Genomic DNA, 111,125 nt, shown 5'->3' with positions numbered 1-111,125 from the left:
AACCGCCGGCTGCGGGCCCAGGCGATCACGCCGGAAGGGCTGATCGGCCGCTCGATGGCCGCCCAGCAGTTGCGCCAGACGATCGCCAAGCTCGCCCCGGCGAACAGCCGGGTGCTGATCTCCGGCCCGCCTGGCGCCGGCAAGGAGACGGTGGCGCGGTTGATCCATACCGGCTCGCCCCGCGCTCGCGGCGAGTTCGTCGCCATCGGCGCCGCCGGCATGACGCCGGAGCGCATGGATGTCGAACTGTTCGGCGAGGAGGGCGCCGGCGGCCGTACGGCGAAGATCGGCGTCTTCGAGCGGGCCCACGCCGGCACCCTCTACCTCGACGAAGTCGTGGACATGCCGCGCGAGACCCAGAGCCGCATCCTGCGGGTCCTGGTCGAGCAGCGCTTCCGCCGGGTCGGCGGCGACTCCGACGTGCAGGTGGATGTCCGCGTCGTCTCCTCGACCTCGCGCGACCTGCGCGAGGAGATCGCCGCGGGTCGCTTCCGCGAGGACCTGTTCCATCGGCTGAACGTGGTGCCAGTGAACGTCCCGGGCCTCTCCGAGCGGCGCGAGGACATCCCCGAACTGGTTGACTACTTCATCAACCGGATCTGCGAGGCGACCGGCATGCCGCGGCGCCTGCTGGCCGACGACGCGCTGGCGGCCCTGCAGGTGCGCGCCTGGCCGGGCAACCTGCGCCAGCTGCGCAACAACATCGAACGGATGCTGATCCTGGCCTCCGGCGCGCCATCCGAGCCGATCACCGCCGAGATGCTGCCGGCCGAGGCGGCAGTGAACCAGCACTCGACCTCGCTGGGGGCCGAGCGGATCATCGCCCTGCCGCTGCGCGAGGCTCGCGAGGTGTTCGAGCGCGAGTATCTCAACGCCCAGATGCTGCGCTTCTCGGGCAACATCTCGCGCACCGCGGCCTTCATCGGCATGGAGCGCTCGGCGCTGCACCGCAAACTGAAGTCACTCGGCCTGACCAGCGGACGGACGCTGGAAGAAGAGGTCGGTTGATGGGGCGTATCGCCTATGTGAACGGCCGCTTCGTCCCGCACGGCCAGGCCGTGGTGCACATCGAAGACCGCGGCTATCAGCTGGCGGACGCGGTCTACGAGGTCTGGTCGCTGTTCGACGGCAAGCTGGCCGACGCCGAGGGCCACTTCGCCCGGCTGGAGCGCAGCCTCGAAGAGCTGCGCATCGCCATGCCGATGAGCCGGCGGGCGCTGACCCTGGTGCTGCGCGAGGCCGTGCGGCGCAACCGGGTGCGGGACGGGCTGCTCTATCTGCAGGTCAGCCGCGGGGTCGCCCCGCGCGACCACGCCTTCCCCGGCGACGAGGTCCGCCCCGCGGTCGTCATCACCGTGAAAGCGATCGACCGCGCCGCCGCCGAGGCCAAGGCCGCCAAGGGCGTCGGAGTGGTGACCACGCCGGAGAACCGCTGGGGCCGCTGCGACATCAAGACGGTAGGGCTGCTGCCCAATGCGCTCGCCAAGCAGAAGGCGAAGGAGGCCGGCGCCGCCGAGGCCTGGTTCGTCGACGAACTGGGCTTCGTCACCGAAGGCGCCTCGTCCAACGCCTGGATCGTCGACACCGACGGCCGGCTGCGAACCCGCGACACCAACGCCAACATCCTGCGCGGCATCACCCGGCACACCCTGCTGGAGGTGATCGCCGGCGAGGGGCTCGCCGTCGACGAACGGCCGTTCACCCCGGCCGAGGCGAGCGCGGCGAAAGAGGTCTTCATCACCGGGGCCGGGGCGCTGGTGCTGCCGGTCGTGGCGGTCGACGGCCGCCGCGTCGGCGACGGAACGCCAGGACCGCTGGCGACGAAGCTGCGACGCCTCTATATCGAGCGCGTGCGGGCCGGGGCCGTCTAATCAACGCGCGCGATTGCGCGCGCGACCAAACCTTGCTTAGCGTGACTGTGCGTGTGTGGGCGGCGTGTGGCCGCCCGGCTATCAATAAGAGGCGGAAAGCCAATGAGCGAGAAGAAGCAGAACCTTCAGGACACCTTCCTGAACAGCGTGCGCAAATCCAAGACGCCGCTGACCATCTTCCTCGTCAACGGGGTCAAGTTGCAGGGCGTCGTGAGCTGGTTCGACAACTTCTGCGTTCTGCTCCGCAGGGACGGGCAATCGCAGCTCGTCTACAAGCACGCCATCTCCACCATCATGCCGGCGCAGCCTGTGCAGCTGTATGAGCCGGCCGAAGACGACAACGATTGAGTCCAACCAAATTCGTTGACCGCGGGGCGCCGGTCCAAGGCGCCCTCGTCATCCATCCCGATCGCGAAGGCCGCGGCACGTCACGCGGGCCGGACGCGCGCCTGGAGGAAGCCTGCGGCCTGGCCGTAGCGCTCGACCTCGAGGTGCGCGAGGCCCTCGTCGCGACGTTGCGCAAGCTCACGCCTGCCACCCTGTTCGGCAAAGGCAAGGTCGAGGAGATCGGCCACCTGGTCGAGGCGCGCGAGGCCGACGTCGTCGTCGTCGACGATGCGCTGACGCCGGTGCAGCAGCGCAACCTCGAGAAGGCCTGGAAGGCCAAGGTGGTCGACCGCACGGGGATGATCCTGGAGATCTTCGCCCGTCGCGCCCGTACGCGCGAAGGTCGGCTGCAGGTCGAGCTCGCCCGGCTGACCTACGAGCGCTCGCGCCTGGTGCGCACCTGGACCCACCTGGAACGCCAGCGCGGCGGCTTCGGCGTGATGGGCGGTCCCGGCGAAACCCAGATCGAGACCGACCGCCGGTTGCTGGCGGAGAAGATCGGCAAGCTGAAGCGCGAGCTGACCGAGGTGCGCCGCACCCGCACCCTGCAGCGCTCGGCCCGCAAGCGGGTGCCGTACCCGGTGGTGGCGCTGGTCGGCTACACCAACGCCGGCAAGTCGACGCTGTTCAACCGGCTGACCCAGTCGGATGTGCAGGCCGAGGACCTGCTGTTCGCGACCCTCGATCCGACCCTGCGTGCGCTGAAGCTGCCGGACGGCCGGCCGGCGATCATGTCCGACACCGTGGGCTTCATCTCCGACCTGCCGCACGAACTGGTCGAGGCGTTCCGCGCCACCCTGGAGGAGGTGCGCGAGGCCGACGTCGTCCTGCACGTACGCGACATCGCCTCGGAAGAGAGCGACGCCCAGGCCGAGGACGTCCGCAGCGTGCTCAAGCGGCTCGAGGTCGACATGGAGGAGCGCCGCATCCTCGAGGTCTGGAACAAGGCCGACCTGCTGCCGGAAGACCAGCGCGAGGCGCTGCTCGGCGACGCCCGCCGGGCGCACCCGCCAGCGATCCTGGTCTCGGCGGCGACCGGCGAGGGCTGCCCCGAACTGCTGCAGGCGGTCGCCGGCTTGGTCGACGAGGCCCCGCCGGTCGAGGTGCGGGTCAGCGCCGCCGACGGCGCGGCCGTCGCCTGGCTCTACCGCAACGGCCGGGTGCTGGAGCGGGAGACCTTCGAGGACGGCGGCGTGCGCCTGGCCGTCAGCCTCTCGGCCCAGGCGATGGGCCAGTTCGAGCAGCTGTTCCCGAACGCGCAGGTGAAGGCGCAGTGACTCCTACCTCCCCCGCGACAGCGGGGGAGGGGAACCAGTCGCCGAAGGCGACTGGTGGAGGGGGCAAGCGGCGCGCAGAGCCGAACCGTATCGAAAGCGGAAATTCAACTTGGAGCGGACGCGCCGCGCCGGCGGCTCGCCCCCTCCACCCCGCGCTCTTCGCTTCGCTCGGCGCGCGGTCCCCCTCCCGCCGCTTCGCGGGGAGGTGCAGGCTAGGCCTGCTTCTCCGCCGCCTTCGCCTCGTCCCAGAGCGCATCCATCTCGGCGAGGTTGGAATCGTCCGGGGTCTTGCCGCGCTCGGCGAGCTGGGCCTCGATGTAGCGGAAACGCCGGGCGAACTTGGCGTTGGCGAAGCGCAGCGAGTCCTCCGGATCGACGTCCAGGGTGCGGGCGAGGTTGGCGACCACGAACAGCACGTCGCCCATCTCCTGGCGGGCCTTCTCGACATCGCCGGCGGCGAGCTCTTCCTCCAGTTCGGCGACCTCCTCGTGCAGCTTCTCCATGACCTCCTTCACCGAGGGCCAGACGAAGCCGACGCGGGCCGCCCGCTTGGACAGTTTCACCGCCCGGGTCAGCGCCGGCAGGCCGACCGGCACGTCGTCCAGCAGGCTGGCCGCGCGGCCCTTGGCCCCGCGTTCCTCGGCCTTCAGCGTCTCCCAGCCCGCCTTCTGCTCGGCCAGCGAGCCGTAGGATTCGGTGCTGAAGACGTGCGGATGGCGGCGGATCATCTTGGCGTTCACGGCCTGCGCCACATCCTCGAAGGCGAAGGCGCCTTGCTCCTCGGCCATCCGGGAATGGAACACCACCTGCAGCAACAGGTCGCCGAGTTCGTCCTTCAGGTCGGCGAGGTCGCCGCGCTCGATCGCGTCGGCCACCTCGTAGGCCTCCTCGACCGTGTAGGGGGCGATGGTGGCGAAGGTCTGCTCCTGGTCCCAGGGGCAGCCGGTCTCGGGATCGCGCAGCCGGGCCATGATGGCCAGCAGCCGGTCCATGGGCGAAAGCGTCTCGGGCGGGGGAGGGACGGTCATCGCCCCATCATAGGCGCCCGCGTGCGACAGGCGAGTAGCGCGCGCCGACGTTTTCGGCTGATAGTGCGCCGCGACTCGAATGGGAGGATCTGATGGACCTGACGAACGCCTCGGTTCTGGTGACCGGCGGCGCCGGCGGCTTCGGCGGCGCGACCGCGCGCCGGCTGGCTGAGAAAGGCGCCCGCGTCGTCATCGCTGACGTCGCTGACGAACGCGGCGAGGCGCTGGCCAAGGAGCTCGGCAACGGCTCGGTCTACGTCCGCACCGACATCATGGACGAAGCCTCGATCGCCAAGGCCGTCGAGACCGCCGCCAACATCGGCCCGCTGCGCGCGGCGGTGATTGTGCATGGCGGCCCGCCGCCGCCCGACGCCGGCGGCCGGACGATCAACCGCGAAGGCAAGCGCCTGTCGATGGCGCACTTCACCCAGCAGGTGCACGTCTTCCTGAGCAGCGCCTTCTGCGCCTCCAGCTACGCCGCGGAAGTCATGGCCACCAACGAGCCGCTGGCCTCGGGCCAGCGCGGGGTGATCATCAACACCGCCTCGATCGCCGGCTTCGAAGGCCAGCCCGGCCAGGTGCCGTACTCGGCGGCCAAGGGCGGGATCATCGGCATGACCCTGACCATGGCCCGCGACCTGGCGCCGCTCGGCATCCGCTCGATGGCGATCGCGCCCGGCACCTTCTACACCTTCGCCTACGGCAAGATGAGCCAGGAGGAGGCGCAGGAGCGCTGGGGCAAGCTGGTCCCCAATCCCAAGCGGATGGGCGATCCCGACGAGTACGGCATCCTCGCCGCGCACATCGTCGACAACGACTTCCTGAACGGCACCACCATCCGCCTGGACGGCGCGCAGCGGTTCTAGCCCGACGCGCCCATCGGCGTTCGGATCAGCCCCTGCCGAAAGGCGGGGGCTTTTTCGTGCGACCTGCTCGGCACTAACACTTGACCTGCCGGATGCAAGATTCCGCGGAAGCCGTGAACGACAACCCCGCCCAGCCGTTAGCTTCACCGCATGAGACGCGCACTTGCATGGACCGCCTACGTCGCGCTTGGCCCGATCTCCGGGCCGCTGGCGGCGGGCGCCGTGCGCAATTGGCGTAAAGGTGCGCGGGTGCTCGCCGGCCTCTACGTGGTCGCCCTGCTCGAAGCCATCGTGCTGACGCCGCTGGCGCTGGCGTATCTGCTGACCCTAGCCCACCCGGGCTGAACGACAGCGCCAAGCCTGCCCGTTCTCGCGGGACATGGCGGGCGGGGGATTCGAACGAACTTGGCGGGCGGGGTGGGATTCGAACCCACGGTGGGCTCACACCCACGGCGGTTTTCAAGACCGCTGCCTTAAACCACTCGGCCACCCGCCCGCATGCGCGGCGCGCCCAGCGCCTATAGCAAGCGTCGGCGGCGCGCTCCACTGCAACGTCTGGTTAACCTTGAAGCAAGCCGCGCGCCCTAGGCTCGGCCGGAGATATCCGGTCAACGGGCGAGGGGCTTTCCATGCAACACGCACGATGCGCGCGGCGCATGGCTCTGATCGCGGTCGCCGCCGGCTCGCTGGCGGCCTGCGCGACCGTCGACAGGACCCCGCCGGCGAAGCCCTCGGCCAGCGGCTACAAGGTCGGCAAGCCTTATCAGGTCGGCGGCGTCTGGTACGTGCCGCGCGAGCAGCCGGACTATGACAAGGTCGGCATGGCCTCCTGGTACGGCGACGCCTTCCACCTGAAGTCGACCGCCAACGGCGAGATCTTCGACATGAACGCGCTGACCGCGGCGCACACCACCTTGCCGCTGCCGTCGATCGTCGAGGTCACCAACCTGGCCAACGGCCGCAAGCTGCGGGTGCGGGTCAACGACCGCGGGCCGTTCGTCGACAACCGCATCATCGACCTGTCGCGGGAGTCCGCCCGTCAGCTCGGGCTGGAGCGCCAGGGCGTGGCCCGGGTCCGCGTGCGCTATGTCGGCCCGGCGCCGCTGCTCGGCCGCGACGCCGGGGTGCGGGTGGCGCGGGCCAGGCCGGCGGCCCCGCAACCGGTGCAGACCGCGCGCGCGGCGCCCGCCGCGCCGGGCGCCGGCGCCGACCTACCCGGATCGGCGCTATGAGGAGCAGGCGGCCTTCACCGGCGCGCCGGCCCCGCCCGCGACTCCGCGCCGCCTGCAGATTCTGCCGGCGATGCCGGCCGCACCGAGCGCCGCCGGCCCCTCGTACCGGATCCAGGCCGGCGCCTTCAGTGAGGAAGGCCGCGCCCGCCGCGCCGCCGCCCGCCTGGCCAGCATGGGCGAGGCCGTGGTCGAGCCGGTCGAGCGCGACGGCGTCACCCTCTATCGGGTCGTGCTGGCCGGGCCGCAGGACGAGCTGCAGGCCCACAACCTGCGCCAGCGGGTGGCCGACGCCGGCTTCGGCGAGGCCCGGGTGACCGGGCCGTACTGACCCAGATCCTCCCAAATCACCAAATTTCCGTCATCCCGGCCGGAGCGTAGCGCAGAGCCGGAACCCAGGGGCGGTGCGCAATCCCCCTGGGTCCCGGATCGGCCTTCCAGGCCGTCCGGGATGACGGGGAGGAGTCGGGCGTTCCGGCGCTGGACTTCTGAAACGAACCGGCCATGTTGCGCCTGTGACGCGCGGGCGGTTCATCACCTTGGAAGGCGGCGAGGGCGCCGGCAAGTCGACCCAGCTGAAGCGGCTGGCCGAGCGGCTGCGCGGCCTTGGCCTGGAGGTCGTCGCCACCCGCGAGCCCGGCGGCTCGCCCGGCGCCGAGGCGATCCGCGAGCTGGTGCTGAACGGCGCCGCCGACCGCTGGAGCCCGGTCACCGAGACGCTGCTGATGTACGCCGCCCGCCGCGACCATATCGAGCGGGTGATCGCCCCGGCGCTGGCTCGCGGCGCCTGGGTGGTCTGCGACCGCTTCGCCGACTCCACCCGCGCCTACCAGGGCGCCGGCGGCGGGACCGATCCGGCGCTGATCGCCGCGCTGGAGGCCCAGGTGCTCGGCGAGGCGCGGCCGGACCTGACGCTGATCTTCGACATCCCGCCCGAGACCGGGCTGGAGCGGGCCCAGGTGCGCGGCGGCGAGATGCGCTTCGAATCCAAGGGGCTGACCTTCCACCAGCGGCTGCGCGACGGCTTCCTGGCGATCGCCCGCGCCGAGCCCCAACGCTGCATCCTGATCGACGCCACCGGATCGATGGACGCGGTCGAGGCCGCCGTCTGGACGGCCGTCGAAACCCGGCTCGCCGTCCATGGCTGAGCTGGAAGTCCCGCACCCGCGCGAAGTCTTCGAGCTGCAGGGCCAGGAGGCGGCTGAAGCCGCGTTCGAGGATACTCGCGGCCGCGGCCGGCTGCACCACGCCTGGCTGCTGACTGGCCCGGAAGGTGTCGGCAAGGCGACCTTCGCCTATCGCGCGGCGCGCCGGCTGCTCGGCGCGCCGGCCGATCGCGAGTTCGGCCTGCTCGGCGTCGATCCCGAGCATCCAGTCAGCCGCCAAGTGATGGGCCGGGCCCATCCCGACCTGCTGGTGCTCGAGCGGATTGGCGACGACGGCAAGCCGCGCAAGGTCATCCCGGTGGACGACGCGCGTAAGCTCTCGGAGTTCTTCTCCAAGTCGCCGGCTTCGGCCCCGCACCGGGTGGCGATTATCGATGCGGCCGACGACCTCAACGTCAACGCCGCCAATGCGCTCTTGAAGACGCTGGAGGAACCGCCGCCGAAGGGCGTGCTGTTCATGGTCTCGCATTCGCCGGGGCGGCTGCTCTCCACCATCCGCTCGCGCTGCCGCAGGCTGGCGTTCGCGCCGCTCGGCCTGGAGACCGCCGCAGCCTTCGTCCAGAGCCGCACCGACGTCAGCGACGAGGCCGCCCTGCGGCTGGCGCGGATGTCCGGCGGCGCGCCGGGCAAGGCGCTGCAGCTGGCCGCCGCCGACGCCATCGCGTTCGACGACGCCGCCCGCGAACTGCTGGCCGACCTGCCGCGGGTCGACGAGGCCTTCGCGCTCTCGCTGGCCGACCGCTTCAAGGGCGCCGAGGGCCAGGCCAAGTTCAACCTGCTGTTCGACCGCCTCGCCGAGCGAGTGCACGGCATGGTCGCCGATCGCGCGGCGCAGGGGATGGGCGCGCTTGATCGCTGGGCCCAGGCGTGGGAGACGCTGCAACGCCTGCCGCGGGAGGTCGAGGGCCTCAACCTGGACCGAACCGACGCGCTGTTCGCCGCGCTTATCGAGTTGCGCCAGGCCGCCCGGGCCTGACCGCAGCGCCATTCGGACCCCCATGCTGATCGACAGCCACGTCAACCTGCACGCGCCGCAATTCGACGAGGACCGCGAAGCGGTGATCGCCCGCAGCCTGGCCGCCGGCGTGCGGCTGATGCTCAACATCTCCGACAAGGTGTCGAACTTTCCGGCCGTGCGGCTGGTCGCCCAGCACCCGGACATCTGGTGCACCGTCGGCACCCATCCACACTATTCCCAGGAACATCCGGAGCTCTCGGCCCAGACGCTGATCGACCTGGCGGCCGACCCGCGGGTGGTGGGCATCGGCGAGTGCGGCCTCGATTTCCACTACGACCTCAGCCCGCGCGATATCCAGGCGACGGTGTTCCGCGCTCACGTCGCGGCGGCGCGCGAGACCGGCCTGCCGCTGGTGGTGCACACCCGCGAGGCCGACGCGGTGATGGCCGAGATCCTGGAGACGGAATACGCCAAAGGGCCGTTCCGCATCCTGATGCACTGCTACACCTCCGGCGCGGAGCTGGCGCGGCGCGCGGCGGCGCTCGGTGCCTGGTTCTCGGTCTCCGGCATCGCCACCTTCAAGGCCGCCGAGGACGTCCGGGCGCTGATCCGCGACATGCCGGCGGAGCGCATCATGGTCGAGACCGACTGCCCCTATCTGGCGCCGGTACCGTTCCGCGGCCGCCGCTGCGAGCCGGCCATGCTGCCCCAGGTGCTGGAGAAGCTCGCCGAGATCCGCGGCTGGAGCCTCCAGGAAGCCGAAGCCCGCACCGAGGACGCCTTCTTCGCCGTCTTCGACCGGATCCCGCGCCCATGACCGGGGCGCTGGAGATCACCATCCTCGGCTGCGGCTCGTCCGGCGGCGTGCCGCGGGCGGACGGCGAATGGGGCGCGTGCGATCCGGCCGACCTGAAGAACCATCGCTCGCGCTGCTCGATGCTGGTGCGGCGTAAGGGGGAGGGGCCCGAGCGCGAGACCACGGTGATCGTCGACACCTCGCCCGACTTCCGGCTGCAAAGCGCGCACGCCGGCGTCAAGCGGCTGGACGCGGTGCTGCTGACCCACGATCACGCCGACCAGGTGCACGGCCTCGACGATGTGCGCGCCTTCTTCCTGCGCCAGCGCGGGCAGCGCATCCACACCCATATGGATGCGGCGACCCACGCCACCATGATGCAGCGCTTCGGCTACATCTTCGAAGGCGAAGCCGGCTATCCGGCGATCTGCGAGGCCAAGCCGCTGCCGGCGCACGGCGCGCCGTTCCAGATCGACGGACCGTCCGGGCCGATCCCGGTGGTCACCTTCGACCAGGACCACGGCGCCGTGCGCTCGGTCGGCTACCGGTTCGGCGGCGTGGCCTATTCCAGCGACCTGGTCGACCTCGACGATGCGGCGTTCGCTGCGCTCCAGGACCTCGACGTCTGGATCGTCGACGCGCTGCGCTACCGGCCGCACCCGACGCACGCGCATCTGGAGCGGACATTGGGCTGGATCGAGCGGGCCAAGCCCCGCCGGGCGATCCTCACCAACATGCACATCGACATGGATTATGCGAAGCTCGCCGCCGAGCTTCCTCCGGGCGTCGAGCCGGCCTACGACGGCTTGCGCCTGGAACATCAGCTCGGAGCGGAGTTCCCTTGAGTTCCCAATCCCTCAAGATCGGCTTCCTGGCGTCCGGATCGGGCTCCAGCGCCCGCGCCATCACCGCCGCCCTGGCGGCGGGCGACCTGCCAGGCGAAGTGCGGCTGCTGATCTCCAACAACAAGAGCGCCGCGGCGCTGGAGTTCGCCCGGGAGCAGTCGATCCCGACGCTCTGTATCCCGACCCAGGCCGATCCGGCCGCCGCCGACGCGAAGATCGCCACGGCCATGGCCGAGCACGGCGTCGAGTTGATCGTCATGTCCGGCTATCTGCGCCGACTGGGGCCGGCGACCCTGGCGCGCTACGCCGGCCGGATCCTCAACATCCACCCCGGCCCGCTGCCGGAGTTCGGCGGGGAGGGGATGTACGGCCGGCGCGTCCACGAGGCGGTTCTGGCCGCCGGCGTGCCGGCGAGCGGCATCGTCATCCACCTGGTCGACGAGGACTACGACCACGGCGCGCCGGTCGCGCGAAAGGCCGTGCCGGTCGAGCCGGGCGACACGCCGGAGGACCTGGAGGCGCGGGTCCGCGCCGCCGAGCCGGGCTTTTTCGTCGAGACCCTGCAGCGCATCGCCCGCGGCGAAATTGCGCTGCCGCCGACCGCGACCGCCTAGGCCGAGGCCTCGGACTCTTCCGGCTCGGCCTTGGCGTGCTGGGCCGTCTCCAGCTTGCGCAGCATGTTGAGCACCCGCCGCAGGCTCTTGGCGGTCATCGCCAGCTTGCGCAGATTGTTATGCGAAATTCGCGCCAGCGCGTCTTCGCCACGCGGCTCGAGGGCGAGCAGAACGCGCCGACGATCGGCCGCCGAGCTGTGGCGGCTGACCAGGCCGCGCTCCACCAGCCGGGCGACCAGCCCGACGGCGCTGTGGTTCTTGATCAGCAGGCTGTCGGCCAGTTCGCCGATGCTCATCGGCTCGGGACCGACGTGCGCCTTGATCGCCAGCAGCGCCTGATGCTGCTGCGACGTCACGCTCTGCTCGCGGGCGCTTTCCTCGCTGAACGCCAGGAAGTCGCGGATCGCACGCCGAAATTCGCCCAACGATTGGTAGTCGGCCGGGTCGAGCGCCGTCGGCGCGGAATCGGAGAGACTGAGGTTGGCCGGCACGCGCTGTCCTGTCGTATTGCAGCTGAGAAATTAGACCGCTGCGACGTCGAGTTGAAGCCTATCCGCCCGACGATCCGCGCACATGATCATCTCATATCGGCCGATGCTGAGAAGTCGTGGTCACTGCGTTCCAATCGGTCAGAATCGCCGTTAAAGCCCAACCAGATTGAGCTCACGCCGCCGCCACAGCCCGATCCAATATTTCCGATAATCTTCCTTAGGCGAAGAACGCCTGTAGCCGGGTGGATTCCATTTCCAAGTGCGACCTGCCAAGCTTTTCAGCGGGTTGTCTCGGGGACGGATCCGGCTGTGGGCGAACGCTACGACCACCTCACCTTGGATGAGCGCAAGCTGATTTTCCAGCTGCGCGAAGCGAAGATGTCCGTGCCGCGGATCGCCGAGCGGCTCGGCCGACACCGCTCGACCATCCACCGGGAAATCCGGCGCAATTGGCATGACGACGGGCCGTGGCTGCGCGGCTACTTTCCTCAAGCTGCCCAGTCGCGCACGGATCGGCGCCGCATCCGCCGGCGCAAGCTGCATCAGGACCCAGACCTGGCGCGGTACGTCATCGCCCGTCTGCAGCAAGCCTGGTCGCCGGAACAAATCGCCGGCCGCCTTCGACGCGAGGCTGACGGCGCCCGCCGGATCAGCCACGAGACCATCTATCAGTTCGTCTACAGCGAGCTCGGGCATGCGCAGAATCTCTGTCAGTTGCTGCCGAGCCGCCGTCGACGTCGCCGGCGGCGCTACGCGCGGAAGCCCCGCGGCATGCAGATCCCGCTCGAGAACACCTTCGCCGAGCGTCCGGCCGAGATCGCCGCGCGGAGCTCGTTCGGTCACTGGGAGGGCGATCTGGTGATGTTCCGCAAGGCGCACGGGCAGCGGAATGTGCTCTCGATCGTCGAGCGCCAGACGCGGTTCACTGTCCTGAGAGTCCAGCCGAGCCGGCACTCCAAGCCCATCATGAACGGCCTGGCCGAGGAACTCGGCGGCCTCCCTGCTGGCGCGCGGCGAACCGTCACCTTCGACCGCGGCACCGAGTTCGCCGCTTACCCCGCCCTGAAAACGTCGCTCGGAATGGACGCCTACTTCTGTGCGCCCCAAGCGCCCTGGCAGAAGGGTTCTGTCGAGAACACCAACGGCCGCCTCAGGCGCTTCCTGCCGCTGGATGCAGACATTTCGGCCCGCAGCACCGCCGATCTGCGCGCATTAGCAGCGCGGATGAACGCAACGCCTCGCAAGTGCCTCGGCTACAGAACTCCTGCGGAGGCATTCTCCTCGATGCTCGATTGTAAGGCGCCACCATCTAGCCCTGAGCAGTGACGGTCTGGCAGTCTTCGGTCGGCGATCTGCGGCCTTCAGAGGCAATTGTCTGCCCCGTAGCTTACGGTTAGCTCCTTCAACTTGCCTGTGGGGGTTACGCGCCAAGTTATCAAGGCTTGCCTATTGCAGATCCCGATGCCGTGCTCCGTCCGAGCCATGCCAAAAACGGGGTTCTCGGCACCTGGGACGATGTGACGATCTACGTCCATCCCCTGTGCTTTTAGGTAAGCGGGCAGGTCGCCCTCAGGACCGCCTACGCGATAACGGGAATACACTCTTTTCCGAAGCAGTTCGGCGCGTGCAACGTCGCTCTCCTGTTTCCCGAAATCTGCGAACAGCTTTGTGTCGGGAAGTCTTAGGGCAGAGACAGTAACCAACGTGGCGGCTATCGCTGCCACAACGACCATCCAACCAATGACAACTCGCGCGCGCATGTTGGATTCAACATGGCGGAGCTGTCAGCCCAGTCAACATCCGCCACCCCGAGCGACACCTGGGCGAGCCACCTTCGGTGTCGCTTCTACGTGCTCGCGCGCCTACCGGCGCGCTCGAAGCGAAGATCGAAGCTGATCCATCTGTGCGGCGGACGGCGGTCGGGCTCTGCGCGGCGTGGGGCTCCGCGCCCGCCCGCCGTCCGGTCCCCTGCCCCCGTTGCACTTCGCCTGGAACCCACACCGCAAAGTGCAAATGTCAGTGCCGTGCAAATTAGAGACGTCAGCCTCCCTCCAAGCTTGGCTGGGAGACGGCGTCGATGGCGGTGCGGATCATGAGCGATGCGGAGCTGTCGAAGTTCGAGGTGCTGCGCGACGTAGACGCCGAGCGATTGCCGGTGCGCGCCGCGGCCGGCGTGCTGGGCCTCAGCGAGCGCCAGGTCTGGCGGCTGCTGAAGGCCTACCGGCTGCGCGGCGCTGACGGGATCGTCTCGAAGAAGCGCGGCCGGCCGAGCAACCGCAAGACGCCGGCGGACGTGCGGCAAGCGGCGATCGACATCATCAAGGCGCGCTACCCGGATTTCGGCCCGACGCTGGCGGCGGAGAAGCTGTTGGAGCTGCACGACATCACCGTCTCACGCGAGACGCTGCGCGCCTGGATGATCGCCGAAGGCCTGTGGGACGCGCGCGCCAAGCGGCGGCGCAAGATCTACCAGCCGCGCTACCGGCGCGACTGCGTCGGCGAGCTGGTGCAGATCGACGGCTCCGAGCACCGCTGGTTCGAGGCCCGCGGGCCGAAGTGCACGCTGCTGGTGTTCATCGACGACGCCACCAGCCGGCTGATGCACCTGCAGTTCGTCGAGTCGGAGTCGACCTTCGCCTACTTCGCCGCGACCCGGACCTACCTCGAGGCGCACGGCAAGCCGGTGGCGTTCTACAGCGACCGGCATTCGGTGTTCCGCGTCAGCAAGCCCGGCGTCAGCGGCGACGCGATGACCCAGTTCGGCCGGGCGCTGAGCAAGATGAACATCGAGATCATCTGCGCCAACTCCAGTCAGGCGAAGGGCCGCGTCGAGCGGGCCAACAAGACGCTGCAGGACCGGCTGGTGAAGGAGCTGCGGCTGGCCGCCATCAGCACGATCGCCGAGGGCAACGCGTTCCTCCCGGGCTTCGTCGCCGACTACAACACCCGCTTCGGCAAGGTCCCGGCCAATCCGAAGGATCTGCACCGGCCGATGTCGCCGCGCGACCAATTGGACGACGAGTTCACCTGGCAGGTCGAACGCACCCTCTCCCAGTCGCTGACCCTGCAGTACGACAAGGTGCTGTTCATCGTGGAGCCATCGGAGACCGCGCAATCGGCGATCGGCAAGCGGGTGACCGTCGTCGACTATCCCGACGGCCGGATCGCCATCCGCTACCAGGGCGAGGAGCTCGCCTACCGCACCTTCGACAAGATCCGGAAGGTCAACCAGGCCGCCGTCGTCGAGAACAAGCGGCTGGGCTCGCTGCTGGAGATGATCAAGGCCTATCAGGACACCCAGCCGCCGCCGGCGCGCAGCTGCAAGGCGCCGAAGCGCCGCGACCAGACTGGGCACATGTTCGGCGTCGAGTGAACGCTCGCAACGTTGCACAGCTTAAGGTCGCGCCTTACGACTCTCGAAATGCCTGAGCATGATGCCAACTCCGACGGCCAATCGATCGCGCGCTTTTCCAGACCGAAAGCCAGACGAGCTATTTTGCTTCTCTCTGCTTGGGCAGTTGTTGGAGCTGCCGCGACGGTCGCCTTGGCCTGGCAGATCGCTCACCCCGACGAGTACGTAAGGTCAGTCATTCTGCGATACGAGATGAACGTCTTCGTGTGCGCAGCAGTAACCGCTTGGGTGATGTACAAGATCGCCCCCTATGCTCGCGCGTATCGGCGCTCGCGGTCAGATAGCGCAGCGCTCCTCATCCGAGGTGGGATCTTGATCTCGCGGCAATGGCGACCATTCGAGATCGCGCTGCGAGAGATCTCGACCGTCACTTCTCGACCGCGCGACCGGTTAACTGGGCGACCTGAGCAGCTGAAAATCACGACGGCTGATGGAAGCGCCCGCCTAATCCAATGTGATCTACTGGATCGCACCTCGGAGGAGATCGCCAGGTCTGTCGTCGAGGCTCAACAGACCTCCGCCTGACAGGTCCGGCTACGTGCCTCGCGCGCCTGCCGGCGCGCTTCGGAAAACCCGCCGTCATGATCTCCGGTGCGCCGGCCGGGCGGTCGGCCGCTGCGCGGGTTGTGGGCTGCGCGCCCGCCCGTCGGCCGACACCAGACGCCCCTGCCCTGACATTTCTAATCGGCGCAAACCGCGACATCTCTAACCGGCGTAGACAACGCCTGTAGCCGGGTGGATTCCATTTCCAAGTGCGACCTGCCAAGCTTTTCAGCGGGTTGTCTCGGGGACGGATCCGGCTGTGGGCGAACGCTACGACCACCTCACCTTGGATGAGCGCAAGCTGATTTTCCAGCTGCGCGAAGCGAAGATGTCCGTGCCGCGGATCGCCGAGCGGCTCGGCCGACACCGCTCGACCATCCACCGGGAAATCCGGCGCAATTGGCATGACGACGGGCCGTGGCTGCGCGGCTACTTTCCTCAAGCTGCCCAGTCGCGCACGGATCGGCGCCGCATCCGCCGGCGCAAGCTGCATCAGGACCCAGACCTGGCGCGGTACGTCATCGCCCGTCTGCAGCAAGCCTGGTCGCCGGAACAAATCGCCGGCCGCCTTCGACGCGAGGCTGACGGCGCCCGCCGGATCAGCCACGAGACCATCTATCAGTTCGTCTACAGCGAGCTCGGGCATGCGCAGAATCTCTGTCAGTTGCTGCCGAGCCGCCGTCGACGTCGCCGGCGGCGCTACGCGCGGAAGCCCCGCGGCATGCAGATCCCGCTCGAGAACACCTTCGCCGAGCGTCCGGCCGAGATCGCCGCGCGGAGCTCGTTCGGTCACTGGGAGGGCGATCTGGTGATGTTCCGCAAGGCGCACGGGCAGCGGAATGTGCTCTCGATCGTCGAGCGCCAGACGCGGTTCACTGTCCTGAGAGTCCAGCCGAGCCGGCACTCCAAGCCCATCATGAACGGCCTGGCCGAGGAACTCGGCGGCCTCCCTGCTGGCGCGCGGCGAACCGTCACCTTCGACCGCGGCACCGAGTTCGCCGCTTACCCCGCCCTGAAAACGTCGCTCGGAATGGACGCCTACTTCTGTGCGCCCCAAGCGCCCTGGCAGAAGGGTTCTGTCGAGAACACCAACGGCCGCCTCAGGCGCTTCCTGCCGCTGGATGCAGACATTTCGGCCCGCAGCACCGCCGATCTGCGCGCATTAGCAGCGCGGATGAACGCAACGCCTCGCAAGTGCCTCGGCTACAGAACTCCTGCGGAGGCATTCTCCTCGATGCTCGATTGTAAGGCGCCACCATCTAGCCCTGAGCAGTGACGGTCTGGCAGTCTTCGGTCGGCGATCTGCGGCCTTCAGAGGCAATTGTCTGCCCCGTAGCTTACGGTTAGCTCCTTCAACTTGCCTGTGGGGGTTACGCGCCAAGTTATCAAGGCTTGCCTATTGCAGATCCCGATGCCGTGCTCCGTCCGAGCCATGCCAAAAACGGGGTTCTCGGCACCTGGGACGATGTGACGATCTACGTCCATCCCCTGTGCTTTTAGGTAAGCGGGCAGGTCGCCCTCAGGACCGCCTACGCGATAACGGGAATACACTCTTTTCCGAAGCAGTTCGGCGCGTGCAACGTCGCTCTCCTGTTTCCCGAAATCTGCGAACAGCTTTGTGTCGGGAAGTCTTAGGGCAGAGACAGTAACCAACGTGGCGGCTATCGCTGCCACAACGACCATCCAACCAATGACAACTCGCGCGCGCATGTTGGATTCAACATGGCGGAGCTGTCAGCCCAGTCAACATCCGCCACCCCGAGCGACACCTGGGCGAGCCACCTTCGGTGTCGCTTCTACGTGCTCGCGCGCCTACCGGCGCGCTCGAAGCGAAGATCGAAGCTGATCCATCTGTGCGGCGGACGGCGGTCGGGCTCTGCGCGGCGTGGGGCTCCGCGCCCGCCCGCCGTCCGGTCCCCTGCCCCCGTTGCACTTCGCCTGGAACCCACACCGCAAAGTGCAAATGTCAGTGCCGTGCAAATTAGAGACGTCAGCCTCCCTCCAAGCTTGGCTGGGAGACGGCGTCGATGGCGGTGCGGATCATGAGCGATGCGGAGCTGTCGAAGTTCGAGGTGCTGCGCGACGTAGACGCCGAGCGATTGCCGGTGCGCGCCGCGGCCGGCGTGCTGGGCCTCAGCGAGCGCCAGGTCTGGCGGCTGCTGAAGGCCTACCGGCTGCGCGGCGCTGACGGGATCGTCTCGAAGAAGCGCGGCCGGCCGAGCAACCGCAAGACGCCGGCGGACGTGCGGCAAGCGGCGATCGACATCATCAAGGCGCGCTACCCGGATTTCGGCCCGACGCTGGCGGCGGAGAAGCTGTTGGAGCTGCACGACATCACCGTCTCACGCGAGACGCTGCGCGCCTGGATGATCGCCGAAGGCCTGTGGGACGCGCGCGCCAAGCGGCGGCGCAAGATCTACCAGCCGCGCTACCGGCGCGACTGCGTCGGCGAGCTGGTGCAGATCGACGGCTCCGAGCACCGCTGGTTCGAGGCCCGCGGGCCGAAGTGCACGCTGCTGGTGTTCATCGACGACGCCACCAGCCGGCTGATGCACCTGCAGTTCGTCGAGTCGGAGTCGACCTTCGCCTACTTCGCCGCGACCCGGACCTACCTCGAGGCGCACGGCAAGCCGGTGGCGTTCTACAGCGACCGGCATTCGGTGTTCCGCGTCAGCAAGCCCGGCGTCAGCGGCGACGCGATGACCCAGTTCGGCCGGGCGCTGAGCAAGATGAACATCGAGATCATCTGCGCCAACTCCAGTCAGGCGAAGGGCCGCGTCGAGCGGGCCAACAAGACGCTGCAGGACCGGCTGGTGAAGGAGCTGCGGCTGGCCGCCATCAGCACGATCGCCGAGGGCAACGCGTTCCTCCCGGGCTTCGTCGCCGACTACAACACCCGCTTCGGCAAGGTCCCGGCCAATCCGAAGGATCTGCACCGGCCGATGTCGCCGCGCGACCAATTGGACGACGAGTTCACCTGGCAGGTCGAACGCACCCTCTCCCAGTCGCTGACCCTGCAGTACGACAAGGTGCTGTTCATCGTGGAGCCATCGGAGACCGCGCAATCGGCGATCGGCAAGCGGGTGACCGTCGTCGACTATCCCGACGGCCGGATCGCCATCCGCTACCAGGGCGAGGAGCTCGCCTACCGCACCTTCGACAAGATCCGGAAGGTCAACCAGGCCGCCGTCGTCGAGAACAAGCGGCTGGGCTCGCTGCTGGAGATGATCAAGGCCTATCAGGACACCCAGCCGCCGCCGGCGCGCAGCTGCAAGGCGCCGAAGCGCCGCGACCAGACTGGGCACATGTTCGGCGTCGAGTGAACGCTCGCAACGTTGCACAGCTTAAGGTCGCGCCTTACGACTCTCGAAATGCCTGAGCATGATGCCAACTCCGACGGCCAATCGATCGCGCGCTTTTCCAGACCGAAAGCCAGACGAGCTATTTTGCTTCTCTCTGCTTGGGCAGTTGTTGGAGCTGCCGCGACGGTCGCCTTGGCCTGGCAGATCGCTCACCCCGACGAGTACGTAAGGTCAGTCATTCTGCGATACGAGATGAACGTCTTCGTGTGCGCAGCAGTAACCGCTTGGGTGATGTACAAGATCGCCCCCTATGCTCGCGCGTATCGGCGCTCGCGGTCAGATAGCGCAGCGCTCCTCATCCGAGGTGGGATCTTGATCTCGCGGCAATGGCGACCATTCGAGATCGCGCTGCGAGAGATCTCGACCGTCACTTCTCGACCGCGCGACCGGTTAACTGGGCGACCTGAGCAGCTGAAAATCACGACGGCTGATGGAAGCGCCCGCCTAATCCAATGTGATCTACTGGATCGCACCTCGGAGGAGATCGCCAGGTCTGTCGTCGAGGCTCAACAGACCTCCGCCTGACAGGTCCGGCTACGTGCCTCGCGCGCCTGCCGGCGCGCTTCGGAAAACCCGCCGTCATGATCTCCGGTGCGCCGGCCGGGCGGTCGGCCGCTGCGCGGGTTGTGGGCTGCGCGCCCGCCCGTCGGCCGACACCAGACGCCCCTGCCCTGACATTTCTAATCGGCGCAAACCGCGACATCTCTAACCGGCGTAGACAACGCCCAATGGCGGCCCCGCCGCTTCAATCCTGAGGATCGGTCTCGCCGACATCCACCGCCCGCTGGATCGACTCGACGATCCATTGCACCGGCGGAAACTCCAGGTCGGCCTGCAATTCCGGACCGAACAGGCGGTCGAGCAGCGACAAGGTCACGCCCAGCAGGTTGATGTAGACGGCGCGCTCGGCCGCCAGCGCGCCGCCAAGCCAGCGTTCCGTCGGCTTCATGCCGTGTTCACGGAACACCGCCATCGCCACCCGGCGGGCTTCCTCGTCCTCGATGGACAGCATGACCATGGCTGGGAAGACGACCTTGGTCTCCTTGTTCAGGACGACTTCCGCCAGGCGCATGCCAAACCCAGCCTTGTCTGACGCGTCGATATTCGAATGCGCCAGCGCCGCGATGAGCGCCGCCTCGAACAGTTTCAGCTTGCTGTCGAAATGCTTGATGACAAGGCCGGCGGCGACCTCGGCGTGGTCCGCGATCTCCTTGATGCTCGCCTGGGAATAGCCCTTCTGGGTGAACAGGATCTGCGCCGCCGCAATGATGCGGGCCCGCTTCTCGGCGATGTTGCGCGTCCTGCGCTTCGGCGCGTCGGTCATCCCCCTCGCCTAGCATCACCCGTTGACAGGGCGGAACACTAGATTAGTGAATGACCATTCAATAGCGTGGGCTGCAGCCGCCGCGAGCGTGCTCATCGAGGAGAGCTGCCATGGTAGACGTGACCGATCGGGATGCGGGCGTGACGCCCCACTCCACGGCGCGCGGCTGCCCGGTGGCGCACGGCGCGGACGAGCGAAAGACCGCGGCCCTGGCGCGCCAGATGGTCAAGCCGAGCTACCCCCACGCCAAGGTCGTCACCGACCACGTGTTCGCGCGCGAAATCCTGCGCAACAAGACGATGTTTCAGGCCGGCGCGGGCGCCGAGCACATGGATATGTCGAACCCAGACCAGGTTTCGTTCTTCTTCCTCGACGGCGAGATCCACAAGAAGAAGCGCATTCAGGTCTCGCTTTACTTCCAGTCGGAGGCGATCGAGCAGCGCTATCACCCCGTCATGGAGCGGGTCATGGATCGGCTGATCGCCGACCTGCAGCGCGGCGGACGCAAGCCGCTCGACATGATGAGCTTCCAGATGGCGGTCGAAGTCGCCGCGGAAGTGGTCGGCCTGACCGAGACCAACCCCGATGAGATGGCGCAGCGCATCCGGCTGCAATTCATCGCCATGAGCAACCGCCCGCGCGGCGCCCTTCAAGCCCGCTGGGCGAAGGCTATGCAGACCTATCGCGTGCTCAAATTCTTCAACAAGGACGTCAAGCCAGCGATCCGGGCGCGCAAGGCGCAGCCGCGCGAGGACGTGATCTCCAAGCTGGTCCAGGAGGGCTACACCGACCAGGCCATCCTGATCGAGTGCATGACCTACGCAACCGCCGGCATGCTGACCACGCGCGAGTTCATCGTCGCCGCCGCCTGGTATCTGTTCGAACGGCCGGAGGTCTGCGCGCGCTTCCTCGACGGCGACGAGACCGAACAGCTGGGCATCCTCTACGAGGTCCTGCGGCTGGAGCCGGTGGCGGGCATGCTCCATCGCCGCGCGACCGCCGACTGGACCGGCCCGAACGGCGAACAGGTCAAGACGGGCGAAATCTACGCGATCGACATCCGCGGCGTGAACACCGACGAGGCCGTCGTCGGCGCCTGTCCCTTCGCGTTCGACGACAGCCGCGCCAAGCGGATGAAGAAGCCGCCGGCTTGGCTGAGCTTCGCCGAAGGCGCGCACCGTTGCCCCGGCAGCCAGGTCGCCCTCCAGGAAACCCGCTATTTCCTCGACCGGCTATTCCGCGTTCCCGGCCTTCGCCTGGCCACGCCGCCGACGATCGGTTGGTTCGAGGCGGTCAAGGGCTATGAACTGCATGGTGCGCAAGTCACCTGCGACCCCGTCTGAGGCGGCGGACTTTTCAGGCGGCGTGTGCGCCCCCGAAATCGGCGCGCAGCGGTTTGAACCCGGCGCGCACCTCTTCGGAAAACAGCTTCGGCTGTTCCCAGGCTGCGAAATGCCCGCCCTTCGGCAACCGGTTGTAGTGGATGAGCTTGGGATAGGCCCGCTGCGCCCAGTCCCGCGACACCGTGTAGATCTCGTCGGGGAAGACGCTCACGGCGGCCGGGACGGTGACGTTCTTCGGAGCGACGAAGCCCAGCTTGTTCTCCCAGTACAGACGCGCCGCGGAGAGCGCCGTGTTCGTCAGCCAGTAGAGAGTGATGTTGTCGAGGATGTCATCGCGGGTCAGCCCCTCCGACACGCCGTCGAACACACGGGCGATGAGCTGGTAGCTGCGGATGTCATGGTCGGCGATCCAGGCCGCCAGCCCGACCGGTGAATCGGCGATCCCGTAGAGCGTCTGCGGCCGATTCCCCATCTCCTGGGCGTAGGCCAGACCATGCTGGTAGAAATCGGTGAGGTGATCGTATCCGACCTTTTCCTCGGCTGAGAGGTCAGACGGCGGCGGCGCCCCGACAAAAGCCGCCTTGTCGATCTCGGGCGGGACGGCGCCGGCCATGTTGGTATGGATGGCGAGCAGTTCCGGGGGCGCCTGGACGCCCATCACATCGACGATGAGCGCGCCCCAATCACCGCCCTGTGCGACATAGCGCTCATAGCCGAGACGCTTCATCAGCAGGTTCCACGCCCGCCCGATCCGCTGCGTATCCCAGCCCGTCGTCGTCGGCTTTCCGGAGAATCCGTAGCCCGGCATCGACGGGATCACGACGTGGAAAGCGTCCGCTTCATTGCCGCCGTGCGCGGTCGGATTGGTCAGCGGCTCGATGATCTTGAGCTGCTCGATGATCGAGCCTGGCCACCCGTGGGTGACGATGACCGGCAAGGCGTTCTCATGCTTCGACCGGACGTGGATGAAATGGATGTCCAGTCCGTCGATCTGGGTGATGAACTGCGGATAGGCATTGAGCCGCGCCTCGCAGCGGCGCCAGTCGTACTGCGTCGCCCAATAGTCGGCGAGCTTGCGCATCGTCGCGAGTTGCACGCCTTGCGACGTGTCGGCGACCGTCTCCCGGTCCGGCCATCGGGTCGCGCTGATGCGCTGGCGCAGTTCGACAAGCTCCGCCTCCGGCACGTTCACCTGAAACGGGCGAATGGCGGCCGCATCACCGGCCGACGGGCGTGCAATATCAGCCATGGACCTGGACCTTCTGCAGGTTTCGGAAATAACCATCGATAGCGGGCGCACATTTTCGGCCGACACCGAAAGATCAGCAGAGATCTGCTTGCGCAGTTGCTCCGGTGACTGGATATCTATTGATTTAATGAGATTGAAAGCAGCGAAAACGCCTCCCCACGCGCCTCCGCAGCGCGCAAGTACTCTCTCCATCCTCAGGCGTCAGAGTGCACAGGCGTCCGGGCGATGACCAGTCACACCTTTGCACATTTTCGTGCGGGAACTTCGACGTGCAGGCGGCGCCCTTCCCGCTCCGCCCATAGGCGGAGGGGGGCCGGTTTACTTGATGAACTTCATCTCGCGGGCGAGCACTTCGCCGCGATTGGTCCGCAGCGAGTCGCGGGACGCAAAGGCCTGGTTGCTCTTCACGACGCTGCCGAAGACCGTCGACATCGTCGCCTCGCTCTCGGCCAGCGGCCGGTCGAAGGCGGCCATGTTCGGATACTCGATCATCAGCAGCACGTCGGGCTCGTTGTCCCGCGGCGAGGCGACGGCCAGCACCTTGTAGTCGAGGATGCGTCCGGCCTGCTTGTCGGCCTCGTTCAGCTGCCGCCACTTGCTGCCCAGGTAGGCCATGTAGTCGTCGAACATCCCGGGCTTGGTTTCGACATAGCTGATCACCCAGACCGGCCCGTTGTCGTAGACCCGATCGGCGGTCTGGGCGTTCGCCAGGCCGGAGCTCAGGGTCAGCAGGGCCGCAGCCAGCACGGCGCCGCGCATCAGGGTCTTCATGGCAGTCCCATTCGCTTCCTGGCTGGACCGGCGGCTCCCGATGAGGCCGTTTCACAGCCAAGTTTTATAGAACCGCGTTCTTTCGAACTCTGACCAGCAATCGGGGCGTGTGTCGCCCTACCCGCCCCCGCGCCCCCTCGCCTAGCGGTCGTGCGCCAGGATGTTCGCCGCGGTGGTGATCAGCCCTCCGTTCGCCGCCAGGGTGACGCCGGTCAGCCAGCGGGCTTCGTCGGACGCCAGGAAGGCGACGATGTCGGCGATGTCTTCGGGCTCGCCGATGCGCTTCAGCGCCGCCCATTTGGGGATCTTCTCCGGCCAGGTGTGGCCTTCGATCATCTCGGTGCGGGTGGTGCCGGGCGCCACCGTGTTGAGCGTGATGCCGCGTTCGCCCAACTCCTGCGCGACCGAGCGGACGAAGGCCTCGGCGCCCGCCTTGGCGGCGGCATAGATGGTCGCGCCATAGGCCGGATGCGTCGCGGAGCCGGAGGAGATCAGCACCACCCGCCCGTGCGGGCTCTGGGTCAGCCGGGCGAACTCGATGGTCGACAGGATCACCGCGCGCAGGTTCAGCGCCAGGATCCGGTCGATCGCCGCAACGCTCTTATCGACCGCCAGTCCCGGTTCGCCGCCGCCGGCGTTGCACACCAGGATGTCGAGCGCGCCGTGGACGGCGAACGCGTCGCGCACCACCCGCGCCGCGGTCTCGCCGTCGGTCAGGTCGCCGAGCACGACGTCGGCCACGCCGCCCTGGTCGCGGATCTGCCTGGCGACCGCCTGCGCCCGCGCCGGATCGCCGCGCGCATGCAGCACCAGCCTGGCGCCGTCGGCGGCCAGTTTCAGGGCGATCGCCGCGCCGATGCCGCGCGATGATCCGGTGACGAACGCCACCCTGCCGGCAAGCCGCATGCTGTCTCCCCTCGATCAATCGCCGGGAATGTTGATGGCGCGGCGGACCTCTGGACAAGCGCAGATGCCGCCGGCGCTTGTCCATTCCGCGCAGAACGAGGGCTCAGGCCCGCGGGGCCAGGGTGTTCTTGAAGATCTTCCCACCCTTCATGATCAGGCCGAGGCTCTTCTCCGGGGTCTCCAGGATGGCGATGTTGGTCAGCGGATCGCCGTCGACCACCAGCAGGTCAGCGTGCGCCCCGTCCTCGATGACGCCGAGCTTGCCCGGATAGGGATTGCGCGGTCCCGACATCGCCAGCAGTTCGGCGTTGGTCGCCGTCGCCATCGTCAGGATCTCGGCGTTGGAATACCACCTCGTCAGGTGGGTCAGCATGATGTTCTGGCGCGCGGCCATGACCGGGGAGAACAGCATGTCCGATCCCCAGGCGACCTTCACCCGGTGCTTGATCGCCAGCCGGTAGGCGTTGTCGGTGCCGGCGATGACCTGCTCGAGGGCCACGCGGCTCGGCCCGGTCAGCGGCAACGAGTCCGCATCGGAGAGGAACGGCTGGGTGCTCAGCCACACCCCCTTGTCCGCCATCATCCGCGCCATCGCGTCGTCCATCAGGTGGGCGTGCTCAATGCACTGCGCGCCGGCCGTGAGCGCTCGCTGGATGGTCTCCGGCGCGTAGGCGTGGACGGTCACGTAGGTGTTCCAGTCAGCGGCCGTCGCGATGCCGACGCGCAGCTCGTCGACGCTGAAGGTCGACATGTCCAGCGGACTGCGCGGGGACGACACGCCGCCGCCGCCGACCAGCTTGATCTGCGAGGCGCCCTGCAGCAGCATCTCGCGCACCCGCAGCCGCAGCTCTTCCGGACTGTCGGCCAGGAAGTTGCCGCCGATCCGCTCGGTGGGGCCGGCCAACCCCGCCTGACGCGGCACCTCGTCCAGCGGCCGCAGGTCGCCGTGACCGCCGCTGGTGGTGATCATGCCGCCGGACGGATAGATCCGCGGGCCCACGACCAGGCCCTGGTCCACCGCCTGCTTGAAGGCGAACACCGGTCCGCCGAGATCGCGCACCGTCGTGAAGCCGCGCATTAACGTGCGCTCGGCTTCGGCGGCCGCGGCCAGATGAATGAAGCCGACGTCGCCGCCCATAAGCTGCTGCATCGACAGGCCGGCGAACAGCGTGTGCCAGTGCGCGTCGATCAGGCCGGGCATCAGCACCCGCCCGCCGCAGTCGATCACCTCGGCGCCGTCCGGGGCGCCGGTCGCGCCGCCGGCGAGCCCGCTGATCCGGCCGCCGACCACCCGTAGCCGCTGGTTCTGGCGCAGCTGGGCGTTCCTGCCGTCGAACAGCCGGAAATTGGTGAGCACGATTGGCCGCGCCGGGGCGGCGGACTGTGCTTGGGCGACGCCGGAAATGCCCAGAGCGGCGAGCGACGCCGCCGCGCCGGCGACCAAGCCCCGCCGCGACAGGTCCGCGCCGATCCGCCGAGAGAGGTTCTGGATCCCAGGTTGATGGCACAGGCAGCCGACCTGCGGCTGGTCGTCGGTCGTGCAGGAGAACATCGCCGGTTCCCTTCCCGCCCACGGTTCGGCGGCGCCCGCGTGACAAGAAAGGCTCCGCTCCATCGGTGCGACGGTCCGCGCGATGGTTCACCTATGACAGACCTTCGCCAGCCGAGCGGCCATTCGGGTTTTCACCCCCCAGCCGGTCGGAAAACCCCTCATTTGCGAGCGAGGCCGTTCCCCGGACCGTTTGGCCAGACACACTACGCAACACAGCTGATACGCCGCGGCAAAGCGGCCTTGCGACCACCTCTTTCCCAGCCGGGTGCAAGGGCGGAGGCGGATTTTGCGAATTTGGCCGAAGAGCCTGGTCGGGCGCTCGATGGTCGTGGTGGCCGCCATCCTGGGCCTGCAGCTGGCCGCCAGCATCTCCTTCTACGCCTGGATCGACCGCGAGGCGCTGCGGGAGGACCACGCCCGGCGGGTCGCCGAACTGCTGGTGGTCAGCCGCCGGGTCGATGCGCTGACGCGCGACGGCGGACAGAACGCCGGCGAGGTCATGACCACCCGCTACCTGGAGGCGGCCGTGACCCGGACGCCGCTGAAGCCTGAGACGGCGCCCGACCCGGGCGCAGCGGCGATCCGGCGCGCAATCCTGCACTGGGAGCCGGAGCTCGCCGGCGCCGACCTGTCGCTATGGACCCGACGCAGCGCCAATGGCCAAGACCTGGTCGGCGTGATGCGGCTGGAGGACGGCCGCTGGCTCAGTTTCCGCTCGCGCGACTTCGCCCGGGTCTGGCCGATGGCAGTGCGCGTCAGTCTGATGACGGTGCTGTTCGCCGCGCTCGGCCTGGGTTTTGCGCTGTTCGTGCTCGGCCAACTCGGCCGCCCGTTGCGCAACCTGGCCCAGGCCGCGCGCGCCTTCGGCGGCGGCCGGCGCACGCCGGTGCGCGTCGCGGGCTCCGCCGACCTCAGCGACCTGGGCCGGGCGTTCAACGAGATGCAGGACCGCATCGCCGGTTTGATCGAGGACCAGGCGCGCTCGATGGAGGCGATCAGTCACGACCTGCGCACGCCGCTGGCGCGCATCCAACTGGCGGCGCAGTTCGCCGAGCCGGACGACATCCGCGACCTGATCGCCGGAAATGTCGAGGAGCTCGACCAGATGCTCAGTTCGCTCAGCGCCTACCTTCGGGCGCAGCATCAGGTGAGCGCCGCCGAGCCGGTGGACATCGCCGCCCTGACGCGCAGCGTCGCCGCCGCCTTCGGCGACCGGGCCGGCTACTGCGGCCCCGAAACCCTGGTCCTGCCGACGCACCGCGGACCGTTGGAGGAAGCCTTGCGGCGGCTGGTCGACAACGCCGTGCGTCACGGCGGCGGCGCCGAGCTGAGCGTGGAGGCGACAGCGGGCGAGCCGCAGATCCTGATCCGCGACCACGGCGCGGGGATGCCGGCCGAGGATCTCGGCCACATCTACGAGCCGTTCTTCCGCGGCGACCGCGCCCGTTCGCGCGACACCGCAGGCTTTGGGCTCGGCGTACCGACCGCGTCGCGCCTGCTGACCCGTTTCGGCGGCGACCTGGGAATCGCCAATGCGCAAGACGGCGGCCTGCTCGTCACGGTGATCCCGCCACGTCCGCTTTGACCGATCGCCGATATGGCCCGATTGACGCAGGAACAGACACGCCGTATCGCGCCGGAGGCCCAGCTCTCCAGGACACATGACCCAGTTATCTCCGGGCGTTCATCGCGTCGCCGCCATCCTCAACGTGATGGCGGATCATCCGGATCAGGCCTTCACGGTCAGTGATCTTGTCCGCGCCCTGAAGATGAGCCGAGCGACCTGCCACGCATTGCTGTGCAGCCTCGTGGAAGAGGGCTTCCTCTACCGCTCGAACGACAAGACCTATGTGCTGGGCCCGCAGATCGCCCACATCGGCCAGATCGCGGCGCAGCACGCTTCGCCGCTGCAGATCGCCCAGAGCGAGATGCGCGCCCTGGCCAACGAGTTCGAGGTGATCTGCTCGGCGATCTTCCAGGACGACGACGTCGTGGTGGTCCGCGAGCGCGCCGCGTCGATGCATCACCTCGGCTGGTCCACGCCGAAGGACGTGCGGATGAAGCTGCGCCCGCCGTTCGGCGGCGTGTTCTACGCCTGGTCGCCGATGACCGAGGTGGAGCGCTGGCTGGACACGCTGACGCCGCCGCCGAAGCCGGAGCTGAAGGCGACCATGCTCGAGAGCATGGAGTTCGCGCGGGCGCACGGCTTCACCTTCGCCGTCCGCAATTCGCGCTACACGGCCCCGCACTGGGCGCCCGACCAGCTGTTCGGCGGCGAAAGCCAGGAATATCCCGTCAGCCAGGTCACCGCCTTGGTCCCCGACGAAGAATACGCGCTGATCTCGCTGCTGGCGCCGGTGTTCGACGCCAAGCGACGCGTGGCCTTTATCCTCGGACTGAACGGATTCACCTACACGACGTCCGGAGCCGAGGTCGGCCGGATCGGCCAGCGCCTGCGCGAGGCCTGCGATCGCATCACCGCCTACACGACGGGACGCTCGGCCAGGGCCTGACGCAAAAGCGTCAAATTTCGACCTAGGGATGTTCCAGCTTCAGGCCACACCTACCTGGGGGTGCGCACCCTTGCGCCACTTGAGAACCCCGTTATTCGGGATTTCGTTAGTTGCAACGGCATTTCGCCTCCGGTAGTCGGCTCGCCGAACGAGCGCGGCCGTAGAAGCCGCCGGACGACGGGAGGGGCGCCATGCCGTGCAGGACTCATCGCGACAGACGCTGGCCGCGCGCGCTTGACCGGCACGCCGCCGAGTTCGCTGCGCCCGCCCCCGCGCCCAAGCCCCGCTGATGCTGGCCGCTGATCCCTGACGATCGCGGTCGGCCGCGATTCATCTCGAACAACAAGACTAGAGGGGAAAAACTGATGAAACTCAGGAACTGGCTGCTCGCCGCCACCGCATGCGTCTCCGCCGCGCCGACCCTGGCGGCGGCGCAGGAGACCGAGATCGGCGAGATCATCGTCACCGCCCGCAAGCGGCAGGAGTCGATCCTGAACGTCCCGGTCATCGAGACCGCGATCGGCCAGGCCCAGCTCGAGCGGATGCAGACCCAGGACCTGAAGGATATCTCCAAGCTGGTGCCCAGCCTCTCGCTCGGCTCGGCGATCGGCGCGCTCGGCACTCAGGTCTCGCTGCGCGGCATCGGCACCTCGACCTCGAACGCCGGCGTCGACCAGTCGGTGTCGCTGAATCTCGACGGCCTGCAGCTCAGCCAGGGCCTGGCCTACTCGAGCGGCATGTTCGACGTCGCCCAGGTCGAGGTGCTGAAGGGCCCGCAGGCGCTGTTCTACGGCAAGAACAGCCCGGGCGGCGTGATTGCCATCCGCACCGCCGACCCCGGCAGCGAGTTCGAGGTGATCGGCCGCTACGGGCACGAGATCATGGCCGAGGAGAACCGCGCCGAACTGATCGTCTCCGGCCCGGTCACCGACACGCTGGGCCTGCGCCTCGCGGCGCTCTACGACGTCGCCGACGGCTATTACCGGAACGAGGCGATCGCCGCGCCCGGCACCGGCGCGCTCGCGCCCGAGAAGCGCTCGGCCCCGACCACCCGCAGCCATATGCTGCGCGGCACTGCGGTGTGGCGCCCGACCTCGCAGTTCAACGCCCGCCTCAAGCTCAACTGGGTTCGCGACCGGGTCATCGGCGGCGACGCCGGCCAGATCATCTCCTGCCCCGACCGCGTCAGCGCCCCGAGCGGCGTGCCGTTCCTTGGTGGCGGCGAGGACTGCGTCAAGAACCGCACCCTGCGCACGGTGAACATGGATCCGGCCGCCTTCCTCGGCGTCCGCAATGGCGGCGAGCCGTACCGGACCACCAACCAGCAGTTCGGCGTGCTCGAGCTGAACTACAGCCCGACGCCGGAGATCACCCTCAACTCGACGACCGGCTACTACCGGGTCGAAACCGAAAGCTCGCTCAACGGCAGCCTGTCGACCTACGCCGGACCGGGCCTGGTCTCCGACACCTCGTTCGACCGCGAGGACTTCACCCAGGAGGTCCGCGCCAACTCGGACTTCACCGGCCCGCTGAACTTCACCCTGGGCGCCTTCTACCAGGACGGCGAGATCACCAATCGCACGACGCTGTTCGGCAACACCGCGATCCGGCTGCCGCGGTTCCTGGCGTCCTACGTCCACAATATCGACATCAAGTCGGTCTCGGCGTTCGGCCAGCTGCGCTGGGCGGTGACGGATCAGCTCGAAGTGGCCGGCGGCGCCCGCTGGACCGACGAGGAGCGGTCCAACGCGCCCTTCAACCTGATCACCGGCGCGCCGGTGGCCTTCCCGATCGCAGTGCCGAAGATCCAGTCGGACAACGTCTCGCCGGAGCTGACCGTCACCTATCGGCCGACCGACGATCTGACGGTGTTCGGCTCGCTGAAGAAGGGCTTCAAGTCGGGCTCGTTCAACCTCAATCCGCTGAGCGGCGTGCGGCCCGACATCTCGTTCGGCGACGAGAAGGTGGAGGGCGGCGAAATCGGCCTGAAGTCGCGGCTGCTGGACCGCCGGCTGGCGATGAACCTCTCCGCCTACGACTACCGCTACACCGGCCTGCAGGTCGGCGTGAACGAACCGGCGCAGAACGGCGTGCCGGTGGCGCGCACGCTGAACGCCGGCTCGGCGCTGGTCTACGGCGTCGACTTCGACGTCTCCTACCGTCCGCCGCAGCTCGAGGGACTGGAGGTGCACGGCGCGGTGGCCTGGAACCACGCCCGCTTCAAGACCCTCAACAACGTCCCCTGCTGGGGCGGCCAGTCGGTCGGCGAGGGCTGCAACCAGGCGCTCAATCCGGCCACCGGTCTCTTCACCGGTCAGAACCTCGAGGGCCGGCCGCTGGTCCGCGCGCCCGACTGGCAGGCCAACTTCGGCTTCAGCTACGAGACCGACATCGGCCACGGCATGAGCGTCGTGCTGGCCAACGAGAACCAGTACTCGTCGAAATACCTGACCGTGCTCGGCCTGCGCGACGACTTCTACCAGCGCGGCTTCATCAAGACCGACCTCAGCCTCACATTCCGCGGCCCCGAGGAGCGCTGGGAGTTCGCGCTGATCGGCAAGAACCTTGGCGGCGAGCTGACCACCGGCAACTGCTCGGTCTCGAACATCGCCAACGGCTCGGTGCTCGGCGGCCAGGTGACCGGCGGCACGACCCGCGGGCCGGCCGGCATCGACGAGGTCGCCTGCTACATGGACCGCGGCCGCGAAGTCTGGCTGCGCCTGACCGTGCGGCCGTTCAACTAGACCTCTCCCCGGAAGCTCATCCCGCCATTGCGCGGGGTGAGCTTCCTTTTTCTTCAGGAGGGCTGCAGCGCCCGGCGGGTCGCCTCCGGCAGGGCCATCAGCTGCACTTCGTCGCCACCGAAATAGACGTCTGCCAGCGACCGCGGCGCATCCGGTTCGCCGATGAAGCGCGCGAACAGGTGGCCCTCGTAGCTGGCCGTCGCCCACATCCGCGCGGAGACCGCGTCGCCGATCGGGAAGAGCTGCGCCACCTTGCCCTCGAGCTCCTGCTCCAGCGTGTTGACCGCCATCCGGCCGGTCGCCAGCACCAGGGTGTCGACGCCGGCAATTACCCGTTCTTCCTCGGTGACGACGTCATAGGCGAGGAGCTCTCCCTCGCCGATCGTCCGGACATAGGTCGAGGGTGAGACCTTCACGCCCGCGGCGTGCAGCCGCCGGATGATGAAGCGCCCCTCCTCCGCGGCGTGAACCCGCCCTGAGACCGGCGACAGACCGGGGGTCAGGAACTCTACCGTACAACCGCGGCCGGCGAGGACCTCGGCGACGCCGACGCCGGCGTTGATCCCCTCGCCGTCGAGAATGACGACCTTGCCCGAGGGCCGCACCGCGCCAAGCAGGACGTCTTCCGGCCGGCAGACGAAGGCCCGGTCGTGGCCGGCGATCGGCAGGTCGCGGAAATTGCTGTGGCCTTCGCGGCTGTAGAGCGCGCCGGTCGCCAGGATCACCGCGTCCGGCTCCCGCTCGAGGATCGCCGCGGCCGTCGCGGTGGTCCCGAGTTGGATCGTCACGCCGAGCCGCCGCAACTCGCGCTCCCACCACTCGACGCTCTTCAGGAAGAACTCGCGGCCCGGCAGGCTGGCCCAGAGCGCCAAGGCCCCGCCCAGCCGGTCGCGCGCCTCCCAGAGCTCGACCTCATGGCCGCGAAGCGCCGCAACCCGCGCCGCCTCGAGCCCAGCCGGGCCGCCGCCGACGACAATGGTCTTAGCCCGGGTGGCGGCCGGGGTGATCGAGCCTTCGCCCCAGTAGCGCTCGCGCCAGGCGGTCGGATTGACGGTGCAGGTCTGGGCGCCGTCCAGCAGCGCCTCCAGGCACCAGTTGCAGGCGATGCAGGTGCGGCTGCGGTCCTCCAGCCCGTCGCGGGCGTGGTTGACCAGCTCCGGCTCGGCGATCAGCGCGCGCGCCGCCCCCACCAGGTCGCAGACCCCGGAGGCCAGCACCGCTTCGGCCTCGGCGATCGAGGTCAGCCGGCCCATCACGCAGAGCACCGGGACCTTGCCCGCCGCCTCGCGCACCTGCTCGACGTAAGGCCGGTAGACCTGCTTCTCCAGGAACACTGGCGGCATCCCCATCCAGAACTGGTCGGGCTCGATGGCGACGTCGAGGTCGACGTAGTCGATCAGCCCAGAGTGCGCGATCCGCTGCAGGAATTGATAGGCGTCGCTGGTCCGGTAGCCGCCCTCCAGCAGTTCGTCGCAGTTCAGCCGCAGGCCGACCGCCATCTGCGGGCCCGCCGCCGCGCGCACCGCCTCGAGGGTCTCCATGACGATGCGCATGCGGTTTTCGAGCGAGCCGCCGTATTCGTCGGTGCGACGGTTGAAGTAGGGCGACAGGAACTGTTCCAGCACGGCGCCGTGCGACACGTGCATCATCACCCCGTCGAAGCCGGCCTCGCGCAGGTTGGCGGTCGATTCCGCGAAGGTGGCGACCATCCGGCGGATCTCGTCCTTGGTCATCTCCCGGGTGGTCGCCCGGCGGTCGAGGTAGCTGAACTGCGACACCGAGGGACTGAGCGCCGGGGCCGGCGGACTGAACGGCTGCCACTGGCCCGGCTGGCCCCAGAAGTACCAGGGCTCGCCGAAGATCTTGCCGCCCGCCGCATGCACCGCATCCGCCAGGGCGCGGAACGCCGGCACGTTCTCGTCGGGATGCGGGCAGGGCCAGATCGACTTTGCGCGATGCAGCGCCGCCATGCTGAGGATGATCAGCCCGCAGCCGCCCCTGGCCCGCGTCGCGACGTACTCGACGTAGTCCGGCGTCGGCGCGCCCAGCCAGTTCAGCGGCACCGCATGCGGCGAAGAGTAGAAGCGGTTCTTCAGTTCGACCGGACCGAGCCGGAACGGGCTGAAGACGTTCGGATACTTCGGATGCATGGGCGCGGGATCCTGGAGGGCGGCCGTGGGCATGCGCGCGGCGCGCCTAACCCTTGAGCCGCGGCATGACCTTGTCGGCGAAGAGCTTCATCTGCTCGTAGACCAGCTCGTAGGGCATGCCGCCGAAGCTGAAGTTGGCGATGATCTCGTAGTCGCCAACCATCTCCTTGCGGATGAGGTGCTTCTCCCACATCTGTTCGGGCGTGCCGATCAGGTTGCCGCCGACGTAGTCCTTGTAGGCCTTGTCGGGTCCGCCCGCGGCGGCCGACAACTCGCCCAAGGTGACGTAGGTCGAGTAGGATGGCAGCGACTTGAAGTGCTCGCCGCCGAACTCGTAGTGGTGGGCGACCTGGGCGAACTGGGCCGCGAAATACTTGTCCGTGTACTCGACGACCTTATCCATGGTGTCGAAGCAGACGATGAAGTCGCTGATGACGAAGGGCGGGGCCGGCCGGCCGTGCAGTTCGTTGAAGGTCGAGCGATAGGCCCGGATTTCCGGAAGCGCGTGGCTCCAGTCGCCTTGCGAGAACCGCAGCGCCTTCAGCCCGTACTGGGCGGCGACCTCGGCCGACGAGGGCGACATGCTGACCATCACGGTACGGTCCCGGAAGGACTTGGCTGGCCGCGGCCGCACTTCGACGCGCGGCTGCTTGTACCACTTGGTGTCGGCCTCGACGTAGCCGGTCTCCAGGCCGTTCATGATGATCAGCGCGGCCTCGTCGAACATCTCGCGCGAGTCGGCGAGGTCGACCCGGAAGCCCTTGAACTCCCGGCGCGCGGCGCCCCGACCCATGCCGAGGATCACCCGGCCCTCGCTCAGATGGTCGAGCATCAGGGTCTTCTCGACCACCCGCAGCGGATCGTTCCAGGGCAGGATCACCGCCGCCGGCATCAGCTTGATGGTCTTGGTCTTCGCCGCGACATAGGTCAGCACCTGAATCGGATCCGGGCACGCCGCGTAGTCGGTGAAATGGTGTTCGACCGCCGCCGCAAAATCGAAGCCCATCGCTTCGGCTTCAATGGCGAGCTGCGTCTCCTTCCTGAAGAACTCGGCGTCGGGAATGCCGTGAAGGTTCTGAAATCCCAGATGGATGCCGACTTGCATGAGCTGACTTCTTTCCGCCCCTGAGTGATTTTTCTGCGCGTGTTCGACAGGCTTAGGCCGCCGAGATCGGCTCTTCGCCGTTGAGGGTGAAGCGGTGCAGTTCGCGCCCGCTGCCGGCGTCGTAGGGGCGCACCCGGTGGATGGTGCCGGTGTTGTCCCAGATGAGCACGTCGCCCATCCGCCAATCGTGGCGGTAGACGAACTGCGGCTGGGTGGTGTGGGCGATCAGGCGGTCGAGCAGCCCGCGGCTATCGGCCGGATGCAGGCCGACGACGTGCGACGCCGAGGTGCTGAGCGCCAGCGACTTGCGGCCGGACTTGTGGCGCCAGACCAGCGGATGGACTCGCTCCGGATAGGTGAACCACTTCTGCATCTGGCTGACCGGCACGTCGGGGACCGCCGGGAACATCGCCGCCTGCATGGTGTGCACCACCTGCAGGGTCTCGAAGTAGGCCTTCTCGTCCTCGGCCAAGGCGTCGTAGGCCGCGTAGGTGTTGGCGAATTCGGTCTGGCCGCCTTCCGCCGACAGCACCCGCGGGGTCAGCACGGTGGCGAATGGCGGCACCGCGTCATAGGTGCCGTCCATGTGCCAGAAGAAGGTGCCGGGAAAGAACTCCGCGTATTCGGGGTTCACTTTCTTATCCATGGTGACCTTCATCAGCCCCTCCTCGCCCTCCTTGCGGACGGTGCCGAGGCGCAGGTCGCCAAGGGATCGGGTGAAGGCGCGCTGCTGGTCGTCGTTGAGGTGAACGTCGCGGGCGATCAGCACGCCGCGCTGCACCAGCAGGTCGCGGATCTCCCGGGCCAGCCCGCCCTCGGCGAGCATTCCGGCGGTGACCTTGAGTTCGGAGCCGATGCTCGGCTTCAGGTTGACGGCTTCCAGCGGCATTCCTCTCGCCCTCTCAAAACGGAGGGGGACCACCGGACCGGCCAAGCCGCGTCGGCGTCGCACACTGCGACGCGCGCCATCGGCCCAGCCGGCCCAAGCGTTTCCTCCCGCGGCGCTGATGTTCGCGCCTTGTTGTCACCTTACCCGTTTCAACGGCAGATCCAAGGGGCGACTTCGCCAAGAATTCGTGCTACCTAGCTAGCACCTCACACGTTTCAGTGAGCGGAGTGGACGTCGCCGCCGCCGACATGCAGACCTGTGGAATGAGCCCGAACCAGACGCCCGAGAGCCTCGTCGACGAGCCGCCGCCGACCGCCCGCGAACGGCGCCCCCGGCGGCCGTCGTTGAGCAATGAGCAGTTTCTCGACAAGGCGCTCGACCTGTTCCTCGAGCAGGGCTTCGAGCGCACCAGCATCGAGGCGATCACCGCCTCGGCCGGCATGGCCAAGCGCACCGTCTATCTGCGCTACGGCGACAAGACGGCGCTGTTCAAGGCCGCGCTGCAACGGGCGATCGAGGACTGGATCGTGCCGGTCGAACGCCTGCGCGCGGCGGAGACGGACGACCTGGAGACCAGCCTGCTGGCGATCGGCCAGATCCTGGTCGACAACATCCTCAGCCCGGCGGGCCTCAGGCTGCTGCGGCTGACCAACGCCGAGTCCGGCCGCATGCCGGAGATTGGCGACTACACCGTGCACCAGGGCACCGATCAGACCGTCGCCTATCTGGCCGACCTGTTCCGCCGTCGCCTGGGCGCCGATTTCGCCGAGGCGGAGGACGCGGCCGACGCCTTCCTGGCCCTGGTCGTCGGCGGCCCGGCGAACACCGCGGCCTGGGGCGTGGCCCACGACCGCGCGACCATCGACCGCCGCACCCGCTACAGCATCCGGCTGTTCCTGCACGGCCTGCTGCCGACGCCGAAGGCCGCCTCGCCTGCGGACGATGTCCGGCGGCTGAAGCAGCTGCTGACCGAGACCATGGCCCAACTCGACCAGGCGGTGGCGCGGCTGGAGCGGGCAAGCCGATAGCCACCCATTGCTGTCATCCCGGTTTCGCGGAGCGAAGACCGGGATCCAAGAAGAAGACCGGGATCCAAGAACATGGCGCGGCCAGACTAGCGCCAGACTGCAATCGCCATGTTCTTGGATCCCGGACACGCGCTAAGCGCGTTCCGGGATGACAGCCTCTTAGGCCCGCGCTCTTAAGCGCGCGCCCGCAGCACGTCCGCCGGATACGGCGTCAGCTCCGGCTCATCGGGCCGGAAGAAGGCGTCGCAGACCGTGGACGGCGCCCCGGGCTCGCCGATCAGCCGCGCGAACTTCTGTCCCTCGTAGGGCGCCGTCGCCAGCGGACGGGCGGCGAGCGCGTCGCCGATGGTGAACAGCTGCGGAACCCGTCCCTCGAGCTCGCGCGCCAGCCCGTCCAGCGGAACGCGCCCGGTCGACAGAACCACGGCGTCGACCGGCTCGATCCGCTCTTCCCCGGTGTGGACGTCATACAGCGTCACCGCGCCCTCGCCGATGCTGCGGATCCAGGTGGTCGGCGCAAACCGCACGCCGGCCGCCTTCAGCCGCTGAACGATGAAGCGCGCCTCGAAGCTGTCGACTAGGCGCGGCGACAGCGGCGAGAATCCTGCGGTCACGTAAGTGACGTCCGCGCCGCCCAGGGCGAGTAGTTCGGCGATCCCAGCGCTGGCGTGCAGACCCTCCCCGTCGACCAGCACCACCCGGCCTGAGGGACGCGCGCCGCCCAGCAGGATCTCCTCTGGTCGGTAGACGAACGGCCGGTCGGATCCGGGCAGGTCGGCGTCGAAGGTGATGCTGCGTCCGCCCGGGCTGTAGCGGGCGCCGGTGGCGACGATCACCGCGTCCGGCTGCTCGGCCAGCACTGCGGCGGCGTCCGCCGCCGCGCCCAGCCGCACATCGACGCCCAGCCGCGCGACTTCGCCGGCCCACCAGTCGACCGCCTGGCGGTAGGTCTCGCGCCCCGGCAGATCGGCCCACAGCGCCAGCGCGCCACCCAGCCGCTCGCGCGCCTCGAACAGGGTGACCTTATGGCCCTTGATGGCGCTGACCCGGGCGGCCTCCAGACCGCCGGGCCCGCCGCCGATGATGACCACCCGCGAGGGCCGCGCGGCCGGCGCGAAGCTCGCCACGCCCCATAGCCGCTCGCGATAGCTGGCGGGGTTGACGATACAGCCCTGCGCGCCGTCGCCGCCCGCCGCCGTGCACCAGTTGCAGGCCACGCAGGTGCGGCTGCGGTCTTCCCGCCCCTCGCGGGCGTTCTTCACGAACTCCGGCTCGGCGATCAGCTGACGCGCCGCGCCCACCACGTCGCAGACGCCGGCCGCGATCGCCGCCTCGGCGTCGGCCATCGAGGTGATCCGGCCCAGCACGCTGAGCACCGGGGTGGCCCCGGCGGCCTGGCGCACCTGTTCGACGAAGGGCCGGTAGGGCTGCGGCGCGACGAAGCTGGTCGGCATGCCGTGATGGAACTGCTGCGGCTCCACGCCGACGTCGAGGTCGATGTAGTCGACCAGCCCGCGCGCGCAGATCTCGCCGACCACCTCGCGCGCGGTCTCCACGCCGTAGCCGCCGGGCAGCAGCTCGTCGCAGTTGAACCGCATGCCGACCGCCAGGTCGGGGCCGGCCCCTTCGCGCGCCGCCTGCAGCGACTCGACGAGGAAGCGCATGCGGTTCTCTAGGTTGCCGCCGTACTCGTCGGTGCGCTGGTTGAAATAGGGCGAGAGGAACTGCTCGATCAGCCCGGCGTGCGAGCCGTGCAGCATCACGCCGTCGAACCCCGCTTCGCGCAGGTGCCCGGCCGAGCGGCGGACGGCGGCGTGCATCGCCGCGATCTCGTCCTTGCCCATGGCGTGGGTCGACACCGTCCGGTCGGAATAGCCGAACTGGCGGGTCGACGGCCCGAGCGAAGGCGCCGGCGGGCTGAGCGGCTGCCATTGGCCGAAGCCGCCCCACCAGTAGAAGATCTGGCCGAAGATCTTGCCGCCCGCCGCGTGGATCGCGTCGGCCATCACCCGGAAGGCGGCGATGTTCTCCGGCGGATGCGGCGACGGTTGGCGGGTGCGGCCGCGCTCGTGGGCGACCAGAGCGACGATCACCAGGCCGCAACCGCCGCCCGTCACCCGCTCGGCGCTGTAGGCGACGAGATCGTCGGACGGCTTGGTCCCGGCGCTCAGCGCGCTGCCGTGCGGCGCAAAGAAGAACCGCGTCGGGATCTCGACCGGGCCCAGCCGGATCGGACTGAAGACGTTGGGGTACTTCGGATGCACGGGCGGATCGCGCCGGGCCGTCATTCGGCGCCGATCAGCTTTGCGCCTTCCGGATTGGCCGCCGGCGTCCCCTGCTCTCGCTCATAGGCGTCGGCGTCGTCGTAACAGGCCTCGACCACGTCGGAGTAGGTCTCGCGGAAGTAGCGGCGTTGGTCGGGATGGTCGAACACGAAGGCGCGGTTGTTGCGCACGGCGCGCAGCACCATCGGCGCGACCGCCTCCGGCGAGAAGAAGGCTAGGTCGTTGTGCTTGAACGAGGCGTCGGTGATCTGCAGCTCGGCTTCGCTCGGGCCGCCGAACCGCGCCGGACGATAGCGCGAATTGTTGGCCTTCATCCCCGACGCCACTCCGCCCGGGCAGTAGCTGGTGGTGTGGACGTTGTGCTGCTTCAGCTCCAGGCCGAGGTTCATCATGAAGCCGATGATCCCCGCCTTGGCCGCGGAATAGGGCACGTGCACCGGGATCCAGCCCGGCAGCAGGCCGGCCATCGAGGCGGTCGCCACGATGTGCCCGTCGCCGGCTGCGATCATGTCCGGCAGGAAGGCGCGGGTGGTGTTCATCACCCCCATCAGATTGACCTGGATGATCCAGTCGACGTCGTCGTCCGACATCTCCATCAGCGGGTCGAACGAGGTCGCCCCGGCGTTGGCGAACAACAACTGGACGGGGCCCAGGGCGGCGTTGGCCTCGGCCTTGAGCTGCTTGATCGAGCTGCGCTCGCAGACGTCGCAGTGGATGGCGACGGCCTTGCCACCGGCGGCGTTGATCTCGTCGGCGACCTTCTTCGCATTGTCGAGCAGGATGTCGGCCACGGCGACCGATGCGCCCTGGCGGGCCAATTCCTTGGCCAGCCCCATGCCGATGCCGCTGCCGCCGCCGGTCACGACCGCGGCTTTGCCGGTGATCTCCGTCACAGCCTATCCTCCCGCTTATTGTTCTTTGCCCACGCGATGCCGCGCGGGTGGAGGAGCACTGTGATGCCGACGGTGCGCCCCTACAAGCCTCGGGAACGCGGCAAGACTCAGCGGAAGCGTCGGATCCACGCCGCGAAGGCGGTCAGGTAGCGCGCCAGATGCTCGCGCGTGGCGGCGTCCGTCAGCCGCCCGTCGTCGTCGAACTTCTCGTGCGCGCGGAACACCAGCAGTTCTGGCTGCGGCATGCAGAAGGAGTTCGTGAATTCGAACGCCTGGCGCAGCTGGCTCTGGCCGCGGGCGCTGCCGGTCATGCCCGGCGAGGCGCCGATGACGCCGACCGGCTTTTCACCCAGCGCCGCGTCGCGCGGCGGCCGCGAGGCCCAGTCCACCGCGTTCTTCATCACCCCCGGGACGCCATGGTTGTACTCCGGCGTCGCCAGCAGGACGCCGTCGGCCGCCCGGATCGCCTGCTTGAAGGCCGCCACGCCCGGCGGATCGCCGGCGGCCTCGAGATCGGCGTTGTAGAGCGGCACTGCGGCGAGATCGAAGATCTCGATCCGCACCCCGTCGGGGGCTAGGTCCACCGCCGCGCGCAGCAGCGCCCGATTGAACGAGCCCTGCCGCAAGCTGCCGGCGACTCCCAGGATCGATAGCGGCGGGTCTTCGCTCATCTTGTCCCTACCCGGCGGCGAGCGCGGCGGCTTCGGCGGCGCAATCGCCGTCGGGCGGCGTGCCTTGCTGGCGCAGCGTGGCCATCTCGGCGCGAGCGGCCTCCAGGTCGGCGCGGAACTGCGGATCGCTATGCAGCCTGGCGACGACCGCAGCGGCCACCACCCGGCCCTCTTCCACGTCGCTCTGCCAGTGGACGTTGCAGATCACCCGGCTCTGGCCGAACGCCCGGCCGCGCGCCACCAGTTGGTCACCGCGGTCCGGCGCCAGCTCCGCCAGGATCATGCCCCAGCCGAAGCCCGCGGCGCTGTGGCCCGACGGATAGGAGCCGTCCTTGCGCAGCACCGGCTCGAACGACGGCGTGCAGGTCGGCGCGCCGTTCGCCGTGAACGGCCGCGCCCGCATGTACTTCGTCTTGGCGGCGTAGGTGGACAGGCCGAGATCGCCGAGCGAGCGCTGCAGCAGGGTGAAGACGTGCGGAGCCTTTGCTGGGTCCAACTTCACGCCCAGCGCGCAGGAGAAGGTCTGCGCCGCCTGCGGCAGCTTCAGTTCGGCGTCGTTGGTGGCGACGTTCCACCGCGGACCGCCCCGCAGGGCGACCGCGGCCTTGGCGGCGGCCTCGTCGCGGGCCATGGCTTCAGAGCCGGGCGCGGGCGGCGGCGGCACCAGCAGCAGGCTGTTCGGCCGCGCCTCCTTGGCCAAGTAGCCCTGCGTCACGTTGGGCGCGCCCGTCGGCGGCTTGGCCTGGATCGACGGGACCTGCGGCGCGCTCGTCGCCGCGCAGCCGACGATCAGAACGGCGAACCCGAGCGGGCCGATGGCGCGAAGCGTCTTCAAGTGTTTCCTCCTGAGCCGGCGCGTCTCGGCGCGCACTTAGCGGTGGAACTGGACCGGCGAGGTCCAGTTGTCCGGATCGATCTGTTGCAGCCCCTGGACCGTGGTTTTCCGCTCGCTGGGGAGGCACAGCATGTTCACCGAGGCGACCCCTGGGAAGATGTTCTCCTGGACCCCCTTGAAGTTCTGCGGCGAGAACAGCATCGGGACGTGCCAGTAGAGCCGGTAGCCCATCTCGGCGATCAGCGAGATCACCTCCTGCTGCTGGTCCTTGCGGTCGTTCTCGACATAGAGCACCGGGCGGCAGCGGGCGATCGTCTGCCGGGCGCCGCGCAGCACCTGCGGCTCGAAGCCCTCCACGTCGATCTTGATCAGCCCGCAGGCCGGCAGCTCGAGGCTGTCGAGCGGACGGACGCGGACCTTGACGCCCGCGACGCCGTCGGGCTGCAGGGACATGCCGCCGAAGTTGCCCTCGCGTGCATAGTCCAGCCGTGGAACCACAGCGACGCCCTCGGCCTCTCCGCAGCCCTCGGGATAGGCGAAGGCGTTGCCGATGTCGTTGAGCGCCAGGTTGGCGCACAGCACCTGAAAGATCCGCGGCTGCGGTTCGAACGCGTAGAACGGGCCTGGCGCGCAGGCGCGGGCCATGTCCACGCTGTGGGTCCCCATGTTGGCGCCGACCTCCACCACGGTCATCCCGGGACGGATCATCTGCCGCAGCGCCCGCCATTCGTCCGGGCAGTACTCGCCGTACAGCTCCAGCGCCTTGGTCATGTAATGGTCGGTCCGCAGCGCGACCATCGGCCCCGACCGCGTCTCGTAGGTCTGAACGATCGTCTCGGCCACGGCGACTCCCTCTCGACCGAGCATTAGCCGGCGAGATCGAGCCTGGAAACCGATGTCAGCCGGCGATCACCGGCAACGGCCGCACACTCGACCCCGGCGGCGGACTCGGTCGACGATAACGCGCGCGCCTGCGCTCGCGGCGCTGGGGACGGTCGATGGACGATTACCGCTACTGGCATTTCAAGGCGGCCGAGGCCCTCGCCGCCAGGGATATCGCCGCGGCCAGGACCCACTATCTGAGCGGCGCGGCGCTCGGCATGTTCGACCAGGACAATCCCCGGGACCACGCGCTCCGCCTGGCCGTCGCTCATCACGACGGCAACCAGGTCTGGCTGGCCGAGGCCGAGGCGTCGTTGGCGCGCAACCGTCACCGATGGCCGGCAGGCTCAGTGGAGCGGGAAGCCACCGTCGCCGCGCACCACCTTTGCGGGCTGATGCGGCTCGGCGAGCCGCAGATGGCCGCGGGCCACTTCGCCGCAGCGCTCGAGCTGGCCGCGGGCTTTCTGCCGGCGCGGGTCGAGCTGGAGATCCTGCGCACCGGCCGCGACCGTCAGGCCCTGTTCGCCAGCCTGGGCGCGGTCCCCGATCGGCAGGACTGGCGCTATGCGCTGGCGGCGTCGGAACTGGGCGCGACGCTCGGCCCCGTCAGCGACGGCGAAACGGCCGCCGCCGCGATCTGCCTGCGCGGGCTCTGCACGCCGGAGACGCCAGCCCTGGTGCGGCTCTATCGGGCGCTGAATCCGAGCGCCCGGATCTTCGTGGCGACCTGGGAGCAGACTCCGCCGGACCTGGTCGCGGCGCTGCGCGACTCAGCCGAGGTGGTGCTGGTTCCGGACACCGACCGGCCCGGGCGGCAGAACCGCAATCGGCAGCTGCTGCTGGCCCGCGCCGTCCTTGCGGCGGCCCAGCGCGAAGGCAAGTCCTACGTCCTGCTCACCCGAACCGACCTGGCGCTGTTCCAGCCGGGAATTCTGTCGTCCCTGCTCGCCCTGCACCGCACCTTCCCGGTCCGCCCGGGCCGACTGTTCGGCCGCATCGTGGCGCCGGACGTCTGGACGCGCCGGTACATGCCGTTCCACGTCTCCGACATCATGAGCTTCGGGGCTCTGCCGGACCTGGTGCTGCAGTGGGGCGCGGCGTTCGACGAGGCGGACGAGCCCGTCGGCACCGAGCAGTACCTTCACTGGCGGCTGCACGGCGCATTGGGTCTACCGCCGGTGGAACCCGACCTCGCCGCCTACCGCAGTTTCCTGCGCGACTACTTCATCATCCGCGATCTCGATTGGTTCGGCGGCCTGTGGCTGCGCAATCCAGACCTGCGCAACGCCGCCTCGGTCCAGTTGCGCGACAGCTGCGTGTCGCAGACCGACTGGGAGCGGCTCTACTACCAGGCCGATCCCGCCCCCCACCTGGACCTGATGGGGGCGTCGGCGAACGGCGTCATGCTGCAGTCGGCGCTGGGCCTGCTCAAGTACGGCTGACCGGCCGTCAGACGCCGGTGGTCGGTCCGATCCCCTCGCCGTCCTCCGGAAAACTGCTCCACCGCGGCTTCAGGGCGGCATCGCGCTTGCTGCGCAGGTCAGCGGCCTGGCGCATCAGGTCATGGGCCCGCGTCACGACTCCGTCCAGCGCTGTGGTCGTCGGCATGGATTGGATCTCGGTCTCGTACTGCGCGATCTCCTCCAGGAGCGAGGCGAACTCGTAGTCCTGGGCCGTCCCCTCGCGCGGCGGCTGGTCGAGGAAGACCGTCACCCGTTCGAGCGCCGCTTCGAAGGATTTTTGGTCGGTGATCATGGCGAGTATCTCCAGATCGCGCGGACCGACGCCGCACACTGTCTGCAGATATAAGGCGACGGCTCGGCCGTTGGTTGCGTCGCCGCCCGCCGCTCTGCGCCTCAGAAAAAGTCTACGTCGTCGCTGACGTCGGCGATCGGCGCGGCGGCCTGGCCGACGCCTTGGCTGATGCGTTGCGCAACCTCGCCCAGGGTGATCGTCCCCAGCGCCTCGGCCACGTCGATCGTCACGCTCGCGCCGAGCTTGCCGGAGAGCCGCTCGACGAATCCGGCCACCGCCGCGATCTGCTGGTTGAGCTGATCGACCGCGTGCAACTCCTGCATCACCGCGCCCCGCTGGTCGGCGGGGGCGGCGTGCAGCAGTTGGCCGAGGGCGCCGTCGAGTCGAGCGCAGGTCCCCTGGGCGAGCAACAGTTCACCCGCCACGGCAGACAGGACGTCCGTCATCGCCGCCTGTCCGACCTCCGCCGTCATACTCATTGCGCCCCCCTATTTCGCTGGAGAGCACTGTTCGTCCGAAGACGGTTTACTCCGCGTAAATGCAGGCCCGGTCAGGCCGCGGTGAGCGCCTTGTCGATCGCTTCCAGCACCATCGGATCGTTCGGCGGCACGTTGGGCGCGAACCGGGCCACGACCTCACCCTTCCGGTTGATCAGGAATTTCTCGAAGTTCCACAGGATGCCGGGCTCCGGATTCGGCGTCATGCCATAGCCTTGCAGGCGCGCGCGGAAGTCCTCGCCGGCGTTCGAGGCGGCCTGCGGATAGGTCTCGGTGAGCGTCTTGTAGAGCGGATGGATCTGGTCGCCCGTCACCGCGATCTTGGCGAACATCGGGAAGTCGACCCCGAAGTTCGAGCGGCAGAAGTCCTGGATCTCTTCGTTCGTGCCGGGCTCCTGGGCGCCGAAGTCGTTGGCCGGGAAGCCGAGCACCTCGAGCCCCTCGGCGCGCTTGTCCGCATAGAGCGTCTCGAGCGCCTCGTATTGCGGCGTCAGCCCGCACTTGGAGGCGACATTGACCACCAGCAGCACCTTGCCGGCGTAGTCGCCGAGCTTGGTGTCGTCGCCGGTGATGGTCTTCAGCGGCACCTCTTGGATCGCGGTGGGCATGTTGTTCCTCCTGTCGGCCGTCGGCCTGTTGCCCACAAGCGATATTCAGCCGCAGGGCGGGGTTCAAGTCCCGGCGCTCTAGAGCTTGACGGCATTTTCTCGATGCGCATGGAACACGACCCAGAATCCGTCGCATTAGACCGCTAAGCGCTGCGCGCCCCTGTTTCGAGCGAGCCTGTATGAGCCTACCCCGCGACCCGCGAGCCCTCCGAGAGGCGCTGGCCTCCTACCAGCAGCCGAGCCACGGCCGCAGCCTGTTCGAGATCGCGGTGACCGCCGTCCCGCTCGCGCTGCTCTGGGGGCTGGCGCTCTACACGGTCAGCAATGGCTGGTGGTGGGGGGTGGCCTTCACCGTTCCCGCCGCCGCCTTCCTGGTGCGGCTGTTCCTGATCCAGCACGACTGCGGCCACGCCTCGTTCTTCCGCTCGCCGCAGGCCAACGCCTGGACCGGCCGGATCATCGGGGTGCTCACGGCGACGCCCTACGACTACTGGCGCCGCACCCACGCCATCCACCACGCCACCTCCGGCAACCTCGACCGGCGCACCCTGGGCGCGGTCGACACCCTGACCGTGGAAGAATATCGCGCGCGGCCCTGGCTCATGCGGATGGCGTACCGGCTCTACCGCCACCCGCTGGTGATGTTCGGCCTCGGCCCCGGCTACATGTTCGTCCTGCAGCATCGCGCGCCGATCGGTCTGATGCGCGAAGGCCGGGCCTGGCTGTCGGTGCTCGGCAACAACCTCGGCCTGGCCATCCTGGTTCTGCCGCAGATCGCGCTGGCGGGCCTGGCCGCCACCCTAGTGGTGCACCTGACGATCGTCGTCATCGCCGCCTCGATCGGGGTGTGGCTGTTCTACGTCCAGCACCAGTTCGAGGGCGCCTGGTGGTCGCGCAACGAAGGCTGGAGCCTGCATGAGGCCGGGCTGCGCGGCTCCTCGCACCTGCACATGCCGCCGGTCCTGCGCTGGTTCACCGCCAACATCGGCGCCCACCACGTGCATCACGTCGGCAGCAAGATCCCGTTCTACCGGCTGCCGCAGGTGATGGAGGACCATCCGGCGCTGAAGTCGATGAGCCGGATCACCCTGATGGACGGCTTCCGCGCCGTTCGGCTCAGCCTGTGGGACGAGGCCGCCGGCCGGCTGGTGTCGTTCCGCGAAGCCCGCCGGACTGTGCGAGTGCTCCAGAACGCCTAAGCTGCAGGCGCCCAGGCTCGGGCGCTGCGCGCTTTCCGGGCGCTGAAGCTCGCATGCCGCCGATTTAACCACGGAGCCTGTGCGGCGCCTCGGCTTTCGCCTTCGCTGACGACGTGCAGCTTACGGCGGTTTCGATGTCGACCCCCTTCGACGAGATGAACGGTTGGCCGGGGGACGGGCCGCGTGAGGCCTACGTCCGGGTCAAGGCCTGGTTGGACGCCGCGCCGCCGGAGTTGCTGCCGACCCGCCGCGCGCAGGCCGAGCTGCTGTTCCGGCGCACCGGCATCACCTTCAACGTCTACGGCGACCCGAACGGCTCGGAGCGGCTGATCCCGTTCGACCTGGTCCCGCGCGTGCTGACCGGTTCGGAATGGTCGCGGATCGAGCGCGGCCTGGTGCAGCGGGTCGAGGCGCTGAACGCCCTGCTCGCCGACCTCTACGGCGCCCAGGAGATCCTCAAGGCGGGCGTGATCCCGGAAGAGCTGGTCCGGCTCAATCCGCAGCACCAGCTGGCGGTCATGGGCCACCGCCCGAGCAAGGGTGTGTTCGTCCACGTGGCCGGCGTCGACCTGGTGCGCACCGGGCCCGACGACTTCTACGTGCTGGAGGACAACGCCCGCACGCCGTCCGGCGTCTCCTACATGTTGGAGAACCGGGAGATGATGCTGCGGCTGTTCCCCGAGCTCATGGCGAAGGCCGACGTCGCGCCGGTCGAGACCTATCCGGACCTGCTGCTGGAGACCCTGCGCTCGGTCGCGCCCGCCGGGCCGGAGTCTGAGCCGACCATCGTCGTGCTGACCCCCGGGCCGTTCAACTCGGCCTTCTACGAGCACAGCTTCCTGGCCGACAAGATGGGCGTCGAACTGGTCGAAGGCGCCGACCTCTTCGTGCGCGACAACCTCGTCTACATGCGCACGACCGAGGGGCCGCGCCGGGTGCACGTCATCTACCGACGGGTGGACGACGCCTACCTCGACCCGCTGTTCTTCCGCGCGGACTCGACCCTGGGCGTGCCTGGGCTGCTCTCCGCCTACCTCGCCGGCAATGTCGCGCTGGCCAACGCGATCGGCACAGGGGTCGCCGACGACAAGGCGATGTACAGCTACATGCCCGAGGTGATCCGGTTCTATTCGGGCCAGGATCCGATCCTCGGCAACGTGCCGACCTGGCGCTGCCGCGAACCTGACCACCTGGCCTATGTGCTCGACCACTTGAGCGAACTGGTGGTCAAGGAGGTCGACGGCTCGGGCGGCTACGGCATGCTGGTCGGGCCGCACGCGAGCCGCGGCCAGATCGACGAGTTCGCCGCCAAGCTGCGCGCCGATCCGCAGGGCTTCATCGCCCAGCCGACCCTGGCGCTCTCCACCTGCCCCACCCTGCATGAGGGCTGCCTGGAGCCGCGTCACGTCGATCTGCGCCCATTCGTGTTGACCGGCGCGGACGGGGTGAAGGTGACGCCGGGCGGGCTGACCCGCGTGGCGCTGACGCCGGGGTCGCTGGTGGTGAACTCCAGCCAGGGCGGCGGAACCAAGGACACCTGGGTGACGGGCGGCTGACGCGTATGCTTTCGAGAACCGCCTCCAACCTCTACTGGACCGGCCGCTACATGGAGCGAGCGGACTTCCTCGCCCGGCTGCTCGACGCGACCGCCCGACTCTCCGGCATGCCGACCGCATACGGCGGCGACCCGGCCGCCTGGTCCGGCGCGCTGTCCGCCGCCGGCGTCGCCGACGCCTTCGCCGCGACCGGCGGCGAACCGGAGGAAGGCGCGGTGGTCCGCTACCTGACCATCGACCCGGGCAATTCCTCGGCGATCGCCAACTGCGTCGAGCACGCGCGCAGCAACGCCCGGGCGGTGCGAACGGCCCTCACCCGCGAGGCCTGGGAGGCGCTGAACAGCGCCTGGCACGAGGTCGAACGGCTCCGCGCGATGAACCCGGCGAAGCTGGAGGTGCGCGAACTCACCGAGAGCGTGCAGCGGGCGGTGGCGGTGTTCGACGGATCCGCCCAGCGGACCATGCTGCGCGACGACGCCTTCTGGTTCCTGCAGCTCGGCGCGGCGGTCGAGCGGGCCGACAACACCGCCCGGCTGCTGGATGTGAAATACCACCTGCTGCTGCCGCGCGGCGAGCCGGTCGGCGGCAGCCTCGACTACTTCCAGTGGTCGACGATCCTCAGGACCGTCTCGGCGGCGACCGCCTATCGCTGGGTCTACCGCGACGCGGTGAAGCCCTGGCTGGTCGCCGACCTGCTGATCTTCAACGACCGCATGCCGCGCTCGCTGACCTGCTGCTACGACGCCATCGTCGAACTGCTCGATTACCTGTGCGCCGGCAGCGGCCGCCGCGGGCCCGCACACCGACAGGCCTCGAAGGTCCAGCTCGAGCTGCGGGAGAGCAACGTCGAGGCAGTGTTCGCCTCCGGGCTGCACCAGTTCCTCGACAGCTTCATCGCCGACAACAACCAGCTGGGCGTCGCCATCGCCGAGCAATTCGCGTTCTGACCATGCGCATCCGCCTCCGCCACGCCACCAGCTACACCTACGAGCAGCCCGCCTCCGGGGTGATCCAGGCGCTGCGGGTCACCCCCGCCGAGCATGAGGGCCAGCGGGTGGTCAACTGGCGCGTCGACGTCGACGTCGACGGCCTGCTGCGGGAGGCGCGCGACGCCTTCGGCAACGTCCTGCACCTGTTCTACGCCGAAGGCGCGGTGACCGAACTGACGGTGCGCGTCACAGGCGAGGTCGACGTACGCGAGACCGCCGGCGTGGTGCGCGGCGCGCCCGAGCCGTTCTCGCCCGCCACCTTCCTGCGCACCACGCCGCTCACCCAGGCGGACGATGCGCTCGCCGCATGGGCCAGCGGGATCAAGGCAGAAGACACCCTGAGCCAGCTTCACCGGCTGATGAACGAGTTGCACCAGAGAATGCGGTTCGACACCGCAGCGACCGGGGTGGAGACGGCCGCCGCCGAGGCCTTCCGCGAGGGCCATGGGGTCTGCCAGGACTACGCCCACGTCTTCATCGCTGCGGCGCGACGGATGGGGGTGCCGGCGCGCTACGTCTCCGGCCACCTTTGCCGGCCCGATCCGGCCGAGCAGGAAGCGGCCCACGCCTGGGCCGAAGCCTATGTTCCCGATCTTGGCTGGACCGGCTTTGATCCGGCCAACGCGGTCTGTCCCGATCAGTCCTATCTTCGCGTGGCGGTGGGACTCGATTATCTGGATGCGGCGCCCCTGCGCGGGGCGCGTCGCGGCGGCGGCCAGGAACGTCTGAGCGTCGCCGTGCTGGCGCGCGAGGCCGTGCGCCAGCGACAGGACTGATCGGAGCTAGCCGTGACCTATTGCGTGGGCTTGCTGGTGCGGGAAGGCCTCGCCATGCTGGCCGACACCCGGACCAACGCCGGGGTCGACAACGTCTCCACCTATCGCAAGCTGCGCGTCTACGGGAATGACGGCGAGCGACTGATCGTCGTGGCCTCGGCCGGCAGCCTGTCCACCACTCAGGCGGCGCTGGAGCGCGTTCAGCTCGGCTTCACCGCACCCGACACCGGGGAGCCGGAATCGCTCGGCACGGTCGGTTCGATCCACCGCGCGGCCTATCTGATCGGCCAGGCGGTGCGCTCCACCAAGGACGCCATGGAGGGGCTGAAGCAGGACGACATCAACTTCGATGCGACCCTGCTGGTCGGCGGCAGCGTCAACGGCGAGCCGACGCGGCTGTTCCTGGTTTACAGCGCCGGCAACTTCATCGAGTGCGGCCAGGACACCCCCTATCTGCAGATCGGCGAGACCAAGTACGGCAAGCCGATCCTCGACCGGGCGATGACCTATGACACCGAGATCGACGAGGCGGTGAAGATCGGCCTGATCTCGTTCAGCTCGACGATGCGGTCCAACCTAGCGGTCGGGCTGCCGATCGATCTGATGACCGCTCGCTCCGGCGAAGGCCGCGCCACGCTGGTGCACCGGATCGACGACCACGACGACTACTATCGCGATCTCAACGACCGCTGGTCGGCGGCGCTGCGCGCCGCCCAGGCCTCGATCCCGCGCCCGCCTTATCGCTAGGGCTGGTCGCCGGCGACCATCTCGCCGTCCGGCTTGAAGCCGACGGGCAGATAGCCGTGCAGGAAGGATTCCACCGCGACCGTCACCGGGCCGGAGATGTCGCGGCGGCCGGATTCCATCTCCAGCACGCGCTTCTCACCCTGCTTGTCGCCGCCGGCGAGGCGCAAGGCGCGCGCCAGCTGCACCGGGGTCCAGCCCAACGCTTCACGCGCCTGCTTCAAATGCGGGCCAGTCTTGATCACGAACCGAAAGTCTCCATAGCCGCAGCTCGTCCGTCCCGGGCGGTGCGCGGCGAACCTGTTAGCCGACTTCTCCGCCTTTTTCGAGACGTCGCGGGACCGCTTCAAGAAATCTGCGCCGGTCCGCCGCAGACGGCGGCGCCAGGCGGGCAACCTTAGCCGTCAGGCGGCATTCTAAGGGCGGGAACGCCTTATGCAGCTGGATCTCACCTGGGTCGACATCACCATCCGGCTGGGCCTCGCTGCGCTCGCCGGCATGTTGGTCGGTTACAATCGCGAAGCCCGCAGTCAGGCCGCCGGGCTGCGCACCACGACCCTGGTCTGCGTCGCCGCCTGCCTGGCGATGGTGCTGTCCAACCTGTTGCTCCAGGCCGACGAGCCCCACCGAGCGGACGACATCCTGCGGATGGACGTGCTGCGGCTGCCGTTGGGCGTGCTGACCGGCATCGGCTTCATCGGCGCCGGCGCCATCGTCCGCCGGGAGGACGCCGTCATCGGCGTCGCGACGGCCGCGACCCTCTGGTTCATGACCATGGTCGGCCTGACCCTCGGCGCGGGCCAACTGGTGCTGGGCGTCGCCGTCACCCTGGCCGGGCTCGCCATGCTCTGGACGCTGGAGTGGGCCGATCTGCGCATCCGCCGCCGCTTCCGCGCGGTCCTGCGGGTCGAGGCCGAGCCCGACCGGCTTTCGCAAACCGAGCTGCGGCAGCTGATCGCCGGCTGCGGCCAGCGGGTGGTCGCCTGGGCGATCACCTACCGCGACGGCGGCGAGCGCTATGAGGCGCGGGCCGAGCTGGAGTGGCGCGGTCACACCGAAGATCGCGCCCAGCCGCCGGATTTTCTGGAGGACCTCGCGATGCGGGCCGGCGTGCGCCAGGTCGACTGGTCGCCGCAGGCGGTCTCCATCTAGGGCCGCTCCGGCCTAGGGCCGCAGCCGCTCGGCGTGCCAGCGCAGGTGGTCGTCCATGAAGCTGGCGATGAAGTAGTAGCTGTGGTCGTAGCCGGCCTGGCGGCGCAGCGTCAGCGGCACGCCGGCCTTGGCGCAGGCTTCCTCGAGCAGTTCGGGCTTCAGCTGGGCGTCGAGGAACGGATCGGCCGCGCCCTGGTCGACCAGCAGTTCCGGCAACCGGGCGCCGTCCTCCAGCAAGGCCGTCGCGTCGTGGCGCCGCCAGGCTGCGCGGTCAGGCCCGAGGTAGTTGGACAGCGCCTTCTCCCCCCAAGCGCAGCGCATCGGCGAGCTGATCGGCGCGAAGGCCGAGACGCTGCGCCAGAGCCCGGGGTTCTTCAGCGCCAGGGTCAGCGCCCCGTGCCCGCCCATGGAGTGGCCGGTGATCGCCTGGCGGTCGAGGACCACCGGCAGGTTCGCCGCCACCAGTTCGGGCAACTCCCCGGTGATGTAGCTCTCCATGCGGTAGTGGTCGGACCAGGGCTCCTGGATCGCATCAAGGTAGAAGCCGGCGCCCAGGCCGAAGTCCCAGCCGCCCGCCGGATCATCCGGCACGTCCGGCCCGCGCGGGCTGGTGTCCGGCGCGATGAAGATTAGCCCGAGCTCGGCGCAGGCGCGCTGGAACTGGCCCTTCTCGGTGACATTGGCGTGGGTGCAGGTGAGCCCGGAGAGATACCAGACCACCGGACAGGGCCCCTGCTGCGCCTGCGGCGGCAGATATACGGAGAACACCATGTCCGTCCCCGTCGCACGGCTCGCATGCCGGTAGACGGCCTGGGTCCCGCCGAAGCATCGGTTGGTGGAGACGGTCTCGAGCGTCACCTCAGTAGACCACGACGCTGCGGATGCTCTCGCCCCGGTGCATCAGGTCGAAAGCCTCGTTGACCCGCTCGAGCGGCAGCTTGTGGGTGATCATCGGGTCGATCTCGATCTTCCCGTCCATGTACCAGTCGACGATCTTCGGCGTGTCGGTGCGGCCGCGCGCGCCGCCAAAGGCGGTTCCCTTCCATACCCGGCCGGTGACCAGCTGGAACGGCCGGGTGGTGATCTCCTTCCCGGCCTCGGCCACGCCGATGATGATGCTCTCGCCCCAGCCGCGGTGGCAGGCCTCCAGCGCCTGACGCATGACGTCGGTGTTGCCGGTGGCGTCGAAGGTGTAGTCGGCGCCGCCGCCGGTCAGCTCGACCAGATGGGCCACCAGGTCGCCGGCGACGGCCTTGGGATTGACGAAGTGGGTCATGCCGAAGCGGCGGCCCCATTCCTCGCGGGCCGGATTGATGTCGACGCCGACGATCATCCCCGCGCCGACCAGCTTCAGCCCCTGGATGACGTTCAGCCCGATGCCGCCCAGACCGAACACCACGCAGTTGGCGCCGGCCTCCACCTGGGCGGTGTTGACCACGGCGCCGACCCCGGTGGTCACGCCGCAGCCGACGTAGCAGGCGGTCTCGAACGGGGCGTCCGGGCGGATCTTGGCGACCGCGATCTCCGGCAGGACCGTGTAGTTCGAGAAGGTCGAACAGCCCATGTAGTGGTAGATCGTCTGGCCCTTGTAGGAGAACCGGCTGGTGCCGTCCGGCATCAGCCCCTTGCCCTGGGTCGCGCGGATCGCCGTGCAGAGGTTGGTCTTGCGCGACAGGCAGCTTTTGCACTGCCGGCATTCGGGCGTGTACAGCGGGATCACGTGGTCGCCGGGCTTCACCGAGGTGACGCCGGGGCCGACCTCGACCACCACGCCCGCGCCCTCGTGCCCGAGGATCGACGGGAAGATCCCTTCGGAATCCAGGCCGTCCAGAGTGTAGGCGTCGGTGTGGCAGATCCCGGTGGCCTTGATCTCCACCAGGACTTCGCCGGCGCGAGGACCTTCCAGGTCCAGCTCGACAATCTCCAGCGGCTTCTTGGCTTCGAAAGCGACGGCGGCGCGGGTCTTCATGACGGACTCCCTGGGCGAACGGGCTCCGTTGTCTCAGCCGCTGGCGAGGAAGTGAAGGGCGCAATCGCACGGCCGGCGCCGAGCGCCGCAACAGTCGCCCGCGGTCGGCGTTTGGGATTCATGACCGACACACCAGCGCTCCCCCTCGAAGAACGAAATCTGCTCAGGGCCGCGCTCAACGGCCCACTGCTCGACCAGGACCCGATCCAGGTCGGCCTGTGCCTGCGCCTTTGCGGCCGACGATTGCTTCAGCGCGCCGGCGCCGCGGCCTTGGCCAACGGCTGGCGCGGGTCGCCCCACGCCTTCGTGCTGACGCGCGAAGGCTGGGCGCTGCTGAAGGCCGAACGCCAACGAAAGCCGCTGCGGCGCGCCGGCTGAGGCGGCCGAAGATCGGCGAGGGCCGACAGGTTTCTCGGAACTGACGGCCGGCCGGCCGGTTGTTGCCCGGCGAGGGATCGGGAGAGCGCACATGACCGCCAGGTTCTGGCGTCGAGAGCTGACCGCTGCAGCCGCGAGCCTCGTCGCCGGTTTGCTGATCGCCGGCTGCTCCGACAGCGACTACGCCACGCCCAAGACCGCGTCTGAGGCCACCGCCGGGATGGCCGCCGCCCCAGCCCCCACCCCCGGCGCGTCCGGCAGCGTGCCGCCGAGCAGCGTGAGTTCTGCGCCGATGAGCGGCTCGACCAGCATGAGCGCGAGCTCCGGCGCCTACGGCGGCGATGTGGGCGGCGGCTACGTCGGCGGCCCTTCGAGCAGCGGCCCCGTCGGCGGCGGCGCGGGTGACGCGACGAGTTCGGCCCCTATAGCGCCTCCGAGCGGCGGAACCGCCGGGCGCCCGAGAAGCAGCGGCGAATAGCGCCCCTCAAAGTCTTCCTCCCCCGACTGGGCCGGCCGGAAGCGGCCGGCCCTCATTTTGCCAGCTCTCGTTTCGCTGTTGGCTAGTCGGGGGCCAGCGACAGCGGCGGCGCCACCTCTTCCAGCGGCCGGCGCTCGGCCCGCACGCCCAGCACCGCCGCGGCGACGGCGGCGAGCAGCATCAGCCCGCCGCCCAACAGGTAGCCGACCAGGATCTGGCTCCGCTCGCCGGTGTCGATCAGCGCCCCGAACACCGTCGGCCCCGCCACCCCGCCCAGCAGCGTGCCGAAGGCGTAGAACAGCGAGATGGAGATCGCCCGGACCTCCAGCGGGAACAGCTCGCCGACCGTGAGATAGGCCGCGCTCGCCGCCGCCGAGGCGAAGAAGAAGATCACCGTCCAGGCGGCGGTCTGGCTCACCGCCGTCAGCATGCCCTCGGCAAACAGCCCGCCGGTCAGGCAGAGCAGCGCGCCGGCGATCCCGTAGGTCGCGCAGATCATCGCCTTGCGCCCGAAGCTGTCGAACAGCCGCCCCAGCAGCAGCGGCCCGAGGAAGTTGCCGAGCGCGAACGGCAGCATAAACCAGCCGATGCTCGCCGGCGCGACGCCGTAGAACTGGGTCAGCATCAGCGCATAGGTGAAGAAGATGGCGTTGTAGCAGAAGGCCTGGGTGGCCATCAGGATCAGCCCCAGCGCCGTTCGCCGCGGATGCCGGCGGGTGAGCGTGAGCGCCACCTCGGTCCAGCTGGTCCGCTCGCGCCGGACGAACCGCAGACGCCGGTGCGGCTGTTCAACTGGCGGAATCGCACGCACCGCCGCCACCCTGCACTCGATCTCGCGGACGATCGCCTCGGCCTCCTCCGGCCGGCCGTGGGTGATCAGCCAGCGCGGGCTCTCGGGGATGTAGCGGCGGACGTAGATGACAATGGCGGCGAGCAGCCCGCCGATGACGAACGCCAGGCGCCAGCCCCAGGCCTGCGGGACGAGCGCCGGATCCAGCACCACCAGCGAGCCCAAGGCCCCGAGCGCCGCGCCGAGCCAGAAGCTGCCGTTGATCGCCAGGTCGGTGTAGCCGCGCCGCCGCGCCGGGATCAGCTCCTGGATCGCCGAGTTCACCGCGCCGTACTCGCCGCCGATCCCGGCGCCGGTCAGGAAGCGGAACAGCATGAACGACCAGAAGTCCCAGCTGAACCCGGTGGCGATGGTCGCGGCCATGTAGACCCCGACCGTGATCGTAAACAGCCGCCGCCGGCCCCAGCGGTCGGTCAGCCGGCCGAAGACGACGGCGCCGATCACCGCGCCGAGGATGTAGGCGCTGCCGGTCAGGCCCACCTCGCGGCTCGAAAGTCCCAACGCCTGGGGGCTGGCGATCGCCGGCGCGAGCGACCCGACCAGCGTCACCTCCAGCCCATCGAGGATCCAGGTGATCCCGAGGGCGGCCACCACCAGCCAGTGGAAGCGCGCGAACGGCAGGTGATCGAGCCGGGCCGGCACGTCGGTTTCGAACGTCGTGCCTGTCCCGCTCATCCACGCTCCCCCGCTTCGTTGGGGACTGAACCTTCAAGGCGAAGCTTGGGTTCCCGGCGCCCCTCGGTGTATGGGCGGGGCATGTCTTCCGACGAGATCCTGGTGGACGCGCGCGGCCACCGCTGCCCGGTGCCGACGCTGAAGCTGCGCCGGGCGCTGGAGGCGGCCGCCCCCGGCGCGCGCGTGCGCCTGCTGGCCGACGATCCGCTGGCGCGCATCGACGTGCCGCACTTCGCCGCCCAGAGCGGCGCCGAGGTGCTGGAGCGCGGCGAAGCCGACGGAACGCTTACTTTTCTGGTGGCCAGACCAGCGGTCTAGAGTCGCGCAGGTCGCCGAGCAGCAGCGGCCGGCGGTGGATCGCCATCGCCTCGAGGGCCTGCTCGACCTCGGTGGCCAGGGCGCCGCCGAAGAAGATCGCGTTCACGTTCCACGACAGCCAGATCAGGAACACCACGACGGTGGCGATCGAGCCGTAGGTCGCGCCGAGGTGCGCCACCTGCTCGACATAGAAGGCGATCGCCCAGGACGCGCCCAGGCAGAGCGTGGCTGCGACCATTCCCCCCAGGATCGAGGCGCGCCAGTCCACCGCCCGGCTCGACATGGCGTAGCGATAGATGAAGGCCAGGCCGACGCTCAACGCCGCGCTGGCCCAGGTCCATTCGCTGTAGAGCCAGGAAACCCCGCGTAGCGGCCGCAGCTCGAACGCCACGCCCATCACCCGCAGGCCGAAGAACACCGCCGAGATGATGCCGAGGGCCGAGAAGGTCAGGATCAGCACCACGAGCGCCAGCACGTTGAAGCCGACGAAGCCGCGCGGCTTGTCCTCGTCGTGGATGAACGACAGCCCGGCGAGCAGCGCCTTGAAGCCGCGGTGCGCGGCATAAGCGCCGATGACGAAGGCAACGCCGCTCTGGAACGAGATCGCCGTGTGCGGCGTGGTCGTCAGGCGCAGCAGCTCGTTCTGGAAGATCTCGCGGGCGCCGATCGGCATCAGCCGGGCCAAGGCCTCGCCTTCCTGCGCCGCCTGGGCCGGGTCGGCCAGCAGGCTGAACAGCCCGACCAGGATGGCGAGCGCCGGGAAGATCGCCAGCATGACGAAGAAGGAGACGCCGCCCGTAAAGAGCATCACATCGCGGCCCCACAGGCGCACCAGCGCCCGCAGCAGAGTGCGGATGACGACCCTGAACATATGGACCGGATCCCAGTCCACCTGCCCAAGTCGCCGAAGACTCGATCCCATCATCGGCGCGGAAAGTGCTTCATGGCTGGTGGGGCTGGCAAGTGCCGCTGGGGGAAACGGCGCACCATCTGGGAAGTGGCGCCCAACTGAAATGGAAACGGCGCGCCACCTTGAGGGTGGCGCGCCGCCGATGGGCGTGTCGTTCCATCGAGTCGGCCGCCGCTTCGAGGGACGGGAGAGCGCGGCGGCCAACCTGTGAAAGGTTTGAGCCTCACCGGCTGAACCGCGGCTGAACGAGCTCTTCAGGTTCGATTGCGCCACGAAGCGTCGCCACGGACGGTCGCCAGGTAACGCGGTTCGCGCTAGAGCTTGGCCATGGAAAGTCTCATCGCGAAAACGCTGGCCGGCTCCGTCGAAGGCGTCGCGCAAGGCGGGGTCCGCCGCTGGCTGGGCGTGCCCTACGCCCGCGCCGCCCGGTTCGCCGCGCCCGAGCCCGTCGCGCGCTGGGACGGGGTGCGGCCGGCCCAGGCCATGGCCCCGCAGTGTCCGCAGCACTTCGGCGGCTCGCCCAAGACCGCCCGGCTGGCGCAGCCCGACTATGCCGAAGACTGCCTGGCCCTGAACGTCTGGACGCCGGTGGGCGGCGACGGCGCGCCGAAGCCCGTGTTCGTCTGGATCCACGGCGGCGCCTTCATGGCCGGCGGCAGCAACGCCTACGACGGCGCCGAGCTCGCCCAGTTGGGCGACATGGTGGTGGTCGGCATCAACTACCGCCTCGGCGTCCTCGGCTTCGTCAACTTCGGCGAGGCCCTCGGCCTGCCGGCGATTCCCTCCAACCTCGGCCTGCGCGACCAGATCGCCGCGCTCGAATGGGTGCGCGACAACATCGCCGCGTTCGGCGGCGACCCCGGCCGGGTGACGATCGCCGGCGAGTCCGCCGGATCGATGTCGGTCTCGCTGCTGATGCTCTGCCGCAAGGCCTGGCCGCTGTTCCACGGCGCGATCATGCAGAGCGGCGCGGTCAGCCTGATCCATAGCCAGGAGAAGAGCCGCCAGGTCGGGCGGCGCTACGCCGAACGCCTCGGCCTGAACCAGGGCGACCTCGCCGTCCTCAAAGACCTGCCCCTGGAGCGGCTGTTCGAAGCCCAGGCGGCGATCGGCAAGGCGGAGCGCAACGGGATCCCGGCCGCTCCGTGGTTCGATGGCGACCTGCTGCCGGCCTCGCTGGACGAAGCCCACGCCCATCCGACGCCGCCGGTCCCGCTGCTCGCCGGCTCGAACCGCGAGGAGATCCGGCTGTTCGAACTGATGCCCGGCGACATCCTGCCGACCCGCTGGCCCGACCTGGAGGCGCTGTTGCGCAGCCAGCTTCCGCCGGATCAGGCCGAACAGGTGCTCGCCGCCTATCCGCGGACCCGCGTCGGCCGGCAGGCCCTGGCCACCGACCTGACCTTCGGCATGCCGACGCGGAACTTCGCCGAGCGGCACGCCCGGGCGCATCCCACCTGGTTCTACCGCTTCGACTACGCCCACCCGCTGGTAGGCGCCGCCCACGGCCTCGACCTCACCCTGCTGTGGCCGCTGCAAGGGCTGAAGGCGGCCCTGGCGCGCGGCGGCCCGCTGACCGGCCGGCGCCGCGCGCTCGCCGAGCGCATCCGCAGCAACTGGGCGCACTTCACCCGCCACGGCCGCCCGCAGACCGACTGGCCGGCCTATACCGCCGACGCCCGGCAGGTCCGGATCTTCGACCTCGACGACCGGATCCTGGCCGATCCGGAGCCGCACCGCTTCGCCGCCTGGGCCGGCAAGGACGTGGGGCCGGGGCTGGCCGCCGACCCCGCCTGACCCGGCGGATGCTCGCCCGGATCAAGGCGTGGGCGGCGCGGCTGAAGCGGGACGTGGTCGCGCTGTGGCTCGCCGCACGCGATCCGCGGACGCCGTTCGCCGCCAAGGCGGTGGCGGCGCTGGTCGCCGCCTACGCCCTGAGTCCGATCGACCTCATTCCCGATTTCGTGCCGGTCCTTGGCTACCTGGACGACCTGGTGATCGTGCCGCTCGGCATAGCCCTGGCGATCCGGCTGATCCCGCGCGCCCTGTGGGCCGAGCTGCGCGAGACCGCCGCGCGTCGGGCCGAACGCCCGACGAGCCGGCTCGCCGCCGCCGCGATCCTGGCGCTCTGGCTCGCCGCCCTGATGCTCGCCGCCGCCTGGCTCGCACGGCGGTTCAGCTAAGCCGGCGGCTATCCGCCCACAGGCGCGGACCATTCCGCCTATTCGCCGGGGCTCGATTTCGTGCTTTACCGGACGTTCGGGGCAAGGGTTCGGGGAAACATGGCCGCAAGCGTCCAGGCGCGAGTGCTGATCGTCGCACGCGACGACGAACTCGCCGGCCCGCTGGCCGAGGGGCTAGACCGACTCGGCTGGCGGACGGTCACGGCGCGCACGCCAGCGGCGGCGCTGGCCTGCATCGCCGACCTGCAGGTCGAGGCCGCGATCGTCGACCTCGCCGCCGGCGACGCCGTGCTGGACCTCGCCAAGCAACTGAAGGCCGCCTGCGCCCCGCGCCGGCTGCCGCTGCTGGCGATCGGCGATCCCGATCCGACGCTCGCCACCTACGGCTTCGACCTCACCATGGCCGCGCCGCTGCACCCGTCCCAGGCCGCCATGCGGCTGGAAAGCCTGGTGCGGCTGGCGGTCGCCGAGGAGGAGTTTGAGCTCCGCATCGAGACCTTCGCGGCTCGCAGCCGCTCGCTCACCCTGCCCGACCCGGACATCAGCCCCTTGCGGATCCTGGCGATCGGCGAGCCCGCGCCGCAGTTCCTGGCGCTGTCCAACGCGCTGACCCGCGACGGCGCCGAGGTGGTCGGCGCGTTCACCGCCTACACCGCCTTCGACTACCTGCACGAGCGGCCGTTCGACGCCGTGGTGCTGTGGGCCGGCGACAACCCGCAGGAAGCGCTGTCGATCGCCGCGGGCCTGCGCCGCAACACCCGCCTCTTCCACACCCCGGCCCTGCTCTACATGCGCCAGGGCTCGTACATCACGACAGCCGAGGCCTATCACCGCGGCGTCTCCGACGTCGCCTCGCCGGAGACGCCGGAAGACGACACGGCGCGGCGCGTGATCGAGTTGGCCCGCAACCATCGCCGGCTCAGCGCCGTGCGCAACGCGCTCGACGGCGCGCGCGGCTCGGGCCTGATGGACCCGGCCACCGGCCTGTTCACCCGCGACCTGTTCGCCGCCCACCTCGCCCGGATCGCCCAGGCGTCACGGGTGCGCAACCGCCCGCTCAGCGTCTGCGTGCTGCGGGTCGCCGAGAAGGCGGCGCTGGCGGAAGCGCGCGCCGGCGGCTGGATGGCCAGGGCGATCCCGCAGATCGGCTCGATGGTCGGCCGGCTGGTGCGCGTCGAGGACACCGCCGCGCGCCTGGCGCCGGAGGTATTCGCGCTCGCGCTGCCGGCGACGCCGCTGCACGCCGCCCAGGCCGCCGGCGAACGCATCGCCGCGGTCATCGGCTGCACCGCCTTCGAGGCCGGTGACGGCAAGCCGCCGTTCGTGGTCGAGTTCGACATCGGCGCCGCCGAAGTGTCATCGCCGGAAAGCGTCGGCCGCGCCCTCGAGGACGCCGCCACTCGCGCCCAGGCGCTCAAGGCGAGCTAAACAAAACCCCGGTCATCCCCGCGCAAGCGGGGAGCCAGGTGTTTTTGTTCGACTTCACCGACCGCACCGGGCCGCAGAAAAAGCCTGGGTCCCCGCTTTCGCGGGGATGGGCGGAAGTGTGGGTGGCTACGCCGCCAGCTTGGCCAGTTCCGCGAGCACCTTCTCGGCAGCGGTCAGCCGCTGCTCGGGCGTCTCCCACTCGCCCTTCACCACCACCTTGTGGTCCGGACGGATCCGCCAGGCGATCGGGTTCTTGGCGACGAACTGGACCAGGCCCAGCGGGTTCTTGAACTCGTCGTTCCGGAAACTGACGACCGCGCCCTTCGGGCCGACGTCGATCTTGGCGACGTTGGCCTCGCGGCAGAGCCCCTTGATGGCGACCACTTTCAACAGCTGGTCGGCCTCGGGCGGCAACGGCCCGAAGCGGTCGATCAACTCGGCGGCGAGGGCTTCGCGGTCCTGCGACTTCTCGGCTTCCGACAGGCGGCGGTAGAGCGCCAGGCGGACGTTGAGGTCCGGGACATACTCCTCGGGAATCAGCACCGCCGCGCCGGTGTTGATCTGCGGCGACCAGCCGCGATCCTGCGACAGGCCTTCGGCGCCGGCCCGCTCCCGCAGTTCGGCGACCGCGTCCTCCAGCATCTGCTGATAGAGCTCGACGCCGATCTCGCGGATGTGGCCGGACTGCTCGTCGCCGAGCAGATTGCCGCCGCCGCGGATGTCGAGGTCGTGGCTGGCGAGCTGGAAGCCCGCGCCCAGGCTGTCGAGCGACTGCAGCACCTTCAGGCGCTTCTCGGCCGAGAGCGTGATCTGCTTCTCGGCCGGGGTCGTCAGATAGGCGTAGGCCCGGGCCTTGGAGCGGCCCACCCGCCCGCGGATCTGGTAGAGCTGGGCCAGGCCGAACATGTCGGCGCGGTGGATGACCAGGGTGTTGGCCGTCGGCACGTCCAGCCCGCTCTCGACGATGCTCGTCGCCAGCAGAACGTCGTACTGGCCGTCGTAGAAGGCGCTCATCACCTCCTCGAGCTGGGTCGGCGCCATTTGGCCGTGGCCGACGACGAACTTCACCTCGGGCACCTGCTCACGCAGGAACCGCTGCAGGTCCGGCAGATCGTTGACGCGCGGCGCCACGTAATATGCCTGCCCGCCGCGGTATTTCTCCCGCAGCAGCGCCTCGCGGATGACCACGGGGTCGTAGGGCGTGATGTAGGTCCGGACGGCCAGGCGATCGACCGGCGGCGTGGCGATGATCGACATCTCCCGGATACCGCTCAGCGACATCTGCAGGGTGCGAGGAATCGGCGTCGCGGTGAGCGTCAGCATGTGGACGTCGGCGCGGAGCTCCTTGAGCTTCTCCTTCGCCTTGACCCCGAAGTGCTGCTCCTCGTCGACGATCACCATGCCGAGGTTGCGGAAGCCGACCTGCTTGCTGAGGATGGCGTGGGTGCCGACGACGATCTCGACCTCGCCGTTCTTCAGCGCCTCGCGGGTCTCGGCCGCTTCCTTTGCCGGGACCAGCCGCGACAGCCGGCGAACCCGCACCGGCCAGCCTTCGAAGCGCTCGACGAAGGTCTTGTAGTGCTGGCGCGCAAGCAGCGTGGTCGGCGCGACGACCGCCACCTGCTGGCCGCTCATGGCGACGACGAAGGCGGCGCGCAGCGCCACCTCGGTCTTGCCGAAGCCGACGTCGCCACAGATCAGCCGGTCCATCGGCTTGCCGGAGCCGAGATCCTCCAGCACGTCGGAGATGGCGGCCAGCTGGTCGTCGGTCTCCTCGTACGGGAAGCGGGCGCAGAACTCGTCGAACACGCCATGCGGCGGCTCGATGTCCTCGGTCTTCTTCATCGCCCGCTCGGCGGCGATGCGGATCAGGCCGTCGGCCATCTCGCGCAGCCGTTCCTTGGCGCGGGCCTTGCGCGCCTGCCAGGCGGCCCCGCCCAGGCGGTCGAGCTGGACCCCCTCGCCGTCCGCGCCGTAGCGGGTCAGGAGGTCGATGTTCTCCACCGGCAGGTAGAGCTTGGCCTCGCCGCCGTACTGCAGCTCGAGCGTGTCGTGCGGCGCACCCTGGACCTCGAGGGTCTTCAGGCCGTCGTAGCGGCCGATGCCGTGGTCGATGTGCACGACCAGGTCGCCCGGGGACAGCGACGAGGCCTCGGCCAGGAAGTTGGAGGCGCGCCGACGCTTCTTCGGCCGCGCCAGCCGGTCGCCGAGGATGTCGGTCTCGGAGACGACCGCCAGGGTGTCGGTCTCGAACCCGGCGTCGAGCGGCAGGACCACCCGCTGCGGCGTCTTCGGATCGCCCGCCTTGGCCGCGTCCCAGTACGGGGCGAACGGGATGCTCTTCAGCCCGTGGTCGCCCAGCATCGTGCCCAGCCGGTCCGACGAGCCCTCCGACCAGGAGGCGAACAGCACGCGCTTGCCGTCGGTGGACAGCTTCTTGGCGTGGTCGGCGGTGGCTTCGAACAGGTTGACGCTGTCGAGCTTGCGCTCGGCCGAGAAGTTGCGGCCCTGCCGCGCGCCCATGTCGAGCGCGACCTCGCCCTCCGCCTCCTGGAAGGCGGAGAAGCGGCGTGTCGGCCGCACCGCCAGCGCCTCGCCCCATTCGTCTTCGTCGAGGTAGAGGCGGGTCGGCTCCAGCGGGTGGTAGTGCAGCTTGCGCTCGGCCTGGGTGCGCGCGTCGTAGGCGTCGCGCAGCATCGCCAGCCGCTCGTCGCGCGACTCGCGGCTCAGGTGGTCGAGGGCGATCAGGGTGTTCTTCGGCAGATAGTCGAAGAGCGTCGCCATCGACGGGTAGTAGAGCGGCAGCCAGTGCTCCATCCCGGCGCGGCGGCCGCCTTCCGAGACGGTGGCGTAGAGCGGATCGTCGCCCGGCGCGCCGAAGGTCTCCAGATAGCCGGAGCGGAACCGCGAGATCGCGCCTGCGTCGAGCAGCACCTCGCTGACCGGCAGCAGGCTGACGTCCTTCAGCTGCTTGGTCGAGCGCTGGGTCTCGGGATCGAAGGCGCGGATGGATTCCAGGGTGTCGCCGAACAGGTCGAGCCGCACGGGCTCTTCCGCCGTCGGCGGGAAGACGTCGATCACGCCGCCGCGGATCGCGAACTCGCCGCGCTCGGAGACGGTCGATGCCCGCTGGTAGCCGTTGACTGCGAAATAGGCCTCGAGATCGGCGATCTCGACGCTGTTGCCGGCCCGAGCCGAATAGCTCGCCCGCTTCACCGCCTCGATTGGCGGCAGGCGCTGCAGCAAGGCCGGCACGGTGGTGACCAGCAGCCGGGGCGTCTTCTCGTCGCCGACCTGCGCCAACGCCGACAGCGTCGCCATGCGTTGCGCCGCCACCCCGGCCGAGGGGCCGATGCGATCGTACGGCAGGCAGTCCCAGCCCGGGAAGGTCCACACCTCGACGTTCGAGGCGAAGAATCGGAAGGCGTCGGCGAAGGCCGACAGCCGCGCCGCGTCGCGGGCGACGAAGACCGAGAGGCCTTTGCGCGCCTTGACGACGTCGGCCATGACCAGGGCGTCGAAGCCTTCCGGCGCGCCCACCAGGTCAAGACGGCCGGGATCCTCGGCGACCCGACGCAGTTGCGCCTGGCTCGGAGGCCGCGAGCCGTCAGCCGCCATTGTTCTCTCCACGCACCGCATGAACTTCAAAGCGGAACGCCTTGATCCCACGCATTAAATCGCCATCCCATTCGGGCGGCGTCGGCAGCCGGTCGACGATCCAGGCGTAGAGGTCGTGGTCGGGGACTTCGAGCAGGCGCTCGAACTCGTCCAACTGCTCGGCGGTGAATCCCGCGACGTGTTGATCCGCGAACGGCCCCAGAATGAGGTCCGCTTCCCGGAAGCCCCGCCGCCAGGCGCGAAACTTCAGCTTGTTCAGCCGTGCTTGGTCGATGCTCATGAGAGGTCCGCGATATAGAGCGCGCTTGGGCCGAGCGCCAGTGCGCCGGAGCAGCCGACGCGAACTTCGGAATCGGGTCGCCAGTCAGGGTATGGTGCAAAGATGCGGCCCGAGATTCTGTTCCCGCTCTTTGCGCCAGTCACCACGCTCAAGGGCGTGGGGCCACGCGTCGCGCCCCTGCTGCAGAAGCTGGCCGGGCCGATCGTTCGCGACGTGTTGTTCCTGAAGCCGCATTCGGTGATCCGCCGCACGCCGGCCAACATAGCCGGCGCCGTCGACGGCGAGATCATGACCTTCGAGGTGACGGTCGAGAGCTACCAGCGCCCGCGCGGGCCGCAGCAGCCCTGGCGGATGCGGGTGTTCGACGACAGCGGTTTCATGACCCTGGTGTTCTTCGGCGGCTTCGGCTCGCAGCTGGAGGCCCGCCACCCGGTCGACTCCCGCCGGCTGGTCTCCGGCAAGGTCGAGGACCAGCGCGGGTTCGGCTGGCAGATGGTGCACCCCGACTACATCGTCCCGCCCGAGCGCGCGGCTGAGATCCCGGACCTGGAGCCGGTCTATCCGGCGACCGCCGGCCTGCCTGCCCGCACGGTCCGGCGCTTCGCCGCCGAGGCGCTGTCGCGCGCGCTGGAGCTGCCCGAATGGCAGGACCCCGCCTGGCTGAAGCGCGAAGGCTTCCCGACCTGGCGCGAGGCGATGGCGCGCCTGCACGAGCCGCATAGCGAGGCCGACCTCTCGCCCCAGGCCCCGCAGATGAAGCGGCTGGCGTTCGACGAACTGCTCGCCCAGCAGCTCGCCATGGCCCAGCGCAAGGCCGAGCGCCGGCGGCAACCCGCCGCCCACATCGCCCCCAGCAGCCTCGCCGAGGCGGTCCGCGGCGACCTGCCGTTCGCCTTCACCGGGGCGCAGGAGCGCGCGCTGTCCGACATCCGGGCCGACTTCGCCTCCGGCGAGCGGATGAGCCGGCTGATCCAGGGCGACGTCGGCTCGGGCAAGACGGTGGTGGCGATGTGCGCCATGGCCGACGTCGCGGGCGGCTGCGGCCAGACCGCCTTCATGGCCCCGACCGAGATCCTCGCGCGCCAGCACTACGAGACCATCGCCGGCCCGCTGTCGGCTCACGGCGTCGAGGTCATGCTGCTGACCGGCCGCGACAAGGGCGCGGCGCGCAAGGCGAAGGTCGCCCGCATCGCTTCGGGCGAGATCAAGGTCGCGGTGGGCACCCATGCGCTGTTCCAGGACGACGTGGCGTTCGATCAGCTTCAGCTGGTGGTGATCGACGAGCAGCACCGGTTCGGCGTGGCCGAGCGCCAGCGGCTGCTCGCCAAGGGCCAGGGCGTGCACGTCATGGCCATGTCGGCGACGCCGATCCCGCGCACCCTGGAGCTGACCCTCTATGGCGACCTCGACGTCTCGCGCATCGACGAAAAGCCGCCCGGCCGTACGCCGGTGGTGACCCGCGCCTCGCCCATGGCCCGGCTGCCGGAGGTCGAGGCGCGCCTGCGCGAAGCCGCCGCCGCCGGCGCCCAGGCCTTCTGGATCTGCCCGCTGGTTTCGGAATCCGAGCTGGTCGACCTGGCCGCCGCCGAGACCCGCGCCGCCGAACTGAAGGAGCGGCTCGGGGCCAGCGTCGGCCTGGTGCACGGCAAGATGCCGGCCGCGGCCAAGGACGCGGTGATGGCCGAGTTCGCCGAGGGCCGGCTCTCGGTGCTGGTCGCCACGACCGTGGTCGAGGTCGGCGTCAACGTGCCGAACGCGACGATCATGATCATCGAGCAGGCCGAACGCTTCGGGCTGGCGCAGTTGCATCAGCTGCGCGGCCGGGTCGGCCGCGGCCGGCGGGAGAGCTCCTGCGTCCTGCTCTACGATCCGCCGCTGTCGGAGATCGCCCAGAAGCGGCTCGACATCCTGCGGCGCACCGACGACGGCTTCCTGATCGCGGAGACCGACCTGGAGCTGCGCGGCGGCGGCGATGCGCTCGGCCTGCGCCAGTCCGGCCTGCCCGACTATGTGTTCGCCGATCCCTTCGTGCACCGCGAGCTGATCGCCGCAGCCGGTGACGACGCCCGGCTGATCGTTGCGCGCGATCCGCAGCTCGAGTCCGAGCGCGGCAAGGCGCTGCGGGTGCTGCAGGAGCTATTCGACTGGAAGGCCGGCCTGGCGTTGAAGGACGCGGGGTAACGCGGCCTTCGCGGCGCGAAGCCGGGATGACGGGCAGAACTAGCTGCTGGCCAGCAGCTCCGCCACCGTCACCGGCCGATAGTCCCGGGCGTCCACGCCGACGTCGAACTGGCGCTTAAGCCCCTTCATCCGGCCGTGGCTGTGGCCGTGCAGGTTGATGGACCCGCGGTGCTGCCGGTTCCAGCTGCGGAAGGGATAGTGGCAGAGCACGAGAAACTGGCCGTCGCGCTCGATCTCGGCGTAGGGCGCGACGCTCGCCCAGCCCTGGGCAAGCGAGGGGTCGCGGTCATTGTTGCCGAAGATCAGGTGCTTGGTCCCGTTCAGCTGCGCCAGCACCTCGCCGGCCCGGGCCGCGGTGCGGGCGAAGTCGCCGAGATGCCAGACCTCGTCCGCATCGCCGACGACGGCGTTCCAGCGGGCGATCAGCCCGGCGTCCATCTCCGCCACGCTGGCGAACGGCCGCGGATAGAGGTTCAGCGTGCGGTGGTCGCCAAAGTGGGTGTCGCTGGTGAAAAAGGCCGCCACCGCCGTCAGGGCGACGCCGGCGCCGCCGGCTGCGACGCGTCCCGCGCCAACAGACCCGCCACTCGCGCCTCCGCATCCGCTTCAAGATCCGCGTAGAACAGATTGAATCCCGGGACTCTTCTCCGTTCGGCCCAGTTGCCCTGGCGCTCCAGGGACTTCGACTTCGGCCGGGTGACGAAGAGCACGCCGTCCTGGCACTGGGCCGAGACCTGACGCGCCAGGAAGCCCGGCCGGGCGTCCCACTCCAGTCCGGTGGCGTTGGCCGCGCCGAGGTGCAGCCGGGCCGGGGCTGCCTCGTTGGTGACGCGGCCGAGGATCGGGTTGAAACAGAGCGCCGGCCGGTCGTCGAGATTGACCAGTTCGCCGCCAGGGCCCCAGACCAGCGCCCGGTCCAGCAGGATGCGCGCGCGCTGCGACTGGCCTTCGTACACGCTGATCCAGCTGGCCAGGCAGGCCGGCTCGCCGCGGACCCGGCACGGCGGGATCGGCGGCGCGTCGGCCGGCACGGCGGTCTCCGCGAGATAGGCGACCGCCAGCCGCTGCTGCACCGTCGGATCGGACGCCACCACCTCGGCCAGCAACCGCTCGGCGAGCACCCCGCCCTGCTCCACGCCGACGATGACGATCGGCCGGCCCTGATTGTAGCGCTCGAGGTAGACGCGGAAGGCCCGCTCGACGTCGCCGTAGGCGAAGGCGCGGGCGGCGCGGGCGTCCTCGTTGAGGGTCAGCAGGCTGTAGAGGCTGGCTTCGCGATAGCGCGGCGAGAACAGCCGCCCGACCGACAGGAACGGCCCGGCGTAGTTCGGCGCCATCACCCGCTTGAAGATGCGGTCGGCCCTGGCGTCGCCGATCGGCGCGTTCCAGTGGCGACCGCCGTCGAAGGTGGTCGGAGCGATGAAGAAGACGTCGGCGACCGGCTTGCCCGGCCCCGGGCGCGCCGGATCGGTCGGCAGCAGCGCCCAGGCGTCCCGCTGCGCATAGTCCGGCGCGGGCGGCGGCCTATAGGTCTGGAACGGCGCCTTGGGGTCGAGCGCGGTCTTCATCAGGTCGTCCCAGAAGACGCCTGTCGCCACGCCCACGAGCAAGACCACGCTGAGAACCAGCAGCGCGAACCAGCGGATCGGACGCCTGCGCCCCCCTGTCATGGCTCAGCGATGATGATCCGGCTGGCTGAGGTAGCGGGAGACGTAGTCGCCGATGCCCTCCTCCAGCGGCGTCATCGGCTTTGCGTAGCCGGCCGCCTGGAGCCGATCCATCCGGGCCTCGGTGAAGTACTGGTACTTGTCCCGGATCATCGGCGGCATCTGGGTGTACTCGATCTCCGGCTCGCGGCCGGCGGCCTGGAACACCGCGGTCGCCAGGTCAGCGAAGCTGCGGGCGGTCCCGCTGCCCAGATTGTAGATGCCGCTCACCTGCGGGTTGGCCATCAGCCAGTCGGTGACGTCGGCGACGTCGCGGACATAGACGAAGTCGCGCTTCTGACCACCGTCCGGCACGTCGGCGCGATAGCTCTTGAAAAGCTGCACGCTATGGCCGTCGCGCACGTGCGGCCAGATCTGCGAGGCCACCGACTTCATCGAGTGTTTATGCTCTTCGTTCGGCCCGTAGACGTTGAAGAACTTCAGCCCGACCCACTGCGGCGGGGCGTAGTCACGGGCCGCCTGGCGGGCCGCAAACTGGTCGAACAGCGACTTCGACCAGCCGTAGGTGTTCAGCGGGCGAAGCTTGGCCAGCGCCTCGAAGTCGTTGTCGTCGTCGAAGCCGTTCTCGCCGGCGCCGTAGGTGGCCGCCGAGGAGGCGTAGATCAGCCGCCGCTGCCGGTCGGCGCACCAGCGGAACAGGTCACGGCTGAGGGTGAAGTTGGAGTGGATGATCTTGTCGGCGTCGGGCTCGGTGGTCGACGAGACCGCGGCCATGTGAACGACCATTTCGACGTCGCGCCAGCGCTTCTCGAGCCAGTCGAACATGTCCTCCGGCGCGACGAAGTCGCCGATCGGATGCTTGGCGATGTTGCGCCACTTGCCGAGATCGGCCTCGCGCAGGCGGTCGCAGATTACGACATCGAGGCTGCGGTCCTCGGCGAGCTTGGCGGCGATGTTCGAGCCGATGAAGCCCGCGCCGCCGGTGACGAAGGCGATCCTGCGGGTCATGCCTGCTCCTTGTTGGTCTTGCCCTTGGTCATGCGGGCGATGGCGGCCGTGGTCGAGTAGCCGTCGACAAGCTGGGCCAGCTTCACCTCGCCGCCCCAGGCCTTCACCAGATCGCCGCCGACCACCTGATCCTCCGAATAGTCCGCCCCCTTGATCAGAACGTCGGGACGCGCGCCCTCGATCAACCGGATCGGCGTAGATTCCTCGAACGGCACGACGAGGTCGACCGAGCCGAGCCCGGCCAGCACCAGCGCGCGGGATTCCAGGTCGTTGACCGGCCGCCCGTCGCCCTTCAGCGCCCGCACAGATTCATCGGAGTTCAGGCCGACGATCAGCCGGTCGCACCAGCTGCGCGCCTGGGTCAGGTAGGCCACGTGGCCCTTGTGCAGGATATCGAAGCAGCCGTTGGTGAAGCCGACGCGCAGCCCCTTGGCGCGCCAGCGGGCGACCTCCTCGGCCATCCGCTGCGCGGTCGCGATCTTCGCCTCGGCCGGCGCCAGGTGGGCGCTGATCACCGCCTCGACCAGTTCTTCCGGAGACACGGTGGCGGTGCCGACCTTGGAGACCGCGACCCCCGCCGCGAGCTGGGCGAAGGCGATGGCGTCCTCGATCGGCGCCTCGGCGGCGAGCGCCAGCCCCAACGCCGCCAGCGTCGTGTCGCCGGCGCCGGAGACGTCGAACACCTCGCGCGGCTGGGTCGGGAAGTGACGCACAGGCTGGCCGCGGACGGCCAGCGACATGCCCTTGGCCGCGCGGGTGACCAGGATCGCCCGGGCCTCCCAGAGTTCGAGCGCGCGGGCGAGCGCAGCTTCGATCTCGGTGTCGGTGCCGGTCGGCAGGTCGGTGGCGTTGGCCAGCTCCGCCGCGTTCGGCTTGATCAGGTCGACCGCGCCGTAGCGGCCGAACGAGCGGGCCTTGGAGTCCACCACCACCTTGCCGCCGGAGGCCTGAGCGGCCTCGCGACAGGCGGCGATCACCTGATCGGTCACCACGCCCTTGCCGTAGTCGGACAGCAGGATCACGCCGCAGCCCTGGGCAAGCTGGGCGATGGTGCGGATCAGCTGCTGCTCGACGTCGCCCGCGACCGCCCGGCTCGCCTCGAGGTCGACGCGCAGCAGCTGCTGCCCGCCGGAGACGAAACGGGTCTTCAGCGTGGTCGGCCGGCCGGCGTCGGTGACCAGATGCCCCTCGACGCCGTCTTCCGCGGCGACCAGGCGCAGCGCCTCGTCGGCTTCGGGGTCGGCGCCGACCACGCCGGTCAGCGCGACGGTTCCGCCGAGCGCGGCCACGTTGCGGGCGACATTGCCGGCGGCGCCCAACATGACCAGCTCGCGCGAGCGCGCCAGCACGGGAATCGGGGCTTCGGGCGAAACGCGGCTCACGTCGCCATAGACGAAGCGGTCGACCATCAGGTCGCCGATGCAGGCCACGCGCCGGCCCGGCGCCAGGCCCAGGAGGTGCTGGAGGGCGGAAAGGTCCATTGGGCTATAGCCTGTGCGGCGCGTCGGGGCGCCGGTCAAGCCGCGGCGCTGCGCCGCTTGGCGAGCGCATCGAAGGCCAGCAACTCGGCCATCAGCCCCTCGAACTGGCTCATCGGCACCATGTTGGGGCCGTCCGACGGCGCGTGATCGGGATCGGGATGGGTCTCCATGAAGACCGCAGCGACGCCCACCGCGACCGCGGCGCGCGCCAGCACCGGCACGAACTCCCGCTGGCCGCCCGAGGTGGTTCCCTGGCCGCCCGGCTGCTGCACCGAATGGGTGGCGTCGAACACCACGGGACAGCCGATCTCGCCCATGATCGGCAGGGCGCGCATGTCGGAGACCAGGGTGTTGTAGCCGAACGAGGCGCCGCGCTCGCAGGCCATAACGTTGGCGTTGCCGGTACTGAGCACCTTGGCCACCACGTTCTTCATGTCCCAGGGGGCGAGGAACTGGCCCTTCTTGACGTTGACCACCTTGCCGGTGCGGCCGGCGGCCAGCAGCAAGTCGGTCTGGCGGCAAAGGAAGGCCGGGATCTGCAGCACGTCGACGGCCTGCGCGGCCTGCGCGCACTGCTCGACCTCATGCACGTCGGTCAGCGTCGGCAGCCCGGTCGTCTCGCGGATCTCGGCGAAGATCGGCAGCGCCTCCAGCAGGCCGATGCCGCGGGCGGTGCTCACCGAGGTCCGGTTCGCCTTGTCGAAGGAGGTCTTGTAGATCAGCCCGATCCCCAGCCGGTCGGCGATCTCCTTCAACGCGTGCGCCGTCTCCAGCGCGTGCTGGCGGCTTTCCAGCTGGCAGGGGCCGGCGATCACCGCCAACTGCTCGGCCTGGCCGATCCGCACGGTCCGGGCGGCGGTCTTGATCTCGATGGCGGCGTTCGGCTGGGTCACGGTGCGATCCTGGTCTTTGCGCAGGGCCTGATCTTTCGTGGGCTAAGTGGCCTGCGCCGGGCCGGTTTGCAAATCCCGCGGCGCCGCGCCCCCCTGTTCGACGCCGCGCGTGCGCTTTAAGTAGCGGCTCATGAGCATTGCACAGAGCGTCCTCGACGCGATCGGAAACACGCCGCTGATCCGCCTGCGCCGCGCCAGCGAGATCACCGGCTGCGAGATCCTCGCCAAGGCCGAGTTCATGAATCCTGGCCAGTCCGTGAAGGACCGCGCCGCGCTCTACATCGTCCGCGACGCCGAGGCCCGCGGCCTGCTGCGGCCCGGCGGCGTCATCGTCGAAGGCACCGCCGGCAACACCGGCATCGGCCTGGCCATGGTCGGCAAGGCGCTCGGCTACCGCTCGGTGATCGTCATCCCGCGCACCCAGAGCCAGGAGAAGAAGGACGCCATCCGGCTGTACGGCGCCGAGCTCGTCGAGGTCGACGCGGTCCCCTACGCCAACCCGATGAACTACGTCCGCTACTCCGGCCGGCTGGCGGAGGAGCTGAACGCCAAGGAGCCGAACGGCGCGATCTGGGCCAACCAGTTCGACAACGTCGCCAACCGCGAAGCCCACGTGCAGAGCACCGGCCCGGAGATCTGGGCCCAGACCGACGGCAGGGTCGACGGCTTCATCTGCGCCGTGGGGTCCGGCGGCACGCTGGCCGGCGTCGCCCAGGCGCTGCGCGAGCGCCGGTCCGACGTGCAGATCGGCATCGCCGACCCCTATGGCGCGGCGCTCTACAGCTACTACACCGACGGCGAGCTGAAGGCCGAAGGGACCTCGATCAGCGAGGGCATCGGCCAGGGCCGGATCACCGCCAACCTCGAGGGCCTGCAGATCGACCGCGCCTACCGCATCTCCGACGAGGAGATGCTGCTGGCGATCTACGACCTGGTCGAGCACGAGGGGCTGGTGATGGGCGGCTCGACCGGCATCAATGTCGCCGGCGCGATCCGCATGGCCAAGGACCTCGGGCCCGGCCACACCATCGTGACCATCCTCTGCGACCACGGCCAGCGCTACCAGTCGAAGATCTACAATCCCGGCTTCCTGCAGGAAAAGGGGCTGCCGCCGCCGCCGTGGATCCCGGCATCGTAAAATTCGTCGTCCTGCCGAAACGCCCCCTCCGTCTCGCGCCTGCGGCGCGATCCACCTCCCCCGCTGCGCGGTGGAGGATCTGAGCGCCAAGTTGCTCCACCCGCTTTAGCGGGGGAGCTGTCGGCGAAGCCGACTGAGGGGGCGTTCGGACGTTAGACCAAATGCTCGGAGGCAGCTCATGACCGACCCGCTCGTCACCCCCTCCTGGCTCGCGGCGCGCCTCGGCGATCCCGACGTCCAGGTGGTGGACGCGACCTGGTACATGCCCGGCGAGACCGGCGACGGCCGCGCCGACCATGCGGCCGGCCACATCCCCGGCGCGGTGTTCTTCGACATCGACGCGATCGCCGACCAGGCGAGCGAACTGCCGCACATGCTGCTGACCCCGGAGGCCTTCGCCCAGGCCGCCGGCGCGCTCGGGCTGCGGCGCGAGGCGACGGTGGTGGTCTACGACGCCCGCAACATGTTCTCAGCCCCGCGGGTCTGGTGGACGCTCAGGATCATGGGCTTCCCGAACGTCGTCGTCCTCGACGGCGGGCTGAGCCGCTGGCGGGCGGAAGGACATCCTGTCGAGACCGGCGCCGCAGCGCCCGCGCCGACCCGACTGGCGGCGGCGTTCCGGCCGGAGCTGGTGCGCGACGTCGAGTCGGTCCGAGGGCATCTGGCGACCGGCGACGCTCAGCTCGTCGACGCCCGCGGCGCGGCGCGCTTCCGCGGCGAGGCGCCCGAGCCGCGGGCCGGCGTCCGCTCGGGCCATATGCCTGGGGCGAAGAACCTGCCCTGGGGCGACCTCATCGCCGCCGACGGGACGATGAAGCCGACCGAGGCGCTACGCGCGGCGTTCGAAGGCGCCGGCGTGGACCTCGACAAGCCGATCGTCACCACCTGCGGCTCCGGGGTGACCGCCGCCGTGCTGGCGCTCGGCCTGGCCCGGCTGGGCCGCGAGGAGACGCCGGTCTACGACGGCTCCTGGACCGAATGGGGCGGGCGCGGCGACACCGACGTGGTGGTCGGCCCCTGACGATGGACGAGGCCGAGGGTCTGTTCCGCCGCGCGGCCGAGGCCCAGCGGTTCGGCCGCTACGCTGAGGCCGTCACGCTCTATCGCGAAGTGCTGGCGCGCACGCCCGGCCGTCCGGAGGCCGAGCAGAACCTCTGCCTGGCGCTGCTCGGCGCCGGCGACCTCGGCGCAGGCTTCCGTCGCTACGACGTCCGCTTCGATCGCGACTTGGGCCGGGTGGCGAAACCCGCCCTGTCCTTCCCCGAATGGCGCGGCGAGCCGGTAGCCGACCGCTCGATCCTGATCTGGATGGAGCAGGGCTTCGGCGACCAGATCATGTTCGCCCGCTTCGCCCTCGTGCTGACGGCGATGGGCGCGGACGTATCGATCCTGACGCCGCCGGCGCTCACGCGCCTGTTCAGGTCTCTGCCGGCGCGGATCATCGAGGCGTCGGGCGAGGTGACCATTCCTCGCCACGACTACTGGATCATGCCGGGCTCGATCCCCGGCCTCCTGGGCGTGACCGAACAGACCCTGCCGCGCGGCCCCTATCTGCCCGGCGCGGCCGGCGGCGCGGGGGTGGGCGTGGCTTGGCGCGGCGACGCTCGCCATCCGACCAATCCGGCCCGCTCGCTGCCGCCCGAGCACCGGGATGACCTGCTCAGCCTGCCAGGCGCGGTCAGCCTGCTGCCGGAGGACACCGGCGCGGCGGACTTCGCCGAGACCGCAGCCCTGATCCGAAGCCTCGCCCGGGTGATCACCGTCGACACCTCGATCGCGCATCTGGCCGGCGCCATGGGCAAGCCGACCTGGGTGCTGCTGATGGCGGAGAACTGCTGCTGGCGCTGGCAGGGCGGCCGGGAGGACAGCCCCTGGTACGGGTCCGTTCGGCTGTTCCGGCAGCCGGCGCCCGGCGACTGGGCGGCCGTGCTCGACGCGGTTCGCGCCGCGCTTGAGGCGGAGCCCGCTTGATCCCTTAGGCGACCAGCCTCTAACTGCGCGCATATGCATGACAAGACCCGCCTGATCCGCGCCGGCGCGCTCCCGCAACCGCTCGTCAAAACCGTCGGGCCGCCGATCCAGCGCGGCTCGACCGTGCTGATGCCGAACGCCGAGGCGCTCTACGACCACGATCAGGTGACCTATGGCCGCCAGGGGCTCGCCGCCCAGGCGGCGCTGCAGGACGCGCTGGCGGCGATGGAGCACGCCGTCGGCGTCACCCTCTATCCTTCGGGCCTCGCGGCGCTGACCGGCGCGCTGCTCGCGCTGCTGAAGTCCGGCGACGAGTTGCTGGTGGTCGACAACATCTATGCGCCCACCCGGCGGTTCTGCGATCACGTGCTGAAGCGCTACGGCGTGAGCGTGCGCTACTTCGACCCGCAACTGCCCCCGGAGCAGTTGGTCGACGGCGCCTCGGAGGCGACCCGGCTGATCCTCATGGAAAGCCCCGGCTCGCTCACCCTCGAGATGCAGGACATGCGCCGCGTCGCCGAGCTCGCGCGGCAGCGCAAGATCCTCACCGCCTGCGACAACACCTGGGGCGCGGGCTACCTCTACCAGCCGCTGCGGCAGGGCATCGACCTGTCGATCCAGGCGCTGACCAAATACGTCGGCGGCCATTCCGACGTCTTCATGGGGTCGGCCGCGGCGCGCGATCCGGCGCTGGTGCGCAAGCTGAACGACGGGGTGCTGCACCTCGGCTGGGCGGTCTCGCCGGACGACGCCTACCAGATGCTGCGCGGCCTGCGGACCCTGCCGGCGCGTCTGGAGCGGCAAGGCCTGAACAGCCTGGAGGTCGCCGACTGGCTGGCAGCCCAGCCGGAAGTCGCGGCCATCTACCACCCGGCGCTGCCGAGCTTCCCCGACCACGAGCTGTGGAAGCGCGACTTCACCGGGACCGCCAGCCTCTTCACCTTCGCGCTGCAGCCGGGACCGGAGGCCGCGGTGAACGCCTTCCTTGATGCGCTCAAGCTGTTCGGCCTGGGCTTCTCCTGGGGCGGATTCGAGAGCCTGGCGATCTCCGTCGATCCTCAGCTGAAGCAGCGGCGCTTCAAGCGCGCCTATCCCGGACCGCTGGTGCGCCTGCACGTCGGCCTCGAGGAGCCGAAGGACCTGATCGAGGACCTCCGCCAGGCGCTGGACGTCTACCGCTCGGCGCTTCCCTAGCCTCCAAGCGGTCCCGCGCTCGCGAAGCGACGCCGGAGCCAAAGCGGGAACTCCGGCTTTTTTGTTTCCAGAGCCCGGCGCGACCGGTAGGTCGCAGGACGAACCTGCCTGGATCCCCGCTTTCGTGGGGACGAGCGGAGAATGGAGCGCCGCGTGGCGGACCACTGGATCAAACGTTTCCTCGCCGACCAGGGCTTGCCGGAAAGCTTCCGCGCGACGCTCGACAACATCTGCGAACCGCTCGCCGCCCGCGCCGCGCGGCTCCGGCAGACCCGGCGCAAAACGGTGCTGATGGGCCTGTGCGGCGCGCAGGGCTCGGGCAAGACGACCATCGCGACGGCGACCGTGCGGATGCTGGAGGACCGCGGCCTCTCGGCCGTGGCGATTTCGCTCGACGACTTCTACCTGCCCCGCTCAGCGCGGGAGCGGCTAGGGCGCGAGGTCCATCCCCTGCTGGCCGTGCGCGGACCGCCCGGCACGCACGACGTCGCCATGGCCGGCGCCGCGCTCGATCAGTTGCGGTCCCGTGGGCGGATCGCCCTGCCGGCCTTCGACAAGGCCGCCGACGACCGCAAGCCGCGCGCCGCGTGGCGCACGGTGGCCACCCCGGTCGACGTGGTGATCTTCGAGGGCTGGTGCGTCGGCGCCCGCGCCCAGGGCGCGGCGGCGCTGAGCCAGCCCGTCAACGCGCTGGAGGCGGACGAGGACCCGGACGGCAGCTGGCGCGCCTACGTCAACGCCCAGCTCGACGGGCCCTATCAGACCCTGTTCGACCGGCTGCAGGAACTGGTGCTGCTCCAGGCGCCGAGCTTCGAGGCGACGCTGGAATGGCGCCTCGAGCAGGAGCGCAAGCTGATCGCCCGCGAAGGCCGCGGCATGACCGACGCCGAGGTCGCCCGTTTCGTCGCCCACTATGAGCGACTGACCCGCTGGATCCTCACCGAGATGGCGGAACGGGCCAACCTGGTCTTCCCGCTGGCCGCCGACCGGACCCCGCTCGCCGGGCGGCTCTGAGTCGGCTCGGGCGATTGCGGCTCGCTGTCCTGCGAATCTAAGTTGCGACCGATTCGCATTTGAACCACCCTGGCGATCTTGCTTTCGCTGAGGGACCGCCGGGGATGAGGCCTGATCCAGTTACGACGACCCGGACGATCGCGCCGGCGCCGGCAGAGCGACTTCTCATCGCCAGCTTCCGCGACTGGGCTTTCGCCCGCGAGGCGGGACGCTCGCCGCACGACGCCATGCCGGCGGGCCTCGCCGCCCACGCCGGCAGCGCCGCGGCCGCCTGCTTCTTCGCCCTCGTCCGGGCCCTCGAGGCGATCAGCCTGCGCCCCCTGGAGGTCGCTTGCCGGCACTGCGGCGGCGCCTCGACCGACCTGCAGCGCCTGGTCGTGGCCTGCGGCGTCGCGCCGGTGAACCCGCGCCTGGGCGAACAGCTTCTGGCCCCGTTGGTCTCCGATCCCAGGTTCGTGGTCCGGCTGGGGCGCGGGCTCAACCTCGCCCTGACCTAGCGGCTGGCCCCTGCCCGCGCGCCTCGATCTGCCCGAGCCCGAGGCCGCGCACCCGCCACGCCCCACGGTGCACTGACCGCGCGCCGGGCGGAGTCCGCCCGCACCGCCTGTCAGGCCCGAATGACCGAGAGCACGCCCTCGTCGAAGCGCTCGGGCGTGAAGCGCGCGGCGCTGCGGACCGCCGCAGCCGGGTCGAAGTGGCGCAGCCAAGCCTCCATCGCCTCAACGCCGGCGATCAGGCTCTCCTTGGTCTGCTCGCGGAAGAACAGGCCGGTCACCCCCGGCGTCACCGTCTCCAGCGCACCGCCGCCGCCGTAGGCGAGCACCGGCCGGCCGGACGCCAGGGCCTCGACGGGGATGATGCCGAAGTCCTCCTCCGCCGTGAACACCAGGGCGCGGCAACGCGCATAGGCGCGGCGCAGATCGTCGTAGGACACCCGCGGCACGATCTTGACGTTGGGCCGCGCGCGGCGCTTCAGGTCCGCCAGCATCGCCCCGTCGCCGATCATCAGCAGCGGCAGGCCCAGGTCGTTGAACGCCTCGACTGCGAGGTCGGCGCGCTTGTACGGCGTCGTCTGCCCGACCCAGAGATAGTGGCCGTCGAGTTCGTCCGAGGGCCGGTAGGCCGAGACCTCGACCGGCGGATGGACCACGGTCGAGGGGCGACGCCAGGCCTTCTCGATCCGTTGCTGGATGAAGCCCGAGTTGGCGATGATCCGGTCGACCCGCGCAGCCGAGACGCAGTCCCACTCCCGCAGCATGTGGGTGAGGATGGGAATGCCCAGGCGCGAGAGGCGCCCGGCCGACTGGAGATAGTCGTTGTAGTGGTCCCACAGATAGCGCATCGGCGAGTGGCAGTAGCAGACGTGCAAGGCGCCGGGCGGGGCGATCACCCCCTTCGCCGGGCCGGCCTCGCAGCTGAGGATGAGGTCGTAGCCGCGCAGGTCCAGTTGCTCGAGCGCCAGCGGCATCAGCGGCAGATACTTCTGATAGAGCCGTTTGCTGGCGGGCAGTTTCTGAATGAAGGTGGTGCCGGCGACCCGCTCCCGGATCACCTCGCTGACCCCCTTGGGATCGTAGACGTGGGTGAAGACGTCGGCGCGCGGGAACAGCCTCAAGAGCCGCTCGAGCACCCGCTCCCCACCGCGCATCCTGACGAGCCAGTAGTGGATGATGGCGACCCGCGGCTCGTCGCGCAGGCGCGCGCGATGCACCGCCGGAGCCCAGCCGGCCGACGCGGAGAGCAGGCCCGGCGTCCGGCGCGCCAGCCCCCCGGCGTCGAAGCTCGCCGAGAAGGTGCGCAGCTCTGCGGCCGGCGTCCCAGGAGCCGCCGGGGAGACGGAGAGCTTCCCGGCGCTCGCGAAGGCCACTGGCTGCGCCCCCTGCCGCCCGATCTGAACTTCCGCCATTGCGTACCCCTCAGCCTCAGGCGCCGTGGGTCCGCCATGCAAACCTGGCCGGACCCGCCACAGCCGTCAGGTTTCGCGGACGCCTTGGGCCGCCGAAACCAAGCTCAATGCAATCAAGGTCAGGCCGACGGGGCGGGCCAGCAATCGGCCGCCGGAGCCACGGCCGAGACTTGCCTCGCCTTGCTCCGATCTCGCCAACGCCGGAGGCGAGATGCGCGACCCTGGACGGTCACCTAGACCATTCCCGCAGGCGGCGTGCGCCCGCGCGCCTGCTCGACGTCCTCGAACGCCTCCCGAAGGCGCGTCCTTGCGCTGGACTGATCCGGCGCCTCGCCGGCGGCGACCACGTCGCCGGTCTCATCCCAGAGCCGCCAGGTCCAGCCCTGCTCGGCCTGGCACATCGAATAGGCGAACAGCGACTCTTCCATGGGGACCTCCGCAACTCAGCGTGAGCCCTGGCGGAACAGCACCGCGGGGACGGTTCGATAGATAATCCAGAGGTCGAGCCCCGGGCTGCGGCGCAGCGCGTAAAGCGTGTCCAGCGCCACCCGCGTGGCATAGGCCACGTCGTTGCGGCCGCTGACCTGCCAAAGCCCGGTGATCCCGGGCTTCACTGCGCCGTAGCAGCGGAACCGGCGACCGTAGCGGGCGATCTCGGACTCGACGATCGGACGCGGGCCGACGAGGTTCATCTCGCCGCGCAGCACATTGATCAACTGCGGCAGCTCATCGATGCTGGAGACGCGCAGGAAGCGACCGAGCTGGGTGATGCGTGGATCCTTGCGCAGCTTCTGCTCCCGCTCCCATTCCTCGAGCGCGGCGGCGTCGCGCGACAGCAGTTCGGCCAGCCGCGCCTCGGCGTCCACGACCATGGTCCGGAACTTGAGGCAGGCGAAGGTCTCGCCGCCCCGCCCGATCCGCTGCTGGCGGAACAGCACCGGGCCGCCGTCCTGCAGCAGCACCGCCAGCGCCGTCGCCAGCATCAGCGGAAGCACGAAGATCAGCGCCAGCAGCGCCAGCAGCCATTGGATCGCCGCCCAGGCCCGGGGCGCCAGGCCCGCGCCACGCCGGCCCGACGCCTGCGTGCCGGCCTCCGACGCGCGTGATCGGATCTCGAGGGCATGCTGATTGCGAGCAATGGCAGACATGGCGAGCCTCCGCACCAAGCAAATCCGATCCGTTCCGACGCACGCGCAACCCCGCGCACCGCTTTCCGAGCGCTCCCAAACCGTTTGTGAAATCTATGTCCGCCACTTTTACTTCGCGGCGTTTCGTTCAACGGAACGCCATTTCACGGCGCATCAGCACGGCGAACAAGGCGATCGCCGAGACGTCACCCTATACTTTTGGATGTGCCACGCCGTTGACATTCCCCGACGCCGCCCGCTCCAAGTTGGGCATAAGAGGCGCCGTGACCCGGGCGCTGCTTTGCGCGCCGCTATCCCGCGGAGCGCCGCGCCGCTGCCGGCGACGCAGCATCACCTCGACGCCCCGATCCTCGATCTTCTTGCGCAAGGTGTTGCGGTTAAGCCCGAGGAGGGCGGCGGCCCGCAGCTGGTTGCCGCGGGTAGCGGCCAGGGCCATCTGGAACAAGGGCCGCTCCAGCTGGTCGAGCAGGTGATCATAGAGGCCGGCTGGCGGCGGCGAGTTCGCCGGGTCGGCGAGATAGCCGGAGAGGATCCTCTCCACCAGGCGCGACAGCGGCTGATCGCCGTGCGCTTCGTCGGTATCGGGGCGCCGAACCTCGACCAGTTCGCGCTCGACGATGCGGGCGGAGATCACGTCCTCGCCGTAGAGGGCGCAGATCCGACGGATCAAGTTCTCCAGCTCACGCACATTTCCCGGCCACCGGTGCCGCTTCAGGCGTTCGACCGCGGCGGTCTCGATGGTCTTCGCCGGCAGCCCCTCGCGCGCGGCCCGCAACAGGAAGGCGCGGGCCAGATCAGGGATGTCGTCGATGCGCTCGCGCAACGGCGGCAGATGCAGCGGCGCGACGTTCAGCCGGAAGAACAGATCCTCGCGGAACAGCGCCTGCTGCATCAGCGCCCGCAAGTCCCGGGTGGCGCCCGCGACCAGTCTGGGGTTCGCCCGGCGGCGGCCGCTCGGATCGACGCCAGGCTCGGCGTGCTCGATGATCCGCAACAGCTGCATCTGGGCGTCGAGCGACAGGCTCTCGATTCCGTCCAGAAACAGGGTGCCGCCAGCGGCCTGGATCAGCTTGCCTGGGGCGCCGTCGTCGTCGCCGAGGAGCGTGGCCTCGATGCGCTCACCCGCAACGGCCGCGACGTTGGCGACCACGAAGGCCCCGTCGCGCCGGCGGCCCATGTCATGCAACACCCGCGCGACCAGTTCTTTGCCGGTGCCGGACTCGCCGGTGATCAGCACCGGCAGGTCCGTGGTCACCAGCCGCGCCACGGTTCGGTAGACCTCCTGCATCGGGGCGGACCGGCCGATCAGCGGCAGGCGGTCGTCGCGCGCCGCGCGCGCCTGGGCCTTGGCGGCTTCCGGATCCGCCGGCCCACGCAAGGCCCGCTTCGCCGCGGAGATCACATCCTCAACCTCGAACGGCTTGGGGAGATACTCGAAGACCTCAGCCTCGGCGGCGTTGATCGCGGTGAGCACGTTGTTCTGGGCGCTGATCAGGATGATCGGCAGCTTCGGCCGTTCCTTGCGGATGCGCGGCAGCACATCGAAAATGTTCTCGTCGACCATCAGCACGTCGCTGACCACAAGGTCGGCGTCGCCCTCCGCGATCCACTTCAGCAGGGTGGCGACGTTGCCTGTCGCGCGCACCTGGAAGCCGATCCGCGTGAACGCCTGGCTGAGCACCAGCCGGATCGAGGCGTCGTCATCGGCGATCAGGATCTTCTTCTCGACGGTTCGCATGCGCTCGGGCCCTCGGAAGTCGCCGGCCGGCCGCGACCACGGCCAAGCCGGTCGTTTTGCCTCTGAAATCCTCCCAATTTTCTGTTCGTTGGCGGCTCGGCGCCGATGGACGCAGGCGCTCCGGCCGCACCCGGGACCTTGAGCCCTCGGGAACGCCGCCTGTTGGCGGGAGATGAGGATCGGCGAAATACTCAGCCCCGTCCCACATAATTGATGGGACACTGCGAAGCTTGGTGGAAGAAGGCTCGCGGCGACAGCCCAAATCATTGAACCAAATGGACAACGTTTGATCGGCTCATCGCCGATCAGCCGCCGCACTGTTTTGAGAGCACCTAATCCACCAGCGCGGAAACTCGGTTATACTACCTTCAGTCGCCGACTTACACGCACCATCGCCGAATATCCGCGCACAATGTGCATGGTTTTTGACAGTTGCTGGCGACGATTTGCCGACAATTGAACATCCCCGCGTCAGCCGCGGCGTCAGCCCACCAAAGGTTAGTCTCTTCACGCGCCAGGCGTGGCTGCTGAAGCGCCATGTTGCAGCGCAATCGCAGCTTCGGCACGTCGATGGAACGGGCGGCCCGCGGCCTGGCTCGCATCTGCGATCTCGCGCCGGCGGACGCCGAGCGGCTGGACGAGATCGACATCGCTTTTGAGCGCTGCCCGGCAGGCGCAGCCATCCGTCCACCGGCTGCAGCGCCTCGGCTCGTCTGGTTGCTCGACGGATGGGCGTGCGAAGCCTGCGAGCTTCCCGACGGGCGCCGGCAGATCGTGTCTTTCGCCGTACCCGGAGACGTGGTGCGTCTCCCGCACCCCACGCCGCGCTGGACCGTCAGGGCGCTGACCCTGGTCGAGTCCGTCGATCTCGGAGTGCTGCTCACACAGATCGCCGGGCCGGCGGCGCTGGAGCGGGCCGCGCAGAGCCACGCCGCACGCGCGCTGGAGCGTGGGTACGAGCAACTCGTCCGCCTCGCCACGCGATCGCCCCTCAGCCGGATCGCCTCGCTGATGATCGAGCTGCATGACCGCCTCGACGCCGAAGGCGGCGAGTTCGCCCTCCCCTTGCGCCACGAGGAGCTCGCCGACGCGCTAGGCCTCAGCACGCTGCACGTGACCCGGTCGCTCAAGGTCTTCCGCGAACGCGGCCTGTTCACGCTGCGCTTCCGGCGGGTCAGCGGCTTCGATCGGCAAGGCCTGCTGGCGATCCGCGACGCCTCAGGCGGGAGTCACGAATAGACCGGCTCGCGGCGCGGCTGATGGTCGGTGCCGATCGCGCGGGCCATCTCGCGGGCGAGCCTCGCGCCTTCGGAGACGCCGCGGTCCTCGGGATAGTAGAAGCAGGTGTCGGCGATCTGCAGGCCGGCGATCGGGCTGCGGATCGGCGGGATCTTGGCCGCGAAGGCCGGCTCGCACACCGGCTGGGCGAACCGCAGGCGGCCGGCGCGGCTGGCCAGCCGGTCGGCCTCGGTGAGCTGCGGGTTGATGCGCTGGAGATACCCGAAGCTCTCCTCGATCAGCTGCGCGTCCGACCAGCTCCACTTCGGGTGGTCGGTGGGCATGTAGTAGGGCGTGTAGACCACGGTGTCCGGCAGCGGGCGCAGGTTGGAGAACTCGATGACGCCGGGGATCTCGATCCCGGGCTCGACGACGTTGACCCAGAAGTGCGGCGACACCGACCGCTTCAGCTTGTGCGCCACGCAGACCACGCCGATGTTGAGGATCGCCTCGTAGGCGGCCCGGGCGGCCGCGGGCAGGTCGGGCGCGAGCCGCGGCACCTGCGGCGTCGGCGTCGTGCAGATCACCGCCTCGGCCGGCAAGAACAGGTCGCCGGCGCGCACGCCGGTCACGCGCCCGCCGGCCGACTCGATGCGATCGACCCGCGCGCCCAGGTGGATGCGGCCGCCGCGGGCGGTGATGGCCTCGACCAGCGCCTTCACCAGCGTCTCCGAGCCGCCCTCGATATAGCCGAGCTCTTCTTGCAGCAGCGACTTTCGGGAGCGGCCGACGCGGCGGATCCGCGTCGCCATCCAGGCCGCGGAGATGTTCTCGGCGTACTGGTAGAACTTCAGGTCCATCAGCGGCCGCCAGAGCTTCTCGTAGACCCCCCGACCGGACCCGCGCTCGACCCAGTCGCGGGCCGAGACCGTCTCCAGGTCATCGAAACCGCGCCGCCGCGAGGTCAGGAAGACCTGCACGCCGTACCGCAGCTTTTCGACCGGGTTGAGCAGGGATGTCGTGAGCAAGGCGATCGGATCGCCCCACCGGTGCAGCCGGCCGCCGTGGAAATAGGCCATCGAGGTCTCGCGCCAGCGCATCTTGTCGGCGATGCCCAACTCCTCCATCAGCCGGAAGGTCGGCGCGTCGGGCTTGCAGACGAAGTGGTAGAAGCGCTCGATCGACAAACCGTCGAAGTCGAAGTGGGCGGCCATGCCGCCAGGAACCTTGTCGGCCTCGATCAGGTCCACCTCGTGCCCGAGCGCCAGGGCGTAGTGGGCGGCGGCCAGCCCCATGGCGCCCGCCCCTATGATCACGGTCTTCACCATCTCGGCCGCCCGCTCATAGTGCGCGCCGATGGAAGAGGGGCGCGGGGATGACCCGGATGACCAGCATGATCAGCCGCCAGAAGCCGGGCGCGTAGACGACCGGCCCGCCGGCGCCGGCGGCCTTGCGGATCATGCGCGCGACCGCGTCGGGCTTGGCCCAGAGCGGGCCGCCCTTCTTCATGTGATCGGTCATGGCGGTGTCGACGAAGCCGGGCTTGACCAGCGCCGCGCGCGCGGCCGACCCGCGCAGCGCCAGCCGGTGGGCGATCCCCTGGACCAGCACGCCGAGCCCAGCCTTCGCAGCGCCGTAGACATAATTGGACTGCCGCCCGCGATCGCCGGCGACCGACCCCACCACGACGAGCGCGCCGCTGTTCTGCGCCTCCAGCAGGTTGGCGGCCGCCAACGACCAGAGCGCGGCGCTGGTGAAGTCGGTCTCGAGGATCTCGCGGGCGTGGCCAAGGTCGACCTCGGCCCGGCTCTGATCGCCGAGCACGCCGTAGAACAGCAGCACGGCCTGCACGGCCTCGCCCCGACGCCAGGCGGCCAGCCGCTCCGCCGCCCGGCTCGCGTCGGCGAGGTCTATGGCGGCGACTTCGACGGCGCGCGCGCCCCGCGCCCGCAGGTCGGCGGCCAGTTCCTCGAGCCGGTCGGCGCGGCGGCCCACCAGGACCAGGGCGGCGCCTTCCGCGGCGTAGAGCCGGGCGGTCGCGTCGGCCATCCCCGAGGTGGCCCCCAGGATGATCACCCGCTCCCGGCTCATGACCCGCCCCGCTTCCAGAGGCCGGAGGCGAGCCCGGGGTCGGCGTGCGCGGCGAACTCCGTCAGCCGCGGATAGCCGGCGTGCAGCATGGCCCGGCTGATCCGCCCGTCCTTCGCCGCATAGAGCCGGCCGCCGGCCTGGCGCACCACCTGGTCGAGGCGCGCCAGCAGCTTGAGCGTGACGTCCCCGCGATTGGGGACGTCGAGGGCCAGGGTGACGCCCTTCATCGGGAAGGAGAGCATGCCCGGCGACGGCAGGTCGCCGAACGACTTCAGCACCGCCAGGAAGGACCCTTGCCCGCTCCGCGCGATCTGCGCGAGCGCCTCGGCGGTCGCGGCGGGCGCCTCGTCCTGCGGCAGCACGCACTGGTACTGGAAGAAGCCCCGCCCGCCGTAGATGCGGTTCCAGGCGCCGATCGCGTCGAGCGGAAAGTAGAAGGCCGCGTAGTGCGCCCTGCCCTTGCCGGCCCGCGCGGACTTCAGCCGGAAGTAGCCGGCGTTGAAGGCCCGCACGGTCATCGGATTCAGCAGATAAGATGGCGCGTCCAGCGGCACCGTCAGCCGCGGTCGGCCGTGCAGGCTGCGGTCTGGATCGGCCGTGTCGTTGGCGCGCGAAAAGATGCCCCGGCCAAGCTCCCGGCCGGCCGCCAGGCAGTCGACCCAGGCGACGGTATAGGCGTGGGTCTCGGCGCTGGCGTCAGCAAGCGCGAAGAAGTCGTCGAGGCTGTGGAAGGGAATGTCCTCCGTCTCCAGCCACGCGCCGGCCACCCGCACCAGCTGGACCTCCGCCCAGGCGATCACGCCGGTAAGGCCCAGGCCGCCGATGGTCGCGGCGAACAGGCCCGACCGTTCATCGGGGCCCAGCTCGCGAACCGATCCGTCGCTGCGCAGCAGCGCCAGCCGGCGCACGTGGCGGCCGAACGTCCCGGCGCGGTGATGGTTCTTGCCGTGCACGTCGTTGGCGATCGCCCCGCCGAGCGTGACGAACCGGGTGCCGGGGACCACGGCCGGAAACCAGCCGTGCGGCAGGACGATCCGGATCAGGTCATCCAGCGAGAGGCCGGCGTCGGCGCGCAACACCCCGGTCTCGCGATCGAACGCGTGCGCTCGGTCGAGCCCGGCCATGGCGATGACTGCGCCGCCCGGGTTCAGGCCGCTGTCGCCGTAGGAGCGCGAAAGACCGACCGCCAGGCCGCGACCAGGGTGGGCGGCGACGGCGCGGAGCGCCGACGGCAGGTCTGAGCGCCAGCGCGGACGCGCGACGGCGTGCCGGCCGCGCTGCACGCGTCCCCAGGAGGTCAGCCCGTCGGTGGTGGCGAGCGGGGTCATAGCAGGGCCGCCAGGAAGGCGACGCCCATCAGAGCGCCCAGGAAATAGCTCACCTGATCGCGCAGCGCGAAGACCACGGGGTCATGATGCATCTCGCCGCGGGTCGCCAGGGTCCAGACGCGCCCGAGCCAAAGGAAGATCAGCACCGGCGCAACCCACAGCGCCAGCGGATTGCCATAGACATCCCGCGGGAACACCTCCTCCATCAGGTACAGCAGGATGATCAGGATCGAGATCGTCGAGGCGGCCACCCCGAAGGCCAGCACCGTCGGGCGCTCCTCGTAGCGGAAGCCGCGGCCGCGGACGCTGCCGGTGGCGTCGGATCCGCCGGCCACCAGTTCAGCGAGCCGCTTCACCATCGCCAGCGAGAAGAAGAAGAACACCGAGAAGCTGAGCAGCCACGGCGACCAGGCCAGTCCCCCGGCGGTCGTTCCGGCGGCGATCCGCACGGTAAACAGCACGCCGATGATCATGCAGTCGGCCAGCGGAATGCGCTTCAGGCCCATGGAATAGGCGAGCGTCAGCACCGCGTAGAAGAGCAGGCAGGCCGCCGTCTCCGGGCCGACCAGGAACCAGGCGGCGAGCAGCACCGCCGGCAGGCCGACGCCGCCGACGATCAACCCGTCGCGCAGCTTCAGCGCCCCGCTCGCGAAGCCGCGGCTGCGCTTGCGCGCATGACGCCGGTCGCTCTGCACGTCCGCCACGTCGTTGATCATGTAGGTCAGCGAGCTCATCACGCACATCAGCGCCAGCGTGGCGCAGGTGCGCGCCAGCCCCTCCGGCGTGATCTGCCACCAGCCCAGGAGCATCGGTACGAGCACCAGCAGGTTCTTGCTCCACTGGTGCGGCCGCGCCGCCTTCAGCCAAGCCCTGAGCCCGACCGGCGGGTCGCAGATGGTCTGCTCGACCTCGGTCAGACGCGCGACGCCGCGGGCGACAGCTGGCGGGGCGACGACCACGGCGCTCTCGGCGCGCCGCCAGACGGCCAGGTCGGCGCGCGAGTCGCCGGCGTAGGAGAAGCCGCGCGGGAACGCCTCCGCGAGGACCTCGGCCTTGATCCGGCCCTTCAGGTTGCGCACGCCGTCGCTCGCGAACACCCGACCGAACAGCCCGACGCGGGCGGCCACCGCCTCGGCGACCGCGCGATCCGCGGCGGTCGCCAGGTGCAGTTCGCGCCCGCCGCGCTTCTGCTGCTGCAGATAGCTCAGCAGGGAATCGCGCAGCGGCAAGGTCTCGGCGTCGATCGGCGCCAGCCGGCCGAGCACCTGCTTCAGGCGCGCGCGGCCGCCCGGCAAGGCGCGAGCGACGGTCAGCAGCGTCAGCAACGGATTACGGAAGAAGGCCGCGGCGAAGGCCTCGTCCAAGGTGTCGGTGCGCGCCAGCGTGCCGTCGAGGTCGACGACCAGCGGCGGGCGGACCTCTGCGGGATCGGTTCGGCGCGCAGTTGGGGTCACGGCGCGCGCGTCGGTTCGCGCCGCCGGCTGTGCGGAACCGTACCGAGGCTGCAACGCCCCTGTCGGGTTGCGGCGGGGTTCGCCCGCGCTCAGGCCAACCGACTGCGCAAACGAGAAGTACCTGTGCCCCACGAACGAGGTGACCGCCGAGACGCTCAGGCCTACGGCGTGCGCCATGAACTCCGGGTAGATAGTCCAATCCATCAGCGGATAGACGACCCGCAGCAGACCGGTGCTCACCACCCAGACCTGCGCCAGCGACACGAGATTCACGACCGAAAAGCGGGCGAACTCGACCGACGCCGGCCGTTGCGAGCTCTCGAACACGAAGGTCCGCACCAGGCTGTAGGCGACCAGCATGCCCACGACCTGTGACAGCATGACCGCGATCTCGAAGCTGAAGATCGTCGAAAACAGGATCCGCGAGCCGAGATTGAAGGGCACCGAGGAACCGGCGGCGATCACGAAGCCGAGGAACCGCGCGCCCTCGTTGCCGCCAAATTTGACGCTCTCGCTGCGACCCAAGGACTGCAGCTGCATGGCGGCCTCCTCCGGCGGATCCGCGGTCTGGGACCCTTCACCTGAAGCCTAGGGTGCGGGCGGTCGCTCGGAGCCATGCCGCCGGTCGCCCGAGCGTGCATGCGGCCCATTTGGCGGGATCCCGACATTGCGGCCCTTCGAACGCCCGTCCGCCGACATGCGGCCGCCAGCGGCCGGGTCGCATCTGCGCCAAGGCGGCTGACGCTGGTCGCACGGGTGTAACCGCAGGATCTGTGGGCGGACTTGCGCCCAGGAGGCGCGACATGACGGCCATCTCCACCGACACGGCCAACCGAGGGCGCATCGACCTGGCCGGAACCTGGGCCTGGACCTGGCCCCCGGGGCTGCTGCTGCTCGTCTATGTGCTGGCGGCCGTCATCGCCGGCCCCTCAGGCGACTTTCCGCTGGGCGACGACTGGGCCTACGCGTCGACCCTTCAGGATTTTGTCCGCACCGGAATCTTCAGGCCCTCGGACTGGACCACGGCGACGCTCTTTGGACAGATCCTGCTGACGGCTCCGGTCTGCGCCCTGTCGTCGTGCGGGCCGGACGCCCTGCGGCTGACGACGCTGGGCGCCGCCCTGGTTCTGACCGCCGGGGTCTATCTGCTGGTCGGCCGAGCGAGCCGTAGTCCGACGCTGGCGACGCTTGCGGCCGCGGTCGTCGCCTTCAACCCGATCACCTTCGCGCTCGCCTTCAGCTTCATGACCGACATCTACTTCACGATGCTGGCGGTGCTGAGCGCGGCTCTGTTCCTGCGAGCGCTCGAGCAAGACGACACCGCGGCCGTCGTCCTGGCGACCGCCCTGGCGCTCGCCGCGACCCTGACCCGGCAGTTTGGCATCGCCCTGCCGCTCGGCTTCGCCGCGGCGGGCCTGCTGCGGGCGACGCGCGGCGAAGCCAGGCTGCCACGGGCGCTGATCGCGGTCCTGCCGCTGGCGGTCTGCGCCGCGGGCCTGGTCCTCTATGGCCAGTGGCTCGAAAGCACCGGACGGCTGCCCGCCGAGTCTGACGCCAAGTCGGAGCTGATCGCCCAGACCCTGTCCTCGCCGGTCGAGACCGCCAAGCGCCTGGCGCACAACCTGTCGACGATCCTGCTCTACACCGGCCTCTCCACCCTGCCCCTTCTGCTGGCGACGCGGGCGGACCAACCCTCCGCCCCGCGCACGGCGGCCTGGATCCGCTGGGCGCCGCGCGCGCTGGCCGCCGGCCTCACGCTGCTCGCCGCGGCCGACCTGCTGGCGCTGCATCGGTTGATGCCGTCGGGCGGCAACACCCTGATCCGCCAGGGCCTCGGCCCGATGCTGCTGCCCGGCGCGATCACCCCGCCGCAGTTGCCGGAGCCGTTCTGGCTGGCGGTGACGGCGCTGGCGCTGTGGGGCGCGTTCCTGCTCGCGTCGCGGGTGGCGGGGCTGTTCTGCGAGCTTGGCGTCGCCCTGCGCCGCGGCGAGCGGCCGCCGGCCACCTCGGCCTGCGTGTTCGCGACGGTTACAGCCTTCGCCTGCCTCGCGCCGACGCTGCTGTTCCCGTTCTTCGACCGCTATCTGCTCGCGCCGCTGCCGTTCGTCGTCTGCCTGCTGGCGCTCTCCGCGACGCCCGCCCCCGGCGGCTCATGGCGGATGCGCGGCGCGGTGATCCTGACCGCGTCGCTGGCGCTGTTTGCGGTCACGGCTCAGCATGACCTGATGGCCTGGAACCGGGCCCGCTGGGCGGCGCTGACGGAGCTCGAACGGCAGGGGGTGTCAGCGGCCCAGATCGACGGCGGCTTCGAGTACAACGGCCTGCGCGCCTATCGGCCGGATTATGTCGCGACGCCGGGCAAGAGCTGGTGGTGGGTCGCCGACGACCAGTACATCGTCACCTTCGGACCGGTGCGCGGCTATCGGCAACTCTCAGCCTACCCCTACCGGACCTGGTCGCCGCCGGCGCGCCGCACCATCCTTGTGCTGGAGCGAGAGACGCTTCGGTAGGTCCCGCGCCGGGTCTCGTCAGGGTTTGCGCGGAGGCGGCGGAGCCGGACGGGCCGCCGGCGGCGCCGCGGGTTCAGCCGAACCAAGCGCAGAGCCGACCTGCTGCATCGATTTGTTGAACATCGGACCGCAGCGTTGCTGGAGGTCGGTTTCCGCGGTCTTCAGGTCCATGCTCGCCGCCAGGGTCTTGAGGCTCGCAAAATCGAAATTGGGATCGCGCCCGGCGATCCGCCCCATGAAGTAGATCGCCCCACCCTGCCCCATACGCTGTTGGTTGGGGTCCTCGGAGTTTGAGAGAGCGACCATCGCCAGGAGGCAGCGCGCATCCTGCATGCTCGGCGACGTGCTGGAAGGCTGCGCTTCGGCCGCGGTGACCAGCGTTAGGGCCGCCACGACGCATGTTGATGCAAGCAGGCGCATGTCGCCCTCCGGTTCGTCGAGTCGACAAGCACGCTAACAGCGAAGCATGACCGACCGCCATGCCAGGTGACTGGTCCGGCGACGAATCTTGGGAAATCGCTCCACCGATCCGTCTTCGCCGCCCACGCTCCTGCGGGAATAATCCGCCCGGTCTTGGGGGGATGCCCGATGGCGCGCCTAGGGCGCCGGGACCCTACTTCCATTGACGATCTGGGAGATGGTGATGGCGGCAAGCTTGGAGATGCCTTCGGACTCCACGGCGAGCCCCCTGGCGAGACCTTCGTCACTTCCTGCGGCCGGCAGCCGGGATTCGGCGACGCCGGCGCGCCACAGCGCTATCGGCGAGCGCGTCGCGGCCGGCAAGGCGCTGAGGGACACCGTTGGGCGAGCCGCTCAGGGCCACTGGAAGCGGCCCGACGGACGGCCCGATCCGATCCAGCTGCTGCAGGCCGGGGACGAGGGGCGGGTGCCGGAACTCGTCCCAATCCGCTACGGCCGAATGCTGGCCTCGCCCTTCGCCTTTTTCCGAGGCGCGGCGGCGATCATGGCGGCCGATCTCGCCGCCACGCCCGCGACCGGTCTGCGCGTACAGGCGTGCGGCGACTGCCACCTGATGAACTTCGGCGGCTTCGCCACGCCCGAGCGGAACATCATCTTCGACATCAACGATTTCGACGAAACCCTGCCGGCGCCATGGGAGTGGGACATCAAGCGCCTCGCCGCCTCGTTCGTGCTGGCGGCGCGATCGCTCGGCCTCTCGGACGGCAGGGCCAAGGACGCCGCCATGACCTGCGCGCGCAGCTACCGCAGGCGTCTGGCCGAGTTCGCCGAGATGCATCCGCTCGAGGTCTGGTACATGCGCGTCACCGCGGAAGACTTTATGGCCCCGCTGGCCCCCAGCCAGCGGGCGCGCGTTCAGGCGCGGATCAACAAGGCGTCGAGGCGACCCGGCTCGGAAACGGACTTCCCGGTGCTTGCCGGCATGGTCGGCGGCGAGCTGAGCATCCGCGACACGCCCCCCTTGATCTTCCATCCGGACGCCGCTCGCGAACCCGACTTCCGTGAACGCGTCGGCCGCATCCTGGCGGCGTACCGCGAGACGCTGCCGGCGGACCGGCGCGCCTTGCTCGATCACTACCAGGTGGTCGACCTGGCCATGAAGGTCGTCGGCGTGGGCAGCGTCGGTCGCCGCTGCTGGATCATTCTGTTGATGTCGGCGTCGAACCAGCCGCTGTTCCTGCAGGCCAAGGAGGCGGCGGCGTCCGTGCTCGAACCCTACGCCGGCAAAAGCGAATACGCCCACCCCGGCCAGCGGGTCGTCATGGGGCAACGCCTTTCGCAGCCCGCCTCGGACGTCTTCCTCGGGTGGGCCACCGGCGAGGCCGGGACCGCCTACTACCTGCGCCAGCTTCGCGACGCGAAGATCAAGCCCCTGGTCGAGACCTTCGACACGGAAATGCTGCTGCTCTACGCCAAGGCCTGCGGCTGGGTGCTCGCCCGCGCCCACGCCAAGGCTGGCGGCGCGGCCGGCCTCGCCGGATACCTCGGCGCCGGCGACGCGTTCGACAAGGCGATGGGCGAGTTCGGCCTCGCCTACGCCGACCAGGCTGAGCGCGACCATGCCGCGCTGAAGGCCGCAGTGGGCCGCGGCGACATCGAGGCCTATCTGGAATAGGCGCCTCGACCGCCGCGATGTCGGGCCCCGTCGTCGCGATGACGGACTGGCGGCTATCGCGACGTGGCGGCTTTCGGCTCGCGGATCACCAGCACGTCGCCCGGCGCCGCGTGGAGGATGCGCTTGGCGACGCCGCCGATCAGGCGCTCGAACACCCCGCCCCCGCCGTGGCTGCCGATCACCACCAGGTCGACCTGCTTGTCCAGCATGTAGGCGCGGACCAGAATCTCCGGCTGGCCGCGCTCCGTCAGCACCTGCAGCCGACGTTTCTGCGCCGGCGGGAGGTCCACCTTGGCGAGGAATTCCTCGCGGGCGCGTTGCTCCATCTCGCGCCATTGCTCGCTGAACGGACCGTTGCCGAGCAGGCCGGCGTAGGGGACCTCCCAGGCGTAGAGCCCCGTCAGCCGCGCGTCGGGGAAGAACTGGCTCGCCGCCGTCAGCGCGTGTCCCGACGATACCGAGAAATCGGTCGCCACGAGGACCTCGCCGTACGGCCGGAACCGGCTTCTGACGATCAGGACCGGGGCGCACGAGGTGCGCACGAGCCGCTCCACCGTCGCGCCAATCACCTGTCGGCCGAAGGGCTCGTCCCGCGCCACGCCGGTGATGATCAGCTCTGCGCCGAGCTCCTTGGCCGCCGCCACGATGACGGCGGCGGGGACGCCCTCGCGAAACAGCACCTCGACATCCTGGACCGTCTCCGGCAGGTCGCGAACCAGATAGGCGCGCGCGGCGCTGTCCCGGTCGGGCGGACGCCGCCAGCTCGGCAGGTCGTCGACGTCGTCGCGGTCGAGCATCGCCTGGGCGTTCGGCTCGAGCACCGTCAGCACCACCAACCGGGCCTTCCACAGCCGCGACAGGTGCGCCGCACGGTCCATGGCCCGGTCGCTGCGGCAACTCAGATCCGTCGCCAGCAGGATCGTCTTCGGCGGGCGTTGGGCCCAGGCGGGAGTCTCCATGGGGCTGTCGCCTCGCGCTGCGGGACGAAGACCGTCCCGCAAGCACGACGCTCGTCACGCGCTTGCGATCCCTGATGAAGCGGTTGTGATCGATCGCCCGCGGTCAGCGGGCGGCGAAGAAGGCGTAGCTCGGGTCGTCGGGGTGTCGGCCGCCCGGCGGCACCTGCATGCCGAACGGGCCGGCTTCCCAGTCGGCGGAGTCCGGATAGTCACGAAACCAGTCGGTGATCACCGTGCGCTTGGCGATGCGCCACTCGTCGTCGCGGCGCTCGAACCGGTCGAGGTAGCGGCCGGCGCCGATCGTGTCCCGCGGCTTGCCGTCCTCGCCGCGGATCCGGTGGAAGCCGTAGAAATAGGATTCCACATTGGCCGCCGCGCCGTGCAGCTGGATCAGCACATTGGCGATCAGGTGCTGGGTCTGGTCCATGCCGCCCTTCATGATCGGCATCATCCAGGCGATCAGCTCCTCGCGCGTCCCGGAAAACGCCATGTGATCGTCGATCGCGTCGGGCCAGTAGGCGCTGCGGATCATCTCCTCGTCGCAGCGGTCGGCGCCGCGCGAATAGCGGTAGAGGCAATCGCGGATCGCTTCGCGGTCCGCGAGCTCATCCTTGATCTGCGATACGGTTCTGATCACGCGGCGTCCTCCCGAAACCGGCGGACGTTGGCGCCGCTCGGCGAGCGTCAGTCTGACCGCTGCGCCGGAAGGCTTCAATTCCCCGGGCGGCACAGCGGTTTGACCGCCAACGGCCTCAGCGGTCGAAGAAGGCGAGCTTGCGGCTGACCGCCTCGATGAAGCGGCTGCGCTGCGCGGCGGTGGCCACGTCCATCCGGTAGAGCGCCGCCCAGGCGGCCCGGCACTTCGGCGCCAGCAGGGTCCGGAAGCCGCGCAGCACCACCTTGCGCCCCGGATCGCCCATCCAGAGCCGGATGAACCAGCGCGGCGCCCCATAGGTGGTGACGACCATCAGCCGGTCGATCCCGGAAAGCGCATGGGTGGAGATCCCGCGCCGCCCGTCCAGGTCGAAGGCCACGCCCGGCAGCCACACCCGGTCGAACCAGCCCTTCAGCATCGCCGGCAGGCCGTACCACCAGGTCGGATAGATCAGCAGCAGCCCTTCGGCCTGGCTCAGCGCGGCGAGCTCGCCGGCCACCGCCGAGCGATCGGCCGAGACGTCCTCGTAGGCGCGACGCTCCCCGGCGCTCATCACCGGATCGAAGCCCTCGCGGTAGAGATCCTTGACCACCAGCTCGTGTCCGGCGCGCTCGAGCTGCGCCACGCAGCGCTCGAGCAAGGCGGCGGCGAAGCTCTCGCCGACCGGATGGCAGAAGACGATCAGGATTTTCACCGCCCGGCCTCCTCGCCCGCCGGCTGACGGCGCCTTACTTGCGCTTCAGCAGGGCGTCCAGCCGCGACTTCGCTGCTTCGAGGTCGGAGAGCGCCTCGCCGAGGCGGTCGCGGGCGGCCTCGTCCAGGTCGCCGCCCAGCAGTTCGGTGAAGCCGGCTTCCGGCGGCGGCGCCTCGCCCTGTCCCGCCGCGACCAGCCGGGCCATGCCCTGCTCGCGGTGCAGGCGCTGCACGCCCTTGATGGTGTAGCCCTCTTCGTGCAGCAGGCGGCGCACGCCCTGCAGCACGGCGATGTCCTGCGGCCGGTAGAACCGGCGGCCGCCGGCCCGCTTCATCGGCCGAATGAAGGCGAACTTGGTTTCCCAGAAACGCAGCACGTGCTGCGGCACCTGCAGCTCGTCAGCCGCCTCTGAGATCGTCCGAAAGGCTTCGGGGCCCTTCGACACCGGCGCTAGCGGGTCTTCACCGCGAGAGGGCGCGGTCGACCCGCGCCTTCATGACCTGGGAGGCGCGGAAGCCGATCACGCGCCGGGGCTCGATCGCCGCCGGCTCGCCGGTCTTGGGATTGCGCCCCATCCGCGCGTTCTTGGCCCGGACCTGGAAGACGCCGAAGCCGGACAGCTTCACCTGCTCGCCGCGTTCGAGCGCCTGGGCCATCAGCTCGAGGACGCGTTCGACCAGCTCGCCGCAATCCTGGCGGGTCAGGCCCACTTCCTCGTGGACCGCTTCGCAAAGATCCGCGCGGGTGACAGTCCCGCCCTTGGTCTGTTGCCCGTTTTCTGCAGCGACGCTGTTCATGCCCCTTGATTGTCCCATCAGGTCAAAGACTTCAAGGCCCCGTTTCGCAATCCCCGTTAAGGAACCTGTCAGAAACGCACCACGCAAGCGCCCCAGGTCAAACCGCCGCCCATCGCCTCCATAAGCAGCAGATCGCCCTTCTTGATGCGTCCGTCGCGCACCGCGGCGTCCAGGGCGAGCGGGATCGAGGCGGCCGAGGTGTTAGCGTGCTCGCTCACCGTGGTGATCACCTTTTCCTCGTCGATGCCGAGCCGGCGGGCGACGCCCTCGAGGATGCGCAGGTTCGCCTGGTGCGGGATGAACCAGTCGACTTCACTGATCTCCACTCCGGCGTCGGCCGCCGCGGCGACAATGGCGTCGGAGATGTTCACCACGGCGTGGCGGAAGACCTGGTTGCCCTGCATCCGCAGGTGGCCGACCTGGCCGGTCGTCGAGACCCCGCCGTCGACGTACAGCAGATCCTGCTTGGTCCCGTCGGCCATCAGCGCGAAGCCCAGCATGCCGCGGTCGGTCTTGGCCCCCTCGCCGTCCATGGTCTCCAGCACGACCGCGCCGGCGCCGTCGCCGAACAGCACGCAGGTGCCGCGGTCGGTCCAGTCCATCAGCTTGGTCATCTCTTCGGCGCCGATCACCAGCGCACACTTGGCGCGGCCGCGGGCGACGAAGCCATCGGCCACCGACAGCGCATAGACGAAGCCGGAGCACACCGCCTGGACGTCGAAGGCCGGCCCCACCGGGCAGCCGAGCTTGCGCTGGACAATGGTCGCCGTGGCCGGGAAGGTCAGGTCCGGCGTGGTGGTCGCCACGATGATCAGGTCGACGTCCTGCGGCGTCCGGCCGGCCGCCTCGAGCGCGCGGCGGGCCGCGGCGACGGCCAGGTCGGAGACCGGCTGGTCGGCGGCGGCGCGACGGCGCTGGCGGATCCCGGTGCGTTCGGTGATCCACTCGTCCGAGGTTTCGACGATCTTGGCCAGTTCCTCGTTGGTGACGATCGTCTCCGGCAGGTAGCCGCCCACCCCGGTTACGACGCTACGCAGGACCTTCGACACTTAGACGCCTCCTTCGGCAGCCTGCCCGCCCTGCTCGGCCAGGGCCGACGGCAGCCGCCGCATGTTCTGTTCGATCTCGCTCGAAATGTCGCTGCGCGCGAGATCGGCCGCGACACGCACCGCGTGCGCATAGTCGGCCTGCCCCGCCCCGCCATGGCACTTCAGCACCAGGCCGTTCAAGCCCAGCAGCGGCGCCGCCGGCGGCGGGCTGAGGCGGTCGCGGAAGCGCCGCAGCGACGGCTTGGCGAGCGCCGCGCCAAGGGTGCCGCTGAGGTTGGAGGTCAGCGCGGCCTTCAGTTCTTCGGTAATGAAGCGGGCGGCGCCCTCCATGGCCTTCAGCGCCACGTTGCCGGTGAAGCCGTCGGTGACCACCACGTCGACGACGCCGCCGGTCAGGTCGTCGCCCTCGACGAAGCCCCTGTAATCGAGATCGAGGGCGCCGAGGCGCAGGATGCGGTTGGCCTCGCGGACTTCCTCGTGGCCCTTCATCTCTTCCGAGCCGACGTTGAGCAACGCCACCGTCGGCCGGCTCACGCCGTGGGCGGCGCGGTGGAAGGCCTCGCCCATGATGGCGAACTCGATCAGCCGCTCGGCGTCGCAATCGACGTTGGCGCCGACGTCGAGGAAGGTGGTGAAGCCGCGCGGCGTCGGCAGGCTGGCGACCAGCGCCGGCCGGTCGAGGTCGGCGCTCATCCGCAGGATCAGCTTCGAGATCGCCATCAGGGCGCCGGTGTTGCCGGCCGACAGCGCCGCAGAGGCCCGGCCCTCGCGCAACGCCTCGACGGCGTGCCACATCGAGGTGCCCTTGCCGCGCCGAAGCGCCTGGGCGGGCTTCTCGTCCATGCCGATCACGCGCTCGGCGTGGCGCACCTCCGCCCGCTCGGCGAGACCGCGGCAACGCGCGATCTCGGCGTTCAACACCGTCTCGTCGCCATGCAGCAGCACGCGCACGTTGGACGGCAGCGTGGCCAGGGCCTGCGCGACGGCGGGAATCACCACGGACGGGCCGTGGTCTCCGCCCATGGCGTCGATTGAGATCACCAGAGGTTCGGTCAAGGCGGCCCTTAGGTCCTTAGCGGCCCGGAGCATCGGGCGTGCGCCCAACAATGCCCGTGCTCAACAGTTAATCCGCGCTCGCGCCGGAGGAATCGCGGCGACGATACGCCGGGCTATCGGCGAAGAAAACTCCGCCCGCTCATGGCTTTGGCGTCTTCAGCGCCTTGAGCACCGCAAAGGGCGATTCTTCCTGCGTCGGCGACTTGTAGTCGAATTCCGCGCCCGGCTTGCGCGGAAACGGATCGATCTCCAGCGCCAGGTGCTCGACCAGATAGGCGGCGACGTCGATGGAATCGTCCTCCAGCACGTCGGGCGGATCCGGCGCGTCGAGCTCGAGTTCGACCTCGGGGCCGCTCTCGCCCGGGGCGTTGGGGCTGCCGGCGGGGACCACGCGAACATCGATCTGCCCGTTCAGCGGCTGTTCGAACGGCTCGAGCGTGACCGAGCACAGCTGCTCGATCGTCGCCCGGAAGCGGCCGCTGAGCTCGGCGCCGTCCAGCCAGGGCTTCACCGTCACCTCGGCGCGCAGGGCCGGCAGGCTCTCCAGCCCGAGGTCGTGGGCGATGCGCGCGCGCTCGGCCGCGTCAGGCTCCAGTTGCAGCGTCACAGCGCCGCGGCTGAGTTCATGCAGCCGGATCGGCCGGGCCCAGGCAGTGCTCACGACGGTCTCCATTCGACGCGGCCTTCCAGCAGCGCTTCGATCGGTTGGGCGGCGAGATGTTCGCGCTGGGCCAGCACATAGTCGGCCAGCGCCGGCGCCGCGCTCGCATCGGCCTCGGCGTAGACGGTCCGCGTCAACAGGTCGCGCAGCGGCTGCGTGTCCGGCAGGGCCGCGAAGGCCGTGTGGTAAGATTTCACCCGCCCGAAAAAGGCTTCGCCGAGCTTGCGCATCTTCTTGCCGACCGTGAGATCGCCGACGCCCATCTCGCGCAGGGCATGGTCGAGCGCCTTCGCATAGGTGTCGAACAGCGCCTGGTGCGTCGCTTTGACCCGCGCCTCAGGCGGGTTCAGGCGGTCCAGCAACAGCACGACGTGCAGGCTGTAGAGCTCGAATCGGCCCTCCACCGTGTCGGGCGCGCCTAGGGATTCGTACAGGGCGGGCGTACGCGCCTGTTCGACCACGGCGGCATAGAGCGCGTGGCCAACTTCGCGGGTTGGATGGGGTCGGAACAGGCGTTTCAGCATCTTAGCCTCGATTTCGCCCAGGCCCGGGACTAAAGGCGGCATTGAACTAAGGGGCGGCGAGCGATAGGTCAAAGCCTCCAGAGCTAGGAACGGGCCTTAATTGCACATGTTTCGCCGCGTCCTCATCGCAGCCTGCGCCGCCGGCCTGCTCGCCACGGGCGCCTGCGCGCCAATCACCAGCTATTCCGGCTTCCAGACCATCGACGCCGATCCCGCCAAGGACGTGAAAGTCGGCGGCGACACCAAGTCGACCGTCCGCGCCAAACTCGGCTCGCCGTCGGCCACCTCGACCTTCGATCCGAACGTCTGGTTCTACATGAACCAAGTGAAGGAGCGCGTCGCCTTCCGTCGGCCTAAGGTGGTCGAGCGGCACGTGACCGCCATCGCCTTCGACAAGGAGAGCGAACAGGTCACCGGGGTGAATAACTACACCCTCAAGGACGGCCGGGTGGTCGCCTACAACGATCGCGAGACGCCGACCCGCGGTCGCGAGCTGACGATCCTCGAACAGGTCCTGGGCACCGTCGGTCGCGGCGCCATGCTGCCGAGCGACGACGAGGGCGTCCCCGGCGGCCGCCCGGGCGACCGGCGCTAACCGCTCGTCCTTCGGCGCCCGGCGACGGGCGCCCCCAACGCAAAAGCGCCCCGGAGATCGCTCTCCGGGGCGCTTCCGTTTCAGCTCAGCGCGTTGATCAGCCCACCACGCCGTGAGCCAGCACCGCCAGCAGCAGCAGGGCCACGATGTTGGTGATCTTGATCATCGGGTTCACCGCGGGGCCCGCGGTGTCCTTGTAGGGGTCGCCGACGGTGTCGCCGGTCACCGCCGCCTTGTGCGCGTCGGAACCCTTGCCGCCGTAATGACCCTCTTCGATCAGCTTCTTGGCGTTATCCCAGGCGCCGCCGCCCGACGTCATCGAGATGGCGACGAACAGGCCGGTGACGATCACCCCCATCAGCATGGCGCCCAGCGAGGCGAAGGCGTTGGCCTTGTCGGCGATGGCGTTGATGACGAAGAACAGCACGATCGGCGAGGCGACCGGCAGCAGGCTCGGCACGATCATCTCGCGGATCGCCGCCTTCGTCAGGATGTCGACGGCGCGGCCGTACTCCGGCTTCACCTCGCCGGTCATGATCCCCGGGTTTTCCTTGAACTGACGCCGCACCTCGGTGACGACCGCCTCGGCCGCCCGGCCGACCGCGGTCATCGACAGGCCGCCGAACAGGAACGGCAGCAGGCCGCCGAACAGCAGGCCGACGACCACGTAGGGGTTGGAGAGGTCGAAGGCGATCGTGCCCACGCCGTCGAAGAACGACCCCGGCGCCGCGTTGGCGGTGAAGAACTTCAGGTCCTCGGTGTAGGCGGCGAACAGCACCAGCGCGCCGAGGCCCGCCGAACCGATCGCATAGCCCTTGGTCACCGCCTTGGTGGTGTTGCCGACCGCGTCCAGCGCGTCGGTCGAGACGCGCACTTCCGGCGGCAGGCCGGCCATCTCGGCGATGCCGCCGGCGTTGTCGGTGACCGGGCCGAAGGCGTCGAGGGCGACGATGAAGCCGGCCAGCGACAGCATGGCGGTGGTCGCGATGGCGATGCCGAACAGGCCCGCCAGGTTGTAGGCGACGATTATGCCGACGATGATCGACAGCGCCGGCAGCGCCGTCGCTTCCAGCGACATGGCCAGGCCCTGGATGACATTGGTGCCGTGACCCGAGACCGAGGCCTTGGCGATCGACTTCACCGGGCGGAAGTTGGTGCCGGTGTAGAACTCGGTGACGACGACGATGGCGGCGGTGACCGCCAGGCCGACGACGCCGCACCAGAACAGGTCCAGGCCGCTGAAGGTGACGCCGCCGACGGTCGTGACGGCGCCCGGGACCATCCGATTGGTCACCCACCAGATCGCCCCCAGCGAGAGCACCCCGGTGACGATCAGGCCCTGGTAGAGCGCGCCCATGATGTTGCGGCTCCTGCCCAGGCGGACGAAGAAGGTGCCGATGATCGAGGTGATGATGCAGACGCCGCAGATCGCCAGCGGCAACAGCATCATGGTCCCGACGTCGACCATGCCGCGGAAGAAGATCGCCGCCAGCACCATGGTGGCGACGACGGTCACCGCGTAGGTCTCGAACAGGTCGGCGGCCATGCCGGCGCAGTCGCCGACGTTGTCGCCCACGTTGTCGGCGATGGTCGCGGCGTTGCGCGGGTCATCCTCAGGAATGCCGGCCTCGACCTTGCCCACCATGTCGCCGCCGACGTCGGCGCCCTTGGTGAAGATACCGCCGCCAAGACGGGCGAAGATGGAGATCAGGCTGGCGCCAAAGCCCAGTGAGATCAGGCTGTCGACCACCTCGCGGCTGGTCGGCTCCAGCGCCAGCACGCCGGTCAGGATCCAGAAGTAGACGCTGACGCCCAGCAGCGCGAAGCCGGCCACCAGCATGCCGGTGACAGCGCCCGAGCGGAACGCCAGCGACAGGCCCTTCTCCAGCCCTTCCGAGGCGGCCTGGGCGGTGCGCACGTTGGCCCGCACCGAGATCAGCATGCCGGCGAAGCCCGCCAGCCCGGACAGTACGGCGCCAATCGCAAAGCCGATCGCCGAGAGCGGGCCGATCAGCAGGGCCACGATGATGAGGATGACCACGCCGACGATGGCGATGGTGGTGTATTGCCGCCGAAGATAGGCCTGCGCCCCTTCCTGGATGGCGGCGGCGATCTCCTGCATACGCGCGCTGCCGGCCGAAGCCTTCAACAGCACGCTGGTCTGCACGGCGCCGTACAGCACGGCCAATAGGCCGGCTACGATCACCAGCAACAGCGTCGAACTCATAAAAGCGCCCCTTTGCGTTTGCGCGGGGACGGGTCGAACCGCCGAATTCGCAGCGGCCGAATCTGAGATTTCCCGCCCCGGTTTCCCTAGTGCCGGGGCGCTACTTACTTGGCGCTCCAGCTTATTGACGGGCGGGAGGGTGCCAAGGATTGTTGACCTACGCAATGGTTGGCGCGCCAAGGCTCGGCGAACACCGAATTGCGATCAGCTCCGCGGCGCGCGCGCCCGGCGACTGGGCACCTGCGAGGTGACGACGATCGAGCGGATCACGTTGGGGCCGGTGATCGCGCTCGCCGTCCGCATCAGGCTCGCGGTCAGCTTCGGCACGTCGATCTTCTCGTAGTCATTGGCCAGCGTGAACGGCGTCTGGTGTCCGGCGCGCACCAGGGCGTCGCGGAAGTACGGCTCACGCGCACGCCAGCGCGAGGTGTCGGCGCTGGCCGTCAAGTTCATGCGCACCGAGACGAAGATGTAGTTCACCAGTTGTCCGTCGATGACGATCGGCATCGCCACCGGCTGCAGGTCGACGTACTGGCCGACATTGGTCTCCGCCTTCTTGTCCGAGGCGGCGGCCGGGGCCGCGGCGAGCGAGACGAACGGCAGAAGACAGATCAGGCGGCGGCGGAGCATGCGGCCAGCCTAGATCGCGACAGGTTTCCGCGCGGTTTCTCGGCAAGACCCAAGCGAAACCGAAAGACCCGTGATATTCTAGGGACTTGGGAGGAAGCAGGCGCATGTTGCCGACGCGCCGGGACGCGATCCAGACCCTGCTGGCGTCCGCCGCCGCCGGGCTGGCGCCGCTGCAGGCGTGGGGCCAAAGCCAGCCCGCCACGCGCCTCGGTCCGCCCAACGCTTCCAGCGCCCCGCCCGTCAGCGAGCCCGGGCCGCCGTCCGATCCAGACGGCGAAGTCGCCGGCGGGCGGACCGCCTTCGATCAGCTCACCGCGCCGGTGACGCTAAACGGGCAAGGCCCCTTCCCCTTCATCGTCGACACGGGCGCCAGCGTCTCCTGCGTCTCCAGCCAGCTCGCTGCGACCTTGGGACTGCCGCTCCACGATAAGCGGCCGGTGCACACGATCGTCGGCGTCAAGGCGCAGTCCGTGACGACGGTGGACGAGATGCGGGTCGGCGTGCGCCGGCAGCGGCGCATGCGCGCCCTCGCCATCCCGCTCGAACAGCCCGAGGTGCAGGGCGTTCTGGCGGTCGACTGGCTGAAGGGCCAGCGCCTCACCCTGAACTTCGCTAAGAACCGCCTCGAGTTCGCCGGCTCGCGCTCGGAGGAGAGCGCACCCGGCCAGGTCGTCGTCCCGGCGCGGCGCAAACACGGCCAACTGACCATCGTCGACGCCGACCTCGGCGATCAGCGCATCAGCGCGATGATCGATTCCGGCTCGGAGCTGAGCCTCTGCAACACGCCGCTACTCAACCTGCTCGACCGCCGCCAGGCGCTGCCGGCCCGCCGCCAGGTGATTGAGATGGTGACGGTCATCGGCGAACCCTTCTCAGGCGAGCTGATGTATCTGCCGTTCCTGCGCCTGGGCGGACTGCAACTCGGCAATGTCGCCGTGGTGCACGCCGATACCTATGTGTTCAAGATCTGGGGGCTGGAGAAGAAGCCGGCCATCCTGCTCGGGATGGATCTGCTGCGCGAGTTCCAGGCGGTGTCGCTCGACTTCGGCCGCTCGCAGGTGCGCTTCGACCTGCCGCCTGGCGCGCTCTAGCGTTTCGAGGTGGACCGCAAGGCGGCGTTCTCGGCCCGGATCCTGATCCACAGCACCACGGCGTTGAGCAGCGAGAACCCCAGGGCGTACGCCGGAAGACCAAAGACCAGCGGCAAGACGGCGACTTCTCCCGCCACGACCAGATAGTTCGGATGCGGCAGGAAGCGGTACGGCCCGCGGCGGACCAGCGGCTCGCCGGGCAGGGTGATGATTCGCGTGGTCCACCGGTCGCCAAGCGTGGACAGGGTCCAGAGGCGCAGCATCTGCAGCAGAGCATAAAGTGCCAGCCAGGCCAGGCTCGGCCGCCGGTCCCAGGCCAGCAGCCAGAGGCCCGCCAGCCAGGCGCCGTGCAGGGCGACGATCAGCGGATAGTGCCCGGCGCCGCTCTCCACCGCGCCGCGGGCCAGCAACCGCCGGGTGTTGCGGCCGGCGAACGCCAGTTCGCCGAGCCGCTGGGCGGTGACGAAGGCGAGGACGCCGATCGAGAGGATCATGGCGCCAGCAAGGTGGCGGTGCTCGCGGTGAAGCCGGGCCCGAGCGCCGTCAGCACCGTACGGCCGGTCAGGTCCGGGCGGGCGCGGTCCAGCACATAGAGCACCGTCGGCGCGGACATGTTGCCGTGCTCGGCGAGCACCGCCCGCTCGTGGACCAGCGCGCCCTGGCCCAGGTCAAGCGCACTCTCCAGCGCGTCGATCACCTTGGTCCCGCCCGGATGGCAAAGGAACCGATCGACGTCGGAAAGCGCCAATCCCTGGCAGCCGAGCATCGCCTCCATCGCCGGGCGCATGTGCCTGGCGGCGAACGGCGGGATCGACTGAGCGAAGATTACGCCGAGCCCCTCGGGATCCACCCGCCACCCCATGATCTCGAGTGTGTCGGGCCAGGTGTGCTCGGCCGCGCCGACCAGCTGAGCGAAGCCGCCTTCGCCGGCCCGCAGCACGCAGGCGGCGGCGCCGTCGCCGAACAGCGCGGTGGCGACGATGTCCGCCTTCGACGGCTGCTCCAGGCGGAACGACAGGGTGCAGAGCTCGAGACAGACGAACAGCACCGTCGACCCCGGCTCGGCGGCCGCCAGTCGCGCCGCCAGCGACAACCCGGTCACGCCGCCGGCGCATCCCAGGCCGAAGACCGGGACTCGCGCCGCATCGCTGCGAAAGCCGAGCGTCGTGGCGCAGCGCGCCTCCAGGCTCGGGGTGGCGATGCCGGTCGAGGAGACCGTCACCAGGGTGTCGACGTCGCGGCCGCGGACACCCGCCGCGGCGAGCGCGCGTTCGGCCGCTGCCCCGTAGAGCGCGCACGCGCCGCTCAGATAGAGCTCGTTTCGCTCGGCCCAGCCGCGCGGCTCGAAGAACCACTCGATCGGCGTCACCGCCTGGCGCACCCGGATGCCGGCGGTCTCGAACACCGGAGCCATCCGCTCGAACTGCGGGAATCGGGTCTCGAACAACGCACGGGCGGCTGCGAGCACGTCGCTTTGCAGGAGTTCGTGGGGCGGACTGGCGGTGGCGAGCGAAAGCAGCCCGACCGGCGTGCCCATTTCAGCCTCCGAAGCGCGATCCGCAGATCTTTCCGCCATTGAAACGCCCCGACGCCGCCGATGGCGCCGTCGCGCGGCCTACATGTGGCGCCAGCCGCCCTGGCCGGCGTCGACGATGCGGCCTGCGGCGCGCACCTCGACCCCTTCGCCGGAGGTGACCTCGCCGATCACCGCAAAGCCCGCCGGCTTCGGCTGGTCCGGACGGATGGTGCAGACCACCTCGTAGTCGTCGCCGCCGGTGCCAAGGCGGATCAGCGCCTCCTGCGGATCCGGCTGCTGCTCGAGCCAGGTGGCGGCGGAGCGCGACAGCGGGATCTGGTCGAGGTCGACGATCAGCCCGACGCCGCTGGCTTTGGCGAGGTGGCCGGCGTCGGCCACCAGCCCGTCGGAGACGTCGGCCGAGGAGGTCGCCCAGGCGCGCAGGGGCTTGCGCAGGTCGAGCCGCGGCTGCGGCAGGCGGTAGCGGAAGGCCAGGAAGCCGTCGGGATCGGAGATCAGGCCCTGCACCGCCGCCAGTCCCAGGGCGCCGTCGCCGATCGTCCCACTGACCAGCAGCCGGTCGCCGGGCCGCGCGCCGGCGCGTCGCACCATCCGCCCCTGCGGCACCCAACCCATGGCCGTCAGGCTGGCGGTGAACGGCCCGTCGGTGACCACCGTGTCGCCGCCCAGCAGGTGCAGGTCGTAGCTCTCCAAGTCGGCGGCCAGCCCCATGGCGAAGCGCTCGCGCTGGCGGGCGTCGAAGCTGGACGGCCAGGCCACCGCCAGGAAGCAGCCGAACGGCTCGGCGGCCTTGGCCGCCAGGTCCGAGAGGTTCACCCGCAACAGCTTGCGCGCGACCAGATCGGGCGCTTCGCCGCGCAGGAAGTGCACGCCCTCGACCAGCGCGTCCTTGGTCACCACCAGGTCGTAGCCGGGACGCGACGGCACCACGGCGGCGTCGTCCAGCAAATCGAACGCGCCGGGCGCCCCCCGGGTCAGTGGCCGGAAGAGGCGCTCGATCTCGCTGAATTCGTCAGCGCCGGACATCCTGCGCCACTCCGTCGAGGGCCCCGTTGACGAAGCCGGGCTCCGGGCCCTCGAAGAAGGACTTGGCGAGCTCGACGTACTCGTCGATCACCACTTCGGTGGGCACGTCGGCCCGATGCGTCAGCTCGTAGGCCCCGGCCCGCAGGATGGCGCGCACGGTGGCGTCGATCCGCTCCAGCTTCCAGTTCTGCGCGAGCCGGCGAACCACGGCCTTGTCCACTTCGCCCTGATGGGCGACGACGCCGCGAACTAGGTCGGCGAAGAAGGCCTCATCGGCGCCGGCGAGCGTCATGTCCTCCAGGTCGCGGTCGAACCGGTGCTCGCTGAATTCGCGAATCACCGCCTCGGCCCCGACGCTCGAGACCTCCATCTGGTAGAGCGCTTGGACCGCCGCGAGGCGGGCCACCGAACGCGCCTGACGTGCCGCGCCGGTCACGGCCGGCCGCCTTGGAACTGCTGCTTCAGGGCGATCATGGTCAGCGCCGCGCGCGCCGCGCCGCCGCCCTTGTCGCCCTCGCTGATCCGCGCGCGGGCCCAGGCCTGCTCCTCATCCTCGACGGTCAGCACCCCGTTGCCGATCGCCAGGCCCTTGCCGACGGTCAGGTCCATGATGCCGCGGGCCGACTCGTTGGAGACGATCTCGAAGTGATAGGTCTCGCCGCGGATCACCGTGCCCAGCGCCACATAGCCGTCGTAGTGGATCTCGCCGGTCGGGCGGTGGGCGCTGGCTTCGGCGATGGCGATCGCGCCGGGAATCTCCAGCGCGCCCGGCACGGTCACCACGTCATAGGCTGCGCCATAGGATTCCAGGGCGTCGACCGCCCCGCGCAGCATCTCGTCCGCCAGGTCCGAGTAGAACCGGGCCTCGACGATCAGAACGCGGATCTGAGTGTCGCTCATCTTCGGCAGTCGTCCTTGAAACTACAATCGCCGACGCTTTAGGCCGTTTCGCGCCAGCGGGCGAGATAGCGCGCGAGCATATCGATCTCGAGATTGACTCGCGCCCCCGGCGCAAGCCCGCCGAGCGTGGTGACGTCCCAGGTGTGCGGGATCAGATTCACCCCGAAAACGTCGTCCTCGACCTCGTTCACGGTGAGCGAAACGCCTTCAACGGTGATCGAACCCTTCGGCGCGATAAAGCGGTGCAGCGGCCGCGGCGCGCGGATCTGGATGCGGTGCGACCCGCCCTCGGCCGCCACCGACAGCACCTCGCCCACGCCGTCGACGTGGCCGGAGACGATATGGCCGCCCAGTTCGTCGCCGACTCGCGCGGCGCGCTCCAGGTTCACGCGCCGCCCTTCGGTCCAGTCCGACAGGGTGGTCATGTCGAGCGTCTCGCCGGAGACCTCCACCGCAAACCAGCGGTCGCCCTTCTCGACGACCGTCAGGCAGCAGCCGGCATGGGCGATCGACGCGCCGATCTCCACGGTGGAGAGGTCATAGACCGTCTCGATCTCGAACCGACGGTCGCGGTTGGTGTCGCGAACCGCGCGCACGCGGCCGACGTCGGTGACGATCCCGGTGAACATTCAGATCCTCTCGTAGCGCTCCCAGAGGTCGTCGCCCAGTTCGCGGACCTCGGTACGGCGAAAATGCGGTGCATCGGCGAGACCGGCGACGGCCAGCGCGCCGATGGCGGGACGCCCCTCCCCGCCGATGACGATCGGGGCGCGGAACCACTCGACGGCGTCCACTAGGCCACAGCGCAGGAAACTCGCCGCCACCTGGCCGCCGCCCTCGACGAACAGCCGCCGCAACCCTTCGCGCGCCAGCGCCTCGAGGACGGCCTTCAGTTCCGGCCGGTCCTCGCCCAGGGCCGGCGCCTGCAGCACCCGCACGCCGGCGTCCGTCAGCCGCGCCTGCGGGGCCTCGGTCGCCACCAGATAGGTCGGAATCTCGCGCGCCGTCTGCACCAGCTTGGCTGTGGTGGGCAGGCGCTGCCGGCTGTCCAGCACCACCCGGGCCGGCTGCCGCCCGGCATAGCCCGGCAGCCGCACGGTCAGCTCGGGATCGTCGGCCAGCGCCGTCTCCGCGCCGACCAGCACGGCGTCATGCTCGGCCCGCAACTGGTGCACGGCCGCGCGCGACCGCTCGCCGGTGATCCACTTGCTCTGGCCCGCGGCGGTGGCGATCCGGCCGTCCAGCGAGGTGGCGAGCTTGAGGGTGACGGACACCGCCTGCCCCTATTGCTCGATCGGCTGCTCGGACTCGCTCAGGCCTTCCTCGCCCAGGAAGCGGGCGAAGTCCTGGGTCTCGCGGAAGTCGCGATAGACCGAGGCGTAGCGGACATAGGCCACGTCATCGATCTGCTTCAGCTGCTTCATGACGAGTTCGCCCACGGCCGAGGACGGCAGCTCGGTCTCGCCCATGCTCTCGAGCTGGCGGACAATGGTCGAGATCATCCGCTCCACCCGTTCGGGATCCACCGGCCGCTTGCGCAGCGCGATGGAGACCGAGCGGGCGAGCTTGTCACGGTCGAACGGCGTGCGCCGGCCGGACCGCTTGAGGATCGTCAGCTCGCGTAGTTGCACGCGCTCGAAGGTGGTGAAGCGGCCGCCGCACTCCGGGCAGAGCCGGCGACGACGGATCGCCGCGCCGTCTTCCGACGGACGCGAGTCCTTCACCTGGCTCTCTTCACTGCCGCAGAACGGGCAACGCATGGGCTAGTGTCCCGAATTCGAAGTTCGCCAGGGCAGATGAAGGGCGCGAGTGAACTTCGACATCGAAACGAACACTCGCATCTCCTCAGCTAGTGCGCTTCCCGGCGGTGAAGTTCGCGCCGCACTCGTTCCGAATGTAGGCGAACTTCATAGCCAGCGCACTAACGCCCCTTGCGGCCGCTGCACCGCTGACAGCTGTCAGCTGTCAGCTGTCAGCTGTCAGCTGTAGATGGGGAAGCGTTTGGTCAGCGCCAGGACTTCCGAGCGCACCTTGGCTTCGACGGCGGAATTGTCGCCGCCCGTCGCCACGCCATCCAGAACTTCGCCGATCCACTTGCCGATCTGACGGAACTCGCCCACGCCGAAGCCGCGGGTGGTGCCGGCCGGCGTGCCGACGCGCAGGCCAGAGGTCTGCATCGGCGGCAGCGGGTCGTAGGGGATGCCGTTCTTGTTGGTGGTGATGCCGGCCCGCTCCAGCGCGTTCTCGGCGTCATGGCCGGTGACGCCCTTCGGGGTCAGGTCGACCAGCATCAGGTGGCTGTCGGTGCCGTTGGAAACGATCTTGAAGCCGGCGGCCTGCAGGCTGTCGGCCAGCGCCTGGGCGTTCTCGATCACCTGGCGGGCGTAGGCCTTGAACTCCGGCCGCAGCGCCTCGCCGAACGCCACCGCCTTGGCGGCGACGACGTGCATCAGCGGGCCGCCCTGCAGGCCCGGGAAGACCGCGGAGTCGATCTTCTTCGCCAGCTTCTTGTCGTTGGTCATCACCATGCCCCCGCGCGGACCGCGCAAGGTCTTGTGGGTGGTGGTGGTGACGACGTGGGCGTGCGGGAACGGGCTCGGATAGGCCCCGGCCGCCACCAGGCCCGCATAGTGGGCGATGTCGGCCATCAAGATCGCGTCGACCTTGTCGGCGATCTCGCGGAAGCGCGCGAAGTCGATCTGCCGCGAATAGGCCGAGCCGCCGCAGATGATCACTTTCGGCTTTTCGGCCAGCGCGATCTCCTCGGCCTGGTCGTAGTCGATCAGGTGGTCCTGGGCGCGCACGCCATAGTGCACCGGGCGGAACCACTTGCCAGACTGGTTGACGTTCTTGCCGTGGGTCAGGTGGCCGCCGGAGGCCAGGTCCATGCCCATGAAGGTGTCGCCCGGCGTCATGGTGGCCATGAAGACCGCCTGATTGGCCTGGCTGCCCGAGTGCGGCTGGACGTTGACGAACTCGCAGCCGAACAGCTGCTTGGCGCGCTCGATGGCGAGGCGTTCGGCCTCATCGACCACTTCGCAGCCGCCGTAATATCTCTTACCCGGATAACCTTCGGCGTACTTGTTGGTCAGCACCGAACCCTGCGTCTCCAGCACCGCCTTGGAGACGATGTTTTCGGACGCGATCAGCTCGATCTGGTCCTGTTGACGCTGCAGCTCGCCCTGCAGCACCTTGGCGAGATCGGGGTCGGTCTCGCTGACGCCGCGGGTGAAGAATTCGTCGGCGGAGGACTGGGCTTGAACGTGCAGAGTCAAAGCAGCGCCTTTCCGGGGGGCTTTGGAGGGAACGAACGGACGCCGCTCTTTAACCGGTTGCGGCCGCCGTTCCAATGTCTGAGCGTGCGCGCCCTACAGCTTCTCAGGAACCAACCTCTACATCCCCGCGTTGCGGTTGAACTCCGGGGCGCAGCTGTGCGCGCGGCCCGGGTGCTTGCTGGTGTGAAATAGGGGGAGTTGATGAGCGTAGGACCCGACCCCGACGGCCGCTCCCCCGAGGAGCTGCTGCGTCTCGGGGCCGAGATCGTGGCGGCCTATGTGAGCCGCAACACCGTCTCTGCGGAAGCTGTGCCCGACATCATTCGCACCGTGCACCACGCGCTCGAGGGTCTGTCCCGCGGCGCGCCGCCGCCGGTCGAGGAACGACCGAAGCCGGCAGTGCCGATCTCCCGCTCCGTGCAGCACGACTTCATCGTCTGCCTGGAGGACGGCAAGAAGCTGAAGATGCTCAAGCGCTACCTGCGGTCGCGCTACGACATGAGCCCCGACGACTATCGCCGGCGTTGGGGCCTGCCCGCAGACTACCCGATGGTCGCGCCCGCCTATGCGGCGCGCCGGTCGGACTTCGCCAAGCAGATCGGCCTCGGCCGCGGCGTTCGGAGACGCAAATAGATGCCCCCCGTCCGTGCCCCCGGGCTGCGCCCGTTCAACGAGAGCGGCTACGAGATCCTCGACGACGACTTCCTGGCCAAGGGCGAACTGATCATCTGGTCGATCGACCCGCTGCCGCCGCGGCTGGGCGACCTCTATACCCTCCACAGCCACGGCGCGCTGCACGAGGTCGAGGTCGCTGCGGTGACGCAGATCAAAGGCGGCGGCTGGAGCGCCCGCTGCAAGCTCTACGGTCTGGTGGAGAGCTAGCCTCCTAAGCGACGCCTAGGCGGCGATGCCGCCCATGCGCTTGATGTTGCAGTGGGCCCAGAGCTTTTCCATCGCCCGGGCCAGGTCGTCGATCATCGCATCGGTGTGCGCCGGCGATGGCGTGAAGCGCAGCCGCTCGCCGCCCTTCGGCACCGTCGGATAGTTGATCGGCTGCACGTAGATC

109 protein-coding genes and 1 tRNA gene (2 of these 110 only partly in view) are annotated in these 111,125 nt (G+C 69.4%); 49 read left to right on the top strand and 61 right to left on the bottom strand.

What is annotated here, in order from left to right:
- The 4 genes from ntrX to hflX all read left to right on the top strand — a co-directional run.
- On the top strand, positions 1–1,008 hold the 3' portion of the coding sequence (ntrX, locus tag ACSQ14_RS09775; RefSeq protein WP_436012135.1) for a nitrogen assimilation response regulator NtrX. The gene continues 384 nt to the left of window position 1, outside the view; 1,008 of the gene's 1,392 nt are visible here — the last part of the coding sequence; the start codon falls outside the window, past its left edge; its stop codon occupies positions 1,006–1,008.
- Positions 1,008–1,871 carry a D-amino-acid transaminase gene (locus ACSQ14_RS09770; protein ID WP_436012133.1) on the top strand — a complete coding sequence of 288 codons (864 nt, stop codon included), beginning with the start codon at positions 1,008–1,010 and terminating at the stop codon, positions 1,869–1,871. The genes ntrX and ACSQ14_RS09770 overlap by 1 nt, the downstream gene beginning before the upstream one ends.
- A 102-nt stretch (positions 1,872–1,973) precedes the next feature.
- Positions 1,974–2,219: an RNA chaperone Hfq gene (hfq, locus tag ACSQ14_RS09765; RefSeq protein WP_324086645.1), complete on the top strand. Its 246-nt coding sequence runs from the start codon at positions 1,974–1,976 to the stop codon at positions 2,217–2,219.
- Positions 2,216–3,535, top strand: coding sequence for a GTPase HflX (gene hflX, locus ACSQ14_RS09760; RefSeq protein ID WP_436012130.1), 1,320 nt, complete (start codon positions 2,216–2,218; stop codon positions 3,533–3,535). Before hfq ends, hflX begins: the two co-directional genes overlap by 4 nt.
- A 212-nt stretch (positions 3,536–3,747) precedes the next feature.
- Here hflX and mazG read toward each other — a convergent pair whose 3' ends face one another.
- Entirely contained in the window at positions 3,748–4,563 is an 816-nt protein-coding gene (gene mazG / locus ACSQ14_RS09755; protein ID WP_436012128.1) for a nucleoside triphosphate pyrophosphohydrolase, read from the bottom strand.
- A gap of 92 nt (positions 4,564–4,655) precedes the next feature.
- Here mazG and ACSQ14_RS09750 point away from each other — a divergent pair, with 92 nt between their 5' ends.
- Positions 4,656–5,429 (top strand): SDR family NAD(P)-dependent oxidoreductase, encoded by a 774-nt coding sequence (locus tag ACSQ14_RS09750; RefSeq protein WP_436012126.1) that lies wholly within the window; start codon positions 4,656–4,658, stop codon positions 5,427–5,429.
- Between the two features lie 150 nt (positions 5,430–5,579).
- The gene (locus ACSQ14_RS09745; RefSeq protein ID WP_436012124.1) at positions 5,580–5,774 is read left to right on the top strand and encodes a hypothetical protein; all 195 of its coding nucleotides are present in this window, start codon (positions 5,580–5,582) and stop codon (positions 5,772–5,774) included.
- 61 nt (positions 5,775–5,835) lie between these two features.
- Here ACSQ14_RS09745 and ACSQ14_RS09740 read toward each other — a convergent pair.
- Positions 5,836–5,925 (bottom strand) — tRNA-Ser (locus ACSQ14_RS09740).
- A 160-nt stretch (positions 5,926–6,085) separates the two neighbouring features.
- On the opposite strand from ACSQ14_RS09740, the gene ACSQ14_RS09735 reads away from it, so the two are divergent.
- The 7 genes from ACSQ14_RS09735 to purN all read left to right on the top strand — a co-directional run bounded on the left by ACSQ14_RS09735 (position 6,086) and on the right by purN (position 11,037).
- The gene (locus ACSQ14_RS09735) at positions 6,086–6,661 is read left to right on the top strand and encodes a septal ring lytic transglycosylase RlpA family protein (RefSeq protein ID WP_436012122.1); all 576 of its coding nucleotides are present in this window, start codon (positions 6,086–6,088) and stop codon (positions 6,659–6,661) included.
- Positions 6,662–6,731: 70 nt separating this feature from the next.
- The gene (locus tag ACSQ14_RS09730) at positions 6,732–6,989 is read left to right on the top strand and encodes an SPOR domain-containing protein (protein ID WP_436012120.1); all 258 of its coding nucleotides are present in this window, start codon (positions 6,732–6,734) and stop codon (positions 6,987–6,989) included.
- A 184-nt stretch (positions 6,990–7,173) separates the two neighbouring features.
- A complete protein-coding gene (tmk, locus tag ACSQ14_RS09725; RefSeq protein ID WP_436012118.1) occupies positions 7,174–7,806 on the top strand; it encodes a dTMP kinase in 633 nt (210 codons plus the stop codon).
- Positions 7,799–8,800 carry a DNA polymerase III subunit delta' gene (locus ACSQ14_RS09720; protein ID WP_436012116.1) on the top strand — a complete coding sequence of 334 codons (1,002 nt, stop codon included), beginning with the start codon at positions 7,799–7,801 and terminating at the stop codon, positions 8,798–8,800. The genes tmk and ACSQ14_RS09720 overlap by 8 nt, the downstream gene beginning before the upstream one ends.
- Positions 8,801–8,822: 22 nt before the next feature.
- Positions 8,823–9,599 carry a TatD family hydrolase gene (locus tag ACSQ14_RS09715; RefSeq protein WP_436012114.1) on the top strand — a complete coding sequence of 259 codons (777 nt, stop codon included), beginning with the start codon at positions 8,823–8,825 and terminating at the stop codon, positions 9,597–9,599.
- Entirely contained in the window at positions 9,596–10,423 is an 828-nt protein-coding gene (locus tag ACSQ14_RS09710; protein WP_436012112.1) for an MBL fold metallo-hydrolase, read from the top strand. Before ACSQ14_RS09715 ends, ACSQ14_RS09710 begins: the two co-directional genes overlap by 4 nt.
- Positions 10,420–11,037, top strand: a complete 618-nt coding sequence (purN, locus tag ACSQ14_RS09705; RefSeq protein ID WP_436012110.1) for a phosphoribosylglycinamide formyltransferase — start codon at positions 10,420–10,422, stop codon at positions 11,035–11,037. The genes ACSQ14_RS09710 and purN overlap by 4 nt, the downstream gene beginning before the upstream one ends.
- On the opposite strand, the gene ACSQ14_RS09700 is transcribed toward purN, so the two are convergent.
- The gene (locus ACSQ14_RS09700; protein WP_436012108.1) at positions 11,034–11,528 is read right to left on the bottom strand and encodes a MarR family winged helix-turn-helix transcriptional regulator; all 495 of its coding nucleotides are present in this window, start codon (positions 11,526–11,528) and stop codon (positions 11,034–11,036) included. The two genes, purN and ACSQ14_RS09700, sit on opposite strands and share 4 nt — an antisense overlap.
- 309 nt (positions 11,529–11,837) lie before the next feature.
- On the opposite strand from ACSQ14_RS09700, the gene ACSQ14_RS09695 reads away from it, so the two are divergent.
- From ACSQ14_RS09695 to ACSQ14_RS09680, 4 genes are all read left to right on the top strand, one after another.
- Entirely contained in the window at positions 11,838–12,854 is a 1,017-nt protein-coding gene (locus ACSQ14_RS09695) for an IS30 family transposase (RefSeq protein ID WP_436012106.1), read from the top strand.
- A 751-nt stretch (positions 12,855–13,605) separates the two neighbouring features.
- Positions 13,606–14,901, top strand: coding sequence for an ISNCY family transposase (locus ACSQ14_RS09690; RefSeq protein WP_436012104.1), 1,296 nt, complete (start codon positions 13,606–13,608; stop codon positions 14,899–14,901).
- An 841-nt stretch (positions 14,902–15,742) separates the two neighbouring features.
- Complete coding sequence (locus ACSQ14_RS09685; protein WP_436012106.1) at positions 15,743–16,759, top strand: IS30 family transposase; 1,017 nt, start codon at positions 15,743–15,745, stop codon at positions 16,757–16,759.
- Positions 16,760–17,510: 751 nt separating this feature from the next.
- Positions 17,511–18,806, top strand: coding sequence for an ISNCY family transposase (locus tag ACSQ14_RS09680; protein ID WP_436012104.1), 1,296 nt, complete (start codon positions 17,511–17,513; stop codon positions 18,804–18,806).
- Positions 18,807–19,590: 784 nt separating this feature from the next.
- Here ACSQ14_RS09680 and ACSQ14_RS09675 read toward each other — a convergent pair.
- On the bottom strand, positions 19,591–20,169 hold the full coding sequence (locus ACSQ14_RS09675) for a helix-turn-helix domain-containing protein (protein ID WP_436012102.1): 579 nt from the start codon (positions 20,167–20,169) through the stop codon (positions 19,591–19,593).
- Between the two features lie 110 nt (positions 20,170–20,279).
- Here ACSQ14_RS09675 and ACSQ14_RS09670 point away from each other — a divergent pair, with 110 nt between their 5' ends.
- Positions 20,280–21,512, top strand: a complete 1,233-nt coding sequence (locus ACSQ14_RS09670) for a cytochrome P450 (RefSeq protein WP_436012100.1) — start codon at positions 20,280–20,282, stop codon at positions 21,510–21,512.
- A 13-nt stretch (positions 21,513–21,525) separates the two neighbouring features.
- On the opposite strand, the gene ACSQ14_RS09665 is transcribed toward ACSQ14_RS09670, so the two are convergent.
- The 4 genes from ACSQ14_RS09665 to ACSQ14_RS09650 form a co-directional block, all read right to left on the bottom strand.
- Positions 21,526–22,761: an epoxide hydrolase family protein gene (locus tag ACSQ14_RS09665; protein ID WP_436012098.1), complete on the bottom strand. Its 1,236-nt coding sequence runs from the start codon at positions 22,759–22,761 to the stop codon at positions 21,526–21,528.
- A 318-nt stretch (positions 22,762–23,079) separates the two neighbouring features.
- A complete protein-coding gene (locus ACSQ14_RS09660) occupies positions 23,080–23,532 on the bottom strand; it encodes a hypothetical protein (RefSeq protein ID WP_436012096.1) in 453 nt (150 codons plus the stop codon).
- A gap of 141 nt (positions 23,533–23,673) precedes the next feature.
- Entirely contained in the window at positions 23,674–24,438 is a 765-nt protein-coding gene (locus ACSQ14_RS09655) for an SDR family NAD(P)-dependent oxidoreductase (RefSeq protein ID WP_436012094.1), read from the bottom strand.
- Between the two features lie 103 nt (positions 24,439–24,541).
- Positions 24,542–25,990: an amidohydrolase family protein gene (locus ACSQ14_RS09650; protein ID WP_436012092.1), complete on the bottom strand. Its 1,449-nt coding sequence runs from the start codon at positions 25,988–25,990 to the stop codon at positions 24,542–24,544.
- A 286-nt stretch (positions 25,991–26,276) separates the two neighbouring features.
- Here ACSQ14_RS09650 and ACSQ14_RS09645 point away from each other — a divergent pair, with 286 nt between their 5' ends.
- The 3 genes from ACSQ14_RS09645 to ACSQ14_RS09635 all read left to right on the top strand — a co-directional run bounded on the left by ACSQ14_RS09645 (position 26,277) and on the right by ACSQ14_RS09635 (position 31,247).
- Positions 26,277–27,575 carry an ATP-binding protein gene (locus tag ACSQ14_RS09645; RefSeq protein ID WP_436012090.1) on the top strand — a complete coding sequence of 433 codons (1,299 nt, stop codon included), beginning with the start codon at positions 26,277–26,279 and terminating at the stop codon, positions 27,573–27,575.
- Positions 27,576–27,651: 76 nt separating this feature from the next.
- Positions 27,652–28,503 (top strand): IclR family transcriptional regulator, encoded by an 852-nt coding sequence (locus tag ACSQ14_RS09640; protein WP_436012088.1) that lies wholly within the window; start codon positions 27,652–27,654, stop codon positions 28,501–28,503.
- 365 nt (positions 28,504–28,868) lie between these two features.
- Positions 28,869–31,247, top strand: coding sequence for a TonB-dependent receptor (locus tag ACSQ14_RS09635; RefSeq protein WP_436012086.1), 2,379 nt, complete (start codon positions 28,869–28,871; stop codon positions 31,245–31,247).
- Between the two features lie 53 nt (positions 31,248–31,300).
- On the opposite strand, the gene ACSQ14_RS09630 is transcribed toward ACSQ14_RS09635, so the two are convergent.
- Genes ACSQ14_RS09630 through ACSQ14_RS09620 form a run of 3 tightly spaced genes read right to left on the bottom strand, consistent with a single transcriptional unit; the run spans position 31,301 to position 35,391 of the window.
- A complete protein-coding gene (locus tag ACSQ14_RS09630; RefSeq protein WP_436012084.1) occupies positions 31,301–33,397 on the bottom strand; it encodes an FAD-dependent oxidoreductase in 2,097 nt (698 codons plus the stop codon).
- A 46-nt stretch (positions 33,398–33,443) separates the two neighbouring features.
- The gene (locus ACSQ14_RS09625; protein WP_436012082.1) at positions 33,444–34,502 is read right to left on the bottom strand and encodes an LLM class flavin-dependent oxidoreductase; all 1,059 of its coding nucleotides are present in this window, start codon (positions 34,500–34,502) and stop codon (positions 33,444–33,446) included.
- Positions 34,503–34,554: 52 nt separating this feature from the next.
- Positions 34,555–35,391 (bottom strand): TauD/TfdA dioxygenase family protein, encoded by an 837-nt coding sequence (locus ACSQ14_RS09620; protein WP_436012080.1) that lies wholly within the window; start codon positions 35,389–35,391, stop codon positions 34,555–34,557.
- Positions 35,392–35,618: 227 nt separating this feature from the next.
- On the opposite strand from ACSQ14_RS09620, the gene ACSQ14_RS09615 reads away from it, so the two are divergent.
- Positions 35,619–36,419: a TetR/AcrR family transcriptional regulator gene (locus tag ACSQ14_RS09615; protein WP_436012078.1), complete on the top strand. Its 801-nt coding sequence runs from the start codon at positions 35,619–35,621 to the stop codon at positions 36,417–36,419.
- A gap of 173 nt (positions 36,420–36,592) precedes the next feature.
- On the opposite strand, the gene ACSQ14_RS09610 is transcribed toward ACSQ14_RS09615, so the two are convergent.
- From ACSQ14_RS09610 to ACSQ14_RS09590, 5 genes are all read right to left on the bottom strand, one after another.
- Positions 36,593–38,707, bottom strand: coding sequence for an FAD-dependent oxidoreductase (locus tag ACSQ14_RS09610; protein ID WP_436012076.1), 2,115 nt, complete (start codon positions 38,705–38,707; stop codon positions 36,593–36,595).
- The gene (locus ACSQ14_RS09605) at positions 38,704–39,597 is read right to left on the bottom strand and encodes an SDR family oxidoreductase (protein WP_436012074.1); all 894 of its coding nucleotides are present in this window, start codon (positions 39,595–39,597) and stop codon (positions 38,704–38,706) included. The genes ACSQ14_RS09610 and ACSQ14_RS09605 overlap by 4 nt, the downstream gene beginning before the upstream one ends.
- Before the next feature lie 107 nt (positions 39,598–39,704).
- Positions 39,705–40,268 carry an NADPH-dependent FMN reductase gene (locus tag ACSQ14_RS09600; RefSeq protein WP_436012072.1) on the bottom strand — a complete coding sequence of 188 codons (564 nt, stop codon included), beginning with the start codon at positions 40,266–40,268 and terminating at the stop codon, positions 39,705–39,707.
- A 7-nt stretch (positions 40,269–40,275) separates the two neighbouring features.
- Complete coding sequence (locus ACSQ14_RS09595; protein ID WP_436012070.1) at positions 40,276–41,103, bottom strand: acid phosphatase; 828 nt, start codon at positions 41,101–41,103, stop codon at positions 40,276–40,278.
- A gap of 36 nt (positions 41,104–41,139) precedes the next feature.
- Positions 41,140–41,946, bottom strand: a complete 807-nt coding sequence (locus ACSQ14_RS09590) for an FkbM family methyltransferase (protein WP_436012068.1) — start codon at positions 41,944–41,946, stop codon at positions 41,140–41,142.
- Between the two features lie 155 nt (positions 41,947–42,101).
- On the opposite strand from ACSQ14_RS09590, the gene ACSQ14_RS09585 reads away from it, so the two are divergent.
- Positions 42,102–43,427: a hypothetical protein gene (locus tag ACSQ14_RS09585; RefSeq protein WP_436012066.1), complete on the top strand. Its 1,326-nt coding sequence runs from the start codon at positions 42,102–42,104 to the stop codon at positions 43,425–43,427.
- A gap of 7 nt (positions 43,428–43,434) precedes the next feature.
- Here ACSQ14_RS09585 and ACSQ14_RS09580 read toward each other — a convergent pair whose 3' ends face one another.
- The 3 genes from ACSQ14_RS09580 to ACSQ14_RS09570 all read right to left on the bottom strand — a co-directional run bounded on the left by ACSQ14_RS09580 (position 43,435) and on the right by ACSQ14_RS09570 (position 44,845).
- Entirely contained in the window at positions 43,435–43,740 is a 306-nt protein-coding gene (locus ACSQ14_RS09580) for a hypothetical protein (protein ID WP_436012064.1), read from the bottom strand.
- Positions 43,741–43,841: 101 nt separating this feature from the next.
- Positions 43,842–44,213 carry a hypothetical protein gene (locus ACSQ14_RS09575; protein ID WP_436012062.1) on the bottom strand — a complete coding sequence of 124 codons (372 nt, stop codon included), beginning with the start codon at positions 44,211–44,213 and terminating at the stop codon, positions 43,842–43,844.
- A gap of 77 nt (positions 44,214–44,290) precedes the next feature.
- The gene (locus ACSQ14_RS09570) at positions 44,291–44,845 is read right to left on the bottom strand and encodes a glutathione peroxidase (RefSeq protein ID WP_436012060.1); all 555 of its coding nucleotides are present in this window, start codon (positions 44,843–44,845) and stop codon (positions 44,291–44,293) included.
- Positions 44,846–45,024: 179 nt separating this feature from the next.
- On the opposite strand from ACSQ14_RS09570, the gene ACSQ14_RS09565 reads away from it, so the two are divergent.
- The 5 genes from ACSQ14_RS09565 (at position 45,025) to ACSQ14_RS09545 (ending at position 50,112) form a co-directional block, all read left to right on the top strand.
- Complete coding sequence (locus ACSQ14_RS09565) at positions 45,025–46,044, top strand: fatty acid desaturase (RefSeq protein WP_436012058.1); 1,020 nt, start codon at positions 45,025–45,027, stop codon at positions 46,042–46,044.
- Between the two features lie 134 nt (positions 46,045–46,178).
- Positions 46,179–47,600 (top strand): circularly permuted type 2 ATP-grasp protein, encoded by a 1,422-nt coding sequence (locus ACSQ14_RS09560; RefSeq protein WP_436012056.1) that lies wholly within the window; start codon positions 46,179–46,181, stop codon positions 47,598–47,600.
- A gap of 5 nt (positions 47,601–47,605) precedes the next feature.
- A complete protein-coding gene (locus ACSQ14_RS09555; RefSeq protein WP_436012054.1) occupies positions 47,606–48,547 on the top strand; it encodes an alpha-E domain-containing protein in 942 nt (313 codons plus the stop codon).
- 2 nt (positions 48,548–48,549) lie between these two features.
- Positions 48,550–49,365 carry a transglutaminase family protein gene (locus tag ACSQ14_RS09550; protein ID WP_436012052.1) on the top strand — a complete coding sequence of 272 codons (816 nt, stop codon included), beginning with the start codon at positions 48,550–48,552 and terminating at the stop codon, positions 49,363–49,365.
- Positions 49,366–49,377: 12 nt separating this feature from the next.
- Positions 49,378–50,112, top strand: coding sequence for a peptidase (locus ACSQ14_RS09545; RefSeq protein WP_436012050.1), 735 nt, complete (start codon positions 49,378–49,380; stop codon positions 50,110–50,112).
- On the opposite strand, the gene ACSQ14_RS09540 is transcribed toward ACSQ14_RS09545, so the two are convergent.
- A complete protein-coding gene (locus ACSQ14_RS09540; RefSeq protein ID WP_436012048.1) occupies positions 50,109–50,354 on the bottom strand; it encodes a helix-turn-helix domain-containing protein in 246 nt (81 codons plus the stop codon). The two genes, ACSQ14_RS09545 and ACSQ14_RS09540, sit on opposite strands and share 4 nt — an antisense overlap.
- Positions 50,355–50,544: 190 nt before the next feature.
- On the opposite strand from ACSQ14_RS09540, the gene ACSQ14_RS09535 reads away from it, so the two are divergent.
- Positions 50,545–51,261 carry an MgtC/SapB family protein gene (locus tag ACSQ14_RS09535; protein WP_436012046.1) on the top strand — a complete coding sequence of 239 codons (717 nt, stop codon included), beginning with the start codon at positions 50,545–50,547 and terminating at the stop codon, positions 51,259–51,261.
- A 12-nt stretch (positions 51,262–51,273) separates the two neighbouring features.
- Here the strand turns inward: ACSQ14_RS09535 and fghA are convergent, their stop codons facing one another.
- Together fghA and ACSQ14_RS09525 are read right to left on the bottom strand one after the other, a co-directional pair.
- Positions 51,274–52,119, bottom strand: coding sequence for an S-formylglutathione hydrolase (gene fghA, locus ACSQ14_RS09530; RefSeq protein ID WP_436012044.1), 846 nt, complete (start codon positions 52,117–52,119; stop codon positions 51,274–51,276).
- A gap of 1 nt (position 52,120) precedes the next feature.
- Positions 52,121–53,230, bottom strand: a complete 1,110-nt coding sequence (locus ACSQ14_RS09525; RefSeq protein ID WP_436012042.1) for an S-(hydroxymethyl)glutathione dehydrogenase/class III alcohol dehydrogenase — start codon at positions 53,228–53,230, stop codon at positions 52,121–52,123.
- Between the two features lie 120 nt (positions 53,231–53,350).
- Between ACSQ14_RS09525 and ACSQ14_RS09520 the strand changes: the two genes are divergently transcribed.
- Entirely contained in the window at positions 53,351–53,608 is a 258-nt protein-coding gene (locus ACSQ14_RS09520; protein ID WP_436012040.1) for a hypothetical protein, read from the top strand.
- A 91-nt stretch (positions 53,609–53,699) separates the two neighbouring features.
- Complete coding sequence (locus ACSQ14_RS09515) at positions 53,700–54,086, top strand: hypothetical protein (RefSeq protein WP_436012038.1); 387 nt, start codon at positions 53,700–53,702, stop codon at positions 54,084–54,086.
- Between the two features lie 82 nt (positions 54,087–54,168).
- On the opposite strand, the gene ACSQ14_RS09510 is transcribed toward ACSQ14_RS09515, so the two are convergent.
- Positions 54,169–55,611 carry an MFS transporter gene (locus ACSQ14_RS09510; RefSeq protein WP_436012036.1) on the bottom strand — a complete coding sequence of 481 codons (1,443 nt, stop codon included), beginning with the start codon at positions 55,609–55,611 and terminating at the stop codon, positions 54,169–54,171.
- Between the two features lie 81 nt (positions 55,612–55,692).
- Between ACSQ14_RS09510 and ACSQ14_RS09505 the strand changes: the two genes are divergently transcribed.
- Positions 55,693–55,929, top strand: a complete 237-nt coding sequence (locus ACSQ14_RS09505) for a sulfurtransferase TusA family protein (protein WP_436012034.1) — start codon at positions 55,693–55,695, stop codon at positions 55,927–55,929.
- Here ACSQ14_RS09505 and ACSQ14_RS09500 read toward each other — a convergent pair.
- Positions 55,898–56,800 (bottom strand): YihY/virulence factor BrkB family protein, encoded by a 903-nt coding sequence (locus tag ACSQ14_RS09500; RefSeq protein ID WP_436012032.1) that lies wholly within the window; start codon positions 56,798–56,800, stop codon positions 55,898–55,900. The genes ACSQ14_RS09505 and ACSQ14_RS09500 overlap by 32 nt on opposite strands.
- Positions 56,801–57,166: 366 nt before the next feature.
- Between ACSQ14_RS09500 and ACSQ14_RS09495 the strand changes: the two genes are divergently transcribed.
- The 3 genes from ACSQ14_RS09495 (at position 57,167) to ACSQ14_RS09485 (ending at position 60,450) form a co-directional block, all read left to right on the top strand.
- Positions 57,167–58,636 carry a carboxylesterase/lipase family protein gene (locus ACSQ14_RS09495; RefSeq protein WP_436012030.1) on the top strand — a complete coding sequence of 490 codons (1,470 nt, stop codon included), beginning with the start codon at positions 57,167–57,169 and terminating at the stop codon, positions 58,634–58,636.
- 8 nt (positions 58,637–58,644) lie between these two features.
- Complete coding sequence (locus tag ACSQ14_RS09490; protein WP_436012028.1) at positions 58,645–59,022, top strand: YkvA family protein; 378 nt, start codon at positions 58,645–58,647, stop codon at positions 59,020–59,022.
- 99 nt (positions 59,023–59,121) lie between these two features.
- Positions 59,122–60,450, top strand: coding sequence for a diguanylate cyclase domain-containing protein (locus tag ACSQ14_RS09485; protein WP_436012026.1), 1,329 nt, complete (start codon positions 59,122–59,124; stop codon positions 60,448–60,450).
- Positions 60,451–60,576: 126 nt separating this feature from the next.
- Here the strand turns inward: ACSQ14_RS09485 and mfd are convergent, their stop codons facing one another.
- Together mfd and ACSQ14_RS09475 are read right to left on the bottom strand one after the other, a co-directional pair.
- Positions 60,577–64,068: a transcription-repair coupling factor gene (mfd, locus tag ACSQ14_RS09480; protein ID WP_436012024.1), complete on the bottom strand. Its 3,492-nt coding sequence runs from the start codon at positions 64,066–64,068 to the stop codon at positions 60,577–60,579.
- A complete protein-coding gene (locus ACSQ14_RS09475; protein ID WP_436012022.1) occupies positions 64,058–64,348 on the bottom strand; it encodes a succinate dehydrogenase assembly factor 2 in 291 nt (96 codons plus the stop codon). The genes mfd and ACSQ14_RS09475 overlap by 11 nt, the downstream gene beginning before the upstream one ends.
- A 102-nt stretch (positions 64,349–64,450) precedes the next feature.
- On the opposite strand from ACSQ14_RS09475, the gene recG reads away from it, so the two are divergent.
- Positions 64,451–66,529: an ATP-dependent DNA helicase RecG gene (gene recG, locus ACSQ14_RS09470; RefSeq protein ID WP_436012020.1), complete on the top strand. Its 2,079-nt coding sequence runs from the start codon at positions 64,451–64,453 to the stop codon at positions 66,527–66,529.
- A gap of 39 nt (positions 66,530–66,568) precedes the next feature.
- Here recG and ACSQ14_RS09465 read toward each other — a convergent pair whose 3' ends face one another.
- Genes ACSQ14_RS09465 through kdsA form a run of 5 tightly spaced genes read right to left on the bottom strand, consistent with a single transcriptional unit; the run spans position 66,569 to position 71,578 of the window.
- Positions 66,569–67,054 (bottom strand): metallophosphoesterase family protein, encoded by a 486-nt coding sequence (locus tag ACSQ14_RS09465; RefSeq protein WP_436012018.1) that lies wholly within the window; start codon positions 67,052–67,054, stop codon positions 66,569–66,571.
- A gap of 5 nt (positions 67,055–67,059) precedes the next feature.
- Positions 67,060–68,145, bottom strand: a complete 1,086-nt coding sequence (locus tag ACSQ14_RS09460; protein WP_436012016.1) for a DUF3089 domain-containing protein — start codon at positions 68,143–68,145, stop codon at positions 67,060–67,062.
- A gap of 57 nt (positions 68,146–68,202) precedes the next feature.
- Positions 68,203–69,204: an ADP-glyceromanno-heptose 6-epimerase gene (gene rfaD / locus ACSQ14_RS09455; protein ID WP_436012014.1), complete on the bottom strand. Its 1,002-nt coding sequence runs from the start codon at positions 69,202–69,204 to the stop codon at positions 68,203–68,205.
- Entirely contained in the window at positions 69,201–70,685 is a 1,485-nt protein-coding gene (gene rfaE2, locus ACSQ14_RS09450) for a D-glycero-beta-D-manno-heptose 1-phosphate adenylyltransferase (protein ID WP_436012012.1), read from the bottom strand. The genes rfaD and rfaE2 overlap by 4 nt, the downstream gene beginning before the upstream one ends.
- A 35-nt stretch (positions 70,686–70,720) precedes the next feature.
- On the bottom strand, positions 70,721–71,578 hold the full coding sequence (gene kdsA, locus ACSQ14_RS09445) for a 3-deoxy-8-phosphooctulonate synthase (RefSeq protein ID WP_436012010.1): 858 nt from the start codon (positions 71,576–71,578) through the stop codon (positions 70,721–70,723).
- 130 nt (positions 71,579–71,708) lie between these two features.
- Here kdsA and ACSQ14_RS09440 point away from each other — a divergent pair, with 130 nt between their 5' ends.
- From ACSQ14_RS09440 to ACSQ14_RS09415, 6 genes are all read left to right on the top strand, one after another.
- Entirely contained in the window at positions 71,709–72,716 is a 1,008-nt protein-coding gene (locus ACSQ14_RS09440) for a cysteine synthase A (RefSeq protein WP_436012008.1), read from the top strand.
- A 178-nt stretch (positions 72,717–72,894) separates the two neighbouring features.
- Complete coding sequence (gene sseA, locus ACSQ14_RS09435) at positions 72,895–73,737, top strand: 3-mercaptopyruvate sulfurtransferase (protein ID WP_436012006.1); 843 nt, start codon at positions 72,895–72,897, stop codon at positions 73,735–73,737.
- A 2-nt stretch (positions 73,738–73,739) separates the two neighbouring features.
- Positions 73,740–74,687 carry a hypothetical protein gene (locus ACSQ14_RS09430; protein ID WP_436012004.1) on the top strand — a complete coding sequence of 316 codons (948 nt, stop codon included), beginning with the start codon at positions 73,740–73,742 and terminating at the stop codon, positions 74,685–74,687.
- A 33-nt stretch (positions 74,688–74,720) separates the two neighbouring features.
- The gene (gene metC / locus ACSQ14_RS09425) at positions 74,721–75,881 is read left to right on the top strand and encodes a cystathionine beta-lyase (protein ID WP_436012002.1); all 1,161 of its coding nucleotides are present in this window, start codon (positions 74,721–74,723) and stop codon (positions 75,879–75,881) included.
- A 141-nt stretch (positions 75,882–76,022) separates the two neighbouring features.
- Complete coding sequence (locus tag ACSQ14_RS09420; protein ID WP_436012000.1) at positions 76,023–76,895, top strand: kinase; 873 nt, start codon at positions 76,023–76,025, stop codon at positions 76,893–76,895.
- Positions 76,896–76,999: 104 nt separating this feature from the next.
- The gene (locus ACSQ14_RS09415) at positions 77,000–77,392 is read left to right on the top strand and encodes a hypothetical protein (protein WP_436011998.1); all 393 of its coding nucleotides are present in this window, start codon (positions 77,000–77,002) and stop codon (positions 77,390–77,392) included.
- Positions 77,393–77,502: 110 nt separating this feature from the next.
- On the opposite strand, the gene ACSQ14_RS09410 is transcribed toward ACSQ14_RS09415, so the two are convergent.
- The 4 genes from ACSQ14_RS09410 to ACSQ14_RS09395 all read right to left on the bottom strand — a co-directional run bounded on the left by ACSQ14_RS09410 (position 77,503) and on the right by ACSQ14_RS09395 (position 81,687).
- Complete coding sequence (locus ACSQ14_RS09410; RefSeq protein ID WP_436011996.1) at positions 77,503–78,801, bottom strand: glycosyltransferase; 1,299 nt, start codon at positions 78,799–78,801, stop codon at positions 77,503–77,505.
- A gap of 233 nt (positions 78,802–79,034) precedes the next feature.
- Positions 79,035–79,229, bottom strand: a complete 195-nt coding sequence (locus ACSQ14_RS09405) for a hypothetical protein (RefSeq protein WP_436011994.1) — start codon at positions 79,227–79,229, stop codon at positions 79,035–79,037.
- 15 nt (positions 79,230–79,244) lie between these two features.
- Positions 79,245–79,949, bottom strand: a complete 705-nt coding sequence (locus ACSQ14_RS09400; RefSeq protein ID WP_436011992.1) for a sugar transferase — start codon at positions 79,947–79,949, stop codon at positions 79,245–79,247.
- A 190-nt stretch (positions 79,950–80,139) separates the two neighbouring features.
- Positions 80,140–81,687, bottom strand: coding sequence for a sigma 54-interacting transcriptional regulator (locus ACSQ14_RS09395; RefSeq protein ID WP_436011990.1), 1,548 nt, complete (start codon positions 81,685–81,687; stop codon positions 80,140–80,142).
- 537 nt (positions 81,688–82,224) lie between these two features.
- Here ACSQ14_RS09395 and ACSQ14_RS09390 point away from each other — a divergent pair.
- On the top strand, positions 82,225–82,926 hold the full coding sequence (locus ACSQ14_RS09390) for a Crp/Fnr family transcriptional regulator (RefSeq protein WP_436011988.1): 702 nt from the start codon (positions 82,225–82,227) through the stop codon (positions 82,924–82,926).
- Here the strand turns inward: ACSQ14_RS09390 and ACSQ14_RS09385 are convergent.
- The 4 genes from ACSQ14_RS09385 to ACSQ14_RS09370 are packed head-to-tail and all read right to left on the bottom strand — an operon-like array spanning position 82,917 to position 88,318.
- On the bottom strand, positions 82,917–84,233 hold the full coding sequence (locus ACSQ14_RS09385; protein WP_436011986.1) for an NAD(P)/FAD-dependent oxidoreductase: 1,317 nt from the start codon (positions 84,231–84,233) through the stop codon (positions 82,917–82,919). The genes ACSQ14_RS09390 and ACSQ14_RS09385 overlap by 10 nt on opposite strands.
- A 13-nt stretch (positions 84,234–84,246) precedes the next feature.
- Positions 84,247–84,996, bottom strand: a complete 750-nt coding sequence (locus ACSQ14_RS09380) for an SDR family NAD(P)-dependent oxidoreductase (protein ID WP_436011984.1) — start codon at positions 84,994–84,996, stop codon at positions 84,247–84,249.
- Positions 84,993–86,324: an FAD-binding oxidoreductase gene (locus ACSQ14_RS09375; RefSeq protein WP_436011982.1), complete on the bottom strand. Its 1,332-nt coding sequence runs from the start codon at positions 86,322–86,324 to the stop codon at positions 84,993–84,995. Before ACSQ14_RS09375 ends, ACSQ14_RS09380 begins: the two co-directional genes overlap by 4 nt.
- Positions 86,321–88,318, bottom strand: coding sequence for a UbiA family prenyltransferase (locus tag ACSQ14_RS09370; protein ID WP_436011980.1), 1,998 nt, complete (start codon positions 88,316–88,318; stop codon positions 86,321–86,323). Before ACSQ14_RS09370 ends, ACSQ14_RS09375 begins: the two co-directional genes overlap by 4 nt.
- A gap of 263 nt (positions 88,319–88,581) precedes the next feature.
- Between ACSQ14_RS09370 and ACSQ14_RS09365 the strand changes: the two genes are divergently transcribed.
- On the top strand, positions 88,582–90,288 hold the full coding sequence (locus tag ACSQ14_RS09365; protein WP_436011978.1) for a glycosyltransferase family 39 protein: 1,707 nt from the start codon (positions 88,582–88,584) through the stop codon (positions 90,286–90,288).
- Positions 90,289–90,306: 18 nt separating this feature from the next.
- Here the strand turns inward: ACSQ14_RS09365 and ACSQ14_RS09360 are convergent, their stop codons facing one another.
- Positions 90,307–90,708: a hypothetical protein gene (locus ACSQ14_RS09360; protein ID WP_436011976.1), complete on the bottom strand. Its 402-nt coding sequence runs from the start codon at positions 90,706–90,708 to the stop codon at positions 90,307–90,309.
- Between the two features lie 223 nt (positions 90,709–90,931).
- Here ACSQ14_RS09360 and ACSQ14_RS09355 point away from each other — a divergent pair, with 223 nt between their 5' ends.
- Entirely contained in the window at positions 90,932–92,383 is a 1,452-nt protein-coding gene (locus ACSQ14_RS09355; protein ID WP_436011974.1) for a DUF2252 domain-containing protein, read from the top strand.
- A gap of 53 nt (positions 92,384–92,436) precedes the next feature.
- Here ACSQ14_RS09355 and ACSQ14_RS09350 read toward each other — a convergent pair whose 3' ends face one another.
- From ACSQ14_RS09350 to ACSQ14_RS09310, 9 genes are all read right to left on the bottom strand, one after another.
- Positions 92,437–93,342: a universal stress protein gene (locus ACSQ14_RS09350; RefSeq protein WP_436011972.1), complete on the bottom strand. Its 906-nt coding sequence runs from the start codon at positions 93,340–93,342 to the stop codon at positions 92,437–92,439.
- A 103-nt stretch (positions 93,343–93,445) separates the two neighbouring features.
- A complete protein-coding gene (locus tag ACSQ14_RS09345) occupies positions 93,446–93,979 on the bottom strand; it encodes a nuclear transport factor 2 family protein (protein WP_436011970.1) in 534 nt (177 codons plus the stop codon).
- Positions 93,980–94,094: 115 nt separating this feature from the next.
- Positions 94,095–94,691, bottom strand: coding sequence for an NAD(P)H-dependent oxidoreductase (locus tag ACSQ14_RS09340; RefSeq protein ID WP_436011968.1), 597 nt, complete (start codon positions 94,689–94,691; stop codon positions 94,095–94,097).
- Positions 94,692–94,725: 34 nt separating this feature from the next.
- Positions 94,726–95,136 carry a MerR family transcriptional regulator gene (locus ACSQ14_RS09335; RefSeq protein WP_436011966.1) on the bottom strand — a complete coding sequence of 137 codons (411 nt, stop codon included), beginning with the start codon at positions 95,134–95,136 and terminating at the stop codon, positions 94,726–94,728.
- A gap of 16 nt (positions 95,137–95,152) precedes the next feature.
- Positions 95,153–95,488 (bottom strand): integration host factor subunit alpha, encoded by a 336-nt coding sequence (locus tag ACSQ14_RS09330; RefSeq protein WP_436011964.1) that lies wholly within the window; start codon positions 95,486–95,488, stop codon positions 95,153–95,155.
- A gap of 68 nt (positions 95,489–95,556) precedes the next feature.
- On the bottom strand, positions 95,557–96,537 hold the full coding sequence (locus tag ACSQ14_RS09325; RefSeq protein ID WP_436011962.1) for a beta-ketoacyl-ACP synthase III: 981 nt from the start codon (positions 96,535–96,537) through the stop codon (positions 95,557–95,559).
- Complete coding sequence (plsX, locus tag ACSQ14_RS09320; protein ID WP_436011960.1) at positions 96,538–97,593, bottom strand: phosphate acyltransferase PlsX; 1,056 nt, start codon at positions 97,591–97,593, stop codon at positions 96,538–96,540.
- A 139-nt stretch (positions 97,594–97,732) separates the two neighbouring features.
- Positions 97,733–98,254, bottom strand: coding sequence for a YceD family protein (locus ACSQ14_RS09315; protein WP_436011958.1), 522 nt, complete (start codon positions 98,252–98,254; stop codon positions 97,733–97,735).
- Positions 98,251–98,778: a ubiquinol-cytochrome C chaperone family protein gene (locus ACSQ14_RS09310; RefSeq protein ID WP_436011956.1), complete on the bottom strand. Its 528-nt coding sequence runs from the start codon at positions 98,776–98,778 to the stop codon at positions 98,251–98,253. Before ACSQ14_RS09310 ends, ACSQ14_RS09315 begins: the two co-directional genes overlap by 4 nt.
- Positions 98,779–98,884: 106 nt before the next feature.
- On the opposite strand from ACSQ14_RS09310, the gene ACSQ14_RS09305 reads away from it, so the two are divergent.
- Positions 98,885–99,373, top strand: coding sequence for an outer membrane protein assembly factor BamE (locus ACSQ14_RS09305; protein WP_436011954.1), 489 nt, complete (start codon positions 98,885–98,887; stop codon positions 99,371–99,373).
- Positions 99,374–99,470: 97 nt separating this feature from the next.
- On the opposite strand, the gene ACSQ14_RS09300 is transcribed toward ACSQ14_RS09305, so the two are convergent.
- Both ACSQ14_RS09300 and ACSQ14_RS09295 read right to left on the bottom strand, forming a co-directional pair.
- Complete coding sequence (locus tag ACSQ14_RS09300) at positions 99,471–101,600, bottom strand: sodium-translocating pyrophosphatase (RefSeq protein WP_436011952.1); 2,130 nt, start codon at positions 101,598–101,600, stop codon at positions 99,471–99,473.
- Between the two features lie 204 nt (positions 101,601–101,804).
- Complete coding sequence (locus tag ACSQ14_RS09295; protein WP_436011950.1) at positions 101,805–102,230, bottom strand: hypothetical protein; 426 nt, start codon at positions 102,228–102,230, stop codon at positions 101,805–101,807.
- 104 nt (positions 102,231–102,334) lie between these two features.
- Here ACSQ14_RS09295 and ACSQ14_RS09290 point away from each other — a divergent pair, with 104 nt between their 5' ends.
- Positions 102,335–103,321: a retroviral-like aspartic protease family protein gene (locus ACSQ14_RS09290; RefSeq protein WP_436011948.1), complete on the top strand. Its 987-nt coding sequence runs from the start codon at positions 102,335–102,337 to the stop codon at positions 103,319–103,321.
- Here the strand turns inward: ACSQ14_RS09290 and ACSQ14_RS09285 are convergent.
- From ACSQ14_RS09285 to glyA, 9 genes are all read right to left on the bottom strand, one after another.
- The gene (locus tag ACSQ14_RS09285) at positions 103,318–103,815 is read right to left on the bottom strand and encodes an isoprenylcysteine carboxyl methyltransferase family protein (RefSeq protein WP_436011946.1); all 498 of its coding nucleotides are present in this window, start codon (positions 103,813–103,815) and stop codon (positions 103,318–103,320) included. The two genes, ACSQ14_RS09290 and ACSQ14_RS09285, sit on opposite strands and share 4 nt — an antisense overlap.
- Positions 103,812–104,858 (bottom strand): type III polyketide synthase, encoded by a 1,047-nt coding sequence (locus tag ACSQ14_RS09280; RefSeq protein ID WP_436011944.1) that lies wholly within the window; start codon positions 104,856–104,858, stop codon positions 103,812–103,814. Before ACSQ14_RS09280 ends, ACSQ14_RS09285 begins: the two co-directional genes overlap by 4 nt.
- Positions 104,859–104,936: 78 nt before the next feature.
- Positions 104,937–105,884, bottom strand: coding sequence for a thiamine-phosphate kinase (gene thiL / locus ACSQ14_RS09275; RefSeq protein ID WP_436011942.1), 948 nt, complete (start codon positions 105,882–105,884; stop codon positions 104,937–104,939).
- Positions 105,871–106,320 (bottom strand): transcription antitermination factor NusB, encoded by a 450-nt coding sequence (gene nusB / locus ACSQ14_RS09270; protein ID WP_436011940.1) that lies wholly within the window; start codon positions 106,318–106,320, stop codon positions 105,871–105,873. The genes thiL and nusB overlap by 14 nt, the downstream gene beginning before the upstream one ends.
- Positions 106,317–106,784, bottom strand: a complete 468-nt coding sequence (ribH, locus tag ACSQ14_RS09265; protein ID WP_436011938.1) for a 6,7-dimethyl-8-ribityllumazine synthase — start codon at positions 106,782–106,784, stop codon at positions 106,317–106,319. Before ribH ends, nusB begins: the two co-directional genes overlap by 4 nt.
- Positions 106,785–106,822: 38 nt before the next feature.
- Complete coding sequence (locus ACSQ14_RS09260) at positions 106,823–107,413, bottom strand: riboflavin synthase (protein WP_436011936.1); 591 nt, start codon at positions 107,411–107,413, stop codon at positions 106,823–106,825.
- The gene (locus ACSQ14_RS09255) at positions 107,414–108,058 is read right to left on the bottom strand and encodes a RibD family protein (protein WP_436011934.1); all 645 of its coding nucleotides are present in this window, start codon (positions 108,056–108,058) and stop codon (positions 107,414–107,416) included. It lies immediately after the preceding gene.
- Positions 108,059–108,067: 9 nt separating this feature from the next.
- Complete coding sequence (gene nrdR / locus ACSQ14_RS09250) at positions 108,068–108,544, bottom strand: transcriptional regulator NrdR (RefSeq protein ID WP_436011932.1); 477 nt, start codon at positions 108,542–108,544, stop codon at positions 108,068–108,070.
- Between the two features lie 219 nt (positions 108,545–108,763).
- Positions 108,764–110,053 (bottom strand): serine hydroxymethyltransferase, encoded by a 1,290-nt coding sequence (gene glyA, locus ACSQ14_RS09245; RefSeq protein ID WP_436015395.1) that lies wholly within the window; start codon positions 110,051–110,053, stop codon positions 108,764–108,766.
- Between the two features lie 207 nt (positions 110,054–110,260).
- Between glyA and ACSQ14_RS09240 the strand changes: the two genes are divergently transcribed.
- Together ACSQ14_RS09240 and ACSQ14_RS09235 are read left to right on the top strand one after the other, a co-directional pair.
- Positions 110,261–110,692, top strand: coding sequence for a MucR family transcriptional regulator (locus ACSQ14_RS09240; protein ID WP_436011930.1), 432 nt, complete (start codon positions 110,261–110,263; stop codon positions 110,690–110,692).
- Complete coding sequence (locus ACSQ14_RS09235; RefSeq protein ID WP_436011928.1) at positions 110,693–110,941, top strand: hypothetical protein; 249 nt, start codon at positions 110,693–110,695, stop codon at positions 110,939–110,941. It begins immediately after the preceding gene.
- Positions 110,942–110,956: 15 nt separating this feature from the next.
- Here the strand turns inward: ACSQ14_RS09235 and hemA are convergent, their stop codons facing one another.
- A protein-coding gene (hemA, locus tag ACSQ14_RS09230; protein WP_436011926.1) for a 5-aminolevulinate synthase crosses the window boundary here: on the bottom strand, positions 110,957–111,125 show its 3' end. 1,064 nt of this gene lie beyond the right edge of the window; 169 of the gene's 1,233 nt are visible here — the last part of the coding sequence; the start codon falls outside the window, past its right edge — the gene reads right to left on this strand; its stop codon occupies positions 110,957–110,959.

The sequence above is a fragment of the Phenylobacterium sp. LjRoot219 genome (genome assembly GCF_964252995.1).
Classification (GTDB): Bacteria; Pseudomonadota; Alphaproteobacteria; order Caulobacterales; family Caulobacteraceae; genus Phenylobacterium.
The sequence above is the reverse complement of the archived record's forward strand: the minus strand, read 5'-3'. Positions and strand labels throughout refer to the sequence as shown.

Coding starts and splice junctions, on each gene's coding strand:
- ACSQ14_RS09290 (WP_436011948.1), top strand. CDS start 102,335: ATGTTGCCGACGCGCCGGGACGCGATCCAGACCCTGCTGGCGTCCGCC.
- ACSQ14_RS09420 (WP_436012000.1), top strand. CDS start 76,023: ATGGAGCGCCGCGTGGCGGACCACTGGATCAAACGTTTCCTCGCCGAC.
- ACSQ14_RS09675 (WP_436012102.1), bottom strand. CDS start 20,169: ATGACCGACGCGCCGAAGCGCAGGACGCGCAACATCGCCGAGAAGCGG.
- rfaE2 (WP_436012012.1), bottom strand. CDS start 70,685: ATGGACCTTTCCGCCCTCCAGCACCTCCTGGGCCTGGCGCCGGGCCGG.
- rfaD (WP_436012014.1), bottom strand. CDS start 69,204: ATGACCCGCAGGATCGCCTTCGTCACCGGCGGCGCGGGCTTCATCGGC.
- ACSQ14_RS09415 (WP_436011998.1), top strand. CDS start 77,000: ATGAGGCCTGATCCAGTTACGACGACCCGGACGATCGCGCCGGCGCCG.
- ACSQ14_RS09280 (WP_436011944.1), bottom strand. CDS start 104,858: ATGGGCACGCCGGTCGGGCTGCTTTCGCTCGCCACCGCCAGTCCGCCC.
- ACSQ14_RS09680 (WP_436012104.1), top strand. CDS start 17,511: ATGGCGGTGCGGATCATGAGCGATGCGGAGCTGTCGAAGTTCGAGGTG.
- ACSQ14_RS09500 (WP_436012032.1), bottom strand. CDS start 56,800: ATGTTCAGGGTCGTCATCCGCACTCTGCTGCGGGCGCTGGTGCGCCTG.
- ACSQ14_RS09575 (WP_436012062.1), bottom strand. CDS start 44,213: ATGACGGCGGAGGTCGGACAGGCGGCGATGACGGACGTCCTGTCTGCC.
- ACSQ14_RS09510 (WP_436012036.1), bottom strand. CDS start 55,611: ATGAGCGGGACAGGCACGACGTTCGAAACCGACGTGCCGGCCCGGCTC.
- ACSQ14_RS09720 (WP_436012116.1), top strand. CDS start 7,799: ATGGCTGAGCTGGAAGTCCCGCACCCGCGCGAAGTCTTCGAGCTGCAG.
- ACSQ14_RS09410 (WP_436011996.1), bottom strand. CDS start 78,801: ATGGCGGAAGTTCAGATCGGGCGGCAGGGGGCGCAGCCAGTGGCCTTC.
- ACSQ14_RS09560 (WP_436012056.1), top strand. CDS start 46,179: ATGTCGACCCCCTTCGACGAGATGAACGGTTGGCCGGGGGACGGGCCG.
- ACSQ14_RS09475 (WP_436012022.1), bottom strand. CDS start 64,348: ATGAGCATCGACCAAGCACGGCTGAACAAGCTGAAGTTTCGCGCCTGG.
- ACSQ14_RS09285 (WP_436011946.1), bottom strand. CDS start 103,815: ATGATCCTCTCGATCGGCGTCCTCGCCTTCGTCACCGCCCAGCGGCTC.
- ACSQ14_RS09235 (WP_436011928.1), top strand. CDS start 110,693: ATGCCCCCCGTCCGTGCCCCCGGGCTGCGCCCGTTCAACGAGAGCGGC.
- ACSQ14_RS09355 (WP_436011974.1), top strand. CDS start 90,932: ATGGCGGCAAGCTTGGAGATGCCTTCGGACTCCACGGCGAGCCCCCTG.
- ACSQ14_RS09625 (WP_436012082.1), bottom strand. CDS start 34,502: ATGCAAGTCGGCATCCATCTGGGATTTCAGAACCTTCACGGCATTCCC.
- ACSQ14_RS09730 (WP_436012120.1), top strand. CDS start 6,732: ATGCCGGCCGCACCGAGCGCCGCCGGCCCCTCGTACCGGATCCAGGCC.
- ribH (WP_436011938.1), bottom strand. CDS start 106,784: ATGAGCGACACTCAGATCCGCGTTCTGATCGTCGAGGCCCGGTTCTAC.
- ACSQ14_RS09565 (WP_436012058.1), top strand. CDS start 45,025: ATGAGCCTACCCCGCGACCCGCGAGCCCTCCGAGAGGCGCTGGCCTCC.
- ACSQ14_RS09430 (WP_436012004.1), top strand. CDS start 73,740: ATGGACGAGGCCGAGGGTCTGTTCCGCCGCGCGGCCGAGGCCCAGCGG.
- ACSQ14_RS09380 (WP_436011984.1), bottom strand. CDS start 84,996: ATGAGCCGGGAGCGGGTGATCATCCTGGGGGCCACCTCGGGGATGGCC.
- ACSQ14_RS09750 (WP_436012126.1), top strand. CDS start 4,656: ATGGACCTGACGAACGCCTCGGTTCTGGTGACCGGCGGCGCCGGCGGC.
- ACSQ14_RS09390 (WP_436011988.1), top strand. CDS start 82,225: ATGTTGCAGCGCAATCGCAGCTTCGGCACGTCGATGGAACGGGCGGCC.
- ACSQ14_RS09385 (WP_436011986.1), bottom strand. CDS start 84,233: ATGGTGAAGACCGTGATCATAGGGGCGGGCGCCATGGGGCTGGCCGCC.
- ACSQ14_RS09665 (WP_436012098.1), bottom strand. CDS start 22,761: ATGGCTGATATTGCACGCCCGTCGGCCGGTGATGCGGCCGCCATTCGC.
- hfq (WP_324086645.1), top strand. CDS start 1,974: ATGAGCGAGAAGAAGCAGAACCTTCAGGACACCTTCCTGAACAGCGTG.
- metC (WP_436012002.1), top strand. CDS start 74,721: ATGCATGACAAGACCCGCCTGATCCGCGCCGGCGCGCTCCCGCAACCG.
- ACSQ14_RS09515 (WP_436012038.1), top strand. CDS start 53,700: ATGACCGCCAGGTTCTGGCGTCGAGAGCTGACCGCTGCAGCCGCGAGC.
- ACSQ14_RS09520 (WP_436012040.1), top strand. CDS start 53,351: ATGACCGACACACCAGCGCTCCCCCTCGAAGAACGAAATCTGCTCAGG.
- ACSQ14_RS09715 (WP_436012114.1), top strand. CDS start 8,823: ATGCTGATCGACAGCCACGTCAACCTGCACGCGCCGCAATTCGACGAG.
- ACSQ14_RS09630 (WP_436012084.1), bottom strand. CDS start 33,397: ATGCATCCGAAGTATCCGAACGTCTTCAGCCCGTTCCGGCTCGGTCCG.
- ACSQ14_RS09570 (WP_436012060.1), bottom strand. CDS start 44,845: ATGCCCACCGCGATCCAAGAGGTGCCGCTGAAGACCATCACCGGCGAC.
- ACSQ14_RS09555 (WP_436012054.1), top strand. CDS start 47,606: ATGCTTTCGAGAACCGCCTCCAACCTCTACTGGACCGGCCGCTACATG.
- nrdR (WP_436011932.1), bottom strand. CDS start 108,544: ATGCGTTGCCCGTTCTGCGGCAGTGAAGAGAGCCAGGTGAAGGACTCG.
- ACSQ14_RS09350 (WP_436011972.1), bottom strand. CDS start 93,342: ATGGAGACTCCCGCCTGGGCCCAACGCCCGCCGAAGACGATCCTGCTG.
- ACSQ14_RS09360 (WP_436011976.1), bottom strand. CDS start 90,708: ATGCGCCTGCTTGCATCAACATGCGTCGTGGCGGCCCTAACGCTGGTC.
- ACSQ14_RS09495 (WP_436012030.1), top strand. CDS start 57,167: ATGGAAAGTCTCATCGCGAAAACGCTGGCCGGCTCCGTCGAAGGCGTC.
- ACSQ14_RS09610 (WP_436012076.1), bottom strand. CDS start 38,707: ATGACGGCCCGGCGCGATCCGCCCGTGCATCCGAAGTACCCCAACGTC.
- ACSQ14_RS09505 (WP_436012034.1), top strand. CDS start 55,693: ATGTCTTCCGACGAGATCCTGGTGGACGCGCGCGGCCACCGCTGCCCG.
- ACSQ14_RS09600 (WP_436012072.1), bottom strand. CDS start 40,268: ATGAGCGAAGACCCGCCGCTATCGATCCTGGGAGTCGCCGGCAGCTTG.
- thiL (WP_436011942.1), bottom strand. CDS start 105,884: ATGTCCGGCGCTGACGAATTCAGCGAGATCGAGCGCCTCTTCCGGCCA.
- ACSQ14_RS09635 (WP_436012086.1), top strand. CDS start 28,869: ATGAAACTCAGGAACTGGCTGCTCGCCGCCACCGCATGCGTCTCCGCC.
- ACSQ14_RS09330 (WP_436011964.1), bottom strand. CDS start 95,488: ATGAACAGCGTCGCTGCAGAAAACGGGCAACAGACCAAGGGCGGGACT.
- ACSQ14_RS09490 (WP_436012028.1), top strand. CDS start 58,645: ATGCTCGCCCGGATCAAGGCGTGGGCGGCGCGGCTGAAGCGGGACGTG.
- ACSQ14_RS09670 (WP_436012100.1), top strand. CDS start 20,280: ATGGTAGACGTGACCGATCGGGATGCGGGCGTGACGCCCCACTCCACG.
- ACSQ14_RS09310 (WP_436011956.1), bottom strand. CDS start 98,778: ATGCTGAAACGCCTGTTCCGACCCCATCCAACCCGCGAAGTTGGCCAC.
- mfd (WP_436012024.1), bottom strand. CDS start 64,068: ATGGCGGCTGACGGCTCGCGGCCTCCGAGCCAGGCGCAACTGCGTCGG.
- ACSQ14_RS09585 (WP_436012066.1), top strand. CDS start 42,102: ATGGACGATTACCGCTACTGGCATTTCAAGGCGGCCGAGGCCCTCGCC.
- ACSQ14_RS09395 (WP_436011990.1), bottom strand. CDS start 81,687: ATGCGAACCGTCGAGAAGAAGATCCTGATCGCCGATGACGACGCCTCG.
- ACSQ14_RS09745 (WP_436012124.1), top strand. CDS start 5,580: ATGAGACGCGCACTTGCATGGACCGCCTACGTCGCGCTTGGCCCGATC.
- ACSQ14_RS09400 (WP_436011992.1), bottom strand. CDS start 79,949: ATGTCTGCCATTGCTCGCAATCAGCATGCCCTCGAGATCCGATCACGC.
- sseA (WP_436012006.1), top strand. CDS start 72,895: ATGACCGACCCGCTCGTCACCCCCTCCTGGCTCGCGGCGCGCCTCGGC.
- recG (WP_436012020.1), top strand. CDS start 64,451: ATGCGGCCCGAGATTCTGTTCCCGCTCTTTGCGCCAGTCACCACGCTC.
- ACSQ14_RS09485 (WP_436012026.1), top strand. CDS start 59,122: ATGGCCGCAAGCGTCCAGGCGCGAGTGCTGATCGTCGCACGCGACGAC.
- ACSQ14_RS09405 (WP_436011994.1), bottom strand. CDS start 79,229: ATGGAAGAGTCGCTGTTCGCCTATTCGATGTGCCAGGCCGAGCAGGGC.
- ACSQ14_RS09305 (WP_436011954.1), top strand. CDS start 98,885: ATGTTTCGCCGCGTCCTCATCGCAGCCTGCGCCGCCGGCCTGCTCGCC.
- ACSQ14_RS09440 (WP_436012008.1), top strand. CDS start 71,709: ATGAGCATTGCACAGAGCGTCCTCGACGCGATCGGAAACACGCCGCTG.
- ACSQ14_RS09690 (WP_436012104.1), top strand. CDS start 13,606: ATGGCGGTGCGGATCATGAGCGATGCGGAGCTGTCGAAGTTCGAGGTG.
- ACSQ14_RS09525 (WP_436012042.1), bottom strand. CDS start 53,230: ATGAAGACCCGCGCCGCCGTCGCTTTCGAAGCCAAGAAGCCGCTGGAG.
- ACSQ14_RS09735 (WP_436012122.1), top strand. CDS start 6,086: ATGGCTCTGATCGCGGTCGCCGCCGGCTCGCTGGCGGCCTGCGCGACC.
- mazG (WP_436012128.1), bottom strand. CDS start 4,563: ATGACCGTCCCTCCCCCGCCCGAGACGCTTTCGCCCATGGACCGGCTG.
- ACSQ14_RS09295 (WP_436011950.1), bottom strand. CDS start 102,230: ATGCTCCGCCGCCGCCTGATCTGTCTTCTGCCGTTCGTCTCGCTCGCC.
- ACSQ14_RS09370 (WP_436011980.1), bottom strand. CDS start 88,318: ATGCAGCTGCAGTCCTTGGGTCGCAGCGAGAGCGTCAAATTTGGCGGC.
- ACSQ14_RS09260 (WP_436011936.1), bottom strand. CDS start 107,413: ATGTTCACCGGGATCGTCACCGACGTCGGCCGCGTGCGCGCGGTTCGC.
- ACSQ14_RS09580 (WP_436012064.1), bottom strand. CDS start 43,740: ATGATCACCGACCAAAAATCCTTCGAAGCGGCGCTCGAACGGGTGACG.
- ACSQ14_RS09710 (WP_436012112.1), top strand. CDS start 9,596: ATGACCGGGGCGCTGGAGATCACCATCCTCGGCTGCGGCTCGTCCGGC.
- ACSQ14_RS09660 (WP_436012096.1), bottom strand. CDS start 23,532: ATGAAGACCCTGATGCGCGGCGCCGTGCTGGCTGCGGCCCTGCTGACC.
- ACSQ14_RS09770 (WP_436012133.1), top strand. CDS start 1,008: ATGGGGCGTATCGCCTATGTGAACGGCCGCTTCGTCCCGCACGGCCAG.
- ACSQ14_RS09365 (WP_436011978.1), top strand. CDS start 88,582: ATGACGGCCATCTCCACCGACACGGCCAACCGAGGGCGCATCGACCTG.
- ACSQ14_RS09640 (WP_436012088.1), top strand. CDS start 27,652: ATGACCCAGTTATCTCCGGGCGTTCATCGCGTCGCCGCCATCCTCAAC.
- ACSQ14_RS09550 (WP_436012052.1), top strand. CDS start 48,550: ATGCGCATCCGCCTCCGCCACGCCACCAGCTACACCTACGAGCAGCCC.
- ACSQ14_RS09240 (WP_436011930.1), top strand. CDS start 110,261: ATGAGCGTAGGACCCGACCCCGACGGCCGCTCCCCCGAGGAGCTGCTG.
- ACSQ14_RS09535 (WP_436012046.1), top strand. CDS start 50,545: ATGCAGCTGGATCTCACCTGGGTCGACATCACCATCCGGCTGGGCCTC.
- ACSQ14_RS09655 (WP_436012094.1), bottom strand. CDS start 24,438: ATGCGGCTTGCCGGCAGGGTGGCGTTCGTCACCGGATCATCGCGCGGC.
- ACSQ14_RS09300 (WP_436011952.1), bottom strand. CDS start 101,600: ATGAGTTCGACGCTGTTGCTGGTGATCGTAGCCGGCCTATTGGCCGTG.
- ACSQ14_RS09375 (WP_436011982.1), bottom strand. CDS start 86,324: ATGACCCCGCTCGCCACCACCGACGGGCTGACCTCCTGGGGACGCGTG.
- ACSQ14_RS09620 (WP_436012080.1), bottom strand. CDS start 35,391: ATGCCGCTGGAAGCCGTCAACCTGAAGCCGAGCATCGGCTCCGAACTC.
- ACSQ14_RS09650 (WP_436012092.1), bottom strand. CDS start 25,990: ATGTTCTCCTGCACGACCGACGACCAGCCGCAGGTCGGCTGCCTGTGC.